Genomic DNA, 112,009 nt, shown 5'->3' with positions numbered 1-112,009 from the left:
ATTTCGGGAAGGAGGCGAGCCAGATCAGCTTCCCCATCGGTCAGGTCGGGGGTTTGCCGTCGAGGGAGATTTTGTTGGTGACCCTGATCATTTTGCCGACCGTCATCGACTCGCCGTTGAGGCCCCAGTGATAGCGGTTGAACGCGCCCTCGGTATCGATGCCGATCAGTTTGCCGTCTTTCATGACGTAGGTGATTTTCATGTCGAACGGATGGGTCTGGCCGTGGTTGGTGAGGTTGCCGATCATCATGGTGCCGTTATCGGCGCAGGTGCCGACGTAGCGGGAGGTGGGGTATTTCTGCGGGTCGAGGAAGTCTTTCGCCATGACCTGACCGCGGACGATGGCATTGGGCAGAGCGAGGCTGCGGGTCTGGAACGTGACATCGACCGCGCAGGTTTTCGCGACCGGATCGAAGGTGAGGGTTCCGGCGAGCTGGCGGTAGGTGCCGGTGACGGTGAACAGCATGGCGCTGGAATGGGTTTGCGCCAGCATGTTGCCGGGGGTGAGCTGAAGGGTTTCGGGTGAGGCGAAGGCGGGGGAGATTGAAACGAGGGCGAGTGAGGCGGCAGTTGCGAGGCGGATCGCGTGGTTCATGGGATGGCCCTTGATCGTGGTGGGGATGGTGGTGCCATAGGGACGGGTGGCGGACAATATCGGAGGACGGTTCCGGAGGTTTAAGTTGCTAAATCGTAACGAAATGGATGTGTTGGGGCGTTGGTGTTCAGGGTCGTTTTCGCGGGGCTTTGCGTTGGGGTGGCCAGAAGCGGTTGCCGGGGCCGAAATGGACGCCGTGGTAGTGTTTGTCGGGGATGCGGATGTCGGCGGGGTCGAGGGGGATCGGCCAGGGCGCGGGTTTGGGGCGCGGGCGCTGCGGCAGGCGGAGGAGTCCGGGGGGTTTGATGCCGAAGGCGCGGCAGATCGGGCGGATGGTGCGGCCGAGTTTGGGGTAGCGCGCGACGAGGGATTGGAAGGGTTGACCGGCCAGCAGGGTGGTGAGTTCGGTGCTGGTGATGCCGATGTCTTCGGCGATGTCCGACAGCCAGTAGGCGGCGAGGGCGGGTATCCAGCCGAGGATGTGCATGATTTCGCGGGGTTTGCGCGGCTTGGTCGATGCGGGGCGGGTGCGGGGTGCGGGCGGGCCGAAGACTGTGGGTTTGGCCAGCGTGATCGCGGCGCGGGTGAGGCGGTGGAGGAAATATTCGAGGTGCCGGCACAGACTGTCGAGGACGCTGACCGCGAGAAAGGGGCTGGGACGCTTGCGCGCGATGACGGCCAGAAGATCCCGCAGGATCTGGATGAACTGGCCGATCGGATCGGCGGCGGCGTGAGGGTGAGGGGGCGCGATGCTGGACACGCATGCTATTCATCACATGGGGTGGGGGGTGAGAAAGCGTAGTGGAGGGAAGAAGGCTACTTTTTTGAAAAAAAGTAGCAAAAAACTTTCGCTCCTCTGGGGCACGGGCGTTTTCACGGGCACGGGCCCGGAGTCAGAGAGTTTTTTGGTTCTTTTTTGCAAAAAAGAACAACTTCCCTTGCCTTCCCTACCGCCTCCGGCGCGGATGAGTTGCGATGATGTGATCGATATATGGAGGACGATGATGTTCGATGACGAGATTGCCGCGAGTGTCGGGTATTTGGGGTCCGCCGAGGCGCTGGCTTGTCTGGAGGCGAGTTCCTACTGGCCGAAATGGGATTCGCCCTGGTGGCATATGTTGCTGTTGCATGAGATGGGCGAGACGCGGCGGATTCCGGAGCGGACGATGCGGGCGTTCGTTGATGCGATGAAGGCGACGCCGTTCACGATTTTCATGGACGGGCCTGGGGAATTGCCAAAGGGGGCTGATCCTTATTTTACGGCGTGTCATTGCCAGTTGGGCAATGTGTATCGGGTGCTCGATGGGTTCGGGGTCGATGTGGATGCGGAACTGCCGTGGGTCGGGCCGTGGTTCGTGGCCAATCAGATGGCGGATGGCGGGATGAATTGCGATGAATCGGCGTATGCCGTGACGGATGAGTGCCCGAGTTCGATGGTGGGGACGATTGCGGCGTTCGAGGCGATGGCGTTGAAATCGGCGGAGGGGTTGAGCGAGGAGGCGGCCAGTTTTCTCGATCGTGCGGCGGGGTTCATGGTGGGGCGGCGGCTGACGATGGGCTCGGAGACGCGGCATAATGCGGCGGAGCGGGAGGCGGCGGCGTCCTGGATGCTGCCGTGTTTTCCACGGTTTTATCATTACGATGTGATCAGGGGGCTGACGGCGCTGAGTTTGTGGGCGGAGCGGCGAGGGGTTTCCGTGCCGCGAGAGGCGATCGGGCCGGTGGTCGAGGCGGTGGATCGGGCGTTTCCGGATGGGGTGGTGCGGATCGGGCGGCGGTGCTGGGAGGGGGTTGGTACGATCATGCAGACGGGGGATGGCTCGTGGGATTATCGGCGGCGGGAGGCGCCGGGTTTTCCGTTGCTGGAGGCGGTCAGCGCGGTGGGGGCGGCTTCACCGTATCTGACGCGGGAATGGGCGGGGACGCGGCGGCGGATGTTGGGGGTGCTGGGGTAAGAAAGAGCGGTTTTGGCTTCGGAATGACGGGGGCGGGCTGCTGAGACGGTAGAGGAAGGTGAAAGAATGGCTATTTTTTGGAAAAAAGGTGCATGGAAACTTTTGTTAGTTGGGGAGGGGTGAGGGCCGGGATCAGGTGCGGCGGGGTTTTGCGGGTTTTCGGGTGGTTCTCGGGGCGGGGAGGAGTGCAGGGAGGTCGTTGTGGGGGCTTGGGATGACGTGGACCGAGACCAGTTCGCCGACACGTTTGGCCGCTTCACCGCCGGCCTCGGTTGCGGCCTTGACGGCATCGACGCTGCCGCGAACGATGATGGTGCAGTAGCCGCCGCCGATGAGTTCCTTGCCGACGAGTTCGACGTTCGCGGATTTGACCATGACGTCCGCCGCTTCGAGGGCACCGATTAGGCCTTTGGTTTCGACGAGGCCCAGTGCATGGCTTTTGACGATGGCGATGATTTGTCTCCTCGGCGTTCAGGCTGGGGCGTTGGGGCTTGGGGGTGGATGGGTCGGCCGGCGGTTTGGGCGGATGATTTGATTGATCGGGGTGCGAAGACGGTCGATGGCGATCCGGTCGATGGTCGTGATGTAGGTAAGTTGAGGGGTTGTGCTTCGCAACCCGTTCGGAGTGAAATGCTGGATAATTGGTCGGGGCGCGAGGTGGGTGCGAGGCGTAGGGATTGGGGCCGAAAGGGGCGGATTACGCTGCGCTCTTCCGCCCTACCGTTGCGCGTCGCTTTGTTTTGATCGCGAGGAAGAAATAGAGAAAAATAAGATGGATACAAATATAGGAAGCATGCCAGCCCCCACTAACGCCTGAATTGCCGCAATTGACTGAGCAAACTGATTTGCAGGATAAACGTCGCCGTATCCTACGGTTGTTTGTGTGATAACGGAAAAATATACACTTAACCAAGCATGACTATATGTCTTCGTTGACGCATTTAAACTACAAAATAAATAATATATTTCAGAAAAAAGAGTTATTATTGCAATATATATTGCAATATAATTAAAAATCAAAAAGCCCAATAGATTTGCAAGAACAGGGGTATCTTCGGGATTGCTAAGCCTTCTTATTGCGTAAAAACATAACGAGATGACCGCAATAAAATTATCTATAGTCATTATAAGAAGAGTTGGTCGAACGCTCGATACCGAAAAAAATCTTGCGCTGATAAGCGTCAAAATCGCTAGCAGTTCTAAACTAATTATTAATACTAGTGCACTTTTAAACGCCTTATTATTGTAAATTAATACAGAAATAAGACACATTATAGAGATAAGCGCTAGAAAGATATCAACAAGCTCATTTGCAAATTTTGATAATACAAACAAAAGGCTAACGGTTGGTATGATTGCGACTGCAGTGATGGATAAGATTTTCAATCTCTGCAGTGCTTTTTGCATTAAATTGTTCTTGTTCCCCGCGCTATCGCTGCAACCCCTGTCCTCGAAACCTCCGCCAGCCCGAGCGGGCGCATCAGGTCCAGGAATGCGTCCAGTTTATCTGTCGCGCCGGTTAGTTCGAATACGAAGCTTTCGGTGGTGGCGTCGATGACGCGGGCGCGGAAGGCGTCGGCGAGGCGGAGGGCTTCGGCGCGGTTTTGGCCTTGGCCGATGACTTTGATGAGGGCGAGTTCGCGGGCCAGATGGGGACCTTCGCGGGAGAGGTCGGAGACGCGGTAGACCGGGACGAGGCGGTCGAGTTGGGCTTTGATCTGGTCGATCACCAGTTCGGTGCCGGAGGTGACGATGGTGATGCGGCTTTTGCGGCGGTCGTCTTCGACCGGGGCGACGGTGAGGCTGTCGATATTGTAGCCGCGGCCGGAGAACAGGCCGATGACGCGGGCGAGGACGCCGGATTCGTTTTCGACGAGCACGGAGATGGTAGCCGAGCGAAGGGTTTGTTCGACGATGGCGTTCATGGGCTTTGATCTTTACGAATAAAAGTTTTTTGCTGCTTTTTTACAAAAAAGCAGTGCTTGCCTTGCTTTCCTGCCGACGCCTCAGACGAGGACGAGCCCTTCATCGGTGATGCCGCGTGCGTCCTGCTCGTGTTCGGGGCCCAGGATCATGTCGTTATGGGCGGCGCCCGAGGGGATCATGGGGAAGCAGTTTTCGAAGCGGTCGACGTGGATGTCGGCGATGACGGGTTGATCTGAGGCGATCATTTCCATGATCACGCGGTCGAGGTCGTCGATCGTGTTGGCGCGGAGGCCGACGGCGTGGAAGCTTTCGGCGAGTTTGACGAAGTCGGGCAGGGCTGCCGAGTAGCTTTCGGAGTAGCGGCTGCCGTGCAGGAGTTCCTGCCACTGGCGGACCATGCCCATGTATTCGTTGTTGAGGATGAAGATTTTCACCGGCAGGCGGTATTGGGCGAGGGTGCCCATTTCCTGGATGTTCATCAGGATGGAGGCTTCGCCTGCGATGTCGATCACCAGGGCGTCGGGGTGGGCGAGCTGGGTGCCCATGGCGGCGGGGAGGCCGTAGCCCATGGTGCCGAGGCCGCCGGAGGTCATCCAGCGGTTGGGGTGTTCGAAGCGGTAGTGCTGGGCGGCCCACATCTGGTGCTGGCCGACTTCGGTGGTGATGTAGGTTTCGCGGTCCCGCGTGAGTTCCCAGAGGCGTTTGATGGCGTGCTGGGGTTTGATGATGGCGCCGGGGGCGTGGCTCTGGGTGAATTTCAGGCTGTCCTTGGCGCGCCAGGCTTCGATGCGGGCCCACCAGTCGGTCAGGGCGGCGCGGTCCTGGCGGGTGGCGTCGTTTTTCCAGGCCTCGATCAGGGCGCGGAGGGCGAGGGCGGCGTCCGCGATGATCGGGATGTCCACGACCACGTTTTTGTTGATGTTGGCGGGGTCGATATCGACGTGGATTTTTTTGGCGCCGGGGGCGAAGGCGTTGAGGCGGCCGGTGACGCGATCGTCGAACCGGGCGCCGAGGTTCACCATGACGTCGCACCCGTGCATGGCGAGGTTGGCCTCGTAGGTGCCGTGCATGCCGAGCATGCCGAGGAAGGCGGGCAAGCCAGCGGGGAAGGCGCCGAGGCCCATGAGGGTGGAGGTGACCGGCGCGCCGGTGAGGCGGGCGAATTCGCGCAGGAGTTCCGAGGCTTCGGGACCGGCGTTGATGATGCCGCCGCCGGTGTAAAGGATGGGGCGGCGGGCGGATTTGATCAGGCGGATGGCCTCCGCGATGCGCGCGGGGTCGGGTTCGGTGCGCGGGCGGTAGGAGCGGTGCGGGCCGGGGGCGGGGTCGTCATAAGGGGCCGGGTTGATCAGGATGTCCTTCGGGAGGTCGATCAGGACCGGGCCGGGGCGGCCGGTGCGGGCGACGTAGAAGGCTTCGTGGACGATGCGGGAGAGGTCTTCCGAGCGTTTGACCAGATAGTTGTGTTTGGTCGCCTGACGGGTGATGCCGGTGGTGTCGGCTTCCTGGAACGCGTCGTTGCCGATGAGGTGGGTGGGGACCTGACCGGTGAGGCAGACGACGGGGATGCTGTCCATCAGGGCATCGACGAGGCCGGTGACCGCGTTGGTGGCGCCGGGGCCGGAGGTGACGAGGACGACGCCGGTTTTGCCGGTGGAGCGGGCGTAGCCTTCGGCGGCGTGGACCGCGGCCTGTTCGTGGCGGACGAGGATGTGGCGAATGTCGTTTTGCTGGAACAGGGCGTCGTAAATCGGCAGGACGGCACCGCCGGGATAGCCGAAAATGACCTCGACGCCTTGGGCGCGAAGGGCACGGAGGAGGATTTCGGCACCGGAGAGGGCGGTGGTGGTCACGGCATTCATGGGTTCGTCCTGTGTGGTCAAGGGGCGAGAGGTAGCCCGCGATACCCTATAGGTCAACCCTCGTTGTTAATAAATGACATGATTTTGTTGTTAATACTTTCCGAAAATTGCGTTGCATGGCTGAATCGCGCATGGATCATTTGCGTGTCGGCGGGGTTCGTCAATCTCTGGTGGCGAAACCAGGTGGCCTGGCGTTTGGTGTAGGCGATGGTGGCGGCGATGGCGGCGGCGGCGGCGGCTTCGAGGGTGATTGTACCGGCGAGGTGGGCGCGGAGTTCGGGAACGCCGTGGGCGCGCAGGCCGGGAAGGGCGGGGTCGGGGGTGGTGGCGTCGATCCGGCGGATTTCATCGAGGGCGCCGGCATCGAGCATGGCGTGGAACCTTGTGGCGATGGCGGTGCGGAGATCTTCGCGCGGCGGGTCGAGCAGGATCAGACACGGGCGGTGGGTGGTGAGGGTTTCGCGCGGCTGGGCGTGGAAATAAGCGAGGCCGTGGCCGGTGGCGAGGAGGATTTCGGCGGCGCGGGCGAGGCGCTGGGAGTCGGTGGGGCGGAGTTTGAGGGCGGTTTCGGGGTCGTTTTCGGCGAGCCACGCATGGAGGCGGTGCGGGCCTTCGGCGGCGAGGCGGGCGCGGGCTTCGGCGCGGGCTTCGGGCGGAATCGCGGGGATGGCGGCGATGCCGTGGATCAATGAGGAGAGGTACATGCCGGTGCCGCCGCAGAGAATGGGGAGGGTCGCGGCCTGGAGTTCGGCGATGGCGGCGGTGCGCCACCAGGCGGCATCGACCGGTTGTTCGAGGGGGCGGACGCCGTAGAGGCGGTGGGGGGCGGCGGCTTCGTCGGCGGGGGTGGGGCGGGCGGTGATGATCCGCCAGTCGGCATAGCATTGCATCGCATCGGCATTGATGATGGTGCCGCCGAGGCGTGTGGCGAGGGTGAGGGCGAGGGCGGATTTGCCGGATGCGGTGGGGCCGGCGACGATGAGCAGCGGCCTTGCGGGCGGTGGGGTTATTGCTTTAGGCGGTCGGTCCATGAAATTCGTTCTGGTCCTGGTTGCGCCGCGCGACAAGATTGTTCTCACCGAGGCGATGGTGGCGCGGGTGCGCGCCTTGGTCGGCGGCGGCGAGGTTGGCTGGCTCTCGCCGGGCGAGGCAGCGGAAATTCCGTGCATGGTTGAGCCGGACCTCGCACTGGTGGGGGCTGCGCTCGATGGGGCGGGCGTGGATGCGCTGTGCGTGAAGGCGCGGGGGCGGCGCAAGGCGGTGCTGGTCGCCGATATGGACAGTACGATCGTGACGTCGGAAACGCTGGACGAACTGGCAGCCGAGGCCGGGGTGGGCGAGGCGGTGGCGGCGATCACCCGGCGCTCGATGGCCGGGGAACTGGAATTCGCCGGCGCGCTGCGCGAGCGGGTGGCGCTGCTGCGCGGGCTGGAACTCGCGGCACTGGAGCGGACCTGGCGGCGGACCGAGATTATGCCCGGCGCGCGGGAACTGGTGGCGACGATGCGCGCGCACGGGGCGGTGACCGCGCTGGTCTCGGGCGGGTTCACCTGGTTCACCGCGCGCGTTGCCGCCGAACTGGGGTTCGACAGCCATCGGGCCAATACCCTGCTCGACGACGGCTCGCGCCTGATCGGGGCGGTGAGCGAACCGGTGCTCGATCGTGACGCCAAACGCACGGCCCTTCACGAGGTCGCGGCGGCGCGAGGAGTGAAACTCGGCGCCTGCATGGCCGTGGGCGATGGCTCCAACGACGTCGCCATGGTGAGCGACGCCGGAATGGGAGTGGCCTATCACGCCCAGACCATCCTGCAGGCCGCCACCAAACTCCACATTAACCACGCCGACCTGCGCGCCCTGCTGTTCCTGCAGGGATACCCGGCCTCGGTGTTCAGGGGCTGAGCGCGGGTCAGGAAGGCCAGGGGGCGCTGCCCCCTGGACCCCCGCTAAGGGCGCGGCCCTTAGAACCCTGGAGTTTCAGGCGGGAGGAGGGCTGTCGAGGCCAGATCAGCGGAACGACCGAGGCCGCGCCCTCCTCCCGCCTGAAACTGGTGGATTCCAAAGGCTCCGCCTTTGGCGGGGTCGAGGGGCAGAGCCCCTCGCCTTGCTGCCCCCCGGCGCTGCCTTGCCATCGGGGCGGGGTATCGCCAAAAGGGCGGGCATGCGTTCGCCTTTCATGATATCCCGGCTTGATCGTTATGTGTTCGGCCAGTTGGCGTTGGGGCTGGCGGTGACGACGGCTGGGCTGGTGGCGTTGATCTGGCTGACGCAGTCGTTGCGGTTCATTCAGTTGATCGTTCAGCGCGGGTTGTCGCCGTTCGTGTTCGTGCATTTGACCGGGTTGTTGCTGCCGAGTTTTGTCGCGGTGATTTTGCCGATCACGTGTTTTATCGTGACGTTGTTTGTTTATGCGCGGCTGACGACGGACCGGGAGTTGACGGTGATGCGGGCGGCCGGGATGTCGGATGCGGCGATTGCGCGGCCGGCGCTCGGAATTGCGGTTGTGGGCATGGTGTTGTGCTGGATTTTGAATGTGTGGCTGGTGCCCGCGAGTTTGCATCAGTTCAGCAAGTTCGAGTTCGAGATTCGCAACAAGGTGGCGGCGTTTTTGTTGGAACCGGGGGTTTTTACGCCGATTCCCGGGCATATCACGGTGTATATTCAGAGCCGGGACAAGGCGGATGTGCTGCACGGGATATTGATCGAGGATTCGCGGCAGCCGGGGCAGCCGGCGACGATATTGGCGCGGACCGGGCGGCTGGTGGCGGGGCCGAACGGGCCGGAGGTGTTGTTGAAGGATGGGTCGCGCGAGCAGATCGACCCCAAGACCGGGCGGCTCAACGTGTTGAGTTTCAAGCGCAATCTGATCGATCTGGCGCAGTCGAGCACGGCGACGGACGATGCGGCGCCGAAGACCTCGGAGGCGACGATCTGGCAGTTGTTTCATCCCAACCCGGCGCAGATTCCGCCGGCGACGCGCAAGAAATGGCATGCCGAGGCGTGGCGGCGGCTGTTCACGCCGTTCGAGGTGATGTCGTATGTGATGGTGGCCCTGATTGCGGTGTTGCGCAGTCCGTTTCGCCGGCAGTCGAGCATTGCGGGGTTGGCGGCGGCGGTGTTCGGGGTGATGGCGCTGGTGGCCCTGGGGATTGGGGTGGATAGTCTGGCGGCGCGGCAGAACGGGTTGATTCCGTTGATATTGGTGGTGTCGGCGGGGCCGGGGCTGGTGTGCGGGATGATGCTGGTGCGGGGTGTCCATCGGCGGCGGATGGTTGCGGCATGAGGGTGCGGAGCGGGACGATGCCGCTGACGCTCTCGATTTATGTCGGGCGGCGGTTTCTGCTGGCGGTGCTGGGGATGCAGGCGGGGTTGACCGCGATCGGGTCGTTGTTCGATTTTCTGGATTTGCTGCGTCAGGCATCGGACAAGCCGCAGGCGACGTTCGGGCGGATCGTGGTGATGGAGATTCTGCGGGTGCCGTGGCTGGGGATGCAGATCCTGCCGTTTGCGGTGCTGCTGGGCGGGATTTTTGCGTTCTGGCGGCTCACGAGGTCGTCCGAACTGGTGGTGGCGCGGGCGAGCGGGGTTTCGGCGTGGCAGTTTCTGGCGGTTCCGGTTTTGTGTGCGGCGCTGGTGGGGGGGATTGCGACCACGGTGATCAGCCCGCTTTCGGCGGTGATGTTCGCGCGGGCGGAGACGTTGTATTCGATGTATCTGCAGGTGGGATCGGGGCCGCTGTCGCTCGCGGGGGGGCAGATGTGGTTGCGTCAGGCCGATCCGGCGGCGGGGCCGGGCGGGGTGGCGATTTTGCATGCGCGGGACGTTCATTTGAAGGGCAAGACGCTGACCACCGGGCATGTGACGATTTTGCGGCTGGATCGGCATACCAGACTGCATGACCGGATCGAGGCGCAGAGCGGGGTGTTGCGGCCGGGGGGGTGGACGCTGGAGCAGGTTTCGAAATTGCGGCCGGATCAGGCACCGGTGACGATGCCGAGCATGCGGTTTGCGACTGATTTGACCGTGGGACGGGTGCAGGAGAGTTTCGCGAGCCCCAGTGCGCTGTCGTTCTGGGCGTTGCCGCGGTTCATCCGGCTGTTGAAGCAATCCGGGTTTTCGCCGACGCGGCATGAACTGGCGTTTCAGAGCCTGATGGCGCTGCCGTTGCTGTGCGCGACCATGGCGCTGGTGGCGGCGGGGTTTTCGATGCGTCCGGCGCGGCGGGGCGGGGGGGCGCAGATGCTCGGGGCGGGGCTGGTGAGCGGGTTTGCCTTGTTCATGCTTTCGGAGGTTTCGGCGCAGTTCGGTAAATCCGGGGCTTTGCCGGTTTATCTGGCCGCGTGGGCGCCGGCGGCGGCGGGGCTGATGCTCGCGCTTGCGTTACTGCTGCATCTGGAGGATGGCTGAGCCATGAAGGGTGCGCGATGCCGCCGGCATAGTCATATCGTCGGGTCGGGAGCGCTGCTGGCCGCGCTCGGCCTCGGGCTGGTGAGCGCGCCGGTTGCGCGTGCGCAGATGGCGGGTCTGGTTTCCGGACCGCAGCGGCCGATCTCGAAATCGGCGCCGGTGACGTTTCTGGCCGACGGGGTCTCGTATGACCGGCAGACCGGGATCATTACTGCGACCGGGGATGTCGAGGCGTGGCAGAACGGGCATGTGCTGTATGCCGACAAGGTGGTGATCGACCGCAACAACAACACCGCCACCGCGATCGGGCATGTGGTGATGATGGAGCCTTCGGGCGAGGTGGCGTTCGCCAGGCGGGCTTATTTGTCGCAGGGCATGAAGAACGCGGTGATGCATGATGTCGCGACGATACTGGCCGAGAACGGGCGGATCGTCGCCAACGGGGCGCGGCGTTACGGCGGGGTGCTGAACGAGCTGAGCAAGCCGGTCTATTCAACCTGCGATCTGTGCAAGCGCAATCCGAACGCGGCGCCGCTGTGGCAGATCAAGGCACGCAGCGCGATCGATGATCTGCAGCACAAGGTGATCGAGTACCACGACGCGGAATTGCAGATTTACGGGTTTCCGGTGTTCTGGCTGCCTTATATTTCGCAGCCCGATCCTTCGGTGAAGCGCCAGAGCGGGATGCTCATTCCTTCGTTCGGGTCTTCGACCCATATCGGGGAATTTTTCGCGATCCCTTATTTCTGGGACATCAGCAAGAGCCAGGATGCGACGATCGTGCCGATCATCGCGACCAAGGCGGGGCCGGTGCTGGATGTGAAGTATCGTCAGGCGCTGAACGACGGCAAGCTGACGGTGAATATTTCGGCGGGCAAGGATCGCTACGCACAGAATACCGGCCTGTCGGATTCGATTTTCTCGAACGGGGTGTTCGACCTCAACGATACCTGGCGGGCGGGGTTTTCGTACAACCATACGTCGAGCGTGCAGTATCTCAACGATTTCCGGTATCTGCCGAATGCGGCGTTCCTGGCGTCGAACGCGTATATCGAGGGGTTCGGCGAGGGATCGTACGCGAAGATCAGCGCGGATACCTATCAGGGGCTGGTCGCGACCATCACCCAGAGCGAACTGCCGATTGTGGCACCCTATGCGCATTACGATTATTTCGGTGCGCCGGATGAATTCGGTGGCCGGTTCTCGATGGAAGCGAGCGCGTATAACGTGTTGCGGCAGGTCGGCACCCAGAGCCGGCGGGTGGCGGTGGTGGGCAATTACGATCTGCCGGGGACCGGGCCGGATGGGATTCTGCTCGATGCGCGGGTGCGGCTGGTGGCGGCGGGGTATACTGCGAGCAAGCTGAACGAGCAGCCGAATTATTCCAATGTGGGTTCGGCGCAGACCGCGCGGGCGATCCCGATCGGGGCAATCTCGGCGCGGTGGCCATTGGAGCGCAGCGCGGGGGATTGGGGCGAGCAGATCATTGAGCCGCGGGTGCAGCTGGAGGTCGCGCCGAGCTACGGGCTGGGGCAGACGCAGGTTATTCCGAACGAGGACAGTCTCGACTTCCAGTTTACCGATGCCAACCTGTTCAGCCTGCAACGCTTCGGCGGGCTCGACCGATTCGCCGGCGGATCGCGGGTGGATTACGCGTTGCAGGGCGCGTGGTACCTGCCGGGCGGGGCGTATGTGACCGGGCTGGTCGGGCAATCGTACTCGTTTCACAAGAGTCTGCTCTATCCGCCGGACAGCGGCTTGAACGACAATGTTTCGGACATTGTGGGACGGGCCACGGTGGCGCCGGTCTCGTGGTTCAGCGTGACGTATCGGACCCGGTTGTCGCATCAGGATCTGGGTGCGCGGATGATCGATACCTACGCGACGTTCGGCAACAAGACGCTGAGCGTCAATGGCGGGTATTTGTACACGACGACCAACCCGTATTACCTGTTCACCCAGCCTGGGCCGCCGCCGGCGGCGTATTATATTCCGCGCCACGAGTTCACCTTCGGCGCTTCGACCACGCTCATTCCGCACTGGACGCTCTCGGGCTCGACCCAGCGGAACATCCAGACCGGCCAGTTCGACAATGCGGCTCTGGCAGCGACCTGGCAGAACGAATGTACTGCGGTGAACGTCACGTTCTATCGGTCGTTCACCTCGTTCAACTACGATCACGGCACCACGACGCTGCTGATCAACATCACACTCAAAACGCTCGGCAACTTCGGATTCAGCGCCCTATGAAATCACTGCTTCGTTTCGGCTTTTCGCTCGGCCTCGGGGCCTTGTGCCTGGCACCGCTGCATCGGGGGCATGCCCAGGATGCCGGGGGAGCGCGTATCGCGGTGGTGGTGAACGGAGCGGTGATCACCAATCAGGATGTCGATGCGCGGGCGCGGCTGTTCGCGCTTTCCGCCGGGCTGCCGCAGAACCCCGAGGTGCTCGACCGGCTCAAGCCGCAGATCACCAGCGAGTTGATCGATCAGGCGTTGCAGCTTCAGGCGATCGAGCGGCACAAGGTGGTGGTGCCGCAGGACAAGATCGCGGCGGCGCTCGCGCGGATCGACAAGGCGAACGGGCTGCCGCCGGGCGGGTTGCAGAAGAAGCTGGCGGCGGTGGGGATTCCGTATTCGACCCTGGTGCAGCAGTTCCGCACCGAACTCGGCTGGACCGATGTGCTGAAGAAGGAACTCGGCGAAAATCTGCGCCCGACCCGTGAGGATGTGCTGGCCGAGCAGCGGGCGATGAAGCACGAGCTGGGGCAGACGCAGTATCATGTCGCGGAGATCTTCATTCCGATCGAGCGGCCCTCCGACGAGGCCAACGCCAAGCGGTTTGCCGATACCGTGATCAAGCAACTGCGCAACGGCGCGCCGTTCCCGGTGGTCGCAGCGCAGTTCAGCCAGAGCCAGAGCGCCTTGACCGGGGGCGATCGCGGCTGGGTGGCGCCCGACCTGCTCGACCCGACGGTGCGCGCGATCGTGGAGCGGATGCCGGCGGGGGCGATTTCGGACCCGGTGCGGGTGGCCGGCGGGTTCGAGATCGTCAACCTGCTCGGCACCCGCAAATTCGGCGAGGTGAAGGAGACCACGCTGCATATCCGGCAGGTGTTCCTGCCGTTCCCGGCGCCGTTTCAGGGCGGCCAGCCGACGGCGGGGCAGCTTGCGGTGCTGAGCCATGCGACCGCCATGCGCGGCGGGTTGCATGATTGCAGCGCGGTAAGTGCGGCCAATGCGGCGGCGGGAAATGTGCGCAAGGCCGATCCCGGGCCGGTGAACCTCGCGACCGTGCAGCCTGCCGCGTTCCAGAGCCTGCTCTCCGGCCTGCCGATCGGGCAGATCAGCCAGCCGCTGGTCTCGCATAATGGGGTGGCGCTGGTGATGGTGTGCTCGCGCAAGACCAGCACCACCGGGCTGCCTTCGCTCAACGAGATCGGCAGTCTGTTGATCCAGCGGCGGGTTTCGCTCGAATCGCAGCAGTTGATGGATACGCTGCACCGCAACGCCGTGATCCAGCGCGAACCCGGCTGATAGCGCGATGCGCCCGCCGCTGCGGGAGGTGATCGCGCGGCACGGGCTGGCGACGCGCAAATCGCTCGGGCAGCATTTCCTGCTCGATGGTCATCTGCTCGAACGGATCGTGCGCTGCGCCGGGGACCTCGATGGGGTCAATGTGCTTGAAATCGGACCGGGACCGGGCGGGCTGACCCGCGCCTTGCTCGACAGCGCGGCGGCCAGCGTCACCGCCATCGAAATCGACCCGCGCGCGGTTGCCGCGACCTCCGAACTGCTTGCGGACCATGGCGACCGGCTGCGGATCGTCGCGGCGGATGCGCTCGAACTGGCGCTTGAGACGATTGTTCCGCCACCGCGCGCGATCGTGGCCAACCTGCCCTATAACGCCGGCACCGCAATGCTGGTGCGCTGGCTGCATCAGGCCGGGGATTTCCGCTCCCTGACCCTGATGTTTCAGCAGGAAGTCGCGGAACGGATCATCGCTCGCCCCGACACACCCCATTACGGGCGGCTTGCCGTGCTCGCGGCCCTGACCACGACCGGGGCGATCGCGCTGAACGTGCCCGCCGCTGCCTTTTCACCACCGCCCAAAGTCGAATCCGCCGTGGTCCGCCTGATCCCCCACGCCAGCCAGCCCAGCCCCGCCCGGCTCGCCACCATCGGCCGGATCACCGCCGCTGCCTTCGGGCAACGCCGCAAGATGCTGCGCGGCGCCCTCAAATCGCTCGGGGGTGCGGCCCTGCTGGAGCAGACCGGCATCGACCCGCAACGGCGCGCTGAGACGCTTACCCCCGCCGACTACGTCGCTCTGGCAGAGGCGCTGGAACGGCGTGAGACGCCGGGTGGCGTGAGGGAGTAAGGGCAGGAACTGATAGATTCCAAAGGCTCCGCCTTTGGCGGGGTCGAGGGGCAGCGCGCCTCGCCTTGCTTGCCTTCCCTACCCTCACGCCCTCACCCGGAGATCTCATATCCGTTCAGGATCAGTGTCACGGTGAGGCCGTGGCTGTCGGGGTGGGTTGGGGTGAGGGTGAGGGTGGTGTCGTGGAGGGTGGCGATGGCGGCGGCGAGGGGCAGGCCGAGGCCGTGTCCGGTGGTGGTGCGGCTGGGGTCGAGGCGGCCGAAGCGGCGGAGGGCTTCGGCGTGGCGGGGTGCAGGGATACCGGGGCCGTTATCGGCGATGGCGATGGTGATGGTGGGTGGGGTGGAGCGGGCGGTGAGGTGGATGGTGGAGGGCGCGGGCGGCGTTGCGCGGCCATGGGTAATGGCGTTTTCGAGCAGGTTGGCGAGGCATTGGGTGAGGAGGGTGGCGTCACCCTCGATGGTGAGGTTGGGGGCGATCGTGGTGAGGAGGGTGGCGCCGGCGTCTTCGGCGACGGCTTCGTAGGTTTCGGCGATTTCGGTGAGCAGGGTGGTGAGGTCGATCGGAGCGAAGCCGGTGCGGCGGGCACCGGATTCGATCTGGGCGAGACGGAGGATGCCGGCGGCGAGGGCGAGGGTGGCATCGACCTGGGTGATGGCATCCTCGATGGCGGGGACGATGCGGGCGGGGGTCAGGCGGGTGGGGTCGAGCAGGAGGAGTTCGAGGGATTCGCGCAGGCGGGCGAGGGGGGAGCGGAGGTCGTGGGCGATTTCATCGCCGACGGCGCGGATATTGTTCATGAGGTCTTCGATGCGGGCGAGCATGGTGTTGATGACGGTGGCGAGGTGGTCGAATTCGTCGCCGGCTCTGGAGAGGGGGATGCGGCGGGTGAGGTCGCCTTTCATGATGGTTTCGCCGGCTTCGCTGACCGCTTCGATCCGTGAGAGGGCGCGGCGTCCGAAGGCGATGCCGCCGGCGAGGCCGAGGGCGAGGGTGACGATGAAGGCGAGGATGAAGCTGCGGCGGATGAGTTGGTCGAGTTCGACCAGAATGGTGGCGTTTTCAGCGACCAGGAGGGTCGCGCCGGTGGTGCCGAGCGGTTCGGCGCGGGCACGCAGGTTGGTGATGTGGGGGGCGAAGGGGTGGGATGCCGGGGCGGTTAGGTTGTGCCAGCCGGGGCGCGGCATCGGGATTGCGAGGTTGCCGGCGATCGGGTGGCCGGTGGGGCCGGTGAGGAGGTAGAACGTGCCGCCGGGCGGCGCGGCGATGGCGGCGCGGACGGCGGCGGTGATTGCGGGCAGGGGGGTGGTGGGGCCCTGGATGGTGATTTCGGCGATTTCGTTGTCGATATCGGCATCGATCGTGGCGCGGATGGCGCCGAGCGTGCCGAGATAGACGATGGCGAAGACGATTCCGGTGCTCAGGGTCGCGAAGCCGACGCCGAGGGTGGCGAGGCGGACGCTGGTGGTGCGGAAGAGTCTAGGTTTCATCGGCCAGCCGGTAGCCGGCACCACGGATGGTGTGGATGAGTTCGGGTTCAGGGCCGGTGCGGAGTTTGGCGCGCAGGCGGGAGATGTGGGATTCGACGACGCTGGTTTGCGGGTCGAAGTGAAAGCCCCAGACGTCTTCGAGCAGCATGGTGCGGGTGACGACTTCGCCGGCGTGGCGGGCGAGGTAGTCGAGCAGGGCGTATTCGCGGGGCTTGAGGGTGATGGAGCGGCCCGCGCGGGTGACGCGGTGGGTCAGGCGGTCGATTTCGAGGTCGGCGATGCGGATGGTGGTGGCGGCGGGTTTGGTGCTGCCGCGCCGGATCAGGGCGGCGATCCGGGCGCTGAGTTCGGCGATGGCGAAGGGTTTGACCAGATAATCGTCGCCGCCCGCGCGCAGGCCCGCGACCCGGTCGTCGACCCCGCCGAGTGCGGTGAGGAACAGGACGGGTGTGGCGATGCCGGCACCGCGCAGCATGCGGAGCAGGCCGAGACCATCCAGGCCGGGCAGCATGCGATCGACGATGACGACGTCCCACTCCTCGCCGCCCGCGCGCAGCAGGCCAATGCGGCCATCGGGCGCGATCGTGACGGCATGGCCTTCGGGGGCGAGGCCGGCGCGGACCAGTTCGGCGCTGCGGGCATCGTCCTCGATCAGCAGGATGTTCAGGCCGCGTCTGGGCTCCATGCCGGTAGGTGGAGCGGGGAATCGGGCGGCAGGTCAAGCCGGTTTTCGGCACATTACAGAATGACACAGATCGGGTAAGGGCGCGCGCAGGCGGAGGCGGGCACAGCGTGGGCGACCGATGACCCGCCCGATGACGAACGCCCTCCGATGCTTCCGCCCTTTGCTCGTGCCGCTGGCGGTGAGCGTGGTGCTGGCCGGGTGCGCGTCGTACCGGGCGCGACCGCTGGTGCTGGTTCCTCCGTTGCGGACATCGCTGGCGGCACTGGATCGTGCGTTGCCGGATGGGCGGATGATCGCGGTGGATGCGCCGTTGACACCGCAGGCGGTGGCGGCTCTGGCGGTGCTGAACGACCCGGCGCTTGCGGTGGCGCGGGCTCGGCTGGGGGTTGAGCGGGCGAAGGTTTTTGCGGCCGGGTTGATCCCCGATCCGAATGTGCAGGGCGGGTTCGGGGCCTTGCTGGGAGGGCCGGGGGTTGCGCCATCGGTCGCGGGGTCGATCAGCCAGGATATCGCCGCGCTGATCACCCGGGGGGCGCGGGTGCGGGCGGCGCGGGCGCGGCAGGGCGAGGCGGTGGCGGCGATGCTGTGGCAGGAATTTCAGGTGGCATCGCAGGCTGAGACGCTGGCGAGCGCGTTATGGGCGGATCGTGCCGGTCTCGCGGCACTGGATCGGGCGCGGGCTGCATTGCGGGCGCAGGTTGAGGGGGCGCGGCGGCAGGTGGCGGCGGGGACGGTTACCCTGGATCAGGCTTCGGCAGCGGAGGCCAGCCTCGCCGGGCTCGATGCGACCCGGGATGGGCTGGCGCAACAGGATCTGACCGACCGGGCGGCGCTGGCTGCGGTGCTGGGCGTGGTTCCTGATGTGTCGATCCGGCTCGCGCGGCCGGTGATTCCGAGGGTTGCGACTGATGGGCTGGTGGCGAGTCTGGCGGATCGGCGGCCCGATCTGATTGCGTTGCGCTATGGGTATCAGGCGGCGGATGCGGATTTGCGGGCGGCGATTCTGGCCCGGTTTCCGCTGCTGGCGCTGAGTGTGAATGGTGGGTCGGACACCAGCCGGGTCGCAACCGCGGGGCCGACGATTTCGCTGAACCTGCCGGTGTTCAATGGCAACCGGGGCAATGTGGCGGTGGCACGGGCGACGCGGCGGCAGCTCGATGCGGCGTTCACCGCCGCACTCGCGGCGGCGCAGGGCGGGGCGCTTGCGGCGCGGCGGGCGCTGGGAGTGCTCGATCGGCAGCGCGAGGCGGCGCGGGCGCGGGTGCGGCTGGCCGATCGGGCGGTGCGCGCGGCACGCGGGCCTTACCGGGCCGGGCTGATCGATGCGCGGGTCGAGACCGACCTGATCGATCAGCAGGCGCTGCGGCGAGCCGAACTGATCGCGCTCGACCACAAAATCGCGGCGGGACGGATCGCGCTTGCGACGCTGCTGGGGGCGGGATTGCCGGTTGTGAGCATCAGGGGGGGCGCGCGATGAGGCGATGGGCGTTGGCCGCGTTGGTATCGATCGTGCCGGTGGCGCGGGCGGCACCGGCGCCGAGTGTGCTGGTGACGACGATACCGGTGCGGACCGGATCGATTCCGCAGAGCGTCACCGGCTTTGGCACGATCGGTGCCGGGCCGGGGGGGAGCGAGACCATGACGATCGCTTATGCCGGGATTGTCACGCGGCTCGATGTGGCGCCCGGACAGACGGTGCGGCGGGGGCAGGCGCTTGCGGTGATCGGGACCGCGCCGCGTGCGCGTGCGGCCTATGCCCAGGCCGAGGCGGCAGTGCGGGCGGCGACGGCGGCGCTTGCGGATACCCGCCGGCTGGTTGCGGCGCATCTCGCCACCACGATCCAGCTTGCGCAGGCGGAACAGGCCGTGCAGGTGGCGGTTTCGGCGCGCGATGCGCTGCGCCTTGAGGGGGCGGGCCGCGCGCGGACAACGCTGACGGCACCGTATGACGGGGTGGTTTCGTCTGTCGCGGTCGGATCGGGCGCGGTCCTGATGGCGGGCGGTGCGGTGCTGACCCTCGTGCGGGCGGATGCGTTGGTCGCGAAGATCGGGCTCGATCCGCAGCAGGCCGATGAGGTCCATGTCGGCGATCCGGCGGCGGTGATGCGGTTCACCCCGGCGGGGCGCGCGGTGCGGGGGCGGGTCACGGCGATCGGGGGGATGGTCGATCCGCTGAGCGGGTTGCTCGATGCGACGATCGCGCTGCCGGCTTCGGGGTTTCTGGTGGGGCAGCCTGTGGATGCCGAGATCGATGTCGGCACCGCGCGCGGGGTGATCGTGCCGCGCGATGCGGCGCTGCCGGTGGGGCAGGGGTTTCGGATCTGGCAGGTTGAGGACGGGCATGCCCGACCGGTCGCGGTGCGGATCGTGGCACGGACGGCGGGCAGTGCGGTGGTGCGTGGCGCGATCGATCCGGCGCTGCCGATCGTGGCCACCGGGAATTATCAGCTCACGCCGGGTATTGCCGTGCGGGTGACGCATTGATGGGTCTTGCGCGGTTTCTCGCCCGCCAGCAGCGTGCGATCCTGTTTCTGATGGCAAGTCTGGCGCTGGCCGGGGTGGTGGCGGCGCTGTTTTTGCCGGTCGGGCTGTTTCCGCAGACCTCGTTTCCCCGGGTGCGGATCAACATCGATGCCGGGGCGCGGCCGGCGCAGCAGATGGTGTTGCAGGTGACCAAGCCGGTGGAGCAGGCGCTGCGGGCGATTCCGGGGGTAGTTTCGGTTCGCTCGGCGACATCGCGCGGGTCGGCGCAGATTTATGTCGATTTCGGCTGGGGTCAGGACATGGGGCGGGCGACGCTGGAGGTCGATGCCGCGATCGCGCAGATGCTGCCGGATTTTCCGGCCGGGACCCGGTATCTGGTGCGCCGGATGGACCCGACGGTGTTTCCCATCATTGCCTATGCGATGATCTCGCACAGTATTCCCGAGACCGCGCTGCGCGCGATCGCGGAGGATCATATCGTGCCGGATCTTACCCGGATTGCCGGGGTGGCGAAGGTGAACGTGCAGGGGGGTGCCACGCCGGAAGTGCATGTGCTGATCGCGCCGCATCGTCTGGCCGCCATGCATGTCACGCTGGCGCAGGTGGAGCAGGCGGTTTCGAAGGCGAACGTGCTCGCCGCCGTGGGGCGGATGACCGATTACGACCGGCTCTATCTCGTGGTGCAGGACAATACGCTGCACACCGCCCGGCAGATCGGGCGGATCGCGGTGCGCGGCGGGCCGGACGGGGTGGTGCGGCTCGATCAGGTCGCGACGGTGCGGATGGGGACGGTGCCGGTTTATGACCGGGTCGCGCAGGATGGGGTTCCGGCGGTGACGCTGCAGGTGTTCCAGCAGCCGGATGGCAATGCGGTCGCGGTGGATGCCGCGGTGCGCAAGGCGCTGGCCGCCTATCGGGCCGAGCTGCCACGGGGCGTGACGCTGGTGAAATGGTACGATCAGAGCGGGCTGGTGACGGCGGCTGCCGGATCGGTGCGCGATGCGATTTTGATCGGCATCGTTCTGGCGGGGCTCGTGCTGATCGGGTTTCTGCGAAGCTGGCGGGTGACGCTGGTGGCGCTGCTCGTGGTGCCGGCGTCGATGGCGTCCGCGATCCTGCTGCTCTCGCTGCTGGGGTTGAGTTTCAATATCATGACGCTCGGCGGGCTGGCCGCTTCGGTCGGGCTGGTGATCGACGATGCGATCGTGATGATCGAGCATATCGCGCGGCGGGCCGGGCATGCGGCGGGTGCTGCGGCGAAGGGGGCGGTGCTGGCGGCGGCCTCGGAGTTTCTGCCGCCGCTCACCGGCTCGTCGATGGCGACGCTGATCGTGTTCATGCCGCTTGCGTTCCTGTCGGGTGTGACCGGGGCGTTTTTCAAGGCGCTATCGATCACGCTGGCTGCCACGCTGGTGGCCTCGTGGCTGCTCTCGGCCTTTGCGGTGCCGGTGCTGGCGCGGGCGCTGATCGATTTCGACCGATGGCAGGACCCGGCGGAACGGCGCAGCCGGGCCGGGCGCGAGGGGTGGATGGAGCGCTGGCACGCCCTCGTGCTCGGGCGGCTGATGGGCCGGCCCGTGCTGCTGGCGCTCGGGATCGTGCCGCTGATCGTGGTCGGGCTTCTGGCCTATCGCGCGGTGCCGACCGGATTTCTGCCGCATCTCGACGAGGGCGGCTTCGTCGTGAATTACCAGACGCGGCCGGGCACGTCGCTCGGTGAGTCGGTGCGCGAGGTAAGGCAGATCGAGGCGATTCTGCGCGCCGATCCGGCTGTGGCGACATTTTCCCGCCGGACCGGTGCGGGGCTCGGCGGCGATCTCAACGAACCCTATCAGGGCGATATTTTCGTGGATCTCAAGCCACGGGCGGATCGGGCCGCGATATGGGCGGTGATGGACCGGCTGCGGACTCGGATCGAGAGCCGGGTTCCGGGGGTGGATTTCGATATGTCGCAGATGCTGAGCGATTTGCTCGGCGACCTGACCGGGGTGCCGCAGCCGATCGAGATCAAGCTGGATGGCGATCCGGCCGAGCTGGATGCCACCGCGCGCAAGGTCGGTGCGGCGATTGCGAAAATCCCGGGCGTCGTTTCGATGTTCGACGGGGTGACCTTGGCGGGGGATGCGGTGAATATTCATGTCGATCCCGCGCGGGCGGCGATGCTCGGGCTCGATGCCGAACAGATCCGCCAGGGGCTGCAGACCGCGATCGAGGGCAGTGTGGTGACCGCTCTACCCGGTGATTACCGGTTTACCGGGGTGCGCGTGATGCTTCCCGCCGCCGATCATGCGGATATCGCGGCGTTGCGGCGCATCCCGATCGCGACCGCGAGCGGTGCGCTCGTGCCGGTGGGTGATTTTGCAAGGTTCAGCATTGCGTCCGGCCAGCCGGAGATCGACCGGGAAAATCTCCAGCAGATTGCGGCGGTCACGGCGCGGATCAGTGGCCGGGGGATCGGGGGCGTGATCGGTGATGTCCGGCGGACGCTGGCGCAGCCGGGATTGATCCCGGCGGGGATGCATTACACGCTGGGCGGGCTTTACAAGCAGCAGCAGATTGCGTTCCGGGGACTGGCGAAGGTGTTTGTCGCCGCGATGGCCGCCGAGTTCATTCTGCTGCTGTTTCTCTACCGGAGCTTCGTCATTGCAGGCGCGATCCTGTTCACCGCGCTGCTGGCGAGTCTTGCCGTGTTTATCGGACTGTTCGTGTCAGGCGTGCAGCTGAATATCACCGCGTTGATGGGTATGACCATGATCGTGGGGCTCGCGACCGAGATGGCGATTTTTTATGTCTCGGAATACCAGGCGCTCGCCGAACATAACGACCGGCGGGACTCGCTGGTGATGGCCAGCCGCAACCGGCTGCGTCCGATCGCGATGACCACTCTGGCGGCGATCCTGACCCTGCTGCCGCTGGCGTTCGCGCTCGGCGAGGGGTCGGGCATGCAGCAACCGCTGGCGATTGCGATCATTTCCGGGTTCCTCGTGCAGTTTCCGCTGGTGCTGCTGGCGCTGCCGGTGTTGCTGAAACTGGCGCTGCCGCGTGCGGAATAGGGCGGCGCCGGTCAGCGCATCGCGAGGTCTTCCTGACGCGGGGCGATGAGGAAACAGGATTGGTGCTGGCGGGCGAGGAGCGAGCAGGTGGCGTGGGCCGCCGCTTCGTTCAGGCCGGCGAGCTGGGCGCGCCAGAGGCGGCGGTGGCGAATGAGCACGCTGCTGACGCGGGCGGTGCCGACGCGGCGTTCGCTGCGGATTTTCAGGGCCTGGCGCTGGGCGAGCGCGTAGGTGTCGTAGGCGCCGATCTGGGCGGTCCAGCCCGGGACCATCTCCTGGGTGACGTGGCCGGTTCGCATCACGATGTGGCGGATGGTGAGTTTGTGGCGGCTCGCGGTGACCAGAACGCGGCGTGCGGCGACCGGCGCGGTGCGGGCGACGGTGCGGGCGGCGGCGGGGCGGATGGTTGCGGCATCGGCGGTCGGCACGATGCTGGGCAGGGCCTTGCGCAGGGCGATCATCGGGTTGCTGCCGGCACCTTCGGCGGCGAAGCCCTGGTTGAGTAGGGTGGTCATGGTGGCGTAGGCGGTGCTCCAGTTGCGGGCGTGGAGCTCGACGCCGACCAGCATGTGCCCGTCGCGCACGGCGGCGGTGACGAGGTTGAAGCGGGCGAGATTGGTGAAGCCGGTCTTCATGCCGATGCAGCCGGGGTAGAGTTTCAGCATTCCGTCGATATTCGGGATCGGGCGGCCTTCGAACATGAAGCTCGAGACCGAGAACAGATAGCGGTATTGGGGATAGGTGAGCAGAATGTGGCGGGCGAGGATGGCCATGTCGTAGGCATCAGTGACCTGACCGGGATTGGGGAGGCCGGACGGGTTGTAGAACTGGGTATGCAACATGCCGAGGGCGTGGGCCTTCGCGGTCATGGCGGCGGCGGCGCGGGAGATGCTGCCGCCGCCGAGATACTGGCCGAGAGCGGTTGCGGCATCGTTGGCGGACAGGGTGGTCATGCCCAGCATGGCCTGACGGACGGTGATGGTCTGGCCGAGCACCAGATTGAGTTTGACCGGCTGGACATCGGCGGCGGCGGCGGTGACCGGGATGGCGGTATCGGGCGACAGGGTGCCCGCGCGCAGGGCGTGGAAGGCGAGATCGAGGGTCATCAGCTTGGTCAGGCTGGCGGGGAAGCGTTCGGTATAGGGGTTGTTCTGGGACAGGATGGCGCCGGTGTTGACGTCCATCACGATCCAGTCGGTCCCCGGGGAGACCGGGCCATACCCGACCGGGAAGGCACGGGCGGCGGGCATGGCCTGGGTGAGGGCGAGGCCGGCACCGAGCGAGAGGGCGAGAAGACGCCTGGCTTTTGCCGCAACCCAGACACGCAAACCGCCAGCCGACATCAGCCTTACTCCCTGCTCGTGAACAATCCCTGACAAACTCGTAGGATGAAAGCCGGTGCGATGTCCAGCCAAAAGCGCGATAATTAATAAAAAACCCAATGGGTTAACGAATAGTGTTACGACGGCGAAAGGGGTCGGGTGGCAAGGACGGGGCGATAAGTCCGATCACCTCGTTGTGCGGTGCAACAATTTTACTTGACGCATCATATCCGGCGGCGTAGAACGACGATGTTGCGATGCGGTATATCGCAGTGCGTCAACCCATTCTACGGCGGTCGTGTTTGCACTTTCGCAACGGACGCGCCGGCTGCTCTGCCCTGAACGGGCAGGCGGGACCAGCAACCGAAGGAAAGGACAGATCACCATGACCACCAAACCCAAGACGATCGAGAGCATCGAGGCCGGCGCTGCCGATTTGATGAACGAAGGCAAGGCCAAGGCGACCGCCGGTTTCGAGACCACGATGGCCTCGATGAAGGATGGCATGGCCAATGCGGCCAAGGGCTTCGAGACCCAGCAGATCAAGATGAAGGAAACCATGGCCAAGGCGATGAAGACCAGCGAAGAGATGATGGCCTTCACCCAGGGCAACATGGAAGCCTTCATGAAGGCGAGCCAGATTTTCACCAGCGGCCTGCAGGGGCTTTCCAAGCACATCGCCGCCACCACGCAGGCATCGGTCGAGGAGACCGTGGCGATGACCAAGGCGATTGCCGGGGTCAAGTCGGTCAAGGAGGCGGTCGATCTGCAGTCGGGCTTCGCGCGGACCATGATGGAGAAGGCGATGGCCGAGACCGGGCGGATGACCGACGAGTCGATGAAGCTGACCGAGAAGGTCATTGCGCCGCTGACCGCGCGGATGACGCTGGCGGTCGAAAAGTTCGGCGCGGCGCTCTGAGCCGGGCTAGCGGATCGCGCACTTGCCGATCACGATGATGTCATCAGCGGGCGGGCCGGTGCGGTTCGCCCGTTGATGTTTTCGCGGTCGGTCGCCGATTTCCGGCAATTTGTTTTGAGGGTCTTAACTATTAAGCGCGAGGATGGGTTGCGGGATCGGCCCGTGACGTCCCTGCCTTGCAGGACTACGACGCTTTCGCGACCGTGCCGACCGGGTGCGGGGCCAGGCGATAGGAATGAACGACCATGAGTGATTTTCAGCGTTGGGATGATGCGGGTCACGGGCTCGATGCCGATACGCGGGTGAAGCCGAAGCGGCCCCCGATGTACAAGGTATTGATGCTGAACGACGATTATACCCCGATGGAGTTCGTGGTTCATGTGCTGGAGCGGTTTTTCGGCAAGAGCCGGGACGAGGCCTCGCAGATCACGGTGCATATCCATCGCCGCGGTGTCGGCGAATGCGGGGTGTTCACCTACGAGATCGCGGAGACCAAGATGACGCAGGTGATGGATCTGGCGCGGGAAAACCAGCACCCGCTTCAGTGCATGATGGAACTGGCCTGACGCGGGGACGATCGAGCCTTGCGCGCAGCGGCAAAACCTTTGGTTGCGGCATGCGCGCGGGGCACTGGTCATGGCACCGGAATACGCCTATAGGATTTGGTACGGCGCTTTTTTTCGGTCCGGGTTGCTGCGTGCCTCTGTGCGATCCGTCGCATTCGACACCTTCCCTCGTTGAAGAGTTTCCTGGCTCACACAGTGTGGGTCGCCGTTAGTTGGTTAAGTTGGAGAGTTGTTATGTCGACAGGTACGGTTAAGTGGTTCAATGCGACCAAGGGCTACGGTTTCATTCAGCCCGATGATGGTTCGAAAGATGTGTTCGTGCATATTTCGGCCGTCGAACGCTCGGGTCTCGGTCGTCTGAACGAGGGCCAAAAGGTCCAGTACGAAGTTCAGCGTGGCCAGCAGGGCAAGATGTCCGCTGAGAACCTCAAGGCCGCCTAATCCGGTCCGAACAGGTTACTGAAAAAGCGTCGCCTCGTGCGGCGCTTTTTTTTGTCCGGAATTCTGGCCGGGTTTTCCCGGAGCATCGGGTGCGCTATTTCTAGGGTTTTCGGGACTTGCCGCGTTCCTTGAAGCCGCCGAGGGCGCAGATATGGGCCCAGTGCTCCGCGCTGACCGGGCAGACCGAGAGGCGCGAGAGACGGATCAGCGCCATGCCGGCGAGGGCGGGATCGGCCTTGATGGCGGCGAGACCGACCGGATGGGGCAACGGGGCGAGGGCGCGCATGTCGACCGCAACCCACCCCGCCGGTTTCGCATCGGGCGCGGCGCCCGGAGTTTCCGCACTCGGATCGGGATAGGCTTCGCGCACCACTTCGACGATGCCGACGATCTCCCGACCGATATTGGAGTGGTAGAAGAAGGCGCGATCGCCGCATTTCATGGCTTTGAGGTTGTTTTTGGCCATGTGGTTGCGCACGCCGGTCCAGGGTTCGACGCCGTTGGCGACCTGCTGCGCCCAGGAGAACGCGTCCGGCTCGGATTTGACCAGCCAGTAGTTCATGCGGTCACGACCCCGTCGCGGACCACGGTGCGGAACGGGTTGAGGGTGGTGCTGCCGAACAGGCCGGCGGTGGTGTAGGGATCGGCGGCGATCAGGGCTTCGGCGGCGGCGCGGTCGGCGGCTTCGTAGACGATCATGGAGCCGCAGGGATTGCCCTGTTCGTCGAGCATCGGGCCGCCGAAGACGATGCTGGCGGCGATCGCGGTCAGATAGGCGAGGTGGTCGGGGCGCACCTGTTTGCGCAGGGTGAGCGAGGCTGGGCGGTCGTGGGCGATCAGAATGAATTGCATGGAGTCCTCGATTTATTGCAGTGATCGGCATGTGCCGTGATTGCATGATATATATCAACGCCAAGATGTGAACGGTATTGCTGCCTCCGGGAAATGCAGGGGGGATGGCAAAACGCTGATTTCGTATTAAACCTTGATGCATGGAACGGACAGGAATGCCGGATTACACCGGGCAGGTCACAGCGACCCCGATCGGCGTCCCGCAATCGAAAGCGGGCGCGTGGCTGCATCGTTTTGCCAATCCGGGGCGGTTTCAGCGGCTGGTCCGCCCGATTTTGCCGTGGCTTGCGATCCTCGCGTTCGTGACGACGGTGGCCGGGCTGGTGTGGGGATTTTTCTATGCGCCGGCGGACTGGCAGCAGGGCATCGCCTCGCGCATCATGTATGTTCATATTCCCTCGGCCTGGGTGGCGATGAACGGCTATGCGGCGCTCGCGATCTGTTCGCTGCTGTCGATCGTGTGGCGGCATCCGCTGGCGGATATCGCGGCGCGCGAGATCGGCCCGATCGGGGCCGGGTTCACCGCGCTGTGCCTGATTTCGGGCTCGCTCTGGGGGCGGCCGGAATGGGGAACTTACTGGGTGTGGGATGCGCGCCTGACATCGGTGCTGATATTGCTGTTTCTCTACCTTGGGCACATGGCGTTGATCCGCGCCTTCGATAATCCGCAACACGGATATCGGGCGGCGGCGATTCTCGGGCTGGTCGGCGCGGTCAATCTGCCGATCATCGTGTTCAGCGTCTATTGGTGGAACACGCTGCATCAGGGCAATTCCATATCGGTCACCGGCCCGTCGAAAATTTACGTCACGATGCTGTATCCGCTGATCGTCAGCACGATCGGGTTCTATCTTGCGTTCGTGACGATGAGTTTGAGTCAGATTTCGAGTTTCATCATGGAAAATCGCACCCGGAGCCTGTTGCTCGCCCAGGCCGAACAGGGGCCGGCGCAATGACCGCGACGAGTTCGGTTCCGGCCAATTTCGTGCCGCTGGTCGATAAATCCAACATCCTGCATCACGTCATGCCGTTCGTTGCCGGCAGCTACGGCGCAGCGGTGCTGGTTCTGGGCGGTCTCGCGCTGACCTCGCTGCTGCGCTATCGTGGTGCGCGGCGCCGGCTGGCGGCGATCGAACCCCGGTCACGGCGGAGGGCCACATCATGATGAGTCGTAAGAAGCGCCGTTTGTACCTTGTCGCAGCGTGCGGGATCGGGGTGTGTAGCGCCACGGCGTTGATGCTGGTGGCGTTCCGGTCCAGCCTGTCGTTCTTTTTGTCCCCCAACGAGGTACTCGCCAAGCATCCGGCGCCGGGCATGGTGTTTCGCCTCGGCGGCGTGGTGCAGGCCAATACCGTAGTGATGGGTACGCGGGACGGCAGGCCCTATACGACATTCCGCATCACCGACGGTCAGGCATCGATTCCGGTGGTTTATACCGGCGTATTGCCCGGGCTGTTCCGGCAGGGGCAGGGCGTGGTGACCATTGGCGCGATGACCAAAGGCGATGCCAGTTTCGATGCCAGCACGGTCCTTGCCAAGCACGGGGCGAGCTATATGCCGGCCGATGTCGAACAGGCGCTGCGCAAGGCCGGCAAATGGAATCCCAAATTCGGGCCGCCGCCGAATGCCGCCACCTGGGATGATAAATCGCCCCGTACCATCGAGGCCGACGCGAATGATTGAGGGTTGGATGAGGCATACGGCATGATACCCTCACTCGGTCATTTCGCGCTGGCGCTGGCGCTGGCGCTGGCGATCGCACAGGCGATCATCGGGCTGTTCGGGCCGATGCTGCGCGACCGGCTGGTGTTGCGGACCGCGCCGGCTCTGGCGATCGGGCAGTTCCTGATGCTCGCGGCCTCGTTCGCGGCGCTGGTGTGGTCGGGCGTGGTCTCGGATTTCACTGTGCGCAATGTCGCTGAGTTCTCGTCGAGCACGACGCCGCTGTTTTACCGGATCACCGGAACCTGGGGCAATCATGACGGCTCGATGCTGTTGTGGTGCCTGATTTTGTCGCTGTGCGGGGCGACGGTGGGAGTGTTCGGCAATAATATTCCGTCAAGCCTGCGCTCGCGGGTGCTGGGCGTGCTCGGGCTGGTGTCCGGCGGGTTCCTGTTGTTCACCATTGCCGTGTCCGATCCGTTCCGCCGGATCTGGCCGCCGCCGCTGCATGGAGCGGGGGTCAATCCGATTCTGCAGGACCCGGGGCTCGCGGTGCATCCGCCAATTCTCTATACCGGTTATGTCGGATTCTCGATCGCTTTTGCCTTTGCGGTGGCCGCGTTGATCGAAGGTCGGGTCGATGCCGCCTGGGGGCGGTGGGTGCGGCCGTGGACGCTGGTTTCATGGGTGTTCCTGACCTGCGGGATCTGTTTCGGTTCGCTGTGGTCCTATTATACGCTCGGCTGGGGCGGGTTCTGGTTCTGGGACCCGGTGGAGAACGTCGCGCTGCTGCCCTGGCTGACCGGCACCGCGCTGATCCATTCGGCCATCGTGGTCGAGAAGCGCGAGGCTTTGAAGACATGGAGCGTGCTGCTCGCCATCGCGACCTTCTCGCTCAGCCTGTGCGGCACGTTTCTGGTGCGATCGGGCCTGCTGAACTCAGTGCATGCTTTTGCGGCTTCGCCTAATCAGGGGCTGTTTATTCTTGTGCTGCTGGCGCTGACGATCGGTGGGTCGCTTCTTCTGTTCGCGATCCGCGCGCCGGTGCTGACAGCGACCGGGATGTTCGCGCCGGTTTCGCGCGAGGGGGCGTTGATTTTGAACAACGTGTTCCTGTGCATCATCGCCGCCGTAGTGTTCACCGGCACGATGTATCCGCCGTTCGTGGATCTGGCGCTGGGCATGCAGCTTTCGGTGGGTGCGCCCTTTTATGACCAGGCGGTGCTGCCGCTGGTGGCGCCGTTGATCCTGGCGATGGCGGTGGGGCCGATGCTGCCGTGGAAGCGCGGCGCGATCGGGCCGGCGCTGGCGAAGCTGTGGTACGGCGCGGTCGCCGCGCTGATCGTGTTCGGTTATTTCATGTTCAAGAGCCATTTCATCGCGGCTCTCGGGCTGGCGGGCGCGACCTGGGTGATCATCGGCGCGTTCATCGACCTCGGTGAGCGGGTGCGGTTGTTCCGGGTGCCGTTGCGGCAATCGATCTCGCGGCTGACCACGATTCCGCGTGCTTCGATCGGTGCGGCGCTCGGGCATCTCGGGTTCGGGGTGGTGGTGCTCGGCATCGCGGGGATGACGCTGCGGGTGCATACCGTGACGGTGCTGCATCCGGGCCAGTCGGTCGATCTCGGTGGGTTCAACTGGAAACTCGAATCGATCGTTCCGGCGTCCGGCCCGAATTACACCGCGCGGCTCGCCACCATCAAGGTGACGCGCCATGGCAAGCTGGTGACGATGATGCATCCGGAGCGGCGGTTCTTTACCGCCGAAAAGGTCAAGACCGTGGCGGCGGCGATCCAGACCAACGGGGTGCGGAACATGTTCGCGACCTTTGCCGGTGAGGATAACAGCGGCGGGGGCGAATTCCGCTTCAATGTTCATCCGTTCGCGCCGGAAATCTGGATCGGTGGGTTTATCATGGCGCTGGGCGGGGCGATATCGTTGAGCGATCGTCGCTTCCGGATCGGTGCACCGGCCCGGGCCAAGGCGCGCAAGCCCGCCGGTTCGGCGACGGTCTGAGCCGGTTGCATGGACGCCAAGCTCTCCCGCCGCCTGTTGTTCGGTATTCCGCTCGCTACTGTCGCGGTCGGGGGCGTGGGGTTTTTTGCGTTGCTCGAACGCATGGGCAAGGGGACCTATAACCCGCAGGCGTTCAACAACCCTCTGGTCGGGCGCAAGGTTCCCGCATTCACCCTGCCGGGAGTCGATGGCCATAAAGGGTTCGATCAGGCGGCGGTGATGACGCAGCCGCGCCCGTTGCTGGTGAATTTTTTCGCCTCATGGTGCGTGCCATGCGCGGGTGAGGCCCCGTATCTCGATGCGATCGCGAAGGCCGGTCTCGATATCTGGGGGATTGCCTATCAGGACAAGGCGGCGGCGCTGGATTTGTACCTTGCGAAATACGGCAACCCCTATCGCCGGTTGGCCAGCGATCGTTCCGGGCGGGTCGCGATCAACTGGGGGGTCTATGGCGTGCCGGAGAGCTTCCTGATCGCACCGGGGGGCGAGGTGCGCTGGCATACCGCCGGACCGCTGTTTCCCGAGATCATCGAGGATCAGCTCAAGCCGGCCCTGCAACAACTCACATGAAGTCGCGCCGATGAAACGCCTGCTGATTTTATGCGCCGTCGGCCTTGGGCTGGCCTTCGGTATCGCTGCCGCCGATACGCCGACCACGATCAAGCGGGATGGCGTGGTTCTGACGCTGCCGCAGGAGAAACGCGCCGAGGTGATCGGGGATAAGCTGCGCTGTCTGGTCTGCCAGAACGAGACCGTCGAGAATTCGGCGGCCGGGCTGGCCAAGCAGTTTCGCGGCATCATCCGGCGCCGGGTGGTGCGGGGCGAGACCAACAAGCAGATCATCGATTTCATGGTGCATCGCTACGGGATTTTCGTTCTGCTCAAGCCGCCGTTGATCCCGCTGACGTTTTTGCTCTGGTTCTCGCCGGCGATCGCGCTGGTGCTGGGGCTGGTGGTGCTGTTTTTCGCGCGGCGCCGCAAGCAGGCCGAGCCGGCTTCTCTTTCGCCTGACGAGCGTGACCGTCTGAAGGAACTTCTTTCGTGATCTGGCTTTGGATGGCGCTGCTTGCGCTGCTTGCCGTGGCGCCGATCGGCTATGTCTGGGCGCGGCGCGGCACGGTGCGTTACCGGCGCGAGACGGCGGTGGCGCTGCATCGGGCGCAACTCGATGAGATCGAACGGGATCGGGCCGACGGCCGGTTGCCGGAATCCGAGTTCCAGGGGGCGCGGCTCGAAGTGCAGCGGCGCCTGCTGGCGGCGGATGCGATTCCCGAACCGGAGGCCAATCGGAGTGCGCGCGGGCTGTTGATCGTGACGTTGGTGGCCGTGCCGATTGCCGCGCTGGCTTTGTTCGTGCCGTTCGATATGCCGTTCATCCCCTCCGAGCCGCATTCGGCGGTGATGAAGGCGGTGCATGAGGCGGATTCCAAGGACGATGCGCTGATCGCTGCCTTGCAGCGTAAACTCGCCGAAATTCCGCCCAATTCGCCGCGCGCGCGGCAGGGCTATCTCCTGCTCGGGCAGGCGCTGGTCAGTCAGCACAAGCTGGCCGAGGCGGCGAAGGCGTGGAACGTCGCGCTCAGCATGAAGTTCAATGCGACTCTGGCCGCCGAAACCGCCGAGGCGGAAACCGAGGCGGCAGGACATGTGACGCCCGGGGCCGCGCAATTGTTCCATCAGGCGCTTGCCAAGGCACCGGCCAATGCGCCGTGGCGCTCGCTTGCCGAGCAGCGGCTGCGTGAGGCCGCCGTGACCTTGCCGGCGACGCCGGGCGGGGCCACATCGACACCATGAGCGAGAAACCGAAAGATCCGCCGCCGCCCCCGCCGAAACCCATGCCGAAGGAAATCGGCGGACCGAAAGGGCCCGAGCCGACACGGTACGGCGATTGGGAACGCAACGGCCGCTGCACCGACTTTTAAGGCGGGATGTTTCGGCCTGCGCTGTTCAGGACCTCGTTTAGATTTTGCTCAACCGTCTGCGGTTCGCGGCAAGCTTGCGTTGATACAGTTTGGTGATCCGTGCGGCACCACCATCCGCGCTGCCGATGGCGCGTAGCGCGATGGCGTGGCTTTCACCGAGGGCGCGCATCTTTTCGCTGATCATCAAATTCGCTTCGGCCTGACCCGCCGCACCACCCGCCGCGATCTTGACGAGGCGCATGGCGATGACCGCCTGGGCGTCCATCGTCATTCTGGTAGTCTGCCACATCAGGTTGAAGCCGTATGTCGGGTTCATCCACGGGAGTGCTGCGCGTTTTGTCATGGATGGTAAATGACGCGGCGCAGCGAAGAGTTCAACCGGAATCGCGGGAGGCGACCAGTTTGATCGGGGGTTGCGTGAGCGGGTTGCGGCCGGGAACGCGGTGGCGGTAGGCGAGGGCTTCGGCGATGTCGGCTCGACGGACGGAATCGGCGCCCGCAAGATCGGCGATGCTGCGCGCCACCCGCAGAATTCGGGTAAAGCCGCGCGCGGACAGCCGCAGTTTTTCCGCTGCGTGCTCGACGAAGCCTTTGGCGTCGGGCAGCAGTTCGATCATGTCGCCCGGCGCTTCGGCGTTGTTGGCGGCGGCATCGCCATAGCGCTCGCGCTGGGCGGCCCGGGCGGTGGCGATGCGCGATGCGATGAGTGCGGTGGTCTCGCCGATCGGGGCGTGGAGCAACTCGGCCGGGGTTACCGGGCTCATTTCGATGACGATGTCGATGCGGTCCATCAGCGGGCCGCTGATTTTGCCCTGGTAGTCCTCGCCGCAGCGAGGGGCGCGACCGCAGGCGCGGGCGGGGTCGAACAGATAGCCGCAGCGGCAGGGGTTCATTGCCGCGATCAGTTGGAACCGGGCGGGGTAGGTGACATGCGCCGCCGCGCGGGCGACGGTGGTGCGCCCGGATTCCAGCGGCTGGCGCAGGGCTTCGAGGGCGGCGCGGGGGAATTCGGGGAACTCATCGAGGAACAGCACGCCCCGATGCGCGAGCGAGATTTCGCCGGGCTTCGCGCGGTTGCCGCCCCCTGCGATCGCCGCCATGCTCGCCGAGTGATGCGGTTCGCGGAACGGCGGACGTGTGACCAGACGCCCTTCATGCAGCATCCCCGCCACACTGTGGATCATGCTGACTTCCAGGGCCTCGCGCGGACTCAGATCGGGCAGCAGGCCGGGGATGCGCGCCGCCAGCATCGACTTGCCGCCGCCGGGCGGGCCGATCATCAACAGGTTGTGCCCGCCCGCCGCGGCGATTTCCGCGGCGCGGCGTGCGACGGTCATGCCGCGGATATCGGCCATGTCCGGACCGTTCGGCCCGGTCTCGATCGGGCCGCGCGCGGGGGATGCCAGCACGGCGTCGCCCTTGAAATGGTTGATCAGGGTCAGGAGATCGGGCGGGGCCAGTACGCCGATCTCGCCGGCCCAGCTCGCTTCGGCGCCCTGGGATTGCGGGCAGATCAGGCCGAGATCGCGCGCGCCGGCCGCGATGGCCGCCGGGAGTATGCCGGCGACCGGGGCCAGCCTGCCATCGAGCGACAATTCGCCCAGGGCGGCGAACAGCGCCATTTCTTCGGCGGGGAGGATGTCCATCGCGGTCAGGACGCCCAGCGCGATCGGCAGGTCGAAATGGCTGCCCTCCTTGAGCAGATCGGCCGGGGCGAGGTTGACCAGGATGCGCTTGGGCGGCAGGGCGAGACCCATGGCGGTGAGGGCGGCGCGCACCCGCTCGCGCGATTCGCCCACGGCTTTGTCGGCCAGTCCGACGATCAGGAAGAGCGGCAGGCCCGGGGCGATCTGCACCTGGACCTCGACGGGGAGGGCGTCGATCCCGGAGAACGAAAACGTCTGGACCCGGGCGATGCTCATGCGGCCTTCAGCAGCCCTTCACGCCGGAAACTGAGCCATGCCCCTTTGCCGATGATGATGTGGTCGTGCAGCGTCACGTCGAGCAGGGCGATCGCGCGCTGGACTTCACGAGTCATTTCGATGTCCTCCCGCGAGGGGGAGGGGTCGCCGCTGGGGTGGTTGTGTACCAGGATGAGCGCGGTCGCGTGGGTTTCGAGCGTCCGCTTGACCAGCTCGCGCACGTAGACCTGGGTGTGGTTGATCGTGCCGCGCGAGGCGATTTCGTTGGCGATCAGGCGGTTGCGGTTGTCGAGATAGAGGACGCGGAACTGCTCGATGGTCTCGCGCGCCATGGCGATGGTGAGGTAGTCGATGAGCCGGTCCCAGTTGTTCAGCACCGGCATGGCGGCGAGTTCGGTTTGCGCGAGGCGCAGCGCGGAGGCGTGGATCAGTTTGATCGCGGCGACGCTGTGGACGCCGATCCCCTCCTGCGCGAACAGCGCGTCGGCCGGGGCGGTCAGCACGGCGGCGTAGGAGCCGAACTGGTTGATCAGCTTTTTGGCGAGCGGCTTGGTGTCGCCCTTTTTGAAGGCGAGAAACAGCAGCATTTCCAGCAATTCGTAGTCGGCCAATCCGTCGGCCCCGCGCTCCAGCAGCCTTTCGCGCATCCGGCCGCGATGGCCGCCGGGGCCGGTGGTGGCGAACGGCACGTCCGTCTGGGGTGTGGCGGCATCGAACGTGGCGTGTTCGGCCATGCCCCGCCGGGCCGGGCGTGCCGGGGCATCCGGAAAATCCGGTATCGGGGTGGGGCGCAGGCCGCGTAGCAGTTTCTCCCACAATCGCGCCATACCTTTCTGAAAAATATCGCGTTTAGGTTGTAGGTTACCAAGAGGCCCGGCCGTTTGTCCAGCCTCATTTCGCGCGGTGGTTGGACTTCGGGGCCGGCCACCGATAGAACCGCCTCATTCAATCAGGGAGACCACAATGAGCCGGATCATCCGTACCGAAGCGAACCAGGTTCTTGCCAAAGTCGTCGAATATCACGGGTTTATTTACACTCAGGGCGTCGTGGCGACCGATCTTTCGGGCGATGTCGCGGCCCAGACACGCGATGTGCTGGCGCAGATCGACGCGCTTCTCGAAGACCATGGCACCGACAATACGCGCCTGCTGCAGGCCCAGATCTGGCTCAAATCGATCGACGATCGCGCTGCAATGAACGAGGTGTGGTCGGCTTGGCTGCCGGAAGGCGGTGCGCCGGCGCGTGCCTGTGTGGAGGCGAAACTGGCCGATCCGCGATATCTCGTCGAAATCATGATCACCGCCTGCCGATAGCCTGCATCGTCGGGGACCGGATTCCGGTCTCTGGCCGGGCGAATCGGCCTCCGTCCGCTCATTACGAGAGGGATAGTTTATCGGCGGCTTATGTTTGGTTTCCTTAATAAAGTTTTAGGAAATTGATCATAAAACGATGCCGGCGCTTGGGTGCCGGCGAAAAATTTTCTGTTTCGTGACATTTTTGCCAAATCCAAGGGTTGCAAGTCCTGCATTGCCCCCGTATCGGTAATGCGCAAACGCGATGGCTTCGGTTGTGTTTCACGCTTCACTGAATGAGTTGGTTTAGTAAAGCGAAGCCGGAACGTTACGGGGTAGGTGGTTGTTTAATTTATGTTTTGCTGCGTATGAACTTGGTGTCGGCGGATTTGAAGGTGAACGAGACATGCGGTTGAGCGGTAAAAAAACCAAGATAACTGTCCAGATTTTGGGATGCCTCACCGCCGTTTTAGGTTTTTCACAGATCAGCCATGCATCCACGCAGCATCGGAAACTGCATCCAACCCTGCGCCATGCTGCAGCTGCTCATAAGATCGTTTATCATGACCGGGCGTTAACCGCCCATCGGGTCATTCACCGGGCACCCATCGTTCATCGCGCGGTTCATCATGTGCCGGTTCGTCATGTCGCGGTTCGGCATGAGATTTTTCATCGACCGGTCGAGACCCATGCGGTATACCGGCGGATCGCGGTGCGTCGTCCGGACTATCGGCATGGTTATATCGAGCATCATTACGTTCCTCACCGCTTCATCCGGCGGGCCGATTACCTATGGTGCGTGCCTTACGCGCGCGATGTTTCGCATATCGACCTGACCGGCGATGCGTTTCTCTGGTGGGCGGAGGCGGCCGGGCGCTATCAGCGTGGTGAGCGGCCCGAACCAGGCGCCGTGCTCAATTTCCGTTCGAGTTCGCGAATTCCGCTCGGGCATGTCGCGGTGGTCAGCCGTGTCATCAACAGCCGTGAAATCCTGGTCGATCAGGCCAACTGGGTGCCGGACTCGGTCACCCGCAATGTGCCGGTGATCGATGTTTCGCCGAATAATAACTGGTCCGAAGTGCAGGTGTCCATCGGCGGTGGACAGTTCGGTGCGACCTATCCGACATACGGCTTCATTTACGATCAGCATCCCGGTGCCGGTATGATCTATGCCCATAATGCCGGGAGCACCGAAGTCGCCGCAGCGCCGCCGGTCACCAAAATTCGTCTGATCGCTCCCGATCGTACGCTGCGCTGAGCGGAAAGGCCGATCAGGCTTTGGTTTCGGCTTCACGGGTGAGTAAACGCCGTTTGCGCTCGACGCCCCAGCGGTAGCCGGACATTGTTCCGTCCTGCCTGATGACACGATGGCACGGAACGGCGACGGCCAGCGGATTTGCGGCGCAGGCCCCTGCCACCGCCCGTATTGCGCGGGGACGACCGACTGCGGCGGCAATGTCGGCATAGGTTGCGGTCTGTCCGGGCGGAATCCGCTGTAATGCCTGCCAGACGGCGTGTTGAAACGCGGTTCCTCTGATGTCGAGTGGCAGGTCGTGCCTTTGCGCCGGGGCCGCGATCAACCCAATCACCTTCGCGACCATGGCTTCGAACCCGGGATCGCCCCCGATCAACTCGGCCTGAGCGAATCTCTGCTGCAGATCGCGCACGAGCGCCTCAGGATCGTCGCCGAGCAGGATCGCGGCAACGCCGACCGCACTCGCTGCGACCAGAACCGAGCCGAGGGCGCAATCGGCCACCGCGAAACGAAGGGTTTCCTGCGCACCGCGCGCACGGAAGCGCGATGGCGTCATCCCCAGGGCAGCGGTTGATTTTGCGTAGAACCGGCTGCCGGAGTTGAAGCCCGCGCGGTAGATGGCCTCGGTCACGCCACAGCCTTTATCCAGCGCGGCCCGCACCCGTGCGGCACGCTGCGCATCGATATACGCTTTCGGGGTAATTCCAACGATGCTGGAGAAGACGCGGTGGAAATAGGTGGGACTCAACTTCGCCTCGGCCGCCAGAACCGCCAGTGACGGCGGTGTTTCCGCCTGCTCGATGGTGCGGCACGCCGCTGCGACGAGCGCGATATTCGCCTCGATCGGCGAGGCGCCGGCGGGGTTGCACCTCAGACATGCCCGAAACCCCGCTGCTTCCGCAGCCGCCACGCTCGTGTGAAAGGCGACATGTTCGCGCCGCGCCGGGCGCGAGGGGCAGGATGGGCGGCAATAGACACCGGTGGTGGCGACCGAATACCAGAACATGCCGTCCGCCGCGCTATCCCGCCTTTGCACCTGCACCCATCTGACCTCGTCCACGCCTGCCTCCGCCGGAACCAGATCGGGGTTTAGCGCGCCATCGGCACGGCTGCACCTCGTCTCTTGTGGTGGAATCCGGAAAGACGACGTTTTGAGCCGATCGATCAAATCGCGCGACAGGTTGTTTGGCTTCCTTTTTACAAAAGGAGGCCCTTGCCTTTTACCGTCCTAAGCCGCCGTTCCGCCGATCGTCAGCCCGGAAATCTTGATCGTCGGCTGTCCGACGCCCACCGGGACGCCCTGGCCGTTTTTGCCGCAGGTGCCGATGCCGGCGTCGAGTTCGAGGTCGCTGCCGATCATGTCGACTTTGGTGAGGGCGTCGGGGCCGTTGCCGATGATGGTGGCACCCTTGACCGGGGCGCCGATTTTCCCGTCTTCGATCATGTAGGCTTCGGAGGCGGAGAAGACGAATTTGCCGGAGGTGATATCGACCTGACCGCCGCCGAAATTCGCCGCGTAGAGGCCGCGCTTGACCGAGCGGATCATGTCGTCGCGGGTGGCGTCGCCGGCGAGCATGATGGTGTTGGTCATGCGCGGCATCGGCAGGTGGGCGTAGGATTGGCGGCGGCCGTTGCCGGTGGGGGTCATGCCCATCAGGCGGGCGTTCTGGCGGTCCTGGATGTAGCCGGTGAGGATGCCGTCCTCGATCAGGATGGTGCGGTTGGTGGGCGTGCCCTCGTCATCGACGGTCAGCGAACCGCGCCGGTTGGGCAGGGTGCCGTCATCGACCACGGTGACGCCTTTGGAGCCGACGCGCTTGCCCATCAGCCCGGCGAAGGCCGAGGTCTTCTTGCGATTGAAATCGCCTTCGAGACCGTGGCCGATCGCTTCGTGCAGCAGGATGCCGGGCCAACCGGCGCCGAGCACGACGGGCATTTCACCGGCGGGAGCGGCGATGCTTTCGAGGTTGAGGGTGGCTTTGCGGATCGATTCATCGACGGCGGCGCGCCAGAAATCGGGGGCGGTGACAGTGGCGTAGCTTTCGCGGCCACCGGCACCGTGACCGCCGGATTCGCGCCGGCCATTCTGTTCCATCACGACCGAAACGTGGAGCACCACGAGGGGGCGGACGTCGGCGACGCGGACGCCATCGGCGCGGAGGATTTCGACCACCTGCCATTCGCCGAACAGGCTCGCCATGACCTGCACCACCCGGCTGTCCTTGCCGCGGGCATAGGCGTCGATTTCGCCGAGCATGGCGGCGCGGGCGGCGAAGGGCATTTCCGCAAGCGGGTTGAGGGCGGTGTAGAGGGCCGGGCCGGCTTTCGGCGGTGTCATGGCGACGACGCCTGCTTCATCGGGCCGCGCGTCCTGCAAGGTCGCGACGGCGCGGGCCAGGGCGGCATCGGTGATTTCGCCGGCATGGGCATAGATCGCGGCTTCGCCGGTGACCGAGCGCAGGCCGAAGCCGCGCCGGTTGTCGAAACTCGCGTTGCGAATCCGCCCGTCATCGAGGCTGACCATTTCGGATTCGCGGTATTCGAGGAATAGCTCCCCGTCATCGGCGGGGTCGAGCACCGGGGCGATGGTGCGGCGGGCTTCGAACGCGCTCAGGCCATCGTTGCCGTGAAACAGCCGGTCGGCGGTGGCGAGCGCGTCGTGCGGGGCGGAAACGATGGTATCGGGCATTATTCGGCGGCCTTCATGACAAGGGGAGTTCCGGCACGAACCGCTGCGGGAGCGGTTGCCCCGCGCAGCGCATGACGGCAGGCGATGCACGCGGCGAGCAGCAAGACGGCGTTCAGTTCATGGAGATAGCCGATCCCCGACATGCCGGAGACCAGCGCGCTCATGCCCAGTATATATTGGAGCGTCACCAGCCCCGCCAACAATAAAAACAGGTCGCGCGCCTTCGGCCCCAGCGGCGCGCGCAGCCCCATGACCGCCGCGATCACGACGACGATGGCGGTTGCTGTCGCGATCCAGCGATGATCGAATTGCACGGTCGCCGCATTCGCCACGAAATTGCGCCACCACGGATGGAGCTTCAGGCCATGCGGCGGCAGGGCATGCCCGTTCATCAGCGGAAACGTGTTGAAGACGTGGATTCCGCCGGTTGCCGCCACCAGCGCGCCCAGTCCGATGGTCAGGATGAGCAGGGCGATCGAGGTACTGAGCAGGGCGCGCAGCCGGGTGTGGCCGATGATCGGGGCCGGTTCGGGGTTGCGGATGGTCAGGGCGGTCCACAGCATGGCGGTGAAGATCAGCATGGCGAGGATGAAATGCGGCGCGAGATAAAGCGGGGAGGGGTGCAGGATGTCGCTGGTCATGCCCTGCCACGTCATGTACCAGCCCATGGTCGCCTCGGCCGCACCCGCCGCGAACAATGCGACCAGCCAGAGGGCCAGCCGGTTCGACACCCGCTTGCGCCACCAGAAGATACCGAGCGGAATCGCGAAGACCAGCGCCATCAGCCGCCCCCAGTCGCGATCGAGGAACATCGGCATGAAGCGGGCCTGGAACTGGTCCAGGCTCATGGTCGGGTTCAGGACACGGAACTGCGCGGTCTGTTTGTAGAGGCCGAACATGTGTTCCCAGGCGGCATGGGTCAGCGGCGGGATGAAGCCGGTCAGTGGCTGCCAGGTCTGGATGACGAAGCCGGCATGGATGGTGCGCGCGTGGCCTCCGCCGATCACCATGCCGAAAATCATGAAGCACAGGAGCAGGAGCCAGTTGCCGACCAGCCGATCCGGTTTCGCGTTCATACCACGCGGCGTCCCCGCAATTCGAAATAGGCCCAGACGGCGGCGGCCAGCAGCAGCACGGCGTTCATCTGATGCGCCACCCCGATATCCAGGATTTTTGAAACCAGTGTCGTCACCCCGAGAATATACTGCACGATCAGCAATCCGCCCATTACCAGAAACGCATCCCGCGCCCGCGGTGGCAGATCCGCCCGGATCGCGACCACGACCGCCGCCAGCACGACGACCGCCGCGATGGTCGCGATCAGCCGGTGATCCCACTGGGTCGCGGCCTTGCTTTCGAAAAAATTGCGCCAGAACGGGTGGAGGGCCGCGTAATCGGGCGGAAACCACTGGCCCTGCATCAGCGGAAACGTGTTGTCGATCGTGTAGGCATGGGTGCCCGAGAGGAACGTGCCGGCGAAAATCGCGATGCAGATGAACACGATCGAGGCGATCGCGAACCCGCGTGCCACTTTGTATTTCGCGGCCGCTTCGGGGGACAGCCGTTCGGCATCCGGCTTGAGCACCACCAGCGCGGTGGTGAAGACCGCGATCGCCAGCATCGTCGCGAAGCAGTAATGCAGCGAGAGCCGCCAAACTGAAACTTCGGTCAAGCCGGGATGGAACCCGGATTCGACCATCCACCACCCGATCAGCCCCTGCACGCCGCCAAGCACGAACAACAGAGCGAGCCACGGCCGCAGGCGTTTTTCCAGCCGCCCGGTCCACCAGAAATAGACCAGCGGCACCCCGAAATCGAAGCCGAGAAGCCGGCCCCACAGCCGGTGGATCCACTCCGGCCAGAAAATCGCCTTGAACCCCTGCAGGTCCATGCCGTGGTTGAGCAGTTTGTATTGCGGGATGGTTTTATAGAGGGCGAACATGCGCTCCCATGCCGCGTGGGTGAGCGGCGGGATGATGCCCGACACCGGTTGCCATGCCATGATCGAGAGCCCGGCATTGTCGTTCTGGACGTAGGCACCGATGCCGAACATCTCCACGATCAGCGCGAAACTGATGAACAGCCAGGTTGCCACCATCTTGCGATTGGTGGTTGAAGTTGCCCGTTCGGCGCGCCGGGTGCTGGCGGTCACCCCGGCGGCGGATTGCGATGCCATCGATGAACCCTCGATTTTGGAATATATCTGCCTTCCGATTTGCATTCATGCGCTGGTTTGTAAACCCGCGACCCGCTCATGCCCGCGCACGAATTGCGGCGGTGATCGTTTTCGCGGCCCGATTCGCTACACTCCGCTACTCAGCAGGGTGCCGGTTTCCTCTTTCAGATTGACGCCGGTGAGTCGGCGGTGCAGCGCTTCGCGCATCAGCCAGGCCAGCGTGTCGGCGGCGGCGGCGTAGGACAGGCCGCCTTTGGTATGGATGTTCGAAATGCAGTTGCGGGCGGAGTCCCGGCATCCCCGGTGCGGTGCGTAGGTGAGATAGATGCCGAGACTGTCGGCAACGCTGAGCCCTGGACGCTCGCCGATCATGATGGCGCAAAGCCGGGCACCGAGGCGTTCGCCGATATCATCGCCGATCGCGACCCGGGCCTGGGTCGCGATCACCACCGGGGCGAGGCGGAGCATCGGCAGGCGCGCGCGCAAGACCTCCAGCATGGGGATTGCGTGGGTGGCTACGGCGGTCGCGGACAGGCCGTCGGCGATGACGATGACGGCATCGTAATCGCCGCGCGGCAGGGCGGCTTCGCACTCGGGGTGGAGGCGTCGCCCCTGGTCGGGGCGGCGGAGATAGGTCTGCCGGTCCGGCGCTTCGCTGCGCACCGTGATGACGTCGCCTTCGATCCGCGATGCCAAAGCCGTAGTATCGAGCACAGCATGGACGGCGTCGCGCGCGAGGGCGTGCGCGGATTGGAATGCGAGCACGTCGCCGAGCGCCATGGCATCGCCGATCCGCCCGAGGCCGATCCGTGCGCTGGTGGTGGCGCGTAACGTTGCCCAAGGGTCGCGGGAGGGGTCGCGTGAAGGGGCACGGGAGGGGGTTGGTGCGCTCACCGCCTCGGGGTCGGTGTGAGGGTCAGCCGGCATCGCTGCCGATCAGGTGGCGGATGAACTGCTGTTCGGGGATTTTCAGCCGTCCGTTGCGATCGGTCATGTCCATCCGCGCCAGCCACGCCTCGAATTCCGGTGCCGGGCGGGTGGCGAAGTTACTCCGCAGATAGAGCAGATCGTGATAGGACAGGCTTTGATAATTCAGCATCACGTCATCGGCGCCGGGCACGGTGATGACGAAATTGACCCCGGCGACGGCCAGAAGTGTCATCAGCGTGTCCATGTCGTCCTGATCGGCTTCGGCGTGGTTGGTGTAGCAGACATCGCAGCCCATCGGCACGCCGAGCAGCTTGCCGCAGAAATGATCTTCGAGCCCGGCGCGGATGATCTGTTTGCCGTCGTACAGATATTCCGGCCCGATGAACCCGACCACGGTGTTGACCAGCAGGGGCTTGAAGTGCCGGGCCACGGCGTAGGCGCGGGCCTCGATGGTCTGCTGATCGACCCCGAAATGCCCGTCCGCAGACAGGGCGGCGCCCTGGCCGGTTTCGAAATACATCACGTTCTGCCCGAGGCTGCCGCGCCCGAGGCCGAGTGCGGCGTTCTGCGCCTCGGCGAGAACGGCGAGATCGACGCCGAAACCTGCATTCGCCGCCTGCGATCCGGCGATCGACTGGAACACGAGGTCGACCGCCCCGCCGCGGTTGATCACCTCGATCGCATTGGTGACATGGGTGAGTACGCAGGTCTGGGTCGGGATGTCGTAGCGGGCGCGCAACCCATCGAGCATGTCGAGCAGAGCGAGGCAGTTCGGGACATTGTCGGTCGCGGGGTTGACGCCGATCACCGCATCGCCGGCGCCGTAGAGCAGGCCATCGAGGGTCGAGGCCGCGATGCCGCGCAGATCATCGGTCGGGTGGTTGGGTTGCAGCCGGGTCGAGAGCCGGCCCGGCAGGCCGATCGTGTTGCGGAACGCCGTGATCACGCGGCATTTGCGCGCGACCGCGATGAGATCCTGATTTCGCATCAGCTTCGAGACCGCAGCGACCATTTCCGGGGTCAAGCCCGGTGCCAGGGCCCGCAGGCACTCGGTGTCGGCCTCGTAGGAGAGCAGAAAATCGCGCAGTCCGCCGACTGTCAGGTGCGCGACCGGTTCAAAGGCCACGGGGTCGTGGGTATCGAGGATCAGGCGGGTGACTTCATCGGATTCGTAGGGGATCAGCGCCTCGTCGAGACATCGCCGGAGCGGCAGATCGGCCAGCGCGATCCGGGCCGCGACCCGTTGGGCATCGCTACGGGCCGCGATGCTGGCCAGTTCGTCGCCCGACCGGCGCGGGGATGCGCAGGCGAGCACATGTTTTAGATCGTCGAAACGATAGGTTTCACCGGCAAGCGAGGCCGCGATTGACGCCATGCAGAAGTATAGGGATCAAGGTCGCCACGCTGCAAGAACGATCTGGCGGGGCAGTGCCGGATTCTGGCGGAGCAGTGCGGGAATCAGGCGAGAAATTTTACCAGACGGGCGATCACTTCGGCTGGCTTTTCGGCATGCAGCCAGTGGCCGGTGCCGGCGATCGTCTCGATCGCGGCTTGCGGGAAACGCGCGCGAACCGCCTCGTGATACGCGGCGGGCAGGTAGGACGAGGTTGCGCCACCGATGAACAGGGTCGGGCCCCGGTAGGTGACGCCCGGGGCGGGATCGGTCCAGCCGACCAGATCCGGCAGGCCGCGGGCGATCGCATCGAGATCGAGGCGCCAGTGCGGCGTTGCGCCGAGGACCAGATTGTGGAGGAAAAACCCGCGCAACGCGGCATCCGGCACGGCGGCGGCGAGTGCTGCATCGGCGGCGGCGCGGGTGAGGTCCGGCGTGAGCTTGAGGCGGCGCATGGCTTCGATATGATCTAGATAATGCTCGGGATAGGCGACCGGGGCGATATCGAGCACCGCGAGGCGAGCCACCCGGTCCGGCGCGGTCAGGGCGAGGGTCATGGCGGTCTTGCCGCCCATCGAATGACCGATCACCGCCGCGCGGCGGATACCGTGGGCCGTCATGGTCTCCGCGACATCCGCCGCCATGGTGGTGTAGCGCATGTCCGGCGCGTGGGGACTGTCGCCGTGATTGCGCGCATCGAGTGCCAGAACCCGGTGGGTTGCGCCGAGGCCACGGGCGATCACGCCCAGGTTCCGCCCGGCGCCGAACAGCCCGTGCAGCAGGACGATATCGGGTCGCTCGCCATCGTTTGTCTGCGTGGCTGCTCCGGTCAATGTCGCATGGAGGCGCATCTAAGGTTGAATCCGCTTGAATCTTGGGACCATGCCGCTAGAGTCGCGCGATGGATGCCGGAATGCAAGACTCCCGCCTCGCGCGGCTGATCGTCCGCCAGGCGCAGAAGCGCCATCTCGCGGCACTCTGGGCGGCGGCGGCCGGAGTCGCGCCGGGGATGACGCTGCTCGACATCGGGGCCGGATCGGGCGCCCTGTCCTTCGAGTATGCCGCACTGGTCGGGCCGGCGGGGCGCGTCATCGCGCTCGATCCGGACGGCGAGTGCATCGGCCATATCAGGGCCGAGGCGGAACGTCGCGGCCTTGCGATCCGTGCGATCGTGGGGTCCGCCGAAGCGCTGCCCGCGCTCGATGCCGCACCGGACCGGATCATGTTGACCGATGCGCTGCACCACATGGACGATCCTGCCGCCGCGCTGGGCGCGCTTCGGGCGATCCTGCCGCCACACGGCCTGCTCTTCATCGCCGAATACGATCCGGCCGGGCCGGGCGCGGTGGGGGCGAAGCTGGCGCGACGCACGGCACCCGGGCGCGTCGTCGCACTGCTGGGGGCAGCGGGCTTCACGATCGTTAACCACGCGCCAGCGCCTGACGAGCATTACACCTTCACCGCCACCGCATGATCCGCGCGGCACGGCGCGACCCGGTTGCTCTTGCTGCACTCGGGTTGCTGGCCGGGTTCGGGGCGATCGGCTGGACTCTGCCGGCGCTGATCGCTCCGGTACTGATTCTGATCACGCTCGGGCTTGCTGCCGCCGTTGCCTATGCCAGACCGGTCGGCGCGATGGTCGCCTGGCTGGTCGTGGTCGAGACCACGCCGGAGATGTGGCTGTCGGACCTGATCGGCGATCATGAGTTGATCATCGCCCTGTTGAAGACCGCCGGCTTGCTGATCGTCGGGCTCGCTGCGCTTCGGGATGGCGCGCGGGCCGACCGGTTCAATCCGTCCTATGCGTTTCTGTGGATGTTCGGTACCGGGATCATCCACGGCTTCTGGCCGGGGTTGACGCTGGTGGCTTCGTTCCGCTCCCTGGTCGGCTCGGCGGCCCCGTTTGCCGCCGGTTATCTGCGCCTGACCGGCGCGATGCGCCGTGCGATCATCCGCTGCACCATCGTCGGCCCCTCGATCACGGTGGGCTACGGTGCCGTGCTTGCTGCCCTCGGCGTCCGGCCGCTTTATGGCACCCAGCTCGGTGCCATCCGCCTCGCCGCATCGAGCGCGCCGGCGTTTCTCGGCGGCTTCGCGATGATGGCGATCTTTGCCGGCCTGATCGCGTTCCTCGCCGATGGGCGTGCCCGCCATTGGGGATGGGTCGGCGTCAATTACCTTATTCTGGTTGCGACCGGGGCGCGCTCTCCTCTGGCCATGGCGGTTCTGGTGACACTTGCGACGCTGCTGGCGACCCCCGCGCGGTTCCTTTCGGGACGGCGGCGGGTGGTGCTGCTCGCGCTGGGCGGTGCCGGACTCGGCTTCGTGCTGATGGCTGGTTCGGCGCTGCATTTCATCCGCGTGGTCGATCTGATTCATCTCGGCGATGCCGAAAGCCTCTCGAACCGGCAACTGATCTGGCCGTTCTTCGAAGCCGCCGCGTGGCAATCGCCGGTGCTCGGCTGGGGGGTGGGGGCGGGCAAGGTGGTGGTGGCGTTGAAATCGCATATCGGGCGCTTCCTCGGCACCAACGCGGCGCATAACGAATATCTGCGGATCACGGTGGAAGGCGGCGTGGTCGGGGCGGTGGCCTTGTTCGGGATGATCACGATGTGGCTGTGGCGGGGCAGTGCTGCGCTGGCAGTGGGGCCGCGACGGATCATCCGGCTTGTGTTTCTGGCCTTCGCCGTGCAATCCTTTACCGACAATACTTTGATCGCAACGACTAGTCTGGTGTTCTTCACCTGGGCGCGCGCGGTCCTGGTCAACCCTGATGAAAGTCCGCCCGCCGCATGACCGGTTCCACCTTCCTCGCCCGTCGCACCCTGCTGGCCGCACCGGCCCTGCTGGCTCTGCCTGCCTTCGCCCGTGCGGCGACGCCCGCAACCGGTGCGGGGCCGATCGCGATCGTGCTGAACTCCGGCGGTGCGACGATTTCGATCATCGACATGGCCACCCGCAAAGTGCTGCGCGAGGAACCGACCTACCGGGAGCCCAGCCATTGGGCGTTGACTCCCGACCACAAGAAACTGCTGGTCGCCGATGCGTCGGGCAATGCGATCTTTTTTCTCGATCCGGCCACCGGTGCTGAACTCGGCCACAAGCTGATCCCCGATCCCTACCAGCTCTGGTTCAGTCCGGATGGCCAATACCTCACCGTCACCTGCCTGCGGCTCAACCATGTCGATATCTATCACGCGGCGACCCTGACGCTCGCGCACCGGTTCAAGGTCGGCGAGATGCCGAGCCATCTGACCTATACGCCCGATTCCAGAACCGTGTTCGCCTCGATGCAGCAATCCGGGACCGTCGTTGCGATCGATCTTGTGACCATGACGCCGCGCTGGACCGCCCCGGTCGGCAAGACCCCGGCAGGCGTGATGTGGCACGATGGGGTGGTGCTCGCCGCGATCATGGGCAGCGATCATGTCGCGGTGCTCGACCCGGCCAACGGGCGGGTCACGCGCACCATCCTGACCGACAAGGGGGCTCATAATATTTTCCTCACCCCCGACCGCGCCCACATTTATGTCACTAACCGGGTTGCGGGCTCGCTCACCGTGATCGATGCCAGAACTCTCGGCTTTCACAAGCGCATCCCGATGCCGGGCGGCCCGGATGATCTGTGCTTCGCACCCGACGGGAGGGCCTGGATCGCGCTGCGGTTTGCCTCGCGCGTCGGTGTTTATGACCCGAAGACCGATGCGACCGACCATATCCCGGTGGGCCGGTCGCCGCATGGCATTTTCATCTCGACCCTGCTGACCGACCGACCGGCCCTTGCGGCGATGAAGCTCGCATGACCCACCTCGCCGCCTCGCTGTACGCGGCGATTCCCGCCCATCCGTTCAACGACCTTGCGGGGTGGATCGAGCAGGTGGCGGTGCTGCCGGTGCTGTATCGCGCCGGGTTGATGCAGTGGAGCGAACTTTCGTTCGGCTGGACCCTGGTTGCGGTTTATGGCGTTACCCAAATGATTCTGGCCTATGCGGTGTGCGTGCCACTCGAACGCCGCTACCCGATCGAACGCTGGGCCACCGCCAAGCCGGTTGTCACTGATGTGTTCTACACCTTCCTCGCCAGGGTCGGCATCCTGCCGGTGATGACCTTTGTGATTTTTTATGCTGCCCAGGTGCAGCTCGACGGGTTCCTCGCCGATCGCGGCTATGTCCCGCCGATGCTGGAGACCATGATCCCGGTCCTGTTCGGCCACCCGATCGTCACTTTCGTGCTCTATGCCCTGATCCTCGACTTCACCGATTACTGGCGGCACCGCCTCTCGCACCGGTTCGGGGTCTGGTACGCGCTTCACGCCGTTCATCATGCCCAGCGGCAGATGACCTTCTGGTCCGACGACCGCAATCATTTCATGGATGAGATCGTCAGTTTTATCTGGTTCATGGTCGTCGGATTACTGATCGGGATTCCGCCGCTGCAATTTCCCCTGTTGATCTTGATGCTGCGCTTCGTCGAAAGCTTCAGCCATGCCAATATCCGCCTCTCGTTCGGCCGGTTCGGCGAGCGGTTGCTGGTGTCGCCGAAATTCCACCGAGCCCATCACGCGCTGCTCGGGGCCGGGCAGGATTCCTGCAATTACGGCGCGGTGTTTCCGTTCTGGGACATGATGTTCCGCACCGCCGACTTCACGCGTGATTTCGGCCCGACCGGCGACCACACCGCCCCCGAAGCCATGGCCAGCGGCGGCTACCTCGCCCAGCAATGGTCCGGTATCACGCAGGTCGCGCGCAGCCTGCGTGGCTGAAACCCTGCTGAAAAGTGAGATTGGAGCGGGTAGCGGGAATCGAACCCGCGCGTCGAGCTTGGGAAGCTCACAGGCTACCATTACATCATACCCGCGCCTCGGACGCCGTTTTACGGTGCCGGCGCATTGCGCGCAAGCGGCGGGTTGGAGGGACGCGGTGAAGTCGCCCCTTGACCGGACCTCACCCATCGGCCATGTAAACGCCGACCGGGACACACACGCCCGGTAGGCGCGCCCTTGTGGCGCAACCCCCTCGCAAACGCCCGGATCGCCTGACCTTCCAGGCCCCTCATCCATAGCGGACACATATGAATCTCGCCGAACTCAAGGCCAAATCCCCGACCGACCTGCTCAACCTCGCCGAGGAACTGCAGGTCGAGAACGCATCGAGCCTGCGCAAGCAGGACATGATGTTCGCCATTCTCAAGGCCTATGCCGAAAACGATCAGGCGATCCACGGTGATGGCACGCTGGAAACCCTGCCGGACGGTTTTGCGTTTCTGCGCAGCCCGCAGAGCAACTACCTTCCCGGTCCCGACGATATTTACGTCTCGCCCGCGCAGATGCGCCGCTTCGGCCTGCGCACCGGCGATACCGTTGCCGGTGAAATCCGCGCCCCCAAGGAAGGCGAGCGCTATTTCTCGCTCCAGAAGGTCGAAACCATCAATTTCGAGCCGCCCGACGCGGTGCGCCATCGGATCAATTTCGACAATCTGACACCGCTTTATCCGACCGCGCGGCTGCAGATGGAAATCGAAAACGCCGAGCCGCCGCCCAAAGGGCAGCAGAAGGATAATACCGCCCGGGTGATCGACCTGATCTCCCCGATCGGCAAGGGGCAGCGCGCCCTGATCGTTGCCCCGCCCCGTACCGGCAAGACCGTGATGCTGCAAAGCATCGCGACCTCGATTTCGACCAATCATCCCGAGGCCTTCCTAATCGTGCTGCTGATCGATGAACGGCCGGAGGAAGTGACCGACATGGCCCGCACCGTGAAGGGCGAAGTGGTTGCCTCGACCTTCGACGAACCGGCGACCCGCCACGTTCAGGTTACCGAAATGGTGCTCGAAAAGGCCAAGCGTCTGGTCGAGCACAAGCGCGACGTCGTGATTTTGCTCGACAGCATCACCCGCCTCGCCCGCGCCTACAACGCCGTGGTGCCGAGCTCCGGGAAGGTGCTCACCGGCGGTGTCGATGCCAATGCCCTGCAGAAGCCCAAACGCTTCTTCGGCGCCGCCCGTAACATCGAGGAGGGTGGCTCGCTCACCATCATCGCCACCGCGCTGATCGATACCGGCAGCCGGATGGACGAGGTGATTTTCGAGGAGTTCAAGGGTACCGGCAACTCCGAAATCATCCTCGACCGCAAATTGTCCGACAAGCGGACCTTCCCCTCGATCGATATCACCAAATCGGGCACCCGCAAGGAGGAGTTGCTGGTCGAACGCGCCACCTTGTCGAAAATGTGGGTTCTGCGCCGCATCCTCAACCCGATGGGGGCCTCCGAGGCGATGGAATTCTTGCTCGACAAGCTGAAATATAGCAAAACCAACAGCGACTTCTTCGAGGCGATGAACACGTAAGCCGGATTCGCAAAAATTTTGAGGTTCTTTTTTTCGAAAAAGAACCAGTTAACTATTTTCCGATTTAAGGACGTAACGATGCCCGACGCGATGCCCCACAACGATTACAAAGTGCGCGATTTCAGCCTGGCCGAATGGGGGCGCAAGGAAATCAGCATGGCCGAGACCGAAATGCCCGGTCTGATGGCGCTGCGCACCGAATTCGGGGCTTCCAAACCGCTGAAGGACGCCCGGATTGCGGGTTGTCTGCACATGACGATCCAGACCGCCGTGCTGATCGAAACCCTGACCGCGCTCGGGGCCACGGTGCGCTGGTCGTCCTGCAACATTTTCTCGACCCAGGACCATGCCGCCGCCGGTGTCGCCGCCGCCGGCGTGCCGGTGTTTGCCTGGAAAGGGATGACCGAGGACGAGTTCAACTGGTGCATCGAACAGACCGTGCGCGGGCCAGCGCAGCCTGACGGAAGCGTCTGGACTCCCAACATGATCCTCGACGATGGCGGCGACCTGACGAAGCTGATGCACGATAAATATCCCGAAATGCTCAAGGATGTGCGGGGTATTTCCGAGGAGACCACCACCGGGGTGCACCGCCTTCGTGACATGGTGAAAGCTGGCCAGTTGCTCTGCCCCGCGATCAACGTCAACGACAGCGTCACCAAATCCAAGTTCGACAATCTGTATGGCTGCCGTGAATCCCTGGTCGATGGCATCCGCCGTGGCACCGATGTCATGATGGCCGGCAAGATCGCCGTGGTCGCCGGCTTCGGCGATGTTGGCAAAGGCTCCGCGGCCTCGCTGCGCAACGCCGGTTGCCGTGTGCTGGTCACTGAAATCGACCCGATCTGTGCGCTTCAGGCCGCGATGGAAGGGTATGAAGTCGTCACCATGGATACCGCCGCATCGCGCGGGGATATCTTCGTGACCGCGACCGGCAATATCGACGTGATCACCGCCGACCATATGCGCGCCATGAAAAATCGTGCGATCGTCTGCAACATCGGCCATTTCGACAGCGAAATCCAGATCGAGTCGCTGCGTAACTACCGTTGGGAAAACGTCAAACCGCAGGTCGATGAAGTGGTGTTTCCGGACGGTAAGCGCCTGATCGTTCTGTCCGAAGGCCGGCTGGTCAACCTCGGCAACGCGACCGGCCATCCGAGCTTCGTGATGTCCGCGAGCTTCACCAATCAGGTTCTCGCGCAGATCGAATTGTGGAATGCGCCCGAGGGCAAATACAAAAACGAGGTCTATGTCTTGCCCAAGCACCTCGACGAGAAGGTCGCGGCGCTGCATCTCGCCAAGGTCGGCGCGGCGCTCACCGTGCTGTCCCCGGCGCAGGCGGAGTATATCGGCGTCGCGAAAACCGGCCCGTTCAAGCACGACGAATACCGGTACTGAGGTTGACGCGGATGGGCGCTTTTCTGGCCGTGATGGGGCTTGCCGCGCTGCTCGGGGGCATGCTGTTCTTCGGCAGCATCATGACCCCGCTGGTGTTCAGTAAGCTCCCGCCTGACATTTCGGGCCCGTTCATCCGCGCCACATTCCCCCGGTACTACCTCTATGTGGTCATCACCTCCGTGATTGCCGCTCTCGGGCTGTTGATCACGGGAAGGCCATGGTATGCGCTCGCCGCCATCCTGGTTACGGGTGGAACCCTGTGGCTTTGGTTCGAGTGGCTGCCGCATATCAACGTGCTGCGCGAAACCGGTACGAAAGAGGCATTCAATCGGGCTCACAAACTCTCGGTTTATGCCAATGGCGTCGAATTCATCGTTGTCCTTCTATTGTTGGCCGGAATCGCCGGATAGTATCGTTGCGTTGAGCCGAACGATCGGAGTGCCTTTCTATTTGTGAATAAGGCCAAGGATTTCTGTCGATTTTGGTCCTTGCCATTTCAAATCCCGTGAACCAGCTCAGAAAAGTTTTTTGTTTCTTTTTTACAAAAAAGAAACCTTTTCTGTTTTCTGCCCTTGCCTGATTGAAACGAACCGAGTAATCCCTGCGACGGGTCACGTCCCCCCACCGGGACGCTTTTCTTCTGCAAGGGAGACCATCGATGGATGTTTCAATCACGGCAAAGCCTGCCGTTCGTCCTGCCAACCCCAATTTTTCCTCCGGCCCTTGTGCCAAACGTCCCGGGTTCACTCTCGCGGCGCTCGATGGTGCGATGCTCGGCCGCAGTCACCGGGCGAAGGAGCCCAAGGCAAAGCTCGCCGAGATTATCACCCGCTCGCGCGACATTCTGGGGCTGCCGAAGGACTGGCGGCTCGGCATCGTTCCCGCATCCGACACCGGGGCGGTCGAAATGGCGCTGTGGTCGATGCTTGGTGCCCGCCCGGTCGATGTTCTGGCCTTCGAGAGTTTTTCCGAAGCCTGGGCCACCGATATCATCAAGCAGCTGAAACTGCCGGATGCGCGGGTTCTTTCCGCACCTTATGGCCAGTTGCCCGATCTTGCCGCTGTCGATTTCAACCATGACGTCGTGCTGGCCTGGAACGGCACCACTGCCGGAACCCGGATTCCGAATGGCGACTGGATCGCGCATGACCGCGCCGGTCTGGTGATCGCCGATGCGACTTCGGCGGCCTTCGCGATGAAGTTGCCTTTCGAGAAGCTCGATGTCGTCACCTGGTCATGGCAGAAAGTGCTTGGCGGCGAGGCCGCGCATGGCATGCTCGCTCTCAGCCCGCGTGCGGTCGAGCGGTTGACCACCTACAAACCGGCGTGGCCGCTGCCGAAAATCTTTCGCATGACCTCGGGCGGCAAGCTGACCGAAGGATTGTTTCTCGGTGAGACCATCAACACCCCTTCGATGCTTGCCGCCGAAGATGCGCTCGACGGGCTGCGCTGGGCCGAACGTATTGGGGGCCTGCCCGCGCTGATCGAGCGCAGTGAGGCCAATCTCGGGGCGATCGCCGATTGGGTCGCGGGCAACGAGCGGGTCGGCTTCCTCGCCGCCGATCCGGCGATTCGCTCCAGCACCTCGATCTGTCTGACGATCGCGGCGCCCTGGTTCGCTTCGCTCGATGCCGATGGCCAGGCCAAAGCGGCTAAGCGGGTGGCCGCCCTGCTGGAAGCCGAAGCTGTCGCCTACGATATCGCGGCCTATCGCGACGCGCCTCCGGGGCTGCGGATCTGGGGCGGCGCTACCGTGGACACCGATAATATCACCGCTCTCCTGCCCTGGATCGACTGGGCGATCGACACGGTGGCTGCCGAAACGTCAGCACGATGAAGCGACGGTTCGCGACGGTCGACGTGTTTACCGACCGGGCTTTCGGCGGCAATCCTTTGGCCATCGTGCTCGACGCCGAAGGATTGGATACGGCAACGATGCAGGCGATTGCAGCCGAGTTCAATTATTCGGAAACCACTTTCGTGTTGCCGCCCGCCGATCCGGCGCACACCGCCTCGGTACGGATTTTCACGCCGAAATCGGAGTTGCCTTTCGGCGGGCATCCCAATGTCGGCACCGGGTTCTGGCTGGCGCGCGAAGGGTCGGTTTTCGGTACCGGCGTCGGCGATCGCCTTGTATTCGAGGAGGCCGCCGGGCTGGTGGCGATCACGCCGATCCATGATGATGGCGCGCTGACCGGAGCCGATATCACCGCGCCGCAAACCCTGTCGCTGACCGGCACGATAGCCCCGGATGTGATCGCCGCGTGTCTCGGCCTCGAACCGGCCGATATCGCAACGGCGGCGCATCATCCCTGCATCGCTTCGGTTGGCACCCCTTTCACCATCGCTGCCGTGCGCGACAGCACGGTGCTCGACCGTATCATCACCGATCCGGCGCAGTTCACCCGTCTGCCTGCAACCGCGCATGATCTGTTGGTCTATGCGTGGGACGATGACCCGTCGGCCCGCGGGATCGACCTCCATTGCCGGATGTTCGCCCCGCTCGATGGCATCGCCGAGGACCCTGCCACCGGCAGCGCGAATGCCGCGCTCGCAGCCCTTATTGCTTCGCTCCGGCCTCCGGCAGATTTGACCCTGCGGATCGCTCAGGGCGATGCCATGGGACGGCCCAGCCGCCTCCGCGCCACCGTCGATCCATCGGGCCGCACCACGATCGGCGGCTCCTGCGTCGCCATCGCCGAAGGCCATCTAACCATCGACTGAACCCTGTTTTCTCCCGAGGAACTCTCATGCCCAAAGTCCTGATCAGCGACCAGTTGTCGCCCGCCGCCATCGACGTGTTCAAGCAGCGCGGTATCGAAGCCGTCGTCAAACCCGGCCTCACCCCCGCCGAATTACGTGCGATCATCGGCGCGTTCGACGGACTCGCGATCCGTTCCGCCACCAAGGTCACCCGCGAATTGCTCGACGCCGCGACTAACCTGAAGGTCATCGGCCGGGCCGGCATCGGCATCGACAATGTCGATGTCAAATCCGCCACCGCGCGCGGAGTCGTGGTGATGAACACGCCCTACGGCAACGCCATCACCACCGCCGAACATGCGATCGGCCTGATGTTCGCGCTCGCCCGTCAGCTTCCCGAAGCCTCGGCCTCGACCAAGGCCGGCAAATGGGAAAAGAACCGTTTCATGGGCGTCGAACTCACCAACAAGACGCTCGGCCTGATCGGCGCCGGCAACATCGGCTCGATCGTCGCGGATCGCGCGGTCGGCCTGAAAATGCGCGTCGTTGCGTATGACCCCTACCTCACCGAAGCCCGCGCCACCGTGCTCGGGATCGAAAAGGTCGAACTCGACACGCTGCTGGCCCGCGCCGATTTCATTACACTCCATACTCCGCTCACCGAGCAGACCCGTAATATTCTCTCACGCGAAAATCTTGCGAAGACCAAAAAGGGCGTTCGCATCGTCAACTGCGCGCGTGGCGGGCTGATCGACGAGACAGCCCTATACGATGCACTGCAATCCGGCCACGTTGCCGGGGCGGCGCTCGATGTGTTCGAGGTCGAACCTGCGACCGCGAGCCCGCTCTTTGCCCTCGAAAACGTCGTCTGCACCCCTCATCTCGGGGCGGCGACCACCGAAGCGCAGGAAAACGTGGCACTTCAGGTCGCCGAGCAGATCAGCGATTTCCTGCTCACCGGTGCCGTCACCAACGCGGTCAACATGGCGTCGGTCTCCGCCGAGGACGCACCGCGTCTGAAGCCTTATATGCAGCTTTGCCAACTGCTCGGCAGTTTTGCCGGCCAGCTCACCGAAGCCCGCCACGGGGTGATCACCAAAGTCGGCATCGAATACGAGGGGGCTGCCGCGCACCTCAATCACCGCCCGCTCTCCGCCGCCCTGTTCGCCGGGCTGCTCGCGCCGATGATGGAAGGCGTCAACATGGTCAACGCCCCGGTCTTCGCGCGTGATCACGGCATCGACATGTCCGAAACGGTGCATGACCGTGACAGCGAATACCAGACCCTCGTGCGCATTTCGGTGACGACGGGAGATCAGACCCGCACGGTCTCCGGCACGCTGTTCGGCGGCGCGAAGCCGCGCCTCGTCGAGGTCAAGGGCATCAAGGTCGAGGCCGATTTCGGCCGCCACATGCTCTACGTGACCAATCAGGACAAGCCGGGGTTCATCGCGCGGTGCAGCGCCATCCTTGCCGAAAAGAACATCAACATCGCCACGTTCCATCTCGGGCGCGCCTCCGAGGGCGGCGATGCGGTCTGCCTGATCTCGATCGACGAAACCCTGCCGGAGGCGGCCCTGGTCGCGATCCGCGCTCTGCCGCAAGTCATGCAGGCGACACAGCTCGCGTTCTGAAGCGGGAGCGACGGGGCGAGCTGCGGGTCATTCGGACCGGACCCGCAGCTCGCTCACCGCTCAGCTTGCCAACCCGCCCCGATCCGGTGTATGTGCACCGCAACAGAACATGGCTCGTAGATGCGGCGCTTACGCCGCCCGTTATGTTCACTGGATGTGTGGCGCTTGCAACGGCACCCCATCCCAGGTTGGCGGCAGGTAAAACCAAGCCTCGCGCGCTTCACCGGGTAGCTGTTCTACGCACGCTTCCTTAAACTTGCACCCGCAGCCCGTTTTACGGGCGCGGCTATGAAAGCTTTCATGACCCTCTTTACCGACCTCGGCCTTGCCGAGCCCGTTATTCGTGCCGTCACGGCGGAATCCTACACCACTCCAACCCCGATCCAGTCGCAATCCATTCCGATCATTCTCGAAGGCCACGATCTCGTGGGCATCGCTCAGACCGGAACCGGCAAGACCGCGGCCTTCGTCCTGCCGCTGCTGCATCGCCTCGCCGAAAAGCGCACCAACCCCGGTGCCCGTGGCTGCCGCACCCTCATTCTTGCTCCGACGCGCGAGTTGGCCAACCAGATCGCCGAATCCGCGCGGGTCTATGGCAAATTCATCCGCCCGAGCGTTGCCGTCGTCATCGGCGGGGCCAAGCCCGGCCCGCAGGCGCGGCAGATGATGCCCGGCGTGGATATTCTGGTGGCGACCCCGGGCCGTCTGCTCGACCATGTCTCGACCGGCGCGATCCGGCTCGACGGTACCGACACCATCATCCTCGATGAAGCCGATCAAATGCTCGACCTCGGCTTCATGCCCGCGATCCGCAAGATCATGTCGATGCTGCCCGGCCGCCGCCAGGCGATCATGTTCAGCGCGACCATGCCGAAGCCGATCCGTGCCCTCGCCGCGGAGTTCCTGCGCAACCCGCGTGAAGTTGCGGTCAGTGTCGAATCCAAGCCGATCGACCGGATCGACCAGCGGGTGATGCTCCTGACCGGCGATCAGAAAAAGGATGCTCTCGTTACCTTGATGAAGGAATCGGGCGTCGAACGCGCCATCGTGTTCACCCGTACCAAACACGGTGCGGACAAGGTGTGCCGCCATCTGGAAGCGGCGAATATCGGAGCTTCGGCAATCCACGGCAACAAGAGCCAGAGCCAGCGTGAACGCGCGCTCGATCAGTTCCGCCAGGGGCGCATCAAAGTCCTTGTCGCCACCGATATCGCCGCCCGCGGCATCGATGTCGACGGCATCTCCCACGTGGTGAACTTCGAACTGCCGAACATCCCGGAATCCTACGTGCACCGGATCGGCCGCACCGCGCGTGCCGGCACCGATGGCGTCGCGGTCTCCTTCGTCGAACCCGCCGAACTCACCTATCTGCGCGACATCGAACGCCTGATCGGCAAACAACTGATCCCGGGCGGCGCCGTGCCGGTGCGCGGCCTCAACCCGCCGCACCTTACACGGGGCCAGAACCAGCGCGGCGGCGGTGGTCAGAACCGCAACGCAGCCGCGCAGAAGCCCGGCCACAGCCGCCCGCAATCGCGCAACCACGCCGCACCCGCGCGGGGGCGGAGCGATGGCGGCCGGGCTGCGGGGCGGGTGAGTTAAAAAAGGAATGTAGGAAGACTTCTTTTTGTGAATAAAAGGAAGCAAAAAACTTTTTCATTTGAGAATCAGATCGAAAAAGTTTCTTGTTCTTTTTTACGAAAAAGAAGTCTTCCCTACTGAAGTTCCTGCGATCAAACGGCCCGTCCATAATAGATCGTGGAAACATGGGTCGCCTCTGCAAAGAACAGCCAGCGTTCGACGAACAAGCCCACTGCCGCGAGGACGACCGCGAGGGGGGCGCTTGCCATCGGCACGACGCCGATGGTCGCGAGCAATGCGAGTATGCCCGGGGCACCGAATGCGAGCACGAGAATGAGTCGCCGTAGTTTCGCTGCGTGTTTTCGCGCGATCTGGTAGCCCATTTCACGCAGAATGTAGTTCTCGGTGAAATGCGGCTGGTCGAGCGGCCGCACCGTGCCGAACGCCGAAAGTCCGGTTGCCGAAGCGAGCGTCGCCAAGGGTTTCTGGGCATCGATGAAGCGCCAGTAAGCGAGTTTTGCAACGCCTGCGGCGATGGCGGCGAGGACGGCAATCAACCCGGCACCGCGCGCTTGCCCGGTCCAGATCCCGATCAGCGCGGCGAGCAGCATAGCGCCCGAAAACGCGGCAAAAATCAGGTAATCCGGCGCGGTATGCGGATTATGCCACTGCCGGATCGGCTTGAGGCTCGCGTAGATCATCGCGGTGCAATAGACCGTGCCGATCCCCATGGCTGCGGCGACCAGCCCGACAAGCCGGGTCGCCAGCGCATCGGGCCCGAGCAGAAACCATAAGCCGGCAAAGATCAGCGCCGGTGGATAGGTCAGCATCGAAGCGACGCCTTCGCGCGAAAGCCATGACGAGCGCCACTGGCTGAACGCCCGCCACGCCCGTTCCGGCCGCCCGAGATGCAGGGTCGAGGCGAGCAACCCGCCGCTCGCGCAGGCCAGGGCGACGATGACGCCGACCGGCACGAACCATGGCGAGACCGGCAACGCGCGCGCTGCGGCAAACAGCCCGAGCCAGGCGAGCAATCCGTAGCCGAAACCGGTGAGGGTGGTGAGCAGCAAGACCGAAGATGCAGGCGTCATCGTGACAGGACCCGATCGACCAGGTTGAGCAGTGCGGCGCCGATGCCGTTGCCAGCGGGCATATCCGCCTCCCGCGCACGGGTCGGGATCATCGCGCGTCGCGGCGGCAGATATTTGTTCACTGGCCGATAGCCCAGCTCCGGCATCAGATCGACCCCGCCGCGTGCAGCCACCAGTTTCGAAACCGCGCTGTCCGGATCGGCGAAGTCGCCGAAATGCCGTGCCCGCGAGGGGCATGTTGCCACGCAGGCGGGCTCACGCTCGGCTTCGGGCAGATCGGTGTTGTAGATACGGTCGATGCAGAGCGTGCATTTCTTCATCACCCCGGCATCCTCATCGAATTCGCGCGCGCCATAGGGACAGGCCCAGGAGCACAGTTTGCAGCCGATACAGATATCGGTGTTCACCAGCACAATCCCGTCTTCCACGCGTTTGTAGGAAGCGCCGGTCGGACACACCGTGACGCATTGCGGTTCTTCGCAATGCAGGCAGGAACGTGGGAAATTCACGGTCCGGCCGCCGCAGCCATCGTTCCTGCCCTCGGCCTCGTAGGAGTGAATCCGGTTGAACCATACGCCGTCCGGTTCGGCACCGTATTTGTCGTAATCGGGCAGCGGGGCATAATGCCCGCCGGTGTTCCACTCCTTGCAGTTCACCGCGCAGGCATGACAGCCGACGCAGGTATCGAGATCGATCACGAGACCGAGTTTCTTGGCGTTGGGCTGAGGCTGTGGCAGCGAGGTCATTCGGCGGCGGCTTTCGGCGAATAGGCAGACGGGGGCATCATCGGTTGGGTTTCCTCAAGTGTGTCCGGCGCGCATTTCTCGATCCGCACGGTCAGGTCGAACCACGCCGCCTGCCCTGTGACCGGATCGGAGTTGGAAGCGCGGTGTCCCGCGCCATCCGCCGGGAGATATTCGGAAATGATGTGATTGAGCAGGAACCCGCGCCGCGCTTCCGGCGCATCGTTCGCGAGCGCCCAGGCGCCGGTGCGTTTGCCGATCGCGTTCCAGGTCCACACGGTGTTCGGGTTGACGCCCTCCATCACGCGGGCCTGACATTTCACCCGGCCGTTGCGCGATTCCACCTCGATCCAGTCGTCATCGACCAGATCATGCCGTGCTGCCAGATCGCGGTGCAGATAGAGCCGGTTTTCCGAAAGGATCTGGCGCAACCACGCATTTTGCGATCCCCACGAATGATACATTGCCATTGGCCGCTGGGTGATCGCATGCAGCGGAAACCGCTGCAGATCGGTCATGGTCTCCTCGACCGGGGGATACCAGATCGGCAACGGGTCCATCACGGTCCGGACCTGCGCGCGTAGCCGCTCCGGGGGCACCCGGCTGCCGTGACCTTCCGCCGCCAGACGAAATTTCTGCAGGATTTCACTGTATAGATGCAGAACGATCTGCGCATCGGAGTCGATCAGCCCCATTTCCTTCGCCCCCGCGAGATAGGCGCGGTTCGCGTGCTTGTAGTAAAGCTGCTCCGCCGGCAGGTGATGCCGCCAGAACCCTTTGTTCTCGACATATCGTTGCAGTTGGTCCGGGTTCGGCGCACCTTTGCCGATCGCGGTGCCATCCGCGCCGCGAAACCCGGCCAGCGGTCCGACCCCCGGCTTGCGCTGGTGATTGACCATGTAATCGGCGTAGGAATCGTAAAGTTTCCTGCCCTCCGCATCCACGAAATGGGGCAGGCCGAGCCGTCCCGCCAGATCGATCAGCACATCCTGGAACGGTCGCACATCCCGATCCGGCTTGAGCACCGGCACGCGGATCGCGTCTGCCGGACCATGCGCAGACCCGATCGGCCGATCAAGCAACGAAATACAATCATAGCGCTCAAGATAGGTGGTATCCGGCAGAACCAGATCGGCGTAGGCCACCGTTTCCGATGCAAAGGCATCGGCATAGATTACGAACGGGATCCGGTAATTGCCCGCTCCGTCATGATCCGCCAGCATCCGCGTGGTTTCGCCCGGATTCATCGCGGAGTTCCACGCCATGTTCGACATGTAGAGGAACAGCGTATCGATCCGCTCCGGGCCGCCTGCATGAGCTTCGGCGATCGCCATGTGCATCAGCCCGTGGATGCCAAGCGGGGCTTCCCACGAAAATGCGTGGTCCAGCCTCAAGGCTTCGCCATCATCATCGACCAGCAGATCCTCCGGTCCCGAGGGAAAACCGAGCACTGTTGCGGTGAGCGAACCATCCGCGTCGTGCACCGCGCCTCCCGGTCCCGGCCCGGCCGGGATCGGCTTCGGATAGGGCGATTTATAACGCCAGGAACCGGGGGTATCGACCGCGCCGATCAGCATCTGCAATACATGGATCGCCCGGCAGGTGTGGAACCCGTTGGAATGCGCTGAAATTCCGCGCATCGCGTGCATCGCCACCGGCCGCCCGGTCATTGTCGGATGGGTGCGTCCGGCGGTGTCGGTCCATTGTTGATCGAGACTGATCGCCTGGTTGAACGCCACTTCCGCGATCTCGCCGGCGATCCGGCGAATATCGGCAGCCGCCACGCCGCAGCGTGCCGCCACCGCTTCGGGCGAATAGGAAGCATTGGAGTAACGCTCTGCAAGTATGGCAAACGCGGGCCGCGCTGTTCTACCGTCCGCGAGGGTAAAGCTGCCGAGCAGCGCTGGATCGATGCCGAGCGCAGCGGCATCGACCAGTTCCTGCGCCCCACGATCGAACGCCAGGACTCGCCCCGCTTCATCGCGCGCAAACAGACCGTTATCGGCGTCTCCCGGCGCGTCGATCACCAGGTAGTGCGCGTTGGTGTAGCGGATCAGGAATTCGGTATCGACCGATCCGCTTTCCAGCAGGCAATGGATCAGCGCCATCACGAACAGACCGTCGGTGCCCGGCGTGATTGCAACGAACTCGTCCGCGATCGCCGAATATCCGGTGCGGATCGGGTTGATCGAAACGATTTTGGCGCCACGCGACTTCAAGGTGGCGAGGCCGAGCTTGATCGGGTTGGAATCGTGGTCCTCCGCGACCCCGAACAGCAGGAACAGCTTCGCATGATCCCAGTCCGGCTCGCCGAACTCCCAGAAGGCGCCTCCAACCGAATAGAGTCCGCCCGCCGCCATGTTGACCGAGCAGAACCCGCCATGGGCGGCGAAGTTCATGGTTCCGAACATCCGGGCAAAATGTCCGGTCAACGATTGCGACTGATCCCGCCCGGTGAACAGGGCGAATTTATGCGGGTCGGTCGCCCGGATTCGCGCGAGACGATCGGTCACGACCGTCATCGCCTCATCCCATTCGATCTCGATGAACTCTCCCGCGCCGCGCGGCCCCACGCGCTTGAGCGGCTTGCGCAGCCGCGCGGGCGAAATGGCGGTCATGATCCCGGCCGAGCCTTTGCCGCACAACACACCCCGGTTCACCGGGTGGTCACGGTTCCCCTCGATATAGCGCAGTTTTCCGTCCTTGAGATGAACCTTGATGCCGCACCGGCACGCGCACATGTAGCATGTCGTATAGGCAACCTCATCGCCGATCGGCGACGAATACGCGATTTTGTCATTAGCCATGGAATACCTCTGAACCGAGTATGGGGACGGCGTTCGTCACCGTCCATGAAACAGGCCCGATCGGTTCGATCAGCCCCGCCGATCGGTCGCCGCCGCTACCACCGCGTCGACCAGATCATCGACGTCACGTTCGCTTGTCCGATGATTGACGATCGCGGCCCGCAGCACCCGCTTTCCGCCGATCACCGTGGTCGAAACCACGAAGCGACCGTCCTCCTGCAAATCGGCGGCGATATCGGCGTTCAAATCATCGAGTGCGGCACCGCCGTCCTCCACTCTGAAACACACAATGTTGAGCGCCACCGGGGCCATCAGAACGAGGATCGGCGTGGCGGCGATCCGCGCGGCGAGACGCTGCGCCAGATCGCAGCTTCGGTCCACGATCGCACCTAGCCGTGCGGCGCCGTACGTCTCGATCGTCATCCAGACCTTGAGCGCGCGAAACCCGCGCGAAAGATCGGGGCCCATATCGCACGGCCATGGCGCGCCGCCGGCAAGGCCGCGCGCCGTATTTGTCAGGTATGAGGCATCCTGCGCGAAACTATCGAGCATCCATTGTCGTTCCCGGACCAGAATACATCCGGAATCGTATTGGACTTGCGCCCATTTGTGAAAATCGAACGCAACCGAATCCGCCCGTTCGATCCCGTCCAGCAGGGCACGTCTCGTCTCCGACACGGCCAGCAATGCGCCGAACGCGCCATCGACGTGAAACCACAATCCCTGCCGCGCGGCGATCGCGGCGAGACCCGCGAGATCATCCACGGCACCGATATCCACGCTGCCTGCCGTGCCGACCAGAAAAAACGGCTCCAGTCCCGCCGCCCGGTCCGCCACGATCATGGCGTCGAGCGAAGCTGCGTCGATCCGCCCTGCGGCATCCGTGCCGACCCGCCGCAGCGCAAAGCTGCCCAGCCCCGCCATATCGAACGCGCCGGGCACGCAACGGTGCACCCCGTCCTGCGCATACCCCACCAACTTCCGCCCCGCCGTGCCCGAATGCCGGACCGCAAGGCCGCAATGGCGCCGCCGCGCGCAGACGAGGGCAATGAAATTCGCGATCGACGAGCCCGTCACCATCAAGCCACCAGTCGCCTCCGGCAGGCCGAGCATGGCGGCGGACCACGCGATCACCTGGCGTTCGACCTCCAGCCCGACATGATCGCGGCCACCGCAATTCTCGTTCAGCCCGCCCGCCAGCAACTCAGCCAGCATGCCCGCCGGATTGCCGCCGCCCTGTACCCAGCCCATGAACCGGGGATGGATATTGCCCGACGCATAAGGCGCAATCCGCGCCAGAAACTCGGCATAAGCCGCCGCAAGACCCTTGCCTGTCTCGGGCATCGGTGCGCCGAACCCGTGCCGCACCGCATCCGGCAGTTTCCGCCACACCGGGGCAGAGTCGATCCCCGCCAGCCGGTCGATCATGTCATCCATCATCCGGTGGCCGATCGCGCGAAGTTCGGTCCAGTCCTCGGGGTCCAGTGTGCTCATGCCAGCATGCTCATACCCGCGTGCTTATCGAGCGCGCCGCTGCGGGTAAAGGGTTGCACCCACGGGCCATCGACGCAATCTGAGAGCGAAGCAGAAGGATATCATCATGCATTATCGCAAACTCGGCTCCAGCGACCTCACCGTGTCCACCATCGCCCTGGGGTCCTGGTTGACCTATTCCGGCGGCGTCGAGAAATCCCAGTCGATTGCCTGTGTCAAACGCGCGCTCGAACGCGGCATCACATTGATCGACACGGCCAACATCTACGGCAAGGGCGCTGCGGAAACCGTGCTCGGCGAAGCCCTCGCGGACGTGAAACGCGACAGCTACATCCTCGCGACCAAACTGTATTTCCCGATGACGGAGACCGACAAGGGCCTGTCGCGCGCCCAGATCGAAAAGCAGCTCGACGCTTCGCTCAAGCGCCTTCGGGTCGATCATGTCGATCTCTATCAGTGTCACCGCTACGATGCGGAAACCCCGCTGCACGAAACCATGGAGGCGCTCACCGCCGCCGTGAAAGCCGGCAAGACCCGCTATATCGGCTTTTCGGAATGGCCCATCGAGAAAATCCGCGAAGCCACCGAAATGGCGGGTGTTGAAAAATTCGTCTCCAGCCAGCCGCAATACTCGATGATCTGGCGGAAGCCCGAAGCCGAAATCATCCCTTATTGCGCGGCCCATGGCATTTCCCAGATCGTGTGGTCGCCGCTCGGTCAGGGGATCCTCACCGGCAAATACAAGCCGGGCGCTCAACCCCCGGCGGGTTCACGCGCGACCAGTGCGACCATGGGCCATTTTCTGCAGGACCTCACCGAGCGCCGCGCCGTTCTCGAAGCGGTTCAGGCCATGCGCCCCCTTGCGGACCGGGCCGGGCTCACCCTCGCCCAGTTCGCCCTTGCCTGGGTGCTGCGCGAACCGAACATCGCCGCCGCGATCATCGGCGCCTCGCATCCCGACCAGATCGACGAGAACATCAAAGCTTCCGATGCGACGGTCGATCCGGCATTGTTCGCGCAGGCCGAGGCCCTGCTCACCCCGGCGATGCAGGCGGCGTAGCGGCGGGGTTGCGGGTCATTTCACCGTGAGAACGTGGAGACGTGCAGTCTCCCCGCATCAGTCGAAGACGACCGAGCCAACCCCGCTGTTCGATACGTCGCGTACCGCCGGGTGTCCGGCAACATGAACCGAGCCGACCCCATCGACCGCGATATGCGCATCCTGCCGGGCATAGCCGTTGACCGTGCCGGTGCCGCTGATGCTGACCGTCAGATCATCCGCGATCAGCTTTGCCGCATCCACCCGACCGGCTCCGCTGACCGCGATGGCCGCCTTCGTCACCGCCCCGCTCAACGTCAGCCGCCCGGTCCCTGAAATAGTCACAGCAAAGGCCGGACCATCGAGTCCGCTCACGGTTCCGCTCGCCATCCCGCTGACATCGAGCCGGTCGAGATGCGGGGTGGCGACCACCAGTTGCAAACGCCCGTCATCGCCGGACCAGATCCCCGATTTCAGGCGCAGATCCAGCATGCCGTCCGTCACCGTCAGGCGCACCCGCTTCAACAGCGCGGGGCTGCCGGTGATCATCACCGACTGGCGTGCCGCCCGATGCCACGATATCCGGGCCATTCCGGCAACCCGGATGCCGTGAAAACCCGGCAGCACCGGCGAATCGCTTGCGGCTTCAGCGCGCGGCACGAGCACCGACGCCGCCAGACCCGCGGCAATGCCGATGAAACCGGCCCGGTTCACAGCACGAACACGGCGGTGCGGATCGGGCCGCCCGCATGGCCGGTGCCGAGTGCCGCTTCGCCCGCCCCACCTGCCAGGGCAAGGGCGAAGGAAATCGCGAGACAGGCCGCCAGCACAAACCCGATCACCGGGCCGATGAGCATGAGCCAGGGCGCGGCTTGTTGATCGTGCTGCGCGGGCGGATGGAGCATGACCCGGGCCTGCGACGGCGGATCTGCCGGAGTCCGTTGATTGATGAGTTTTTCAGTCATGGCGAATGTCCTCACGAGACGGTGATAAATTACAGCCGGTCGAACCGGCGACGCAATAGGCAGTCAGGGTCGGTGGCACGCCGTTCGAGGGTGGCGAGCCTCTGGTCGAGCCGGGCAAACCGCGCGGCCAGCCCATCAACCGGCGGTGGCGCGGCGACCGGGATCTCCGGCCCGCGTGGCGGTGCCACCCGGTCCCGCAGCGCCGACAAACGCTGCGACAGCCGGCTGGTACCGTGGCGGATGTAGGCGGCAAAGCCGAGATAGATCACGATGGCGACAATCGGGTGCCACAACAGCAGGAGCACGGCGACGGCGCGAACGATCCAGCATGGCACCTCGATCAAGGCCGCGACTGCAGCGCACACCCCGGCAAGCGTACCGCGACGGGCGTGAAGGCCAGTGGTGAAATCAGGACGGTTCATGGTCGTGCTCATCTTGTGGTGTCCTATCGGGTCAAACCCGTGTGAAATCAGTATGTTCGGCGTCGAGCAAGGCTCGTTCCAGCGTCGCCACCCGCGCCTCCAGGCGTTGCGCGTTTGCGGCAAGATTGGCCATCCCGGCTTCCAGCCTCTGCTGGTCCGGCCCGCGTCCCCGGTCGCGCCGGTAGTGCAGCCATAGCCAGACCGGCGCCACGAACAGCATGAACGCACCACCCAGCGGCACTGCCACAGCAACCAATGTCGTGTCGGGCATGGCTAGACCTCCGTCCCGCGTGAATACGGCAACTCGGCATCGAGCAGGGCGCGCTCCAGTGCCGTCACCCGCTGCTCCAGCCGTTGCGCGGTCGCGGAAAGGCTTTCGATCAGTTGCCGATCATTCCCCGTGAGCCCGGCACCCCGGCTGCGCACATAAATCTTGTAAGCGGACAGGGCATATGCGCCGGCGATCGCCACGATCGGGATCATCAGGGCCAGAAAATCAGACATGAAACCTCTCCTCGTTCGATGGCCGCTTAGGCGGCTTTTTCTTCAGGCTTGATGCGCGATTTCAATTCCGCCAGTTCCCGCTCGACCTGATCGTTCGCCTCCAGTGCCGCGAACTCCTCGGCAACGCTCGGCTCGGCCGGTCGCCGCCCCAGATCATACGCCTCGGCGCGGCCTTCCATCATGTCGAGATTGCGTTCGACCTGTTCGAACCGGCTGAATGCATCGGTGACCCGCTCGTCGTAGAGGGATTGCTTCACCTTCAACCGCGTCGTCGCGTTCTGCTGGCGCAGCAATATTGCCTTCTCGCGCGATTTCGCGTCATCGAGCTTGGCCTGCAACTTGCCGACATCCTCGTTCTGCTGCGCGATGGCCGCCTGCACCGCATCGATCTGTGTCTGCGCTTCCGCAATTGCCTGTGCGGCCCGGCTCTTCGCCAGCAATGCCGCCTTGGCGAGATCTTCGCGCCCGCGCTGCACCGCGAATTCGGCCTTGCGCTGCCATTCGTCCCGATCCCGGGTGAGGGCCACAATCCTGCGCTCGCCTTCACGGCGTTCGGCAATCAGCCGCACCGCCGCCGAACGCACCTCGACCAGCGTATCCTCCATTTCCTGGATCACCAGACGAATGACCTTCTGCGGGTCTTCCGCCCGGTCGAGCAGGGCGTTGAGGTTGGAGTTAACAATGTCTGAAAGCCGCGAGAAAATCCCCATGGGATCCTCCTTCCGAGTGAGAGAGGCGATGCAGAAGGGCTTTGCAGGAATTATGCCAAAATAACGGCCCCAACCAATCCGTTGATTTTCCTCGATGCTGCCGATTTGTCCTTTTCCCATCGCAAAGTTTTTGCTAATACTCAGCACTAAATTATAGGAGCTATGCTATATCCGGCACGAACAACGCCGCCCGGGCCACCCTGATCGGCGAAAGCACGAGCTTCCGCGCCATGCTTGCCCATGTCTCCGACCTGGCGGCGATCGACCGCCCGGTTCTGGTCATCGGCGAACGCGGCACCGGCAAGGAACTCATAGCGAGCCGCCTCGCTCTGCTCTCGCCGCGCTGGAATCAGCCGGTCCTGCAACTCAATTGCGGCGCTCTGTCCGAATCCCTGCTCGATTCCGAGTTATTCGGCCACGAGGCCGGCGCTTTCACCGGCGCCACCCGTCGCCGTGCCTCGCGCTTCGAACTGGCCGACCACGGCACCTTGTTTCTCGACGAAATCGCCAACGCCTCGCTCGCGGTGCAGGAAAAACTGCTCCGCGTCATCGAATACGGCGTGTTCGAACGCGTCGGCGGCAACGAGCTCATCGCGGTCGATGTCCGCGTCATCGCCGCGACCCATGAGAACCTCCAGTCCAGAATCGCGGAACGGAAGTTCCGGGCCGACCTGCTCGACCGCCTCGCCTTCGACGTCATCCGCATCCCGCCGCTGCGCGAGCGCGGCGAGGATATTCTCCTGCTCGCCGAACATTTCGCCCAACGCATGACCGCCGAACTCGGTCGTGATTTCTTCGCCGGTTTCACCTCATCCGCACGGGATCAATTGCTCACCCATACCTGGCCCGGCAACGTCCGCGAACTCCGCAACGTGGTGGAACGCAGCCTTTACCGGGAAAGCGATTGGCATGCACCGCTCGGCCATATCCGGCTCGATCCGTTCGGCACGGCGGAATCCGCCGTCACTGGCCCCGCCGACCCTGCCGCAATCCTCACCGCCGCTTTGGCCGAACACCGCCACAACCAGCGCCGCACCGCCGCCGCCCTTGGCATTACTTACGACCAGCTCCGGCACCGCCTTCGCAAAGCCGGGTTGCTGGAGCCCCGCGCCCGGCGCTGAGCATTCAGCCCCGACGCACCACCGGCGTTTCAGCAACCGGCGTGACCGGCCCCGCGCCATCGAACCACAACATCACGTTGCGGATCAGCAAATCCGCCATCAACCCCCGGGTGTGATGCGTCGCGGTGCCGATATGCGGCACCAGCACCACGTTATCCATCGCGCCCAATTCGTCCGGCACGTGCGGTTCGGCGGCGAATACATCGAGCCCCGCTGCCAATATCGTGCCGTCCCGCAGCGCCGCGATCAATGCCTCCTCATCCACCACTGATCCGCGCGCCACGTTGATCAGCACCCCATCCGCCCCGAGCGCCGCCAGCACCTCGGCATTCACCGCATGGCGCGTGGTCTCCCCACCCGGCAGCACCACGATCAGCACATCGACCGCGCGGGCCAACCCGACCAGATCGGGGTGATACGCAAAGTCGATATTGGGTACCCGGTTCCGGGCATGATACGAAATCGGCAGGTCGAACCCCGAAAGCCGGTGCGCGATCACCCGCCCGATCCGCCCCATCCCGGCAATCCCGATCCGCCGCCCGCGCAGGCTCGGCCCGAGCGGAAACGCCCCTTTCTGCCAATGGCCCCCGCGCAGATGCCGTTCCGCAAGGGGAAGCTGCCGCACGGTGGCCAGCAGCAGCCCGACGGTGAAATCACCCATCTCGTCGTTCAGCACGTCCGGCGTATTGGTCACCACCACGCCCTGCGCGGCGGCGGCCTCCACCTCGACGGTATCGTACCCGACCCCGAAATTCGCGATCAGCTCCAGCTTCGGCAACCGCCCGATCAACGCCGCATCGGTCCGCCGCTGCCCGCGCGTCACGATTGCGCGGATCTCCCCGCCATGCGCCGCAATCACCGCGTCCAGATCGCCCGCCGGCCCTTCGCGCAGCACCTCAAACCGGGCCTCCAACGCCTGGTCGATCACCGGCATCAGCGTGCCCAGGCTCAACAGTTTCGCCCGTGGATTCATGTGGACTCTCCCTGATCGTATCGCAGAAAATCGAAATCGCACCCTTCATCGGCCTGCAACACGCTGGTCGCGAACAGGCGGGCATAGCCGCGCCCCGGCACAAATGGCGGTGCGGCCAAATTCAGCGCCGTCTGCCGTGTTGCCCATTCGGCCTGATCGATCAGCAGGTCGATCCGTCGGGCCGGGACGTCGAGCGCGATGATGTCTCCGGTCCGCACCAGCGCCAACGGGCCGCCCACCGCCGATTCCGGGGTGATATGCAGCACGATGGTGCCGAACGCGGTCCCGCTCATCCGGGCATCCGAAATCCGCACCATGTCTTTCACACCTTTCCGTGCCAGCTTGAGCGGAATCGGCAGATACCCCGCCTCCGGCATCCCCGGCGCGCCGACCGGCCCGGTATGGCGCAGCACGAGAATGTCGTCCGCCGTCACATCCAGATCATCGAGGTCGATCCGCGCCGCCATGTCCGCGGCTGAGTCGAACACTACCGCCCGGCCCTTGTGGCGCAGCAGGGCAGGGGAGGCGGCCGACTGCTTGATCACCGCCCCGCGCGGCGCAAGATTCCCGAACAGCACCGCAATCGCCCCCGATCCCTGCAACGGCGCGTCCCATGGCCGGATCACGGTCTGCCCCGGCACGCGCTCCGCCCCGGCGGCAATCTCGGCCAGCGTGCCGCCCGCCACCGTGCCGCACGCCATATCGAGCGCTGGCGCCAGTTCCCGCAGCAGCGCAGGCACGCCGCCCGCATGATGCAGATGTTCCATGTAATGCGCGCCCGACGGCTTCAAATCGACCAATACCGGCACCTCACGGCTCAACTCGTCGAGCGCCGCCAGATCGAGTTTGAGTCCCACCCGCCCGGCCATGGCGGTCAAATGAATGATCCCGTTGGTCGATCCGCCGATCGCCTGCAAAACCGCCAGCGCATTGCGGACCGAAGCTGGGGTGATCAGCTCGCGCGGCGTCGGTCCGCCAGCCACCGCCATCTCCGCTGCCCGCCGCCCGCTCGCCTCTGCAATGCGCCTCCGTTCGGCATGCACGGCCGGCGCGGTCGCGGCCATCGGCAGCGACAGGCCGAGCGCCTCGATCATGCAGGCCATGGTGCTGGCCGTGCCCATTACCATGCATGTCCCGACCGAAGGCGCCAGCCGCCCGCTGATCGTCTCGATTTCGGCTTCATCGATCGTCCCGGCCCGGTGCTGTCCCCAGAGCCGCCGGCAATCGGTGCACGCCCCCAGCACCTCGCCTTTATGATGCCCGACCACCATCGGCCCGGTCGGCACCACGATGGTCGGCAACCCCGCGCTCGCCGCCCCCATGATCTGCGCCGGCAGCGTCTTGTCGCACCCGCCGATCACGATCACCGCATCCATCGGCTGGGCGCGGATCATTTCCTCGGTATCCATGGCCATCAGGTTGCGCAGGAACATCGAGGTCGGATGCGCAAAACTCTCATGAATGCTGATGGTCGGAAACACCATGGGCATTGCGCCCGCCAGCATCACCCCGCGTTTGGCGCTCTCGATCAGATCCGGCACATTGCCATGGCACGGATTGTAGTCGCTCGCGGTATTGGTGATCCCCACGATCGGCCGGTCCAGCGCATCATCGGAATAGCCCATGGCCTTGATGAAGGCCTTGCGCAGGAACAGCGAGAATCCGGCATCGCCGTAGCTGGTCAGCCCCTTGCGCAAACCGCTCACGAGCGTGCCTTGTCGGCCTCGTAGCGCGCGCGGGTTTCGGCATTGGCGGGATACAGGCCGGGCAGCGCCACCCCGGCCTCCACCTCGCGCATGATCCACGCTTCCAGCCGCTCCTGCTCCGGCGCGTGCGCGACGACATGATCGAGCAGCGCCGCCGGGATCACCACCGCGCCATCGTCATCCACCACGATGACATCATCGGGAAACACCGCAACCCCGCCGCACCCGATCGGCTCCTGCCACCCCACGAAAGTCAGCCCCGCGACCGATGGCGGTGCCGCAACCCCCCGGCACCATACCGGCAATCCGGTTCCGAGCACGCCAGCCCCGTCGCGCATCACCCCATCGGTCACCAGCCCGGCGACCCCGCGCACCCGCATGCGGGCACAGAGAATATCCCCGAAAATCCCCGCATCGGTCACCCCCATGGCATCGGCGACGGCGATGCACCCTGTCGGCATCGCCTCGATCGCACCCCGTGTCGAGGTCGGCGAGCTCCAGGAGGCCGGCGTCGCCAGATCCTCCCGTGCGGGCACGAAACGCAGGGTGAACGCGCGCCCGACCAGCCGCCCCTGACCCGCCCGGAGCGGCATCGTCCCGCGCAGCCACACATTGCGCAGCCCCTCCTTGAGCAGCACGGTCGTCACCGTCGCGGTTGAAACCGCAGCAAGAACCGAAAACCGTTCGTCAAGATCACTCATTCGCTTTCCCCTTCATCACGACCATCCGTCTCACCCGGTTACCACGGCCGCCTGATCTGCCACGAGTTGATCCTCGCGCGAGGTCAGCCCGCTCACCCCGACCCCGCCGATCACCATCCCCGTGCCATCCCGCATCACACCCCCGCCCGGCAGCGCGGTCAGGCGCGGGTCGCAGAAATATCCGGGCTCGATCCGCTCGCGGTGGATGCGCTCCAGAAACGCGCAGGTCGTAACCCCCATCCGCGCCGCCGAATAGGCCTTGCCCTGCGCGAGTTCGATACTCCGAACCGGCGCCCCGTCCGATCGCGCGAAGCACACCAGAAACCCCTGCGCATCGCATACCGCAACGCATACCGGTCTCCCGGCATCCGCCGCCCCCGCGAGGTCGAGCGCCCGTTGGAGCACCGCGCGCGCCAGCGCAAGGGGCAGGGCAGGGGTCATGGCGCCGCCGGCAGACGGTCGATCTGCGCCGTGGTGATCGGGTTTTTCACCACGAACAGATAGGAAGCCGCGGAGACCAGACTGACCACCGCGCCGACCACCAGAGCAAGCACGAACGAGCCCGTCGCGGCCACGATCAGCCCGGTCACCGTGGGCGCCAGCGCGCCACCGAGATAACCGCCGAAATTCTGCATCGCCCCCACCGAGGCGGTCAGGTTCGGCGGCACCGCGACCGAGCTGAGCGCCCAGGAGCAGGTGCTGGTGATGTAGAGCAGGAAAATCGCCGCCGAAATGAACGCGATCGCCAGATTATTGCTCGACACATAGGCCGCCGCGATCGTGAAAGCCGCCGTCCCGATCAGCGCGAGCCCCGCCGGATATTTGCGGCTGTTTACCTGCCCGACGCCGCGCCGTACCAGCACATCCGCCAGATACCCGCCGCACAGCGACCCGACCACGCCCCAGGCAAACGGAATCGCCGCTGCGATCCCGGTATATTTGACGCTCATATGCCGCTGGATCTCGAAATACCCCGGCAACCACGCGAAATAGATCCACGTCATATAGATGCACCCGAAATACCCGACGATCATCCCCCAGGTCGTGCGGAACCTGAACAGCATCCGCCACTCCCGGAACGTCATGTGATGGCGCTGGTCCGCCGCGTCGCCCTGGGTCCGATAGGCGTTTTCCTCGGCGGTCAGCGCCACCTCCGGCGGGTTGCGGTACACTGCGTACCAGATCACTGCGACCACAAGCCCGGCAATCCCCATCAGAATGAACATCCAGCGCCAGCCGAAATTCAGCATCAGCACGGTCAGCAGCGGCACGCCGAGTGCGGTGCCGAGCGGGCCGGCGGTATTCCAGATCCCGGACGACAAGCCACGGTCGCGCGGGTTGAACCAGTCGCGCGTCACCCGGCTGGCGGAGGGAAACTGCGGCGCCTCACCGATGCCGAGCGCGATCCGCGCGACATAGAACTGCCCGAAGCTCCCCACCAGTCCGCTCGCGACCTGCGCCGCCGACCACAGCGCCAGCCCCACGGTGAGCAGGATGCGGGGGCGGAACCGGTCCACCATCGCGCCCATCGGCAGTTGCGCGAAGGCGTAGGACCATAAAAACGCCGACAGCAGGAACCCCATATCGGCCACCGACAGGCCGAGGTCCTTGCGGATCAGCGGGTTGCCGACCGCGAGCGTGGCGCGGTCGATGTAATTTACCGCCCCTGAAAGCACCAGCATGGTCAAGGCGGATCGCTGGATCGTCCGCAGTCGCGGGGTCCGGCTCATCGTGGTCGACATGGTCATTCCCTCCGTTTATTTGTTATTCCAATCGAACCGTATCGAACGCCGCTGCTAGGGCCGCGCCTTTCCGCTCAGCACGTCCATTGCCGCGCGTACCCCACCCTCGCGGTAGGGTACGCCCGCGACCTCGAACCCCATCTCCACGCCGGCAAGCGTGCCCATCAGCATCAGATCGTTGAAATGACCGAGATGCCCGATCCGGAATACCCGCCCCTTCAGCCGCGCCAGTCCGGTGCCGAGCGACATGTCGAACCGCGCAAGCACCGCCTCGCGGAACTGGTCGGCATCATGCCCGTCGGGCATCATCACGGCGGTCAGGGCACTGGAATACTCGCGCGGGTCGGCGCACAGGATCTCCATCCCCCAGGCGCGCACCGCCGCCCGCGTCGCCGCCGCGTGGCGGTCGTGCCGCGCGAACACCGCCTCCAGCCCTTCCTCCTCGAGCATCGTGATGGCCTCGCGCAGCCCGTAGAGCAGATTGGTCGCCGGGGTGTAGGGCCAGTATCCGGTGCGGTTTGCCGCGATGATCTCGTGCCAGTCCCAGTAGGACCGCCGGCTCGTATTCGCCGCCGCCGCCGCCAGCGCCTTGTCCGAAACCGCGTTGAACCCCAGCCCCGGCGGCAGCATCAGCCCCTTTTGCGATCCCCCGACCGTGACATCCACACCCCATTCATCGTGCCGGTAATCGATCGAACCGAGCGAGGAAATCGTATCGACCAACAGCAGCGCCGGATGGCTCGCCTGATCGATCGCCCGCCTGATTTCCGGAATCCGGCTGGTCACCCCGGTCGAGGTTTCGTTGTGCACCACCATCACCGCCTTGATGGTGTGGCCCCGATCCTCTGCCAGCCGCGCGCCGATCGCCGCCGGATCGGCCCCGTGCCGCCAATCGCCCTCGATAAAATCCACCTCCAGGCCCAGCCGCCCTGCCATGGTCCGCCACAGCGTCGCGAACTGCCCGGTCTCGGCCATCAGCACCCGGTCCCCGGGCGATAGCGTATTGACGATCGCCGCCTCCCACGCCCCGGTCCCCGACGAGGGATAGATTACCACCGGGCTCGCGGTGCGGAAGACGCGTTTTGCCCCTTCGATCACCGCGAGGCCGAGCCCCGCAAATTCCGGTCCGCGATGATCGATCGTCGGCATATCGATCGCCCGCAGCACCCGGTCCGGTACGTTGGTCGGCCCCGGGATCTGCAGAAAATGCCGTCCGGTATGAACGGTCGTGGTCGGTGTGTTCATTGGTCATTCACTCCGCGCCGAGGGGCGGCGCACTCTGGTCCAGTCGAACCGGTTGCAGGGAGGGTTCGGGCACCGGCCGGCTGCCGAGATAGCTGGCGAGCATCGAGCCGATGATCATGTTGAGCAGGGCGTTCATCAGCGCGGGCAGTGCCGCGAACGCCCCGAAATTGACACTCGCGAGCACCGCGCCCAGTCCGGAATTATAAATCCCGACATCGAACATGATCGCTCGCGCCTCGGCCTCGCCCAGTTTCAGCCCCCGCGCAAGCCCGTAGGCGAGTCCGAGATTGACGACGCAGATCACCGAGGTCGTCACCGCGATGATCGGCACCCATTCGAGGTTCTTCGCAATCGCCGGTGCTGCCGCCGCGACCAGCCCGAGGGCGAGACAATACAGCAGCAGCGCCGACAGCATCGGGAACACCGGCTGAACCCGCGCGATCCGCCGCGCTCCGATGATCGTGCGCGCTCCCACGCCGAGGGCCAGCGGCAGCAGCACGATCACCAGCATCTGATGAAACAGCGCCATGAAGCTGACATGCACGTATTTATGTGCGAACAGCGCGGTCACCGCCGGGGTCAGGATCGGCGAAAGCAGCGTGTGCACGAAGGTCAACCCGATCGCGAGCGGCACCGCCCCGTGCGCCAGGAAGGTGAACAGGTTGGACGTGACCCCCGCCGGAGTCGCTCCGTCGAGAATCGTCCCGGCCGCGAGTTGCGGCTGCCCGGCATAGACCAGCCGCGCCGCCACGATCGCCGCAAGCGGCACGGTGATCCATTTGATCAGAAACCCTGCAATCAACGTCTTGGGCCGGGTGAAAACCGGCCCGATCTCGGCAGGCGTCAGCGTCAGGCTCATCAGCAGGATCACGCCTGCCAAGTCATAAATCGTGTAAGGTGCCAGCCGGATGAACACGTGCGGGGCCGCATACCCCGCGATCCCGCAGACCACGAGCCAGAACGGCATCATCTTGTTGATCAGAAACCGTGCGGTTTCCATTGTTTCGCTCCCCCTTTGTTTTTCTTAGCCCCTCGGGCCTCGTCAGCGGCCCTGCCAGTCCGGCGAACGTTTGCCCAGAAATGCGTCCATCCCCTCGCGGAAATCGGCGCTCATGTAGCAGGCGAGCACCAGATCCTCGGCGTCGATCCGCGATAACTGCCCGATCCGGTCGAGCGCCTGCTTGGTCACCCGCAAGGTCAGCGGCGCATGACCGGCCACGGTCATGGCAAGTTCCCTCGCCCGGTCCAGCAGCGCCGCGCGGTCCGCCACGACCTCCGAAACCAAGCCGATCCGTTCGGCTTCGGCCGCTCCCAGCAGCCGGGCGGTGAAAATCATGTCCTTGACCCGCGCCGCCCCGATCAGCCCGACCAGACGCGCGTAATTCTCGATCGACAGACAATTGCCGAGCGTCCGTGCGATCGGAAAGCCGAAGCGCAGGTCGGCACTCGCAATCCGCAGGTCGCACACCGCCGCAATCGCGGCACCACCGCCCGTGCAGGCCCCGCCCATCGCGGCGATCGTCGGTATCTTGCAGGTCTCCACAGCGCGCAGCACCTTGTCGATCCGCCGCTCATACGCAATCGCATCCTCCCGGGTGCGGAAGGCGCGAAACTGGTTGATGTCGGTGCCGGCAGCGAATGCCTTGTCGCCCGCCCCGGTCATCACCAGCACGCGCACCTCATCGGTCTCGTTCAACCGTGTGCACAACGCGGCCAAGGCCTCGTACATCGCAAACGTCAGCGCATTGCGCGACGCAGGCCGGTTGAAGGTGACGTACCCGATCCGCTCGCGCACCTCGTAGAGGAGTTCAGCCTCTGCCCCGCTCATGCCGCGACCCCCCGTGCCTTGTCGGCCGAATGGGCCGCACCCGCTGCAATCATCGCCGCGATCCGCGCCTCCGGAAACCCGATCTCGCGCAGCACCTCGGCGGTGTGCTGGCCATAGGCAGGGGCGGGATACCGCACGCCGCCCGGTGTTGCGGAAAACTTCACCGGCAGGCCGAGCGCGCGGGTGGGTCCTGCGACCGCATGATCAGTCTCGACGATCATCTCCCGCGCGATCACCTGCGGGTCCGCCGCCATCTGCTGCACCGTCAGTACCGGCCCCGCCGGCACACCTGCCCTCTCAAGCGCCTCCAGCCAGACTGTGGAAGGACGGGTGCGAAAAATCGTCTCCAACTTCGGCGCGAGTTCGGCAAGATGCATCATCCGCCCGGCATTGCTGGCAAAACGCGGGTCTCTGCCCAGTTCGTCCGCTCCCAGCACCTCGACCAACCGCCGCCAGTTGGCGTCGTTCGCCGCGCCGACATTGATCGGATCATCGAGCGTGCGAAACGCCTGATACGGCGCCATCAGCGGATGCCCCGACCCCAACGGCCCCGGCGATGCCCCGGTCGCGAAACTGATCGCCGCGTGCCAGTACATGAACGTGATCCCCGCTTCGAGCAGCGAGGTATCGACCCATTGCCCCTCACCACTGACATGCCGGTGATTGAGCGCCGCCAGTATTCCCATCGCCGCGATGATCCCCGCCCCGATATCGGTCACCGGCGGCCCTGCCTTCACCGGCGCCCGGCCCGCCGCTTCGCCGGTCACGCTCATCACCCCGCTCATGCCCTGCGCAATCAAATCGAACCCGCCGCGATCGGCATAGGGCCCGGTGCGTCCGAAGCCCGAAATACTGCAATAAATCAGCCGCCGATTGCGCGCATGCAGGGCTTCGAACCCGAATCCCAACCGGTCCAGCGCCCCTTTGCGATAATTTTCGATCAGCACGTCGCTGCCATCAAGGAGCGCCATCAGCGCCTCGCGCCCGTCACCCGTTTTCAAATCGAGGGCAATCCCGCGCTTGTTCCGGTTCATCATCATGAACGCTGCCGATTCGCCGCCAACCGCCGGCGGCACCGAGCGCCTTGTATCATCCCCGCCCGGGATCTTCTCGACCTTGATGACCTCGGCCCCCATATCCGCCAGCATCATGCCGCATACCGGGCCGGCCATGACATGGGACATATCAACCACCCGAATCCCGGCAAGCGGCCCGGGCGACCCCGCTGGTTTAGCGACGTTCATTATCGGTTTCCTCTAATTTGCATGCAAAACTACGATAAAAACACGCGACGTCAACAAGATTCCACCGATCGGCAGCATTTTGCATGCATTCGTCGTTTGGCACGGCTCGGCAGATTAGGTATGAAACCCCATGCTGCATGCCGAGGTGGTCCAGCTTCTCCGCGAACATCTTCTCGAAGGCCGGATTGCCCCCGGCGCGCGGATTGCCGAGCGCGAGCTTTGCGCCGCCATGAACATCTCGCGCACCCCGTTGCGCGAAGCCCTCAAGGTCCTCGCCGCCGAAGGTCACGTGACACTCCTGCCGAACCGTGGCGCCCGGGCCACCCGGCTCACCCAGGCCGACGTCCGCGACCTGTTCGAAGTATCCGCCGCTCTCGAAGCCGCCGCCGGCGAACTTGCCTGCCAGCGCATCACCGATGATGAAATCGCCCGCCTCGCGGCAACCCATGCCGAGATGGCGCGACACTATGCCGCGCGCGACCTGGTACCGTACTACGCCTGCAACCGCGCGATCCACGAAGCCATCATTCGCGCCGCCGGGAACGCCGTCCTGCTCGCCACCTATGAGAGTATCGGGGCCCGCATCCGCCGCGCCCGCTACATCGCCCCGATGACCGAGTCCCACTGGCAGGTCGCGATGCAGGAACACGATGCGATGAACAACGCCCTGATCCGCCGTGACGGCGTGGTGCTCGCGCTCATCCTCAAAACCCACCTCCGCCATAAGAGCTTCGAAGTCGAACGCGCCGGCTTCGCCGTCCCCTGAACCGCCGCGCCTTACACGCCGCGCCGGATGATCCCGGTTCCGAATTTCGCCCGCAGCGCATCCACCGCCTCCTGACGCGCCGCTCGCCGGGGCGAATCCCGGTCCATCAGATCGCCCTGATCGGCCAGCGTCCCCGGCACCAGCCGCGCCGCCCCGATTCCGATCAGCCGGAACGCGGGCCCCGCCGCGCGCTGCAACACCGGCCGCGCCGCCTCGAACATGGTCTCCGGCAGTCGGGTCGGGGCGGTCAGCCGGATCGCATGGGTGGCCGTTTCGAACCGCGCGGTCTTGAGCTTGAGCACCAGCGCCGCCGCCGCGACATCCTCCGCCCGCAACCGCCGCCCGACGCGCTCGCATAGCGGCCATAATTCCCGCGCGAGGTCCGCCGGATCGGAAATATCGCTCCCGAACGTGGTCTCCGCGCTGATCGACTTGGCCGCCTGTACCGGGTCCACCGCTCGGGCATCCTCGCCCCGTGCGCGTGCCGCAAGCGCCGGCCCGTCATCCCCCAGCTTCAGTCGGGCAGCGCGGGAATCGAGCGACGCCAACTGCCCGACCCGAGTGATCCCGAGCGCCGCCAGCCGCCGCACCAGCGCCGGCCCGACCCCCGGCAGAATCCCCACCGCCTCCGGTGCCAGCACCGATGGCGCATCCGCGCCGAGTACCGCGAACCCGCGCGGCTTGTCCCGCTCCGCCGCCAACTTCGCGCACAGCCGGTTCTGAGCCAGCCCGATCGACACGGTCACCCCGACCTCGCGCTCCACATCCCGCGCGAGCCGGCTCAGCACCGCAGCCGGCGGCGCGCCATGCAACGCCGCCGTTCCTGCCAGGTCCAGCGCCGCCTCGTCGATCGACAGCGGCTGCACCAGCGGCGTCAACCGCTCCATCATCGCCCTGATCTCCCGCGCCACGCCTGCGTATTTCGGGATATCGGGCCGGATCACCGTGGCATCCGGGCATAATTTCAACGCCTTGAACATCGGCATGGCCGAGCGCACGCCCGACAGCCGCGCGACATAACAACACGCTGCCACCACGCCCCGCGTCCCGCCGCCCACGATCACCGGCAGATCGCGCAGCTCCGGCCGATCCCGCTTCTCGACACTGGCAAAAAACGCATCGCAATCGATATGCGCGATCGTGAGCGTCGCAATCTCGGAATGACGTACCAGCCAGGCACCGCCGCAGCGCGGACAGGCGCCGTCACCCTCGAAAATCGCATCGCACAATCGGCACAGCGTCGGCATTCCGCAACCTTGCGACGCCGCCGCCCGCCTGACAATCCTCGAAACCAGCGCTCATGACGGGTCGGGCGGCCCGACGATCTCGGTCACGACCTGTTCGCCCGCATGATGCACCAGCCAGTCGAGGTCTCGGAAACTCATCGCCCCCGGAATCCGGTTGCGCCCGATATACACGACCGGCACATACCGCAGCCGCATCGCCGCCGCCCGCCGCAAATCGGCATCCACCACCCGGGCCGCGTGCGCCCCCGCCAGATCGCGCATGAACCGTGGCACATCGAAGCCCAATCGCGCCGCATCGGCCCGCAACACCGCCCGCGTCGGCAACCGCCGCTGGCGCATCAGTTCGGCATGCATTGCGTGAAACTGCCCCTGCATCCGCGCCGCCACCAGCGCCTTCGCTCCCAGCACACTCTGCGGCCCCAGTATCGGCACATCGATCGGCACATACCGGATCTGCGGATCCTCCCTGATCATGCGCTCGATCCGCCGGTTCATCGCGCGGCACGGCATGCACGAGGTGTCATAGAAATCCACGATTGTCACCCGCCCACGCGGATTGCCGAGCACGACATCCCCCGGCCGCACCAAGCTCGCTGCCGAAACCCCCGACCCCGCCGCCGCAACCCTCATCGTCGTCACGACGGCCATCAAAACCGCCCCCACGCGAAACCAAGCCATGTGCAACCCCGCGAAAACCAGAGAAGTGTCCCGTAACTTTGAACAGTCCCAGTTTTTGAGAGCGAGCCATCTATTGATCGAAGATTGGATAGCCTATCCTGATGAATGGGTGGTTAACGCGCGGCGCGGGCGGCGGCGTAACAAACAGGACAGCGAAGAAAGGACAGGCTTCTTTTTTGCAAAAAAGAAGCAAAAAACTTTCTGCCTTTTCTACAAAATGGAAGGTCTACTTGTCCAATCTTTTGGCTTGACGAAACGCCGATTTGGCCCAAGCATTCCGCATCGGAGGACCCGCATCATGAACGTCACCACCCGCATCGCCCCGCCCCCGGGAATCGACGAAGCCGAATGGCAGATCCGTTGCGATCTGGCCGCACTTTACCGCCTCGTCGCCCATTTCCGCATGACCGACTTCATCTACACCCATATCAGCGCCCGCCTGCCCGGTCCCGATCATCATTTCCTGATCAACGATTACGGGACGTTGTTCCATGAAATGCGCGCGTCCGACCTCGTGAAAATCGACCTCGACGGCAATCGTATCGAAACGCCGGGTCAGAGCGGCAAGCGCGTCAATGCCGCCGGCTTCACCATTCATTCCGCCATCCACATGGCCCGCCCGGACCTGATGTGCGTCATCCACACCCACACCCAGGCCGGCATCGCGGTCGCCGCCCAGCAGGACGGTCTGCTCCCGATCAGCCAGCACGCCATGAAATTCTACAACTGCCTGTCCTACCACGGCTATGAGGGCATCGCCCTCGATCTCGACGAACGCGCCCGCATCGTGGCGGACCTCGGAACCAACAAGGCCATGATCCTGCGTAACCATGGCCTCCTCGTCGGCGGCACCACCATCCCCGAAGCCTTTCTCGAAATCTATTTTCTCGAACGCGCCTGCCAGGCCCAGATCGCCGCGATGTCGGGCGGAGCCAAACTCGTCATCCCACCGCCCGAAGTCTGCGCCCATACCGCGAGCCAGTATGTCCGCGATGAACCGGTTCATACCAATCACTGCGCCATGGCATGGCAGGCCGCCCTCCGCCTGATCGACCCCGTGACCACCGATTACCGAAGCTGATCCCGGAGCGCCCGGTCGCCCCCACCCGCAGTCCCGGTTTCGATGTAACCGAGTGTTGCACCCACGCCGCTGCGATTGACGCGCGCGTGACGGATTATTAAGTTTGGCAGGGCAGGATGGTTGCCGTTTCGTTGCAATCGTTTCCTGAAGGAGTGCCGGCGGTTCCATGCCCGGCTTGCCAGAATCGGGTTCCACCCGATCATCCATTCCGCCGACATGCTTTGATATGAGGTTGCCGATGCGTCGACTATCGCCTGCTCCTGCGCTCCGCCGAACCCGCGTGCGTCGCTTCGCGGTGCTCGGCCTGCTCACCGCAGCAAGCCTCGGAGCCGCCCATGCCGCTGCCCCTCCGCCGCCCGCCGTCAGTGTGGTCAATGTGCAGAAGCAGAAAGTCTATCAGGAACAATCCTATATCGGCCGCGTGCAGGCCATGCACATCGTCAAGCTCGTCCCGCGCATCACCGGCTATCTCGAACAGCGCCTGTTCCATCAGGGGGCCGACGTCAAAAAGGGCCAATTGCTCTACGTCATCGAACCCGGTCCCTATCAGGCGGCTTTCGATCAGGCCAACGCGGCCGTCGCCGCCGCCCAGGCCACCCTCGCCAATGCCCGCACCACCCTCGGCCGTTCGCAAGCTTTGCTCCACACCCCCGCCGGCCAGCGCTCGACCCTCGACAACGACCGCGCGACCGAACAGAGCGACGCCGCCAACCTCGATTCCGCCAAAGCCCAGCGTGAAACCGCCGCAATCAACCTGAGCTACACCCAAATCCGCTCCCCGATCGACGGACGGATCGGCGCAACCAATATCAACATCGGCAACGTCGTCAGCCCCACCACCGGCACCCTCGCCACGGTCGTCAGCGAAAACCCGATCTACGTCGCCTTCTCGATGCCGGCGCGGGACGCCCTCAAACTCCGCCAGGAATTCGCCAAACAAGGCGGCCTGAATGCGGTGGAACTGCAACTCCGCCTGCCCGACGGGCGGATGGACAAACAGGTCGGCACGCTCGACTTCACCAGCAACCAGATCAGCCAGACCACCGATAGTCTCGCCATGCAGGGCACCATCCCGAACCCGGTGGTCAAGGGCCTAGGTGGTACCAAGGTCAACAACCGCGAACTTACCAGCGGCGAGTTCGTCACCGTCGTCGTCCGCGCCAAACACCCGGTCGAACAGATCGTCCTGCCGCGCGACGCCGTCCTGTCCGACCAGCTCGGCGATTACGTGCTCACCGTGAACGCGAAAAATCAGGTCGAACGCACCAGCGTCAAGCTCGGCCAGACCACCCCCGCCACGGCCACCATCGCGAGCGGCCTGTCGCTCGGCAGCCGCGTCATCGTCGATGGGATCGAAAAAGTGCACCCCGGAATCACGGTCAATCCCGAAACGGTCAAATCCCCGGTCGCCGCCAGCGCGCCGGCGCAGGGCTGAGCCCATGATCCCCTCGTTCTTTATCGACCGGCCCCGCTTCGCCATCGTCATCGCGATCGTCATCACCATTGCCGGGGCGATCGCGATGACCCGCATTCCGGTCGCCCAGTTCCCCTCGATCGTGCCGCCCTCGGTCCAGGTCAGCGCCACCTATCCCGGCGCCTCCTCGAAAGTCGTGAACGACACGGTGGCCGAACCGCTCGAACAGCAGATCAACGGCCTCACCGATGAAATCTACTATTCATCGACCAGCGCGAACGACGGCACCTACGGCCTCACCGTCACCTTCAAGCTCGGCAGCAACCCGGACATCGACGAAGTCAACGTCACCAACGCGGTCCAGCAGGCGCTCACCCAGCTTCCCTCCGAGGTCCAGAAGGAAGGTGTTACGGTCACCAAAAAATCCTCCTCGGTGCTGCAATTCGTCTTTTTCTACAGCCCGGACAACAAGCTCACCCCGCTGCAGATCTCGAACTACGTCAAAATCAATGTCCTCAACCCGCTCTCCCGGGTCGACGGCGTCGGTCAGGCCCATATGTTCGGCGAGCAGGATTACTCGATGCGGGTGGTCTACAACACCAACCGCCTCGCCGAACTCGGCCTCACCCCGGGCGACCTGATCAGCGCGATCCAGGATCAGAACACCCAGGCACCGGTCGGCACGATCGGTCTGATGCCGATCGGCGGCGACCAGCAATACCAGCTCTCGGTCCAGACCCAGGGCCGTCTGAGCACCGTCAAGCAATTCGGTAACATCGTCATCCGCGGCAACAAGGACGGCTCGCTCCTCCGTCTCAAGGATGTCGCGCACATCGCCCTCGGCCCCCAGAGCGAAAACCAGATCGACCGCATCAACGGTCATCCCGGCGTCGCAATCGGGGTGTTCCTCTCGCCCGGCGCCAACGCGGTCGCAACCTCCGCCCGCGTCGAGAAGGAAATCGCCAAGCTCAGCGCGCGCTTCCCCAAAAGCCTCTCCAGCAAGACCGTCTACAACTCCAGCTCCTTCGTCTCCGACACGATCGACGAAGTGATCAAGACCCTGATCGAAGCCTTCGTCCTGGTCGTCATCGTCGTCTTTCTGTTCCTCGGCTCATGGCGGGCAGCCCTGGTGCCTTCCATCGTGGTGCCCATCGCCCTGCTCGGCAGCTTCGCCTTCATGCTCGCGCTCGGCTACTCGGCCAACACCGTCACCCTCCTCGCGCTGGTGGTCGCGACCGGCCTCGTCGTCGATGACGCGATCGTGGTGGTCGAAAACATCGAACGCGTCATGGAGGAAAATCCTGAACTGACACCAAAGGAAGCAGCCAAGATCGCCATGTCGCAGATCCAGGCACCGATCATCGCGATCATGCTCGTCCTGCTCTCGGTCTTCGTCCCTACCGCTTTCATCCCCGGCCTGTCCGGCCTGCTGTTCACCCAGTTTGCGGTCGCCATCAGCACGGCCATGCTGATCTCGGCGCTCAACGCGCTCACCCTTTCGCCCGCCCTGTGCGCCCTGCTGCTCCGCCGTGAAAAACACCACGGCATCATGGCGAAAATCCTCGGCTTCATCGATCGTACCCGCAACGGCTACGCGAATTTCGTCAGCCGGGTGGTCAAGCGCTCAGTCCTTGCTCTGCTGGTCATCCTCGCCTTCGGTATCGGGGCCTTCCTGCTCTCCAGCATCACCCCCGGCGGCTTCCTGCCCGATGAAGACCAGGGCGCCTTCTTCATCCAGGCCACCCTGCCACCCGGCGCATCCCTGCAACGAACCGATGCCATGGGCCAGAAACTCGCGAAAATGATCCACACCCTGCCCCAGGTTCAGGACGTCATCGCGATCAATGGCTACTCCATCCTCGATTCCGCCACCGAACCCAACGCCCTGTTCATGGTCGCCCACCTCAAACCCTTCAGCCAGCGGCCGGGCGCGAAAAACTCGGTGAACGCGGTGATCGCCAAGGTGTTCCAGATGGGCGCGCAACTCAAAGGGGCCAGCGTCGTCGCCTTCAACCTGCCCCCGATCATCGGCCTCTCCACCAATGGTGGCTTCACCTACGAGCTTGAAAACGTCCAGGCCGCGAGCCAGCAGAAATTCGACTCCGTGCTGAAAGCCCTCATCGTCGCGGCCAACGGCGACAAAAAACTCAGCCGGGTCTTCAGCACCTATTCGGCCAATACACCGTCGATCTATCTCGATATCGATCGCGCCAAAGCCCAGGCGCTCGGCGTGCCGATCTCGTCGATCTTCCAGGCGCTCCAGGCGTCTCTCGGTGGCTATTACGTCAACCAGTTCAACCTGTTCGGACAGGTCTGGCAGGGGTGGTGTAACCTGACGTCTGGAAATTCATTTTGGGTTGGGAGTTGGTGCCCTTGCCGGGGCATGCCCCGGCAAGGGCTGTTCATTCTGGTATTCCATGCAGTTGTTCACACCAACATGGAGACCGATGAATGGACGCCAAAAAGGATACGATTATCGAGGCACTTTTGGAACATCTGATCGAAAACGGCGCAGGCGATATCGCCACGGTATTTGCCAGGACCTTCGAACTCGCCATGCAGATCGAGCGCGAACGCTTCCTCCACGCCAGTCACTACGAGCGCAACCCCGATCGTCAGGGTTACGCCAATGGCTACAAGCCCAAGCGGATCGATACCCCGGCCGGGTCGATCACCGTCGATGTCCCCAAAACCGCCGGTCACGTGGGCGAACCCTTCTACCCACAGTCCCTCGAACGCGGCCGACGCTCGGTCCGCGCCGTCATGGTCGCCGTCGCCGAAATGTACATCAAAGGCGTCTCCACCCGCGACGTCGAGGCCGTCATGCGCGAATTCGGCATCGAAAGCCTCTCCTCCGCTCAGGTCAGCCGCGCCAGCAAGCTGCTCGATGACGAACTCGCCGCCTGGCGCACCCGACCCCTCGCCGAGATCCGCTACCTCATCCTCGACGCCAGATATGAAAAAATGCGCGATAATGGCGTCGTCCGCGATGCCGCCGTGCTCTCGGCCATCGGCATCGGACCCGATGAACGCCGCCGTGTCCTCGGCGTCTCGGTCGCCCTTTCCGAGGCCGAAGTCCATTGGCGTGCCTTCCTCGAAAGCCTCCATCAGCGTGGCCTGCGAGGCGTCGAATTCATCGTCTCCGATGACCATGCCGGATTGCACGCCGCACGCCGCGCCGTCTTCGGCGCCGCACACTGGCAACGATGCCAGTTCCACCTCGCCCAAAACGCCATCCACCACGCCCCCAACCACGCCATCCGCAAACGCATCGGCGCAGAACTCCGGACCGTCTGGAACGCAAATTCCCTCGCCGCTGCCCAGATCGCTCTCACAACCCTCGTCAATGCCTATCGCGACACCGCACCAAAGCTCGCCGATTGGCTCGAACGAAATATCCCCGAAGGCCTCACCGTCTTCACACTGCCAGAACCCCACCAGCGCCGGCTTCGCACTTCCAACCCCATGGAACGCGGCATCCAGCAGGAACTCAAACGCCGCACCACCAAAATCAGGGTCTTCCCCAACGAAGCCTCCCTCGAACGCCTCGTCAGCGCCGTCCTCGTCGAAATCGATGAAAAATGGGCCGCCGACACCAAGGGCTACATCAAGTGGGACTACCAGGATGCCTGACCCCCGCTCGCCCTATTTTCCAGACATCAGGTTGCTCAATCTCTGGCAGGTCAATATCCAGGCCAAGGAACGCGACCGCGATACCGAAGCCGGTATCTGGCGGATCTACGTCCGCAGCAACTCCGGTGCGATGGTCTCGATGCGCTCGCTCGCCACCGCCCACACCGTGCTCGGCCCGCAGATCATCAGCCGCTATAACGACTCCGAAGCCGCCCAGATCATCGGCAACCCGGCCCCCGGGGTCTCTTCCAACGCCGCTCTCGCCGCCATGGCGAAACTTTCCAGCCGCGTTCTGCCCACCGGCTTCTCGTATGACTGGACCAGCACCGCCTACCTGCAGGAACAGGCCAAAGGGCAGGCCGTCTACGTCTTCGCCCTTTCGCTCACCTTCGCCTTCCTCTTTCTGGTCGCCCTCTACGAAAGCTGGATCATCCCGATCCCGGTGCTCCTCTCGGTCGTCGTCGGTGTGTTCGGTGCCATGCTCGGCATCGTCATCGCCGGGCTGACCTTCGACCTCTACGCCGAAATCGGCCTCGTCGTGCTCATCGCCCTCGCCGCCAAAAACGGCATCCTGATCGTCGAATTCGCCAAGGAGCGCCGGGAAGAAGGCATGAGCATCCACGAAGCCGCCATCGCCGGTGCCAAAATGCGGTTCCGCGCCGTCATGATGACCTCGATCGCCTTCGTCTTCGGCCTGCTTCCCCTCGTCATCGCCACCGGCGCCGCCCAGATCACCCGCCGCTCCCTCGGCACTCCGGTCTTCGCCGGCATGATCGCCGCCAGCGGCATCGGTATCTTCGTCATTCCCCTGCTCTACGTCGTGTTCGAAACCATGCGCGAACGCAGCCACCGCAAACGCGCCCCCCAACCCCGCATGGTCGAACACGCCGGCGACGATTAAGGTCGGGGGCTCGCCCCCTCCATCCCAAGTCGGGGACGTTCGATGGCCGGGCAGCGGTTCATCACCACGGTCAACCCGGCGGCGCGGGCGATAGCGGCTGCTTCCGGGTTGACCACGCCGAGTTGCATCCAGATTGTTTTCGCCTTGAGCCGGATGGCCGCCGCCACGGCGGGCATCACCTTCTCGCTGGCACGGAACAGGTCCACCATATCGAGCGGTTCGGCTTCATCGAGGGAAGCGACCACGCGTTGTCCGTGCAGATGGTGTCCCGCCAGACCAGGGTTGACCGGCGTGACCACATACCCGCGATCGAGCAGAAACCGCATCACCCGGTTGGAGGGGCGCTCAGGATTGGCCGAGGCCCCGACCAGCGCAATCCGCTGCGTCCGCTGCAAAATCCTCCGAATCGCCGCGTCGTCCAGGCCATCGATCGCCGTCATCATCCGCTGCCTCCTCTGGCCGGTTGCCGGTTGCTCCTGTAGAGCTTTGCCGGATGCGCGCGGCAAGACCCTATCTCATTTTCATCTTCGGCCTGCTCACACTCGCCGTGTGGTTCTGGCCGAACCGCCCGCAGGCGGGTGACGTGACCATGCCGGATGCCCGGTTTCATTCGGTTTCCTACGCGCCGTTCCGCGCCTGGCAATCGCCGCTCACCGGCACCTTCCCAACCGGTGCCGAAGTCGCGCAGGATCTCAAACTCATCGCGAAACACGCCGATGGCATCCGCACCTATTCATCGCTCGAAGGCGATTACGACATCGGCGCGCTCGCGAAGCAGGCCGGGCTGAAAGTCTGGGTCGGCATCTGGCTCGGCTCGAACCCCAGGGACAACGCCCGGGAAATGGCCGCCGGCATCGCCCAGGCCAACGCCCATCCGCATACCGACACCCGCGTCGTCGTCGGCAACGAGGTCCTGCTCCGCCGCGATCTCTCGGCAGCCGATCTCATCAAGGACATCGACTACGTCAGGGCGCGGGTCAAACAGCCAGTGGCCTATGCGGATGTCGCGAGTTTCTGGTTCGAATTTCCCCAGGTCGCCAAACACGTCGACATCGTCATGATCCACCTGCTGCCCTATTGGCAGAACCATCCGGTAAATGTGAACGCCGCCATTGCCCGCATCGGTCGCACCATCGCCAGGACCGAAAAACTCTTCCCCGGCAAGCGCATCTCGGTCGGCGAAACCGGCTGGCCGAGCCGTGGCCGCTGGCGCGGCGATGCCGCCCCGTCGCGCATCAACGAAGCGGTTTTTCTCCGCAAATTCGTCAGCCTCGCGCATCGCGATCACGTCGATTACAACCTGATCGAAGCCTTCGACCAGAACTGGAAATATCACGACGAAGGCATTGCCGGAGCCAATTGGGGGATCTGGAACGCCGCGCGCCAGCCCAAGTTTCCGCTCGAAGGCCCGGTCGTCGAAATGCCGCACTGGCCGCTCTACGCCGGTACCGCAATCCTGCTTTCGGTCGCGCTCACGATTTTCGGGGGGGCGGTCGGGCCGCTCGCAATTGCGCTCGCATTCGGCCTCGGCAATGCGCTCACCTATGCCGGCGCGATCACGTGGCATGAGCTATATGATTATTCGCTGATCATCTGCGCCCTCGTGAACATCCCGGCCCAGGCGGCGCTGGCATGGTTCGCGATCCGCCGCGCGCGCGGCCCTGCGCGATCGACCCCGGCAGCCCATACCATCCTGCTCGCCCGGGCCAGCCTGTTCGGTCATGCCCATTTGCGCGACTGGGCGGCACGCCGGTTCGATCATCTCTGGTTCCTGTTTCTGTTCACCACAGCGATCGTCCAGGCCTTTCTCGTGTTCGATCCGCGCTACCGCGACGCGCCGTTCGCCATCTTCGCGGTCCCGGTGATCGTAGCAATATGGCGGCTCCTCGCGCGCGATCTCCCCGCGGCCAATGACTGGCGGGACTGGCTGCCGAGTGCGGTCATCGCCGTCGGCGCAATCGCCAGCATCGTCATCTCCGGGCTGCTCAACACCGAATTCCTGATCTGGAACCTGCTCGCCCTCATCCTCGCGGCTCCAAATCTCGTTGGGACATTGCGGCGGACGAACATGCGCAACGAGGCACACGCCGCAAATTGATCCTTCGGATATCCCCGGAGCCGAACTCGTCGAAGTTTTCTGCTGATTTCTGCGCACAAAAGCAGCATTTCCTGCCGCCCAGGTCTACCCCCCGAACACCACGGTCTTGCTCCCGCTGATGAACACCCGCCGTTCCACATGAAACAGCACGGCGCGCGCAAGCACCCGCCGTTCGATATCGCGTCCCTTGCGCACCAACGTTTCCGGTGTATCGCCATGGGAAATCCGTTCGACATCCTGTTCGATGATCGGCCCTTCATCGAGGGCGGTGGTCACGTAATGCGCGGTCGCCCCGATCAGCTTCACCCCGCGTGCGTAAGCCTGATGATACGGTTTCGCGCCTTTGAATCCGGGCAGGAACGAGTGGTGGATATTGATGCATCGCCCCGCCAGTTTCGCCACCAGCGCGTCCGACAGAACCTGCATGTAGCGCGCCAGGATCACCAGTTCCGCCCCGGAATCCCGCACCAGCCGCCAGATTTCCGCCTCCTGCTCCATCTTGGTCTCGGCGGCGATCGGCAGATGATGAAAGGGAATGCCATCCAGATCCAGGTGTTCATAGGTTTCGCGCGGATGGTTGGCGATGATCCCGGCAATATCCATCGGCAGTTCGCCGGTTCGTTGCCGATAGAGCAGGTCGACCAGACAATGGTCGAACCGCGATACCAGAATCATCGCCCGGGGCCGATGCGCGGTCTCGGTAATCGCCCAGTTCATACCGTAGGAGTCGGCGATCGGTTTGAAGTCGGGCTTCGGGGCCGACGCATCGAGCGGTTCGAACACCACGCGCATGAAAAACTGCCCGCTGGCCCGGTCGTCGAACTGCTGGGCTTCGCGGATGTCGATCCCGTGCTGATACAGAAAATTACCGACCGTGCCGACGATTCCGGCGCGGTTGCGACAGGACAGAGTGAGGATGGCGGTGGTCATCGTGCAGGCGGCTCCGTTGCTGCCCGATGTGTTCCCCGCCCCCTCCACCCTGTCAATCCGTCCCCTGCGCCAGTCAGGGCTTGCTCATGGCTCCGGTTCATGATCGAACCACGCCATGCACCTCACCGGCCAAGCGCGCCTCGCCGGGGTGATCGGCTGGCCGGTCGCCCATTCCCGTTCGCCGCTCCTGCACGGCACATGGTTGGCACGGCACGCGATCGACGGGGCCTATCTGCCGCTTCCGGTCCATCCGGATGATTTTCCCGCCTGTGTCGCCGCTTTGGTCCGCATGGGGTTCGCGGGCGTCAATGTCACGATCCCCCACAAGCAGGCCGCCTTCGCCTTATGCGACGAGGTCTGCCCCGGTGCCCTGCGCGCCGGGGCGGTGAACACGCTGGTCTTCCGCGATGGCGCGATCCTCGGCTCGAACACCGATGGCACCGGCTTCCTCGCCAACCTCCGAGCCCATGACATCGATCCCGCCGCCGGCCCCGCGCTCGTTCTCGGTGCCGGCGGCGCAGCCCGCGCGATCGGCGCGGCCCTGGCCGATTGCGGCATCCCGGTCACCTACTGCAACCGCACGCATGAACGCGCCACCACCCTCGCGACCACGTTGTCGGGCCGCGCGATCCGGTGGGATGACCGCGCGGCGGCCCTGTCCGATCATGCGCTGCTGGTCAACACCACCGCGCTGGGCATGTCCGGGCATGCTGCCCTCGACCTTACGCTCGACGCTGCGCCACCGTCTCTCGCCGTGGCCGACATCGTCTATGTCCCGCTCGAAACCGGGCTGCTCGCCGCGGCCCGCGCGCGGGGTCTGCGCACCGCGGGTGGTCTCGGCATGCTGCTGCATCAGGCGGTCCCGGGTTTCGCCGCCTGGTTCGGCGTCACCCCGGTGGTCGATAACGAACTCTACCGCATCGTCGCGGCCGATCTCGCCGGGTGAAAATCCTCGGCCTCACCGGCGGCATCGGCATGGGTAAATCGACCGTCGCCGCCATGTTCCGCCGCCACGGCGTCCCGGTGTTCGACGCGGATGCCGAAGTCCGGCGCGCTCAGTCTCCCGGCGGCGCCGCCATCGCTCCGATCACCGCCGCTTTCCCCGGCGTGGTCCGCGACGGCGTGCTCGACCGCGCCGCCCTGCGCGCCCGCATCCTCGCCGACCCCGCCGCCCGCAAGCAGCTCGAAACCCTCATGCACCGTCTGGTCCGCCAGTCCGAACACCGGTTTCTCGCCCGCGCCCGCCGCCACCGCGCCCGCGCCGTGGTGCTCGACATTCCCCTGCTGCTCGAAACCGGCGGCGCGCGCCGGGTCGATCTCGTCATCACCGTATCCGCCCCGCGCGACATCCAGATCGCCCGGGTCCGCCGCCGTGGCCTCGCCCCGCCCGAAATCGCCCGGATCATCGCCCTGCAAATGCCCGATCACGAAAAACGCCGCCGCGCGGACATCACCATTTTCACCGGGCTCTCGCGCGGCGTCACCGCCCGCATCGTCCGCCGGATCATCGCCCGCGATATCCCTCCGCAGCGATTGTCCCGACTCGCACCGGTATGTCACCGAAGCCCATGACACGCTCCGTCCTGTTCGACACCGAAACCACCGGCCTCGATCCCCTGCATGGCGACCGGGTGATCGAGGTCGCCGCGATCGAACTGCATAACGACCTGCCGACCACCCGCACCTTCCACCGCCTGATCGACCCCGAACGCGACATCCCGCCCGACGCCTCGCGCATTCACGGCATCACCAATGCCGATATCGCCGGTAAACCGACCTTCGCCGCCATCGCCGACGAGCTGCTGGCCTTCTTCGGCAACGATCCGCTGGTCGCCCATAATGCCGCCTTCGATTTCGGCTTTCTCGACGCCGAACTCGCCCGGTTGCGTCGTCCCGCGCTCGATCGCGCCCGGATGATCGACACGCTCGCCCTTGCCAAAGCGCGCTTCCCCGGCATGCCCAACAGCCTCGATGCGCTGTGCCGCCGTTTCGAAATCGACCTGTCGGCCCGCACCACCCATAACGCGCTGCTCGACTGCAAACTCCTCGCCGAAGTCTATGTGGAACTCACCGGTGGCCGCCAGCGCGGTTTCGACCTCGCAGCCGACGTCGGCGGTGGCCTGACCCTCGTGGAATACCAGCACCAGGGCCCCCGAACCGCCCGTCTGGTCACCGCGACCGAGGAGGAACTGGCCGCGCACGCGGCCTTCGTGTCCGGCATGAAGGACGCGGTCTGGGCAGCTTAGGGCAGGGGCCAGGGTAGCGGGGAAGCAGGGCCGTGCTAGGCCGCCTGCCGTTCGCGTTCCGCCACCCGCAGCACCCGCAGGAAATTCCCGCCCCAGATCTTGCCGAGCGCGGTCTCGTCATACCCCCTGCTCGCCAGTTCCGCGGTCAGTCCCGGGGTCTGGCCCGCATGCATATAGCCCGCGACACCGCCGCCACCATCGAAATCCGTCCCGATCCCGACATGATCGATGCCGATCCGCCCTGCGACGTAATCCACATGATCCGCAATGGTCCCGACATTGACCTCCGAGGGTTTGGCGCCGCGCCTGAGAAACGCCGACACCATGGTGATCTGGACCAGCCCGCCCGCATCGCGCATCGCGTCGAGTTGCTCGTCATCGAGATTGCGCGGATGGTCGCACAGGGCCCGGGCGCAGGAATGCGTCGCGACGATCGGCGTCCGCGACAGCGCCACCGCCTGCATCATGGTCGATTTCGCCGCGTGACTGACATCGATGAGAATACCGAGCCGGTTCATCCGCCCGATCGCGTCCCGCCCGAGCGCGGAAAGCCCGCCATGCTCGGTCGGCCCGTCGCCAAGGTCCGCGCGCGGAATCGCCGCATCGGCCAGGGCATTATGGCCGTTATGGGTGAGGGTCATATAACGCACACCCCGCGCCGCGAATTCGTCGAGTAGAGCAAGGTCGCCGCCCAGCGCAGTGCCGTTCTCCACCGCAGGGATCACCGCGAACCGCCCGGCCCGATGCGCGGCCTCGATCGCATCGGCACTGCTCGCCACCACCGCCCCTTCGGCACCGCCCATCGCCACGATCGTGTCCAGCATCGCCAGCGCCCGCCCGCGCGCTTCGGCATTTCCGGCCTCGTCACGCCGGCCCTGCGGAATATAGGCCGCGAAACACACGGCACCCACCCCGCCGCGCCTCACCTTGGGCAGATCGACGCAGCGCGGCCCATCGGCAGTGAAGGCCGGCCCGTTCGGCCAGGGAATATCGACATGGGAATCAATGACGAGCAGCCGATCGTGAACTTCATGTGCCATGCCCAACCCTCGCCGCCCTGCCGCGTGCGGTCAAGTCCGTCCGCAAACGGAAAAAAATCCGGGCGGATATTCCATTCGTGCTAATGTACCAACGAGGGAAAGCCCCGCACCCGGCGCGTCCCCCGACCCGAACACCATCGCGAATTTGGAGACCAGAAAATGACACGCAACGAAGGAACGATCGACCGGGCCATCCGCATCATCGTCGGTGGCTTGCTGATCATCGGTGCCGCCACCGGCACCATCGGCATCTGGGGCTATATCGGCATTCTGCCGTTGCTCACCGGCGCCATCGGCACCTGCCCGGGTTATTCTCTGCTCGGCATCAACACCTGCCCGATGAAAAACCGGGTCTGATCTGCGGTCTTACAGTCCCAGAATGCGGTACAGCCTGACGCTCGGCGGCCAGGCTGCCCCGATCGCGCGGTGAAATCCGAGAAACAGCGCGATCAGCAGCACGACCAGCACGACCGATCCGACCCACCAGCCGATCGCCGACCCCGTCTGCGCCGCTGCCGCCGAACCGCCTGACCCGCCCGGCCGGGATCGCGGCAGGCCAGAGGCGGATGAACCATTCGACTCCGCAGGCGGATTCAGGGTCGCGGGCCCGGTGTCTGGCCCAGTATCTAGCCCAGTGTCTGGCGTGATCTCCGGCGTGATCCCGGGCGCGTCACCCGTCTCCGTTCGGGGCACCACCGGGTCCGTTGCCGGTGCGGCAATCGCCGAATCCGCCGCTGCCGTCCTGTCCAGCGGTTCCGGTGCCGTGTGTGGCATCGGTTCGGCCTCGGCGACCCACTCGCCGCCGCACCGCGCGCATCGCGTCCGCGTCGGCAGCCGCATCGCCATTTCCGGCGGCAATTGGTACTGCGCAGCGCAGATCGGACAGGTTATTCGCATGTCTCATCGAATGACATTTTCGCTCGCGCCATGCAACCAATCACGTGGGGCGCTTGCCTGACCCCCCGGGTCGCGGCATGGAGACGGGGCATGATCCGCTTTTCCCATGTCGGCCTGAACTATCACCGCCGCGCGAATCCCGCCGGCGGTGACGCCACGGCCCTCGACGACATCGATTTCGACATCCCGGACGGCGGTTTCCGTTGGCTCACCGGCCCCTCCGGTGCGGGCAAGACCAGCCTGCTCAAACTGATGTATCTCGCAATCCGTCCGACATCGGGCCGGATCGACCTGCTCGATACCGACACGACCGACCTCGACCGGCGGGCCACCGCCCTGCTGCGCCGTCGCATCGGCGTGGTCTATCAGGATTTTCGCCTGCTCCGGCACCTCACCGCCTACGACAATGTCGCCCTGCCGCTTCGACTCGCCCGCCGGCGCGAGGTCCAGGTCCGCGCCGACGTGACCGAACTGCTCCGCTGGGTCGGCCTCGCCGGTCGGCTCGACCATCGTCCCGAGGAACTCTCCGGCGGTGAGCAGCAGCGCGTCGCCATTGCCCGCGCCGTGATCGCCCGTCCCTCGCTGCTGCTGGCCGACGAACCCACCGGCAACCTCGACGACGAACAGGCGGAGCGCCTGATGCACCTGATCCGCTCGCTCAACCGCCTCGGCACCACCATCATCGTCGCCACCCACAATCTCGGCCTCGTCGCCCGCCACCCCGCGCCGATGCTCGAACTCGCCGATGGCAGGCTGGTGCGTCATGGCTAGGCGTCACGCCACCCGCGCCGACCGCATCGGCCTGCGCGCCGCGATGGCGGACCGGCTGATGCCCTTCATGGTCGCCGCCATGAGCTTCCTCGCCGCCCTCGCGCTGGCCGGCAGCGTCGCCGCCGGAGCGCTCGCCACCCATTGGCTCAGCGGCGCGCAGGGGCTCGTCACCGTCGAAGTTCCGAACCCGACCCAGCCCACCGCCGCCAACGCCCCCCTGCGACAGGACGCGGTAATGACGCTGCTGCAGGCGACCAAAGGTCTGAGCGACGCCCACCTCCTGTCGAAAGCCGATCTCGCGACCCTGCTCAAACCCTGGCTGGGCGACACCGCCGCCAACGGGTCGCTGCCGATCGCGCTTCCCGCCGTCATCGTGGTCCGCGCCGATACCGGCGCCCCGGACGCAAAAATCCTCGAAACCCGGCTCGATGCCGCCGTTCCCGGCACACTGGTCGATTCCGGCGCGCGCTGGGCCGACCGTCTCGCCGCCCTCACCACCAGCCTGCGCGCCTCCGCCGCCGCCGTTCTGCTCATCGTCACCCTGGTCGCCGCCTCGGTCGTCGCGGTCGCGGTGCGGTCCGGCCTGTCCCAGCGGCGCGAGGCGATCGAGATCATCCACGGCCTCGGCGCGCTCGATTCCGACATCGCCAACCAGTTCGCCTTGCGTGCCATGCGCCTCGCCGCCACCGGCGGCCTGCTCGGCGGTCTGGTCGCCCTGCCGGTGCTGGCGTGGCTCGCACTGCTGTCATCGAGCTTCATCGCCAGCGCGCCGGCCAGCCCGCACGGCCTGGCGAGCGCCCTGCCGGGCCTGCTTTGGGCCATCCCGGTCATGTTCACCATCGCCACCGCCCTGATCGGCTGGCTTGCCGCCCAGATCACGGTACGCGGCTGGCTCAAGCGTCTGGCATGACCGCGATGGGCCTCGGTCGCGGCCTCAAGCCGCTGCGCCAGCGCCGCCGGTTTCGCTGGCTGCGCCGCCTCGTCGCAGTGATCATGTTCGCCATCCTGATCTGGCTGATCGGCTTCGGTTGGTTCCTCGCGATGATCGCGGGCGAGCGTGCGCCGCTCCCGCTTCCTCATGCCGGCGGCATCGTCGTCCTCACCGGCGGGTCGGACCGGGTCAAGGCCGGGCTCGAACTGCTCATGGCCGGGGCCGCGCCGCGCCTGCTGATCTCCGGTGCCGGCGCCGGCACCTATCTCGGCGACTTCACCCCGCGCGACGGGATCGACGCAACCTCGAAGGCCGCCGATATCAGCATCGGCCATCGCGCCGCCACCACCCGAGGAAATGCCCGCGAAACCGCCCGCTGGGCCGCACGCCACCACATCACCAGCCTCATCGTCGTCACCGCCGACTACCACATGCCGCGCGCCCTGCTCGAACTCCGCCGCCAGATGCCCCGCGTCACCCTCACCCCCGAGCCGGTCCGCCCGCCCGCCATGGCCCATGTCGACCATTGGCGCTCGCTGCGCATGCTCGCCGCCGAATTCACCAAATACGTGCTGGTCCGCCTCGGCCTCGGCGGTTTCGCCGCCCATCATATCGAGGCGCATCTCTGATGTTCATGATCGGCTCGCTGCTGTTCCACGGCTTCATCATCGTCTCCGCCCTCACCGCCGGCATGATCGCCCTGGTGCTCGACCGCGTCGCCCCCGCCCGCCTCCTGCCGTTCGGTCAGGCCTGGGCCAAGCTCGCCCTCTTCGCGCTGCGCGGCTTCTGCGGCATCTCGGTCCGCATCGAAGGGCTCGAACATCTGCCGCAGGGCGCGGTCATCCTCGCCGCCCAGCACCAGTCGGCGTTCGACACGCTGATCTGGTTCACCCGGCTCAACGCGCCTGCCTATGTCATGAAACAGGAATTGCGGCGCATGCCGATCATCGGCCGCCTGCTGGTTCCCGCCGGTCAGATCGCGATCGACCGCACCGGGGGTGCCGCCGCCCTGCGCGACCTGATCGAACAATGCCGCGCCGCCGCCGCCGCTGGCCGCCAGATCATCATCTTCCCCGAAGGTACCCGCGTCGCTCCGGGCCAGCGGGTGGCGCTGCAACCCGGAATCGTCGCCATCGCGCGAGCCACCGGCCTGAAAGTCATCCCGGTCGCGACCGATTCCGGCCGCTACTGGGCGCGTGACGCCATCCGCAAGCGCCCCGGCACCATCCGGATCAAGCTGTTCCCCGCCTTGCCCCAAGGACTCGACCGCGCCGCCATGATCGCCGCGCTCGAAGTCGCGTTCTACGAGCGCGGCGTTGTGGATAACCATGGGGACAATCGCGCGACATCTCTGAGTCGTGAGATAAATACCCCAAGTCAACCCACTGATCGGAAATAGTTTTTTGCCATACCATCCGTATCGAAGCCGATTCGGCGCCCCTTGTGGACAACCCTGTGCGCAACCTGCGGGTAAGGCGCATCAGGCGACATAGACCAGCCAGACCGTGCCGAGGATCAGGCTGATCAGCGTGATCGGAATTCCCGCCCGCAAATAGTCGCCGAACCCGATCGCCACACCGCCTGCCCGTGCCCGTTCCGCCACGATCAGGTTGGCGACCGAGCCGAGCAGCGTGAAATTCCCCGCAAAGGTCGCCGCCATCGCCACGATCAACCAGGCCCGGCGCGGATCGGACAGCGCGGCGACGAATGGTTTCAACACCAGCACCGCCGGCACGTTGCTCACCACATTCGCCAAAATCGCGGTCACCGGCACCAGCACGAAGGGCCGTCCGGGGTCCATTGCCGCGATCCGCTGCACCACTGCCGGGGTGATCACCGCCCGCTGCATTCCCGCGACCACCACGAACAACCCGGCGAACATCAGCAGCAACGGCCAGTCGACCCCTGCAATCAGGCTTTCGCTCTTCATCCCGGGCGTCAGCAGGATAAGCGCTGCGGCGATCAGAGCCGCCTCCGCCGGGATCATCCCGCGCAGACAGGCCGCCACGAAAAATCCCAGCAACAGCAGCGCCTTGACGATCAACGCCCGATGCACCGTCGCCGGATGACCCATCGCCTCGGGCGCATCCCCCTGCTTCAACCGCCCGCGCCACATCAGCGCGATCACCCCGAACACCACCACCAGCCCCGCGAGCGCCACCGGCACCAGCGCCCCCGAGAACCGCGCATAACTCAGCCCCGATACACTGCCGATGATAATGTTCTGCGGATTGCCGGTGATCGTCGCGACCGATCCGACATTCGAGGCCGCTGCCAGAGCGATCAGGTAGGGCAGGGGAGCCACCCCCGCCGCCAGCACGATCTCCAGCACCAGCGGCGTCAGCACCACGCAGATCGTATCGTTCACCAGCACCGCCGACAGCACACCCGATACCCCGATCACCGCCGCCAGCAGCGCGATCGGGCTGCGCGCCCGCTTGAGCGCCGCCGCCGTGACCAGCTGGAAAAATCCCGCCCGCCGCAATGTGCCTGCCAGCACCATCATCCCCAGCAGCAGGGCGATCGTGTCGAAATCGATCGCGGCATAGGCCTGTTTCAGCGTCAGCGCGCCGCAGCCGATCATCAGCACCCCGCCCACGAAGGCCACCCCGGTGCGGTCGAGCCGCAGCCCCGGCAGCCGTCCGAGCGCCACGCCAAGATAGGTCAGCAGAAAGATCGCAATGGCCAGACCGTGGATGACGGGGGCGGGGAACAGGCTGCTCATGCGCGGTCCCATCGCACGCTATCGCGAGCGCAACCAGATCACGGCACGCCCCCGAACCGATACGCATTGGTAAACGGCGCGGTTTCGCTTATGTGAGGGACCAATGTGGTTAAGCGATTTCAGCACCCTCCTGAGCTCTGCCGCCGGCAGCCCGCCTCTCGAGATCACGACCATCGTGCTCGGCACCTTCATTCTCGAAGATGCCGCGACCCTTCTGGCCGCGATGCAGGTCGCCGCCGGCGCGGTATCGCTGCCGCTCGCCCTCGGCTCGCTCTATACCGGCATCGTCCTGGGCGATCTCGGTCTCTACGGTCTGGGCCGGATTTCGGGGCGGGTGCGCTGGGCGCGGCGTCTGGTCGGCCCCCGGCGCCGCAATATCGGGCGGGACTGGGTCCGTCAGAGGGTGATTCCGCTGGTGCTGGTCAGTCGCTTCGTCCCCGGCCTGCGTCTTCCCACCTACACCACCCTCGGCTTCCTCAAGGCGCCGTTTGCGACCTTCGCCGCCGCCGCCATCCTGGCCACCCTTGCCTGGACCAGCATGCTGTTCTTCATCAGCCTGAAACTCGGCATGCTGATGCTTCACTACCTCGGCCCCTACCGCTGGGTCGGGCTTGCGGTGTTCGTGGTACTTCTCATAGTGATAGGCCGGATCGCTGCCCGCTGGCAGATGGACAAGGCCGGAAAGGACGCCTGATGAGCGATGTTTCGCCCGCCACGAGGCTCGAAGGAGCCGCAACGCCGCGCGGCAAGGCGCGCCCGGTCTCGTTTTTCGAGTTCTGGCCCGGCTTCGTCTTCTACGCCCCGGTGGTCGTGTTCTGGATCGCCCAGGCCATCCGCCACCGCAGCCTGACCCTCCCGGCCCTGACCAATCCACGCATCGAGGCCGGCGGCATCTGCGGCGAATCGAAAAACGACATCCTCGACCTCGCCGGCCCCGAGGCCCAGCGCTGGATCGCCCCCTATGCCGGCATCACCACCCAGGCCCACCCCGGGGGCGACCTGATCATGGCCGAAGCCGCCATGGCGCAGGCCAACCTCACCTACCCCGTGGTCGCCAAGCCGGACATGAGCTGCAATGGCACCGGGGTCCGCCTGATCGAAACCAGCGATGCCCTCGCCCGCTATCTCGATGCCTTTCCCCGTGCCACCCGCCTGCAACTCCAAGCCCTCGCGCCCGATGAAGGCGAAGCCGGTATTTTCTACATCCGCGAACCCGGGGCTACCCATGGCGCGATCACCTCGATCACCCTGAAATACGCCCCGGTCGTGGTGGGGGACGGCACCTCGCGCATCCGTGACCTGATCGCCGCCGATGACCGTCTGAACGCCGTCTCCACGCTTCTGCTCGAAAAGCTCGGCACCGATGCTGCCCGTATTCCCGCCACGGGCGAGCGGGTCCGCCTCGTCTTCGTCGGCAATCACTGCCGCGGTTCGACCTTCAAGGATGGCCGCCATCTGATCACCCCGGCCCTGACCGCGCGGATCGACGCGATCGCCCGCGACATCCCCGATTTCCACTTCGGCCGGTTCGACCTGCGCTACGCCTCGGCCAACGCGCTGCGCCGCGGCGAAGGTTTCACCATCATCGAAGTCAACGGCGCGGGCTCCGAAGCCACCCATATCTGGGATCCCGAGACCAGCATCATCGAAGCCTATCGCACCCAGTTCTTCCACTACGGCGCGGCCTTCCGCATCGGTGCCACGATGCGGGCAAAGGGCGTGAAGCGCTATGGTGCGCTCCGCCTGCTGCGCGCCTGGCGCCACCAGAAGGCGCTGATGGCGCGCTATCCCGCCAACGACTGACCGGGGTGGACCCTGCTCCCTGCCCTTGCGGTTCCGGCCTGCGCCGCCAGCGCTGCTGCGCCCTCGATCTCGCCACGCTCAGCCCGCCGGACGCCACCGCCCCGGTCGTCCCGCTGCTCGAACAGGCCGAAGCCGCCCTGCGCGACAACGATCCAGCCGCCGCCGAGATCGCCCTCTGTGCCGCCCTCGAACTCGCCCCCGGCCGCGAGGACGCGCTGTTCGCCCTCCACCGCCTGCGCCGCCAGCAGGGCAGGATCAGCGCCGCCGAAACCCTCCTGCGCCGCATGGTCTCGATCAACCCGAACAATTTCGCGGCCACCAACGAACTCACCCTGATGCTGCTGGGCCGCGGTGCCCTCGCGGAGGCCGAAACCCACGCCCGCAATGCCATCCGCATCGCCCCGCGCAACGCCCAGGCCCATAACCTCATGGGCCTCGTGATGACCGAGGCCAACCGCGCCCTGATCGGCGAATATCACTACCGCGAAGTTCTCCGCCTGCTCGACCGCGACGACGCCGTCACCCTCGCCAACCTTGCCTGGAACCTCAAAACCCAGGGACGGATCGAGGAAGCCCGCCTCCTCTATGCCCGCTCGCTCGACATCAACCCGACCGTGCTGCAATCCGTGCTCGGCTGGGCGCGGACCGAGGAGGCCGACCGCAAATTCCCCCGTGCGCTCGAACTGGTCGAACAGGCCGAAGCCCTCGCGCCCGGCAACCAGGCCGTCGCGCTGACGCGCGCCACCGTGCTCGCCCGCCAGGGCGAAACCGAAGCCGCACTCGCCCGTCTGTCCCGCCTCGGTGAAGGGAACGGCCTCGGTCCCGCCGAACTCTCCGAACAGGGCCGCCTGCTCGACCGTCTGGGCCGCTACCCCGAAGCCTTCGCCGCCTACGATGCCGGCAAATCCCGCGCCCTCGAACTCGGCGCCCGCCGCTACCTGGACGATGCCGCCCGCGACATGGCCGCCCGGCTGCGCGGCTTTTTCACCGAACGCCGGCTCGCCACCCTGCCGCGTGCCACCACCCGCACCGACACGCCCCAACCCATCTTCATCGTCGGCTTCCCCCGCTCCGGCACCACGCTGATCGAACAAACCCTCTCGGTTCATCCGCGCATCGCCGCCGGCGATGAACTCCCCTTCATCAACGACGCCACCCACCTCGCCCAGCGCCTGTTCGCGAGCCCCCTGACCTACCCGGACGCGCTGTGCGAACTCTGGATGGGCGACCAGCGCGAAGGGCTCGATCTCCTGCGCGACCACTACCTCGCCCGCGTCCGCCAGGCCGGCATCCTGCGCGAGGGGGCGCGCTGGTTCACCGATAAAATGCCTCTGAACGAGACCCATCTCGGCCTGATCCATCTGATGTTCCCCGAAGCCCCGATCATCCACCTTCTGCGCCACCCGCTCGATGTCGTGCTCTCGGTCTATTCCAACCACCTCACCCACGGCCTGTTCTGCGCCGCCGAGCTTGCCACCACCGCGAAACATTACGCCCTGATCGCCGATCTCATCGCGCATTACCGCGCCAATATCCCCGCGCTGCGCTACCACGCGGTCCGCTACGAGGACGTGGTCGATCACCAGGAACGCGAAATCCGCGCCCTGCTCGGCTTCATCGGCGAGGCGTTCGACCCCGCCTGCCTGCAATTCGAAAAAAACCAGCGCTACGCCCGCACCGCCAGCTATGCCCAGGTCACCGAGAAACTCTACGACCGGTCCCGCTACCGCTATCGCCACTACCGCAGCCAGCTCGAACCGGTCCTGCCCCTCCTCGCCCCGATCATCGAGCGGCTCGGCTACACGGTCTGAACCCCGCCTACCGTCTCAACAGGGCAGCCCCAGCCGGTTGAACACATCAGCCCGCTCGGCAAACACCGTCTCGAACCCGCCGATCAACGCGTCATGCAGCGCCGCATCGCCCCCCGGCACGGCAAGTTCCGCCCAGGCGGCGAAAACCTCCCGCGTCGGCGGCGGCAAGGCCTGCCCGACCGTCGCCTCGCTCAACCAGTCATGCTGGCGCAGCACCGCGAACGCCGCCAGCCCGGGCAACCCCAACCCGCCGCCAAGCGCGGGTACCGCCAGCGTGACCGGATCGGTCAGGCGCCGCCCCTCCATCACGGAGGCGAACATCGCCGCATTCAACCGCACGCAGATCGGGTCCATCAGCGCCGCCTCGTCGGCCACCACAACCACCTGACCGGTTCCGACCAGCATGGCGACCAGCTCCGCCGGATTATCCGCCCCGCGCGCCTCATCCCCGCGCGCCTCGGCTTCCCCGCGCGTCGTATCGAGCAGCGCCCCCACCGTCGCATTGCGCGCGGCCAGCATGGCGAAGACCGGCTCATACAATGCCGCGCTCATCGAGGCCCGACCGGCGGGGGTATCGAACCCGAGGCTGTGCCGCCCGTGCGGCACAGCCAGCCCCAGCCGCATCTCCCGCAGCGCCCGCGCCTGCGCCGCCGAACTCAGCCGCACCGCGCCGCGCACGAACACATCGTGGCGCAACGGCTGCGCCCCCGTGACATCCTTGAGCAATTCGACCATCGCCGGGTCGTCGAATTCCGCCGCGATCGCCAGTGCCGTCTCATCCAGTGCCAGGGCCGGAAAATTCTCGATCAGCCGGGGCGAGCCGACATAATCGAGCTTCGCCCCACGCAACGCCGTCGCCACATCCTGATGAAAACACGGCGACCACGCCTCGTTCATGAACTCATGGGCCAGATACGCGGCAGGCTTTCCGGCACATTCATCGAGTATCCGGATCGCCGCCGGATCGATCGCGCCCGAGCCCCCCGCCCGCAACCGCTCGACGATCTCGAACCCGAGCGCCGCCTGCCGGTCGGCCCGCGCGGCCTTGCGGCTCCCCGCCTCGCGCACCAACCGCTGCACGCCGAGCATCCCCCGCCACGCCGGCAGCACATTGTAGCTCACATGGCACATCCCGCCGGGCCGGAGCTTGTCGGCCAGCAGCCGCACCACCCCCGCGCGCACCTCCGGCGCCACCCAGCTCCACACCCCGTGCAGGCTCGCCGCATCGAAATCCGCCAGATCCGCTCCGGTGAACCGGGTGAAATCCGCCTCGATGAACCGGCAGTTCGTCACCCCCGCCTTTGCCGCCAGCGCCCGCGCCTGCGCAATATGCGCCGGGTTGAAATCGAGCCCGGTCACGGTCCAGCCCGGATTGGCCGCCGCCAGAACGAGAGCCGTGAAACCCTGCCCGCAGCCGATATCGACGAAATGATAATCCTGCCCGCGTTCCGGCATCGCCGCCGCATATCCCGCCACCAGCGCGGTCAGCGCCATCCGCCGGGGCGACTGCTCCTCGTAATAGCCCGGCGCGTAGGCGATATCGGTGACATAACCGGCGCCCCAGGTCATGCAGCCAGACTCCGGGGCGGCGGCAGCGCCTCGATCGTCGCAGCGTTGAACAGTGCCTGGTCCGCCCGCCGCCCGCCGGTCATCCCGGAAGCCGGTGCCGGCAGCCACCCGGTCCATGAAAGCCGGGGCGCGCCCGCCCCGCCCAGCCGCGCCACCGGGATCGCCGCCGGGTCGAGCACCAGATTGACGGCAAAATCGACCTCCATGCCGACATAGGCCCGCACCATCGAGACCAGTTGGTGCAGCAGCAGCCGATCCGGCAGCAACGCCTCGAATCCCGCCGCGCTCAGCGGCCCGATCCGGATCACGAACCGTGCCTGCTGATCGAACGCCCGCGCCCCCGCGGCGCAATCCACCCCCAACCGGCTGAACTGCCCCGGCAGCCGCCCGCGCGGCATCCGGCTCTGGCTGTCGGGGTCGAGCCGCAGCCACGCGCCCGCGAATTCCACGATCGCGACCGGCCGCTCCAGCCAGTCGCCCAGCATCGCGCGCAACCGTTCCGCCGAACGCGGGCGGCTGGCAAAAAAACCGGCATAGTGACGGATCGGATCGGCCCCCACCATCAGCCGGTCGATCAGATGATTGGTGTTGAACCCGGCCAGCGCGAGCAGGATGTCCCCGGCAGGATCGTTACGTGCCGCAGGATCGGTGCGATGGCGCAGTTCGGCAGCCAAATGAGGCCGGTATTTCACCCCCGAGGCGGCAAAACCGGCGACAAGGCGTTGCGCGAGCAATTCGATGAAGGCCACCATCGCGGGCGAGCGCGCCCGGCTCGCGGCGGCGACCAGTTCGCTGTACCAGCGCGGCAACGGGCTCGACCCGCCGAGCAGCCCGATCAGCCGCGTCGAAACCCGTGCGCGCCCCCCGGCATCCGGAGCCATCGCGGCATCGACCTCCGCTGCGGGATGCACCAGCGATACCGGTGCGCCGAACGCGATGGCATCCCCGGCATCCCGCCGCCCGGAGGCGAGCCAGAGCAGCCGCACCGCCGCGCCGAACCGAAACCGGGCCGGCGCGCGCACCAGCCGATCGAGCGGCGCCTCACTCATAACAACGTCCGGTGCCCCGCGCGGGGCGGAAACCGCATCGCCGGATCGACCCGTCCGCGCAGGCGCAAGGTGGTGCGAACAAAGGAATTGATCGTGCCATGCAGGGCCAGAAAGCGTTCCAGCACCGCGCCGAGCAGGAACAGCCCGTTTTCCTGATATGGTTTGGGATCGAATTCCAGCGTCACATCCAGCCCGCGGCAAAACCCGCCAAGCCGCCCGCCGGGCAACCGCGCGGTCCCCGGCTTGGCCGAAACGCCGATCAGTGCCGCAATCGCGGCCCGGCTCTCGGCGGTCTCAGCCCGGTCGTACAGCCGCAGCACATCCCGGAGCGCCGCCGCACCCTCGGTCCCGCCCACGACCGAAAGATGTCCGAGCGAAAGATGACTGATCAACCGCCACGCCCCCTGCTCGGCGAGGCGTGGCCGCAGCGTCGGCCCCGGCGGGGTCAGGCACAGGCTGCGCGCCACCCCGTCATGCGGCGAAATCGGCGTCAGGTAAGGGTGGCCGCCGCCGAACGGCAGTGCCGCCGGCAGGTCGCGATTGACGCAGAGCGCATCGACCGAGAGCACCGCATCGGCTGGCGCGGCAGGGTCGAAGTCCGGGGCGAACGGTGCCAGAAACGTCTCGGTCCCGCCCAGCGCCGCCGCGGCTGGCCGGCGCGCCTCGATATAATACCCCGCCGCCGCATCGCCCCCGCCATGGCCGGTGCGATAAAACGGCTGCCACGGTCGCACCGTGCCGGCGCGGTCGGTCTCGCGCACCGCGGTGATGCCCCAGATCTCCATCCCGGTCGCCCGCCGCGCATCGGCGACCACGCGATATTCCGTGTCGGTCTGGTCGAGGCGGATCGGCTCGCAATGCTGGGCGAACAGATTGACCATCGGCGTGCAGCCCAGCGCGATGTGTTCCGCACTCACCGCCCGCTCCAGCTCGATCGCCGAACGATCGAGATAGATGAAAATCTCCAGCCGGTTGCCCGCCATCGCCAAGGTCTTGCGGTCCAATCCATCGAGATCGATGAACATGAACTTCTCGGCGAAGGCGAAATATTCGGCGAGCAGGCGGAATCCGGTAAAGCCCCGCTCCGGCCAGGGCAGCAGCGCCTCGTCCTCGCCGAAGCCGACCGGCTGGACCGCATCGGGGCCGAGCAGCACCGGATGGGGATCGCCCGGACTCTCCGCGAGCGCCACGCCGATCGTGTGGGCGGCGAGCAACTCATAGAGGTGCGGCGCGATCGCCTGACCCCCGCGCAGATACAGCCGCAACCGGTCGAGCCCGAGCTTGCCGAAGCCGACCTCAGGCGCCATCGTCCCGACCACGATCCGCAGCACCGAGGCCGCCCCCGGTGCCAGCGGGTTGAGCGGCGCCACGAAGGGCTGACCGGCCAGCCGCACCTGCTCGATCCGCACCGGCCACAGCGAAACCGGGTAAGCGGTCTGGAACCGGCATGCCTGGCCACGCACCCGTTCGGTCTCCAGCGCAAACCCTGCATCCAGCCGCAGATGCGCCTGCAGATCGGGCTTGCACTCGAACTGCGCGATCGCGCAGGAGGGGATCGGAGCCAGAAATCCGGGATAGAGCGCGCCGAGCAGCGCATCGGTCAGCTCTGGAAATTCATCGTCCAGCCGCTTGTGAACCCGCGCGGACAAAAACGCGACGCCGTCGAGCAGGCGGGCGACGTGGGGATCGTCGATGGCGTCGGGCGAGAGCCGCAACCGCCCCGCGATCTTGGGATGGGTTTCGGCGAATTCCGCGGCAAGCTTGCGGATCGCCAGCAATTCGCGATTGAAATAGGGCAGCAGGCTGTCAGACAAACCGCTCGCCCTTCACTTCGATTTCCGCCGAGGTCGCATCCACGATGGTATTGAAACTGATCGGCTCGGGAGCCGGTTCGGCATGGAGCAGCCCGTCGATCCGCATATGCAGCGAGGGATCGAGGTTATTCTCCGCCTTCAGCAGCACCACCGAGACCTGCGCGAAGCGCGGCTCGAACAGGCGGATGGTGCGTTCCACCTCGGCACGGAACGCCTCGCGCGAGGCCGGATCGGCCATGCTGCCCGAGGTATAATCCGGCAACCCGTATCCCGCGATCGAGCCGGGCAACTCGCCGAGTTTGGGCGGCAGGGATTTCCAGCGGCGTTTGGCATTGAGCAGGGCTTCGAGATCCCGCCGCACCGACCGGCGCAACACCGTCAGCGCCTCGCCCGGCGAGAGTGGCCGGTCGCGGTCGCGATCCGGCGCATCATCGAACAACCGGTCGAGCGGTGAAAGCTGCACCCGCGCCCCGGCATCGCGCACCCGCTCATTGAAGCCGGGCGCACCGGTGGGCGTGGTCATGGGCCGAACACGAGGCTGCCGAGCGCCATCACCGGCACCGCCTCCTCGCCGACCAGAAATTCGCGCTGACCGATCCCGGTCACCAGCCCGTCATGATCGTGCCAGTCGGTCGCGCGGCCCAGCCGATATTCGGCGGCCAGCGTGGCGTCGTCGCTCGCATATGTCACCGGCACATACACATCGCCATCCGGCCCGGCCTCGACCGCGAGGCTGACCCGCCGCCAGATCAGATCGCGCGGGCGCACCGGCTTGTGAAACACCGCCTCGCTCACCCGCGCGATCGGCACCCAGAAATATTTGCCGGTCGTGGTCAGCACTTCGAGAACACCGCCCATCAGGTCGCTGGCATCGCGGAAATCGGCGAAACTCGCCCCGTCCATCCCGCCCGGCCGCGCCGACCGCGCCGCTTCGGCGGCCTCGGCATGGGCGCGCGCCGCGGCAACATCCCCCGCCCGCAGGGCCACGAGGCCAGCGAGCAGGGCTTGTTCGACCGGTCCGGGTTCGCCGAGGAATTCCGGCACCCGCCCATCCCGGTAGAGCTGCCGGCGCGCCATTTCGCCCCGCAGCAGCTGGCGGAACTCCGCGACCACCAGCGCCGCACCGGGATCAAGCTGCCCCGCCGCGTCGAGCAGCACGTCGGCACGTTCGAAATTTCCGGCAAACACCAGCATTTCGGCAAGCAGGACGCGGGCCGACACATCGGTCGGGCGCGCCTTCACTGCCGCCGTCGCCGCAGCGATCGCCGCGTCGAGATGTCCTTCGCGAAACGCCGTCCCTGCCGTCACGCCGCTCGCCGTGGTCTGATCGCCTGGCATCGTTCAATCCCCAGCCTTATTGTCTGTGAGCGAACGTATTGAAACCTGCCGTCCGGCGCAATCCATAACATCGTCCGGTCAACGACATATCCCAATGTCCGATCCGGCTGAGCCACAGCCAAAGTGTTTGTTTACGGATCGCTATGAACGCGCTAACATCATCACGAAACAGCGCTATTCGCGATGGACAGGGGCGGGGGATTGATCGAATATCATCGAATATCCCCTGCAAACTTTGCAGTATCGTCTCTACGGTACTGTGGAGCGAGGGGGGCTGAGCGGCCGGGCAGGGCGGTCTTGCGCTTGGACCCCGCGCCGATCTGTGGAATGATCTGACGATAAGTTTCAAGGGGACCGGACCAATGAGCGGCAGCATTCATGAAAAACTCAACCGCGTGCGCAAACCGCGGGTGCACATCACCTACGACGTCGAAACCGACGGCGCGCAGATCGTCCGCGAACTGCCTTTCGTCATGGGGGTGATGGGCGATTTCTCCGGCGACCCGACCCAGCCGCTCAAGCCCCTCGCCGAACGCAAATTCATCCAGATCGACCGCGACAATTTCAACGACGTGATGGCCCGGATGGCGCCGGGCCTGAAACTCAAGGTCGACAACACCCTCGCCAACGACGGCAGCCAGATGGCGGTGGACCTCAAATTCAACAGCATCGAGGATTTCGACCCCGAACGCGTGGTCGATCAGGTGCCAGCGCTGAAATCCCTGCTCGAAACCCGTAACAAGCTGCGCGACCTGATGAGCAAGGCCGACCGGTCCGAACAGCTCGAATCCCTGCTCGAACAGGTGCTGCAAAACGATGCGGAGCTGAAATCACTGTCCGGCGAGCTTGGTCTCGGCACCGGCAAGGAGGGTTGATCGATGTCCAGCACCCAATCCGGCCCCGCCGCCGCAACGACCACCACGGAAGCCACCAGCCTGCTCGACCAGGTGGTAGGCGCCACCAAGCAGACCGAACCCGATCGCGCCCAGGATCTGGTGAAAACCCTGGTCCAGGAAGCCCTGTCCGGCACCGTCACCTTCGATAAAAATCTCACCCGCACGATCGACCGCGCCATCGCCGCGATCGACCGGCGGCTGTCCACCCAGCTCAACGCGATCATGCATGATGCCCGCTTCCTCCAGCTCGAAGGCAGCTGGCGCGGCCTGCACCATCTCGTCACGCATTCCGAAACCGGAACGTCCTTGAAAATCAAGGTCGTCAATATGTCCAAGCGCGAACTCAACCGCGACCTGACCAAAGCGGTCGAGTTCGACCAGAGCCAGCTCTTCAAGAAAATCTACGAAAACGAATTCGGCACCCCCGGCGGCGAACCCTATGGCGCGCTGATCGGCGATTATGAATGGACCAGCCACCCCGACGATATCGAGAGCCTGCGCCTCGTCTCCAACGTCGCCGCCGCCTCCTTTGCGCCCTTCATCTCCGCCGCCGGCGCCGGCATGTTCGGCTTCTCGGACTGGACCGAACTGTCCAAGCCGCGCGACCTCGCCAAAATCTTCGAGACCGCCGAATACGCCAAATGGCGCGGCTTCCGCGAAACCGAGGATGCCCGCTTCGTCTCCCTCGTCATGCCCCGCACCCTCGCCCGGGTGCCCTATGGCGCCGCCACCGCCCCGGTCGACACCTTCAATTACGAGGAAGCGCCGTTCGATGCATCCGGCGCCGCGCGGGCCCAGGACCACAAAGATTATTGCTGGATGAACGCCGCCTACATGATGGGCGAGCGCCTCACCGCCAGTTTCGCCGCCTCCGGCTTCTGCGTCGCGATCCGCGGTGCCGAGGGCGGCGGCAAGGTCGAGAACCTGCCCACCCACGTCTTCCAGTCCGACGATGGCGACATGGACGCGAAATGCCCGACCGAAATCGGCATCACCGACCGGCGCGAGTTCGAACTCTCAAACCTCGGCTTTCTGCCGCTCTGCCACTATAAAAATACCGACTACGCGGTCTTCTTCGGTGCGCAATCCGCCCAGAAGGCAAAAAAATACGACCGTCCGGACGCCACCGCCAACGCCGCCATCTCCGCGCGCCTGCCCTACATCATGGCCTCCTCGCGCTTCGCCCATTTCCTCAAGGTCATGGCTCGCGACAAGATCGGCTCGTTCATGGAAGCCAAGGATTGCGAAAACTGGCTGAACCGCTGGATCGGCAATTACGTCAACGGCAACGCCGATGCCGGGCCCGAAATGAAAGCCAAATACCCGCTCCGCGAAGCCAAGGTCGAGGTCAAGGAAATCCCCGGCAAGCCCGGTTCCTACAACGCCGTCGCCTATCTCCGCCCCTGGCTCCAGATGGAGGAACTGACCACCTCGATGCGCATGGTCGCCCGGATCCCGCAAAAATCTTGACCCCGCCATGAGCGGCGCAGCCGGCGAAGCCCCCAGGCTGCGCGAGGTGGCTCTGGCGGGCCACTACTTCGGGGACCGCCATCACGCCGAGGCCGGCGATCTGGCCCGGTTCCTCACCGCACCGGCGGCAAGCGCGCTGATGCTCTGGTTCGGCGCGGACGCCGCCACCCTCCTGCGCGATCCCGCGCGGTTTCGTGCCCTGCTTGATCACGACATCGCCACGATCGACGCCATGCTCACCGCCGCGATCAACTCCATTCTCCACCACCCGAGGTTCACCCGCCTCGAAGGCAGCTGGCGCGGCCTCGCCTGGCTGGTGACCCGCACGGAGGTCAGCGACCGGCTCAAGCTGCGGGTCCTTCAAGCCTCCTGGCCGGAACTCTGCCGCGATCTCGAACGCGCCGCCGAATTCGACCAGAGCCAGATCTTCCGCCGCATCTATGAAGACGAATTCGGCACCCCCGGCGGCGAACCCTACGGCCTGCTGGTCATGGATTACGACATCCGCCACCGCCCCGGTCCCGGTGCGCCAACCGATGACGTCTCCGCCCTCGCCGGGCTCTCCGCCATCGCCGCCGCCGCCTTCGCACCCATGATCTTCAGCGCCGCCCCCGCTTTGTTCGGGGTCGACCGCATGGCCGATCTCTCCGGCGTCGCCGACCCTGCCGCTCAGTTCTCCGGCCCCGAACACCTCCGCTTCCGCAACC

General features: G+C 65.1%; 111 protein-coding genes and 1 tRNA gene (2 of these 112 running past the window's edge). 57 read left to right on the top strand and 55 right to left on the bottom strand.

Annotated elements, in window-relative coordinates:
* The 3 genes from SIL87_RS16030 to SIL87_RS16020 all read right to left on the bottom strand — a co-directional run.
* Window positions 1-37 carry the start of a sulfotransferase domain-containing protein gene (locus tag SIL87_RS16030; RefSeq protein ID WP_319615134.1) on the bottom strand. Its footprint begins 791 nt before the window's first position, so the window shows 37 of its 828 coding nt (coding positions 1-37); its start codon is at window positions 35-37; the stop codon falls past the left edge of the window.
* 3 nt (window positions 38-40) lie between these two features.
* On the bottom strand, window positions 41-652 hold the full coding sequence (locus SIL87_RS16025; RefSeq protein WP_319615133.1) for a YceI family protein: 612 nt from the start codon (window positions 650-652) through the stop codon (window positions 41-43).
* 70 nt (window positions 653-722) lie between these two features.
* Window positions 723-1,355, bottom strand: coding sequence for a hypothetical protein (locus tag SIL87_RS16020; RefSeq protein ID WP_319615132.1), 633 nt, complete (start codon window positions 1,353-1,355; stop codon window positions 723-725).
* Between the two features lie 241 nt (window positions 1,356-1,596).
* Between SIL87_RS16020 and SIL87_RS16015 the strand changes: the two genes are divergently transcribed.
* On the top strand, window positions 1,597-2,550 hold the full coding sequence (locus SIL87_RS16015) for a hypothetical protein (RefSeq protein ID WP_319615130.1): 954 nt from the start codon (window positions 1,597-1,599) through the stop codon (window positions 2,548-2,550).
* Between the two features lie 132 nt (window positions 2,551-2,682).
* Here the strand turns inward: SIL87_RS16015 and SIL87_RS16010 are convergent, their stop codons facing one another.
* The 5 genes from SIL87_RS16010 to miaA form a co-directional block, all read right to left on the bottom strand.
* On the bottom strand, window positions 2,683-2,979 hold the full coding sequence (locus SIL87_RS16010) for a BMC domain-containing protein (protein WP_319615998.1): 297 nt from the start codon (window positions 2,977-2,979) through the stop codon (window positions 2,683-2,685).
* Window positions 2,980-3,267: 288 nt separating this feature from the next.
* Entirely contained in the window at window positions 3,268-3,957 is a 690-nt protein-coding gene (locus SIL87_RS16005) for a potassium channel family protein (RefSeq protein WP_319615129.1), read from the bottom strand.
* The gene (ilvN, locus tag SIL87_RS16000) at window positions 3,957-4,475 is read right to left on the bottom strand and encodes an acetolactate synthase small subunit (RefSeq protein WP_319615128.1); all 519 of its coding nucleotides are present in this window, start codon (window positions 4,473-4,475) and stop codon (window positions 3,957-3,959) included. Before ilvN ends, SIL87_RS16005 begins: the two co-directional genes overlap by 1 nt.
* A gap of 81 nt (window positions 4,476-4,556) precedes the next feature.
* Window positions 4,557-6,338 carry an acetolactate synthase 3 large subunit gene (locus tag SIL87_RS15995; protein ID WP_319615127.1) on the bottom strand — a complete coding sequence of 594 codons (1,782 nt, stop codon included), beginning with the start codon at window positions 6,336-6,338 and terminating at the stop codon, window positions 4,557-4,559.
* A 53-nt stretch (window positions 6,339-6,391) separates the two neighbouring features.
* Window positions 6,392-7,369, bottom strand: a complete 978-nt coding sequence (miaA, locus tag SIL87_RS15990) for a tRNA (adenosine(37)-N6)-dimethylallyltransferase MiaA (protein WP_319615126.1) — start codon at window positions 7,367-7,369, stop codon at window positions 6,392-6,394.
* On the opposite strand from miaA, the gene serB reads away from it, so the two are divergent.
* The 6 genes from serB to rsmA all read left to right on the top strand — a co-directional run bounded on the left by serB (window position 7,368) and on the right by rsmA (window position 15,125).
* Complete coding sequence (gene serB / locus SIL87_RS15985; RefSeq protein ID WP_319615125.1) at window positions 7,368-8,240, top strand: phosphoserine phosphatase SerB; 873 nt, start codon at window positions 7,368-7,370, stop codon at window positions 8,238-8,240. The genes miaA and serB overlap by 2 nt on opposite strands.
* A gap of 274 nt (window positions 8,241-8,514) precedes the next feature.
* The gene (gene lptF / locus SIL87_RS15980; RefSeq protein WP_319615124.1) at window positions 8,515-9,621 is read left to right on the top strand and encodes an LPS export ABC transporter permease LptF; all 1,107 of its coding nucleotides are present in this window, start codon (window positions 8,515-8,517) and stop codon (window positions 9,619-9,621) included.
* Window positions 9,618-10,745, top strand: a complete 1,128-nt coding sequence (lptG, locus tag SIL87_RS15975; RefSeq protein WP_319615123.1) for an LPS export ABC transporter permease LptG — start codon at window positions 9,618-9,620, stop codon at window positions 10,743-10,745. The genes lptF and lptG overlap by 4 nt, the downstream gene beginning before the upstream one ends.
* Window positions 10,746-10,748: 3 nt before the next feature.
* Window positions 10,749-12,995 carry an LPS-assembly protein LptD gene (locus SIL87_RS15970; RefSeq protein WP_319615122.1) on the top strand — a complete coding sequence of 749 codons (2,247 nt, stop codon included), beginning with the start codon at window positions 10,749-10,751 and terminating at the stop codon, window positions 12,993-12,995.
* The gene (locus SIL87_RS15965; protein WP_319615121.1) at window positions 12,992-14,281 is read left to right on the top strand and encodes a peptidylprolyl isomerase; all 1,290 of its coding nucleotides are present in this window, start codon (window positions 12,992-12,994) and stop codon (window positions 14,279-14,281) included. The genes SIL87_RS15970 and SIL87_RS15965 overlap by 4 nt, the downstream gene beginning before the upstream one ends.
* 7 nt (window positions 14,282-14,288) lie before the next feature.
* Window positions 14,289-15,125 (top strand): 16S rRNA (adenine(1518)-N(6)/adenine(1519)-N(6))-dimethyltransferase RsmA, encoded by an 837-nt coding sequence (gene rsmA / locus SIL87_RS15960; RefSeq protein ID WP_319615120.1) that lies wholly within the window; start codon window positions 14,289-14,291, stop codon window positions 15,123-15,125.
* Window positions 15,126-15,217: 92 nt separating this feature from the next.
* Here the strand turns inward: rsmA and SIL87_RS15955 are convergent, their stop codons facing one another.
* Window positions 15,218-16,615, bottom strand: coding sequence for a sensor histidine kinase (locus tag SIL87_RS15955; RefSeq protein WP_319615119.1), 1,398 nt, complete (start codon window positions 16,613-16,615; stop codon window positions 15,218-15,220).
* Window positions 16,605-17,300 (bottom strand): response regulator transcription factor, encoded by a 696-nt coding sequence (locus SIL87_RS15950; protein ID WP_319615118.1) that lies wholly within the window; start codon window positions 17,298-17,300, stop codon window positions 16,605-16,607. The genes SIL87_RS15955 and SIL87_RS15950 overlap by 11 nt, the downstream gene beginning before the upstream one ends.
* A gap of 130 nt (window positions 17,301-17,430) precedes the next feature.
* On the opposite strand from SIL87_RS15950, the gene SIL87_RS15945 reads away from it, so the two are divergent.
* The 3 genes from SIL87_RS15945 to SIL87_RS15935 are packed head-to-tail and all read left to right on the top strand — an operon-like array spanning window position 17,431 to window position 22,837.
* Window positions 17,431-18,777, top strand: a complete 1,347-nt coding sequence (locus tag SIL87_RS15945) for a TolC family protein (RefSeq protein WP_319615116.1) — start codon at window positions 17,431-17,433, stop codon at window positions 18,775-18,777.
* Between the two features lie 11 nt (window positions 18,778-18,788).
* Window positions 18,789-19,784 (top strand): efflux RND transporter periplasmic adaptor subunit, encoded by a 996-nt coding sequence (locus tag SIL87_RS15940; RefSeq protein WP_319615115.1) that lies wholly within the window; start codon window positions 18,789-18,791, stop codon window positions 19,782-19,784.
* Window positions 19,784-22,837, top strand: a complete 3,054-nt coding sequence (locus SIL87_RS15935; RefSeq protein WP_319615114.1) for an efflux RND transporter permease subunit — start codon at window positions 19,784-19,786, stop codon at window positions 22,835-22,837. Before SIL87_RS15940 ends, SIL87_RS15935 begins: the two co-directional genes overlap by 1 nt.
* 11 nt (window positions 22,838-22,848) lie before the next feature.
* Here the strand turns inward: SIL87_RS15935 and SIL87_RS15930 are convergent, their stop codons facing one another.
* Window positions 22,849-24,180 (bottom strand): D-alanyl-D-alanine carboxypeptidase, encoded by a 1,332-nt coding sequence (locus SIL87_RS15930; protein ID WP_319615113.1) that lies wholly within the window; start codon window positions 24,178-24,180, stop codon window positions 22,849-22,851.
* Window positions 24,181-24,544: 364 nt separating this feature from the next.
* Between SIL87_RS15930 and SIL87_RS15925 the strand changes: the two genes are divergently transcribed.
* From SIL87_RS15925 to SIL87_RS15915, 3 genes are all read left to right on the top strand, one after another.
* Window positions 24,545-25,078 carry a phasin family protein gene (locus SIL87_RS15925; RefSeq protein WP_319615112.1) on the top strand — a complete coding sequence of 178 codons (534 nt, stop codon included), beginning with the start codon at window positions 24,545-24,547 and terminating at the stop codon, window positions 25,076-25,078.
* Between the two features lie 245 nt (window positions 25,079-25,323).
* A complete protein-coding gene (gene clpS, locus SIL87_RS15920) occupies window positions 25,324-25,644 on the top strand; it encodes an ATP-dependent Clp protease adapter ClpS (RefSeq protein WP_319615111.1) in 321 nt (106 codons plus the stop codon).
* A 234-nt stretch (window positions 25,645-25,878) separates the two neighbouring features.
* The gene (locus SIL87_RS15915; RefSeq protein ID WP_029313577.1) at window positions 25,879-26,085 is read left to right on the top strand and encodes a cold-shock protein; all 207 of its coding nucleotides are present in this window, start codon (window positions 25,879-25,881) and stop codon (window positions 26,083-26,085) included.
* 100 nt (window positions 26,086-26,185) lie between these two features.
* On the opposite strand, the gene SIL87_RS15910 is transcribed toward SIL87_RS15915, so the two are convergent.
* Window positions 26,186-26,647, bottom strand: a complete 462-nt coding sequence (locus SIL87_RS15910) for an EVE domain-containing protein (protein WP_319615110.1) — start codon at window positions 26,645-26,647, stop codon at window positions 26,186-26,188.
* Window positions 26,644-26,937 carry a YciI family protein gene (locus SIL87_RS15905; RefSeq protein WP_319615109.1) on the bottom strand — a complete coding sequence of 98 codons (294 nt, stop codon included), beginning with the start codon at window positions 26,935-26,937 and terminating at the stop codon, window positions 26,644-26,646. The genes SIL87_RS15910 and SIL87_RS15905 overlap by 4 nt, the downstream gene beginning before the upstream one ends.
* 155 nt (window positions 26,938-27,092) lie before the next feature.
* Here SIL87_RS15905 and SIL87_RS15900 point away from each other — a divergent pair, with 155 nt between their 5' ends.
* Genes SIL87_RS15900 through SIL87_RS15865 form a run of 8 tightly spaced genes read left to right on the top strand, consistent with a single transcriptional unit; the run spans window position 27,093 to window position 32,537 of the window.
* On the top strand, window positions 27,093-27,893 hold the full coding sequence (locus tag SIL87_RS15900; RefSeq protein WP_405055239.1) for a heme ABC transporter permease: 801 nt from the start codon (window positions 27,093-27,095) through the stop codon (window positions 27,891-27,893).
* The gene (ccmD, locus tag SIL87_RS15895) at window positions 27,890-28,102 is read left to right on the top strand and encodes a heme exporter protein CcmD (RefSeq protein ID WP_319615107.1); all 213 of its coding nucleotides are present in this window, start codon (window positions 27,890-27,892) and stop codon (window positions 28,100-28,102) included. The genes SIL87_RS15900 and ccmD overlap by 4 nt, the downstream gene beginning before the upstream one ends.
* Window positions 28,099-28,620 (top strand): cytochrome c maturation protein CcmE, encoded by a 522-nt coding sequence (gene ccmE / locus SIL87_RS15890; protein WP_319615106.1) that lies wholly within the window; start codon window positions 28,099-28,101, stop codon window positions 28,618-28,620. The genes ccmD and ccmE overlap by 4 nt, the downstream gene beginning before the upstream one ends.
* Before the next feature lie 21 nt (window positions 28,621-28,641).
* A complete protein-coding gene (locus SIL87_RS15885; RefSeq protein ID WP_319615105.1) occupies window positions 28,642-30,615 on the top strand; it encodes a heme lyase CcmF/NrfE family subunit in 1,974 nt (657 codons plus the stop codon).
* A gap of 9 nt (window positions 30,616-30,624) precedes the next feature.
* Complete coding sequence (locus SIL87_RS15880) at window positions 30,625-31,185, top strand: DsbE family thiol:disulfide interchange protein (RefSeq protein ID WP_319615104.1); 561 nt, start codon at window positions 30,625-30,627, stop codon at window positions 31,183-31,185.
* A gap of 10 nt (window positions 31,186-31,195) precedes the next feature.
* Window positions 31,196-31,660 carry a cytochrome c-type biogenesis protein gene (locus SIL87_RS15875; RefSeq protein WP_319615103.1) on the top strand — a complete coding sequence of 155 codons (465 nt, stop codon included), beginning with the start codon at window positions 31,196-31,198 and terminating at the stop codon, window positions 31,658-31,660.
* A complete protein-coding gene (gene ccmI / locus SIL87_RS15870; protein WP_319615101.1) occupies window positions 31,657-32,409 on the top strand; it encodes a c-type cytochrome biogenesis protein CcmI in 753 nt (250 codons plus the stop codon). The genes SIL87_RS15875 and ccmI overlap by 4 nt, the downstream gene beginning before the upstream one ends.
* Complete coding sequence (locus SIL87_RS15865; RefSeq protein ID WP_319615099.1) at window positions 32,406-32,537, top strand: DUF1674 domain-containing protein; 132 nt, start codon at window positions 32,406-32,408, stop codon at window positions 32,535-32,537. The genes ccmI and SIL87_RS15865 overlap by 4 nt, the downstream gene beginning before the upstream one ends.
* A gap of 37 nt (window positions 32,538-32,574) precedes the next feature.
* Here SIL87_RS15865 and SIL87_RS15860 read toward each other — a convergent pair whose 3' ends face one another.
* From SIL87_RS15860 to radC, 3 genes are read right to left on the bottom strand one after another with little or no spacing between them, the layout of a single operon-like run.
* Entirely contained in the window at window positions 32,575-32,853 is a 279-nt protein-coding gene (locus SIL87_RS15860; protein WP_319615098.1) for a hypothetical protein, read from the bottom strand.
* Between the two features lie 58 nt (window positions 32,854-32,911).
* Complete coding sequence (locus SIL87_RS15855; RefSeq protein ID WP_319615097.1) at window positions 32,912-34,459, bottom strand: YifB family Mg chelatase-like AAA ATPase; 1,548 nt, start codon at window positions 34,457-34,459, stop codon at window positions 32,912-32,914.
* Entirely contained in the window at window positions 34,456-35,286 is an 831-nt protein-coding gene (gene radC / locus SIL87_RS15850; protein ID WP_319615096.1) for a RadC family protein, read from the bottom strand. The genes SIL87_RS15855 and radC overlap by 4 nt, the downstream gene beginning before the upstream one ends.
* Before the next feature lie 136 nt (window positions 35,287-35,422).
* Here radC and SIL87_RS15845 point away from each other — a divergent pair, with 136 nt between their 5' ends.
* Together SIL87_RS15845 and SIL87_RS15840 are read left to right on the top strand one after the other, a co-directional pair.
* Window positions 35,423-35,773 carry a RidA family protein gene (locus tag SIL87_RS15845; protein ID WP_319615095.1) on the top strand — a complete coding sequence of 117 codons (351 nt, stop codon included), beginning with the start codon at window positions 35,423-35,425 and terminating at the stop codon, window positions 35,771-35,773.
* 610 nt (window positions 35,774-36,383) lie between these two features.
* Window positions 36,384-37,010, top strand: coding sequence for a CHAP domain-containing protein (locus SIL87_RS15840; protein WP_319615094.1), 627 nt, complete (start codon window positions 36,384-36,386; stop codon window positions 37,008-37,010).
* Window positions 37,011-37,023: 13 nt separating this feature from the next.
* On the opposite strand, the gene ada is transcribed toward SIL87_RS15840, so the two are convergent.
* The 7 genes from ada to SIL87_RS15805 form a co-directional block, all read right to left on the bottom strand.
* The gene (gene ada, locus SIL87_RS15835; RefSeq protein ID WP_319615093.1) at window positions 37,024-38,067 is read right to left on the bottom strand and encodes a bifunctional DNA-binding transcriptional regulator/O6-methylguanine-DNA methyltransferase Ada; all 1,044 of its coding nucleotides are present in this window, start codon (window positions 38,065-38,067) and stop codon (window positions 37,024-37,026) included.
* Between the two features lie 168 nt (window positions 38,068-38,235).
* Window positions 38,236-39,696, bottom strand: coding sequence for a metalloprotease TldD (gene tldD / locus SIL87_RS15830; RefSeq protein WP_319615092.1), 1,461 nt, complete (start codon window positions 39,694-39,696; stop codon window positions 38,236-38,238).
* Complete coding sequence (locus SIL87_RS15825) at window positions 39,696-40,772, bottom strand: COX15/CtaA family protein (RefSeq protein ID WP_319615091.1); 1,077 nt, start codon at window positions 40,770-40,772, stop codon at window positions 39,696-39,698. The genes tldD and SIL87_RS15825 overlap by 1 nt, the downstream gene beginning before the upstream one ends.
* Window positions 40,769-41,872, bottom strand: a complete 1,104-nt coding sequence (locus SIL87_RS15820) for a COX15/CtaA family protein (protein WP_319615090.1) — start codon at window positions 41,870-41,872, stop codon at window positions 40,769-40,771. The genes SIL87_RS15825 and SIL87_RS15820 overlap by 4 nt, the downstream gene beginning before the upstream one ends.
* 126 nt (window positions 41,873-41,998) lie before the next feature.
* Window positions 41,999-42,799, bottom strand: a complete 801-nt coding sequence (gene eutC, locus SIL87_RS15815; RefSeq protein ID WP_319615089.1) for an ethanolamine ammonia-lyase subunit EutC — start codon at window positions 42,797-42,799, stop codon at window positions 41,999-42,001.
* Complete coding sequence (locus SIL87_RS15810; RefSeq protein WP_319615088.1) at window positions 42,789-44,177, bottom strand: ethanolamine ammonia-lyase subunit EutB; 1,389 nt, start codon at window positions 44,175-44,177, stop codon at window positions 42,789-42,791. The genes eutC and SIL87_RS15810 overlap by 11 nt, the downstream gene beginning before the upstream one ends.
* A gap of 83 nt (window positions 44,178-44,260) precedes the next feature.
* A complete protein-coding gene (locus tag SIL87_RS15805) occupies window positions 44,261-45,046 on the bottom strand; it encodes an alpha/beta fold hydrolase (RefSeq protein ID WP_319615087.1) in 786 nt (261 codons plus the stop codon).
* 62 nt (window positions 45,047-45,108) lie between these two features.
* Here SIL87_RS15805 and SIL87_RS15800 point away from each other — a divergent pair, with 62 nt between their 5' ends.
* From SIL87_RS15800 to SIL87_RS15785, 4 genes are read left to right on the top strand one after another with little or no spacing between them, the layout of a single operon-like run.
* A complete protein-coding gene (locus tag SIL87_RS15800; protein WP_319615086.1) occupies window positions 45,109-45,669 on the top strand; it encodes a class I SAM-dependent methyltransferase in 561 nt (186 codons plus the stop codon).
* Complete coding sequence (locus SIL87_RS15795) at window positions 45,666-46,991, top strand: O-antigen ligase family protein (protein WP_319615085.1); 1,326 nt, start codon at window positions 45,666-45,668, stop codon at window positions 46,989-46,991. The genes SIL87_RS15800 and SIL87_RS15795 overlap by 4 nt, the downstream gene beginning before the upstream one ends.
* Complete coding sequence (locus SIL87_RS15790; protein WP_319615084.1) at window positions 46,988-47,998, top strand: YncE family protein; 1,011 nt, start codon at window positions 46,988-46,990, stop codon at window positions 47,996-47,998. The genes SIL87_RS15795 and SIL87_RS15790 overlap by 4 nt, the downstream gene beginning before the upstream one ends.
* Complete coding sequence (locus SIL87_RS15785) at window positions 47,995-48,957, top strand: sterol desaturase family protein (protein WP_319615083.1); 963 nt, start codon at window positions 47,995-47,997, stop codon at window positions 48,955-48,957. The genes SIL87_RS15790 and SIL87_RS15785 overlap by 4 nt, the downstream gene beginning before the upstream one ends.
* 21 nt (window positions 48,958-48,978) lie before the next feature.
* Here SIL87_RS15785 and SIL87_RS15780 read toward each other — a convergent pair.
* Window positions 48,979-49,052 (bottom strand) — tRNA-Gly (locus tag SIL87_RS15780).
* Between the two features lie 213 nt (window positions 49,053-49,265).
* Between SIL87_RS15780 and rho the strand changes: the two genes are divergently transcribed.
* From rho to SIL87_RS15745, 7 genes are all read left to right on the top strand, one after another.
* The gene (gene rho / locus SIL87_RS15775; RefSeq protein ID WP_319615082.1) at window positions 49,266-50,540 is read left to right on the top strand and encodes a transcription termination factor Rho; all 1,275 of its coding nucleotides are present in this window, start codon (window positions 49,266-49,268) and stop codon (window positions 50,538-50,540) included.
* Between the two features lie 78 nt (window positions 50,541-50,618).
* On the top strand, window positions 50,619-51,941 hold the full coding sequence (ahcY, locus tag SIL87_RS15770; protein ID WP_319615081.1) for an adenosylhomocysteinase: 1,323 nt from the start codon (window positions 50,619-50,621) through the stop codon (window positions 51,939-51,941).
* 11 nt (window positions 51,942-51,952) lie between these two features.
* Complete coding sequence (locus SIL87_RS15765) at window positions 51,953-52,351, top strand: DUF4149 domain-containing protein (protein ID WP_319615080.1); 399 nt, start codon at window positions 51,953-51,955, stop codon at window positions 52,349-52,351.
* Between the two features lie 248 nt (window positions 52,352-52,599).
* Entirely contained in the window at window positions 52,600-53,778 is a 1,179-nt protein-coding gene (locus SIL87_RS15760; RefSeq protein ID WP_319615079.1) for a phosphoserine transaminase, read from the top strand.
* Window positions 53,775-54,665 carry a PhzF family phenazine biosynthesis protein gene (locus SIL87_RS15755; protein ID WP_319615078.1) on the top strand — a complete coding sequence of 297 codons (891 nt, stop codon included), beginning with the start codon at window positions 53,775-53,777 and terminating at the stop codon, window positions 54,663-54,665. The genes SIL87_RS15760 and SIL87_RS15755 overlap by 4 nt, the downstream gene beginning before the upstream one ends.
* Before the next feature lie 26 nt (window positions 54,666-54,691).
* Window positions 54,692-56,278: a phosphoglycerate dehydrogenase gene (gene serA, locus SIL87_RS15750; protein WP_319615076.1), complete on the top strand. Its 1,587-nt coding sequence runs from the start codon at window positions 54,692-54,694 to the stop codon at window positions 56,276-56,278.
* A 300-nt stretch (window positions 56,279-56,578) separates the two neighbouring features.
* Window positions 56,579-57,880, top strand: a complete 1,302-nt coding sequence (locus tag SIL87_RS15745; RefSeq protein ID WP_319615075.1) for a DEAD/DEAH box helicase — start codon at window positions 56,579-56,581, stop codon at window positions 57,878-57,880.
* Between the two features lie 131 nt (window positions 57,881-58,011).
* Here SIL87_RS15745 and SIL87_RS15740 read toward each other — a convergent pair whose 3' ends face one another.
* The 4 genes from SIL87_RS15740 to SIL87_RS15725 all read right to left on the bottom strand — a co-directional run bounded on the left by SIL87_RS15740 (window position 58,012) and on the right by SIL87_RS15725 (window position 63,994).
* Window positions 58,012-58,950, bottom strand: coding sequence for a dimethyl sulfoxide reductase anchor subunit family protein (locus SIL87_RS15740; protein ID WP_319615074.1), 939 nt, complete (start codon window positions 58,948-58,950; stop codon window positions 58,012-58,014).
* A complete protein-coding gene (locus SIL87_RS15735; RefSeq protein ID WP_319615073.1) occupies window positions 58,947-59,696 on the bottom strand; it encodes a 4Fe-4S dicluster domain-containing protein in 750 nt (249 codons plus the stop codon). Before SIL87_RS15735 ends, SIL87_RS15740 begins: the two co-directional genes overlap by 4 nt.
* Complete coding sequence (locus tag SIL87_RS15730; protein ID WP_319615071.1) at window positions 59,693-62,500, bottom strand: molybdopterin oxidoreductase family protein; 2,808 nt, start codon at window positions 62,498-62,500, stop codon at window positions 59,693-59,695. The genes SIL87_RS15735 and SIL87_RS15730 overlap by 4 nt, the downstream gene beginning before the upstream one ends.
* A gap of 69 nt (window positions 62,501-62,569) precedes the next feature.
* On the bottom strand, window positions 62,570-63,994 hold the full coding sequence (locus SIL87_RS15725; protein WP_319615070.1) for a pyridoxal phosphate-dependent decarboxylase family protein: 1,425 nt from the start codon (window positions 63,992-63,994) through the stop codon (window positions 62,570-62,572).
* Window positions 63,995-64,100: 106 nt separating this feature from the next.
* On the opposite strand from SIL87_RS15725, the gene SIL87_RS15720 reads away from it, so the two are divergent.
* Complete coding sequence (locus SIL87_RS15720; RefSeq protein WP_319615069.1) at window positions 64,101-65,054, top strand: aldo/keto reductase family protein; 954 nt, start codon at window positions 64,101-64,103, stop codon at window positions 65,052-65,054.
* A 57-nt stretch (window positions 65,055-65,111) separates the two neighbouring features.
* On the opposite strand, the gene SIL87_RS15715 is transcribed toward SIL87_RS15720, so the two are convergent.
* From SIL87_RS15715 to pspA, 6 genes are read right to left on the bottom strand one after another with little or no spacing between them, the layout of a single operon-like run.
* Window positions 65,112-65,747, bottom strand: coding sequence for a GIN domain-containing protein (locus tag SIL87_RS15715; RefSeq protein WP_319615068.1), 636 nt, complete (start codon window positions 65,745-65,747; stop codon window positions 65,112-65,114).
* Window positions 65,744-65,998, bottom strand: coding sequence for a hypothetical protein (locus tag SIL87_RS15710; RefSeq protein WP_319615067.1), 255 nt, complete (start codon window positions 65,996-65,998; stop codon window positions 65,744-65,746). The genes SIL87_RS15715 and SIL87_RS15710 overlap by 4 nt, the downstream gene beginning before the upstream one ends.
* Before the next feature lie 29 nt (window positions 65,999-66,027).
* Complete coding sequence (locus tag SIL87_RS15705; protein ID WP_319615066.1) at window positions 66,028-66,432, bottom strand: PspC domain-containing protein; 405 nt, start codon at window positions 66,430-66,432, stop codon at window positions 66,028-66,030.
* 19 nt (window positions 66,433-66,451) lie between these two features.
* A complete protein-coding gene (pspB, locus tag SIL87_RS15700; protein WP_319615065.1) occupies window positions 66,452-66,691 on the bottom strand; it encodes an envelope stress response membrane protein PspB in 240 nt (79 codons plus the stop codon).
* A 2-nt stretch (window positions 66,692-66,693) separates the two neighbouring features.
* Window positions 66,694-66,924 (bottom strand): hypothetical protein, encoded by a 231-nt coding sequence (locus SIL87_RS15695; RefSeq protein WP_319615064.1) that lies wholly within the window; start codon window positions 66,922-66,924, stop codon window positions 66,694-66,696.
* Window positions 66,925-66,950: 26 nt separating this feature from the next.
* The gene (gene pspA, locus SIL87_RS15690) at window positions 66,951-67,634 is read right to left on the bottom strand and encodes a phage shock protein PspA (protein WP_319615063.1); all 684 of its coding nucleotides are present in this window, start codon (window positions 67,632-67,634) and stop codon (window positions 66,951-66,953) included.
* A gap of 167 nt (window positions 67,635-67,801) precedes the next feature.
* Between pspA and SIL87_RS15685 the strand changes: the two genes are divergently transcribed.
* Window positions 67,802-68,755: a sigma 54-interacting transcriptional regulator gene (locus SIL87_RS15685; protein ID WP_456304837.1), complete on the top strand. Its 954-nt coding sequence runs from the start codon at window positions 67,802-67,804 to the stop codon at window positions 68,753-68,755.
* Window positions 68,756-68,759: 4 nt separating this feature from the next.
* On the opposite strand, the gene SIL87_RS15680 is transcribed toward SIL87_RS15685, so the two are convergent.
* Genes SIL87_RS15680 through SIL87_RS15640 form a run of 9 tightly spaced genes read right to left on the bottom strand, consistent with a single transcriptional unit; the run spans window position 68,760 to window position 78,194 of the window.
* Window positions 68,760-69,728, bottom strand: a complete 969-nt coding sequence (locus SIL87_RS15680; RefSeq protein ID WP_319615062.1) for a 2-hydroxyacid dehydrogenase — start codon at window positions 69,726-69,728, stop codon at window positions 68,760-68,762.
* Entirely contained in the window at window positions 69,725-71,434 is a 1,710-nt protein-coding gene (locus tag SIL87_RS15675; RefSeq protein WP_319615061.1) for an IlvD/Edd family dehydratase, read from the bottom strand. The genes SIL87_RS15680 and SIL87_RS15675 overlap by 4 nt, the downstream gene beginning before the upstream one ends.
* On the bottom strand, window positions 71,431-72,135 hold the full coding sequence (locus SIL87_RS15670) for a ribonuclease activity regulator RraA (protein ID WP_319615060.1): 705 nt from the start codon (window positions 72,133-72,135) through the stop codon (window positions 71,431-71,433). Before SIL87_RS15670 ends, SIL87_RS15675 begins: the two co-directional genes overlap by 4 nt.
* Before the next feature lie 30 nt (window positions 72,136-72,165).
* A complete protein-coding gene (locus tag SIL87_RS15665) occupies window positions 72,166-72,576 on the bottom strand; it encodes a GlcG/HbpS family heme-binding protein (protein ID WP_319615059.1) in 411 nt (136 codons plus the stop codon).
* Entirely contained in the window at window positions 72,573-73,877 is a 1,305-nt protein-coding gene (locus SIL87_RS15660) for an MFS transporter (RefSeq protein WP_319615058.1), read from the bottom strand. The genes SIL87_RS15665 and SIL87_RS15660 overlap by 4 nt, the downstream gene beginning before the upstream one ends.
* A 54-nt stretch (window positions 73,878-73,931) precedes the next feature.
* On the bottom strand, window positions 73,932-75,122 hold the full coding sequence (locus SIL87_RS15655; protein ID WP_319615057.1) for a pyridoxal-phosphate-dependent aminotransferase family protein: 1,191 nt from the start codon (window positions 75,120-75,122) through the stop codon (window positions 73,932-73,934).
* A 7-nt stretch (window positions 75,123-75,129) separates the two neighbouring features.
* Complete coding sequence (locus SIL87_RS15650; protein ID WP_319615056.1) at window positions 75,130-76,122, bottom strand: bile acid:sodium symporter family protein; 993 nt, start codon at window positions 76,120-76,122, stop codon at window positions 75,130-75,132.
* Between the two features lie 42 nt (window positions 76,123-76,164).
* Entirely contained in the window at window positions 76,165-76,950 is a 786-nt protein-coding gene (locus tag SIL87_RS15645) for an enoyl-CoA hydratase/isomerase family protein (RefSeq protein WP_319615055.1), read from the bottom strand.
* Window positions 76,947-78,194, bottom strand: a complete 1,248-nt coding sequence (locus tag SIL87_RS15640; RefSeq protein WP_319615054.1) for a CaiB/BaiF CoA transferase family protein — start codon at window positions 78,192-78,194, stop codon at window positions 76,947-76,949. The genes SIL87_RS15645 and SIL87_RS15640 overlap by 4 nt, the downstream gene beginning before the upstream one ends.
* Before the next feature lie 130 nt (window positions 78,195-78,324).
* On the opposite strand from SIL87_RS15640, the gene SIL87_RS15635 reads away from it, so the two are divergent.
* Window positions 78,325-78,960, top strand: coding sequence for a GntR family transcriptional regulator (locus SIL87_RS15635; RefSeq protein WP_319615053.1), 636 nt, complete (start codon window positions 78,325-78,327; stop codon window positions 78,958-78,960).
* Between the two features lie 11 nt (window positions 78,961-78,971).
* Here the strand turns inward: SIL87_RS15635 and SIL87_RS15630 are convergent, their stop codons facing one another.
* Together SIL87_RS15630 and SIL87_RS15625 are read right to left on the bottom strand one after the other, a co-directional pair.
* Window positions 78,972-80,207 (bottom strand): DNA polymerase IV, encoded by a 1,236-nt coding sequence (locus tag SIL87_RS15630; RefSeq protein WP_319615052.1) that lies wholly within the window; start codon window positions 80,205-80,207, stop codon window positions 78,972-78,974.
* A gap of 51 nt (window positions 80,208-80,258) precedes the next feature.
* The gene (locus tag SIL87_RS15625; RefSeq protein ID WP_319615051.1) at window positions 80,259-80,885 is read right to left on the bottom strand and encodes a DsbA family protein; all 627 of its coding nucleotides are present in this window, start codon (window positions 80,883-80,885) and stop codon (window positions 80,259-80,261) included.
* A 298-nt stretch (window positions 80,886-81,183) separates the two neighbouring features.
* Here SIL87_RS15625 and SIL87_RS15620 point away from each other — a divergent pair, with 298 nt between their 5' ends.
* From SIL87_RS15620 to SIL87_RS15600, 5 genes are all read left to right on the top strand, one after another.
* On the top strand, window positions 81,184-81,966 hold the full coding sequence (locus tag SIL87_RS15620; RefSeq protein ID WP_319615050.1) for a class II aldolase/adducin family protein: 783 nt from the start codon (window positions 81,184-81,186) through the stop codon (window positions 81,964-81,966).
* Window positions 81,967-82,204: 238 nt separating this feature from the next.
* The gene (locus tag SIL87_RS15615) at window positions 82,205-83,401 is read left to right on the top strand and encodes an efflux RND transporter periplasmic adaptor subunit (RefSeq protein WP_319615049.1); all 1,197 of its coding nucleotides are present in this window, start codon (window positions 82,205-82,207) and stop codon (window positions 83,399-83,401) included.
* 4 nt (window positions 83,402-83,405) lie between these two features.
* Window positions 83,406-85,880 carry an efflux RND transporter permease subunit gene (locus SIL87_RS15610; RefSeq protein ID WP_319615048.1) on the top strand — a complete coding sequence of 825 codons (2,475 nt, stop codon included), beginning with the start codon at window positions 83,406-83,408 and terminating at the stop codon, window positions 85,878-85,880.
* Window positions 85,832-87,013: an IS256 family transposase gene (locus tag SIL87_RS15605; RefSeq protein ID WP_319612316.1), complete on the top strand. Its 1,182-nt coding sequence runs from the start codon at window positions 85,832-85,834 to the stop codon at window positions 87,011-87,013. The genes SIL87_RS15610 and SIL87_RS15605 overlap by 49 nt, the downstream gene beginning before the upstream one ends.
* Window positions 87,006-87,914 (top strand): efflux RND transporter permease subunit, encoded by a 909-nt coding sequence (locus SIL87_RS15600; protein ID WP_319615047.1) that lies wholly within the window; start codon window positions 87,006-87,008, stop codon window positions 87,912-87,914. Before SIL87_RS15605 ends, SIL87_RS15600 begins: the two co-directional genes overlap by 8 nt.
* Here the strand turns inward: SIL87_RS15600 and SIL87_RS15595 are convergent.
* Window positions 87,911-88,354: a CoA-binding protein gene (locus SIL87_RS15595; RefSeq protein WP_319615996.1), complete on the bottom strand. Its 444-nt coding sequence runs from the start codon at window positions 88,352-88,354 to the stop codon at window positions 87,911-87,913. The two genes, SIL87_RS15600 and SIL87_RS15595, sit on opposite strands and share 4 nt — an antisense overlap.
* A 53-nt stretch (window positions 88,355-88,407) precedes the next feature.
* On the opposite strand from SIL87_RS15595, the gene SIL87_RS15590 reads away from it, so the two are divergent.
* Window positions 88,408-90,012 carry a glycoside hydrolase family 17 protein gene (locus tag SIL87_RS15590; protein ID WP_319615046.1) on the top strand — a complete coding sequence of 535 codons (1,605 nt, stop codon included), beginning with the start codon at window positions 88,408-88,410 and terminating at the stop codon, window positions 90,010-90,012.
* Window positions 90,013-90,096: 84 nt separating this feature from the next.
* On the opposite strand, the gene purU is transcribed toward SIL87_RS15590, so the two are convergent.
* Window positions 90,097-90,942 carry a formyltetrahydrofolate deformylase gene (gene purU, locus SIL87_RS15585; RefSeq protein WP_319615045.1) on the bottom strand — a complete coding sequence of 282 codons (846 nt, stop codon included), beginning with the start codon at window positions 90,940-90,942 and terminating at the stop codon, window positions 90,097-90,099.
* A gap of 115 nt (window positions 90,943-91,057) precedes the next feature.
* Between purU and SIL87_RS15580 the strand changes: the two genes are divergently transcribed.
* From SIL87_RS15580 to dnaQ, 3 genes are read left to right on the top strand one after another with little or no spacing between them, the layout of a single operon-like run.
* Complete coding sequence (locus tag SIL87_RS15580; protein ID WP_319615044.1) at window positions 91,058-91,888, top strand: shikimate dehydrogenase; 831 nt, start codon at window positions 91,058-91,060, stop codon at window positions 91,886-91,888.
* Window positions 91,885-92,514, top strand: a complete 630-nt coding sequence (coaE, locus tag SIL87_RS15575; RefSeq protein ID WP_319615043.1) for a dephospho-CoA kinase — start codon at window positions 91,885-91,887, stop codon at window positions 92,512-92,514. The genes SIL87_RS15580 and coaE overlap by 4 nt, the downstream gene beginning before the upstream one ends.
* Window positions 92,511-93,188, top strand: a complete 678-nt coding sequence (gene dnaQ, locus SIL87_RS15570; protein WP_319615042.1) for a DNA polymerase III subunit epsilon — start codon at window positions 92,511-92,513, stop codon at window positions 93,186-93,188. The genes coaE and dnaQ overlap by 4 nt, the downstream gene beginning before the upstream one ends.
* A 35-nt stretch (window positions 93,189-93,223) precedes the next feature.
* Here dnaQ and SIL87_RS15565 read toward each other — a convergent pair whose 3' ends face one another.
* A complete protein-coding gene (locus SIL87_RS15565) occupies window positions 93,224-94,228 on the bottom strand; it encodes a dipeptidase (protein WP_319615041.1) in 1,005 nt (334 codons plus the stop codon).
* A 159-nt stretch (window positions 94,229-94,387) separates the two neighbouring features.
* Here SIL87_RS15565 and SIL87_RS15560 point away from each other — a divergent pair, with 159 nt between their 5' ends.
* Entirely contained in the window at window positions 94,388-94,585 is a 198-nt protein-coding gene (locus SIL87_RS15560) for a YgaP family membrane protein (protein WP_319615040.1), read from the top strand.
* Window positions 94,586-94,594: 9 nt separating this feature from the next.
* Here SIL87_RS15560 and SIL87_RS15555 read toward each other — a convergent pair whose 3' ends face one another.
* Window positions 94,595-95,125, bottom strand: coding sequence for a zinc-ribbon domain-containing protein (locus SIL87_RS15555; protein WP_319615039.1), 531 nt, complete (start codon window positions 95,123-95,125; stop codon window positions 94,595-94,597).
* A 90-nt stretch (window positions 95,126-95,215) separates the two neighbouring features.
* Between SIL87_RS15555 and SIL87_RS15550 the strand changes: the two genes are divergently transcribed.
* Genes SIL87_RS15550 through SIL87_RS15535 form a run of 4 tightly spaced genes read left to right on the top strand, consistent with a single transcriptional unit; the run spans window position 95,216 to window position 98,226 of the window.
* Window positions 95,216-95,896 (top strand): cell division ATP-binding protein FtsE, encoded by a 681-nt coding sequence (locus tag SIL87_RS15550; RefSeq protein WP_319615038.1) that lies wholly within the window; start codon window positions 95,216-95,218, stop codon window positions 95,894-95,896.
* Entirely contained in the window at window positions 95,889-96,806 is a 918-nt protein-coding gene (locus SIL87_RS15545) for a cell division protein FtsX (RefSeq protein ID WP_319615037.1), read from the top strand. The genes SIL87_RS15550 and SIL87_RS15545 overlap by 8 nt, the downstream gene beginning before the upstream one ends.
* Window positions 96,803-97,456, top strand: a complete 654-nt coding sequence (locus SIL87_RS15540; protein ID WP_319615036.1) for a YdcF family protein — start codon at window positions 96,803-96,805, stop codon at window positions 97,454-97,456. The genes SIL87_RS15545 and SIL87_RS15540 overlap by 4 nt, the downstream gene beginning before the upstream one ends.
* Entirely contained in the window at window positions 97,456-98,226 is a 771-nt protein-coding gene (locus tag SIL87_RS15535) for a lysophospholipid acyltransferase family protein (protein ID WP_319615035.1), read from the top strand. Before SIL87_RS15540 ends, SIL87_RS15535 begins: the two co-directional genes overlap by 1 nt.
* 81 nt (window positions 98,227-98,307) lie before the next feature.
* On the opposite strand, the gene SIL87_RS15530 is transcribed toward SIL87_RS15535, so the two are convergent.
* A complete protein-coding gene (locus SIL87_RS15530; RefSeq protein ID WP_319615034.1) occupies window positions 98,308-99,552 on the bottom strand; it encodes an anion transporter in 1,245 nt (414 codons plus the stop codon).
* 103 nt (window positions 99,553-99,655) lie between these two features.
* Between SIL87_RS15530 and SIL87_RS15525 the strand changes: the two genes are divergently transcribed.
* Genes SIL87_RS15525 through SIL87_RS15515 form a run of 3 tightly spaced genes read left to right on the top strand, consistent with a single transcriptional unit; the run spans window position 99,656 to window position 103,166 of the window.
* Window positions 99,656-100,246, top strand: coding sequence for a DedA family protein (locus SIL87_RS15525; protein WP_319615033.1), 591 nt, complete (start codon window positions 99,656-99,658; stop codon window positions 100,244-100,246).
* Window positions 100,246-101,355 carry an ATP-grasp domain-containing protein gene (locus tag SIL87_RS15520; RefSeq protein ID WP_319615032.1) on the top strand — a complete coding sequence of 370 codons (1,110 nt, stop codon included), beginning with the start codon at window positions 100,246-100,248 and terminating at the stop codon, window positions 101,353-101,355. Before SIL87_RS15525 ends, SIL87_RS15520 begins: the two co-directional genes overlap by 1 nt.
* 5 nt (window positions 101,356-101,360) lie before the next feature.
* On the top strand, window positions 101,361-103,166 hold the full coding sequence (locus SIL87_RS15515; RefSeq protein WP_319615031.1) for a sulfotransferase: 1,806 nt from the start codon (window positions 101,361-101,363) through the stop codon (window positions 103,164-103,166).
* Between the two features lie 15 nt (window positions 103,167-103,181).
* Here SIL87_RS15515 and SIL87_RS15510 read toward each other — a convergent pair whose 3' ends face one another.
* From SIL87_RS15510 to SIL87_RS15490, 5 genes are read right to left on the bottom strand one after another with little or no spacing between them, the layout of a single operon-like run.
* Window positions 103,182-104,735, bottom strand: coding sequence for a class I SAM-dependent methyltransferase (locus SIL87_RS15510; protein ID WP_319615030.1), 1,554 nt, complete (start codon window positions 104,733-104,735; stop codon window positions 103,182-103,184).
* A complete protein-coding gene (tssG, locus tag SIL87_RS15505) occupies window positions 104,732-105,784 on the bottom strand; it encodes a type VI secretion system baseplate subunit TssG (protein ID WP_319615029.1) in 1,053 nt (350 codons plus the stop codon). Before tssG ends, SIL87_RS15510 begins: the two co-directional genes overlap by 4 nt.
* The gene (gene tssF, locus SIL87_RS15500) at window positions 105,781-107,598 is read right to left on the bottom strand and encodes a type VI secretion system baseplate subunit TssF (RefSeq protein WP_319615028.1); all 1,818 of its coding nucleotides are present in this window, start codon (window positions 107,596-107,598) and stop codon (window positions 105,781-105,783) included. Before tssF ends, tssG begins: the two co-directional genes overlap by 4 nt.
* Window positions 107,591-108,121 carry a type VI secretion system baseplate subunit TssE gene (gene tssE, locus SIL87_RS15495; protein ID WP_319615027.1) on the bottom strand — a complete coding sequence of 177 codons (531 nt, stop codon included), beginning with the start codon at window positions 108,119-108,121 and terminating at the stop codon, window positions 107,591-107,593. The genes tssF and tssE overlap by 8 nt, the downstream gene beginning before the upstream one ends.
* A complete protein-coding gene (locus tag SIL87_RS15490; RefSeq protein ID WP_319615026.1) occupies window positions 108,118-108,936 on the bottom strand; it encodes a type VI secretion system accessory protein TagJ in 819 nt (272 codons plus the stop codon). The genes tssE and SIL87_RS15490 overlap by 4 nt, the downstream gene beginning before the upstream one ends.
* 362 nt (window positions 108,937-109,298) lie before the next feature.
* On the opposite strand from SIL87_RS15490, the gene tssB reads away from it, so the two are divergent.
* The 3 genes in view from tssB to tssC (SIL87_RS15475) are tightly spaced (at most 7 nt apart) and all read left to right on the top strand, a layout consistent with a single transcriptional unit that may run on beyond the window.
* A complete protein-coding gene (tssB, locus tag SIL87_RS15485; protein WP_319615025.1) occupies window positions 109,299-109,811 on the top strand; it encodes a type VI secretion system contractile sheath small subunit in 513 nt (170 codons plus the stop codon).
* A 3-nt stretch (window positions 109,812-109,814) separates the two neighbouring features.
* Window positions 109,815-111,302 (top strand): type VI secretion system contractile sheath large subunit, encoded by a 1,488-nt coding sequence (gene tssC / locus SIL87_RS15480; RefSeq protein WP_319615024.1) that lies wholly within the window; start codon window positions 109,815-109,817, stop codon window positions 111,300-111,302.
* Window positions 111,303-111,309: 7 nt separating this feature from the next.
* Window positions 111,310-112,009: the 5' end (the start) of a type VI secretion system contractile sheath large subunit gene (gene tssC / locus SIL87_RS15475; RefSeq protein WP_319615023.1), read on the top strand. 818 nt of this gene lie beyond the right edge of the window; 700 of the gene's 1,518 nt are visible here — the first part of the coding sequence; its start codon is at window positions 111,310-111,312; the stop codon falls past the right edge of the window.

Origin of the sequence: Acidiphilium acidophilum (genome assembly GCF_033842475.1) — a bacterium.
Taxonomy (GTDB): domain Bacteria; phylum Pseudomonadota; class Alphaproteobacteria; order Acetobacterales; family Acetobacteraceae; genus Acidiphilium; species Acidiphilium acidophilum.
This window is presented reverse-complemented; position numbering and strand designations above follow the sequence as displayed.

Excerpts from the sequence above, each read along its gene's own strand:
- SIL87_RS15615 (WP_319615049.1), top strand. The coding sequence starts at position 82,205 with ATGCGTCGACTATCGCCTGCTCCTGCGCTCCGCCGAACCCGCGTGCGT.
- SIL87_RS15795 (WP_319615085.1), top strand. The coding sequence starts at position 45,666 with ATGATCCGCGCGGCACGGCGCGACCCGGTTGCTCTTGCTGCACTCGGG.
- SIL87_RS15645 (WP_319615055.1), bottom strand. The coding sequence starts at position 76,950 with ATGAGCGGGGCAGAGGCTGAACTCCTCTACGAGGTGCGCGAGCGGATC.
- SIL87_RS15600 (WP_319615047.1), top strand. The coding sequence starts at position 87,006 with ATGCCTGACCCCCGCTCGCCCTATTTTCCAGACATCAGGTTGCTCAAT.
- SIL87_RS15955 (WP_319615119.1), bottom strand. The coding sequence starts at position 16,615 with ATGAAACCTAGACTCTTCCGCACCACCAGCGTCCGCCTCGCCACCCTC.
- SIL87_RS15665 (WP_319615059.1), bottom strand. The coding sequence starts at position 72,576 with ATGACCCCTGCCCTGCCCCTTGCGCTGGCGCGCGCGGTGCTCCAACGG.
- SIL87_RS15610 (WP_319615048.1), top strand. The coding sequence starts at position 83,406 with ATGATCCCCTCGTTCTTTATCGACCGGCCCCGCTTCGCCATCGTCATC.
- SIL87_RS15510 (WP_319615030.1), bottom strand. The coding sequence starts at position 104,735 with ATGACCTGGGGCGCCGGTTATGTCACCGATATCGCCTACGCGCCGGGC.
- clpS (WP_319615111.1), top strand. The coding sequence starts at position 25,324 with ATGAGTGATTTTCAGCGTTGGGATGATGCGGGTCACGGGCTCGATGCC.
- SIL87_RS15820 (WP_319615090.1), bottom strand. The coding sequence starts at position 41,872 with ATGGCATCGCAATCCGCCGCCGGGGTGACCGCCAGCACCCGGCGCGCC.
- SIL87_RS15965 (WP_319615121.1), top strand. The coding sequence starts at position 12,992 with ATGAAATCACTGCTTCGTTTCGGCTTTTCGCTCGGCCTCGGGGCCTTG.
- SIL87_RS15825 (WP_319615091.1), bottom strand. The coding sequence starts at position 40,772 with ATGAACGCGAAACCGGATCGGCTGGTCGGCAACTGGCTCCTGCTCCTG.
- SIL87_RS15640 (WP_319615054.1), bottom strand. The coding sequence starts at position 78,194 with ATGAACGTCGCTAAACCAGCGGGGTCGCCCGGGCCGCTTGCCGGGATT.
- SIL87_RS15745 (WP_319615075.1), top strand. The coding sequence starts at position 56,579 with ATGACCCTCTTTACCGACCTCGGCCTTGCCGAGCCCGTTATTCGTGCC.
- SIL87_RS15935 (WP_319615114.1), top strand. The coding sequence starts at position 19,784 with ATGGGTCTTGCGCGGTTTCTCGCCCGCCAGCAGCGTGCGATCCTGTTT.
- tssB (WP_319615025.1), top strand. The coding sequence starts at position 109,299 with ATGAGCGGCAGCATTCATGAAAAACTCAACCGCGTGCGCAAACCGCGG.
- miaA (WP_319615126.1), bottom strand. The coding sequence starts at position 7,369 with ATGGACCGACCGCCTAAAGCAATAACCCCACCGCCCGCAAGGCCGCTG.
- tssE (WP_319615027.1), bottom strand. The coding sequence starts at position 108,121 with ATGACCACGCCCACCGGTGCGCCCGGCTTCAATGAGCGGGTGCGCGAT.
- ccmE (WP_319615106.1), top strand. The coding sequence starts at position 28,099 with ATGATGAGTCGTAAGAAGCGCCGTTTGTACCTTGTCGCAGCGTGCGGG.
- SIL87_RS15635 (WP_319615053.1), top strand. The coding sequence starts at position 78,325 with ATGCTGCATGCCGAGGTGGTCCAGCTTCTCCGCGAACATCTTCTCGAA.
- SIL87_RS15900 (WP_405055239.1), top strand. The coding sequence starts at position 27,093 with ATGCCGGATTACACCGGGCAGGTCACAGCGACCCCGATCGGCGTCCCG.
- SIL87_RS15525 (WP_319615033.1), top strand. The coding sequence starts at position 99,656 with ATGTGGTTAAGCGATTTCAGCACCCTCCTGAGCTCTGCCGCCGGCAGC.
- SIL87_RS15915 (WP_029313577.1), top strand. The coding sequence starts at position 25,879 with ATGTCGACAGGTACGGTTAAGTGGTTCAATGCGACCAAGGGCTACGGT.
- SIL87_RS15860 (WP_319615098.1), bottom strand. The coding sequence starts at position 32,853 with ATGAACCCGACATACGGCTTCAACCTGATGTGGCAGACTACCAGAATG.
- SIL87_RS15855 (WP_319615097.1), bottom strand. The coding sequence starts at position 34,459 with ATGAGCATCGCCCGGGTCCAGACGTTTTCGTTCTCCGGGATCGACGCC.
- SIL87_RS15565 (WP_319615041.1), bottom strand. The coding sequence starts at position 94,228 with ATGGCACATGAAGTTCACGATCGGCTGCTCGTCATTGATTCCCATGTC.
- SIL87_RS15765 (WP_319615080.1), top strand. The coding sequence starts at position 51,953 with ATGGGCGCTTTTCTGGCCGTGATGGGGCTTGCCGCGCTGCTCGGGGGC.
- SIL87_RS15705 (WP_319615066.1), bottom strand. The coding sequence starts at position 66,432 with ATGAGCACGACCATGAACCGTCCTGATTTCACCACTGGCCTTCACGCC.
- SIL87_RS15740 (WP_319615074.1), bottom strand. The coding sequence starts at position 58,950 with ATGACGCCTGCATCTTCGGTCTTGCTGCTCACCACCCTCACCGGTTTC.
- SIL87_RS15845 (WP_319615095.1), top strand. The coding sequence starts at position 35,423 with ATGAGCCGGATCATCCGTACCGAAGCGAACCAGGTTCTTGCCAAAGTC.
- SIL87_RS15800 (WP_319615086.1), top strand. The coding sequence starts at position 45,109 with ATGCAAGACTCCCGCCTCGCGCGGCTGATCGTCCGCCAGGCGCAGAAG.
- rsmA (WP_319615120.1), top strand. The coding sequence starts at position 14,289 with ATGCGCCCGCCGCTGCGGGAGGTGATCGCGCGGCACGGGCTGGCGACG.
- SIL87_RS15545 (WP_319615037.1), top strand. The coding sequence starts at position 95,889 with ATGGCTAGGCGTCACGCCACCCGCGCCGACCGCATCGGCCTGCGCGCC.
- SIL87_RS15535 (WP_319615035.1), top strand. The coding sequence starts at position 97,456 with ATGTTCATGATCGGCTCGCTGCTGTTCCACGGCTTCATCATCGTCTCC.
- SIL87_RS15650 (WP_319615056.1), bottom strand. The coding sequence starts at position 76,122 with ATGGAAACCGCACGGTTTCTGATCAACAAGATGATGCCGTTCTGGCTC.
- pspA (WP_319615063.1), bottom strand. The coding sequence starts at position 67,634 with ATGGGGATTTTCTCGCGGCTTTCAGACATTGTTAACTCCAACCTCAAC.
- SIL87_RS15730 (WP_319615071.1), bottom strand. The coding sequence starts at position 62,500 with ATGGCTAATGACAAAATCGCGTATTCGTCGCCGATCGGCGATGAGGTT.
- SIL87_RS15930 (WP_319615113.1), bottom strand. The coding sequence starts at position 24,180 with ATGTCGGCTGGCGGTTTGCGTGTCTGGGTTGCGGCAAAAGCCAGGCGT.
- SIL87_RS15560 (WP_319615040.1), top strand. The coding sequence starts at position 94,388 with ATGACACGCAACGAAGGAACGATCGACCGGGCCATCCGCATCATCGTC.
- SIL87_RS15580 (WP_319615044.1), top strand. The coding sequence starts at position 91,058 with ATGCACCTCACCGGCCAAGCGCGCCTCGCCGGGGTGATCGGCTGGCCG.
- serA (WP_319615076.1), top strand. The coding sequence starts at position 54,692 with ATGCCCAAAGTCCTGATCAGCGACCAGTTGTCGCCCGCCGCCATCGAC.
- rho (WP_319615082.1), top strand. The coding sequence starts at position 49,266 with ATGAATCTCGCCGAACTCAAGGCCAAATCCCCGACCGACCTGCTCAAC.
- ilvN (WP_319615128.1), bottom strand. The coding sequence starts at position 4,475 with ATGAACGCCATCGTCGAACAAACCCTTCGCTCGGCTACCATCTCCGTG.
- SIL87_RS15925 (WP_319615112.1), top strand. The coding sequence starts at position 24,545 with ATGACCACCAAACCCAAGACGATCGAGAGCATCGAGGCCGGCGCTGCC.
- purU (WP_319615045.1), bottom strand. The coding sequence starts at position 90,942 with ATGACCACCGCCATCCTCACTCTGTCCTGTCGCAACCGCGCCGGAATC.
- ahcY (WP_319615081.1), top strand. The coding sequence starts at position 50,619 with ATGCCCGACGCGATGCCCCACAACGATTACAAAGTGCGCGATTTCAGC.
- SIL87_RS15885 (WP_319615105.1), top strand. The coding sequence starts at position 28,642 with ATGATACCCTCACTCGGTCATTTCGCGCTGGCGCTGGCGCTGGCGCTG.
- serB (WP_319615125.1), top strand. The coding sequence starts at position 7,368 with ATGAAATTCGTTCTGGTCCTGGTTGCGCCGCGCGACAAGATTGTTCTC.
- tldD (WP_319615092.1), bottom strand. The coding sequence starts at position 39,696 with ATGCCCGATACCATCGTTTCCGCCCCGCACGACGCGCTCGCCACCGCC.
- SIL87_RS15755 (WP_319615078.1), top strand. The coding sequence starts at position 53,775 with ATGAAGCGACGGTTCGCGACGGTCGACGTGTTTACCGACCGGGCTTTC.
- dnaQ (WP_319615042.1), top strand. The coding sequence starts at position 92,511 with ATGACACGCTCCGTCCTGTTCGACACCGAAACCACCGGCCTCGATCCC.
- tssC (WP_319615024.1), top strand. The coding sequence starts at position 109,815 with ATGTCCAGCACCCAATCCGGCCCCGCCGCCGCAACGACCACCACGGAA.
- SIL87_RS15595 (WP_319615996.1), bottom strand. The coding sequence starts at position 88,354 with ATGACGGCGATCGATGGCCTGGACGACGCGGCGATTCGGAGGATTTTG.
- SIL87_RS15660 (WP_319615058.1), bottom strand. The coding sequence starts at position 73,877 with ATGTCGACCACGATGAGCCGGACCCCGCGACTGCGGACGATCCAGCGA.
- SIL87_RS15605 (WP_319612316.1), top strand. The coding sequence starts at position 85,832 with ATGGACGCCAAAAAGGATACGATTATCGAGGCACTTTTGGAACATCTG.
- SIL87_RS15520 (WP_319615032.1), top strand. The coding sequence starts at position 100,246 with ATGAGCGATGTTTCGCCCGCCACGAGGCTCGAAGGAGCCGCAACGCCG.
- SIL87_RS16005 (WP_319615129.1), bottom strand. The coding sequence starts at position 3,957 with ATGCAAAAAGCACTGCAGAGATTGAAAATCTTATCCATCACTGCAGTC.
- SIL87_RS15670 (WP_319615060.1), bottom strand. The coding sequence starts at position 72,135 with ATGAGTGATCTTGACGAACGGTTTTCGGTTCTTGCTGCGGTTTCAACC.
- SIL87_RS15695 (WP_319615064.1), bottom strand. The coding sequence starts at position 66,924 with ATGTCTGATTTTCTGGCCCTGATGATCCCGATCGTGGCGATCGCCGGC.
- SIL87_RS15875 (WP_319615103.1), top strand. The coding sequence starts at position 31,196 with ATGAAACGCCTGCTGATTTTATGCGCCGTCGGCCTTGGGCTGGCCTTC.
- SIL87_RS15970 (WP_319615122.1), top strand. The coding sequence starts at position 10,749 with ATGAAGGGTGCGCGATGCCGCCGGCATAGTCATATCGTCGGGTCGGGA.
- SIL87_RS15590 (WP_319615046.1), top strand. The coding sequence starts at position 88,408 with ATGCGCGCGGCAAGACCCTATCTCATTTTCATCTTCGGCCTGCTCACA.
- SIL87_RS15720 (WP_319615069.1), top strand. The coding sequence starts at position 64,101 with ATGCATTATCGCAAACTCGGCTCCAGCGACCTCACCGTGTCCACCATC.
- SIL87_RS15625 (WP_319615051.1), bottom strand. The coding sequence starts at position 80,885 with ATGGCTTGGTTTCGCGTGGGGGCGGTTTTGATGGCCGTCGTGACGACG.
- SIL87_RS15880 (WP_319615104.1), top strand. The coding sequence starts at position 30,625 with ATGGACGCCAAGCTCTCCCGCCGCCTGTTGTTCGGTATTCCGCTCGCT.
- ccmD (WP_319615107.1), top strand. The coding sequence starts at position 27,890 with ATGACCGCGACGAGTTCGGTTCCGGCCAATTTCGTGCCGCTGGTCGAT.
- SIL87_RS15905 (WP_319615109.1), bottom strand. The coding sequence starts at position 26,937 with ATGCAATTCATTCTGATCGCCCACGACCGCCCAGCCTCGCTCACCCTG.
- SIL87_RS15810 (WP_319615088.1), bottom strand. The coding sequence starts at position 44,177 with ATGGCGTCAATCGCGGCCTCGCTTGCCGGTGAAACCTATCGTTTCGAC.
- SIL87_RS15530 (WP_319615034.1), bottom strand. The coding sequence starts at position 99,552 with ATGAGCAGCCTGTTCCCCGCCCCCGTCATCCACGGTCTGGCCATTGCG.
- SIL87_RS15945 (WP_319615116.1), top strand. The coding sequence starts at position 17,431 with ATGACGAACGCCCTCCGATGCTTCCGCCCTTTGCTCGTGCCGCTGGCG.
- SIL87_RS15910 (WP_319615110.1), bottom strand. The coding sequence starts at position 26,647 with ATGAACTACTGGCTGGTCAAATCCGAGCCGGACGCGTTCTCCTGGGCG.
- SIL87_RS15790 (WP_319615084.1), top strand. The coding sequence starts at position 46,988 with ATGACCGGTTCCACCTTCCTCGCCCGTCGCACCCTGCTGGCCGCACCG.
- SIL87_RS15865 (WP_319615099.1), top strand. The coding sequence starts at position 32,406 with ATGAGCGAGAAACCGAAAGATCCGCCGCCGCCCCCGCCGAAACCCATG.
- SIL87_RS15555 (WP_319615039.1), bottom strand. The coding sequence starts at position 95,125 with ATGCGAATAACCTGTCCGATCTGCGCTGCGCAGTACCAATTGCCGCCG.
- SIL87_RS15630 (WP_319615052.1), bottom strand. The coding sequence starts at position 80,207 with ATGCCGACGCTGTGCCGATTGTGCGATGCGATTTTCGAGGGTGACGGC.
- SIL87_RS15805 (WP_319615087.1), bottom strand. The coding sequence starts at position 45,046 with ATGCGCCTCCATGCGACATTGACCGGAGCAGCCACGCAGACAAACGAT.
- SIL87_RS15655 (WP_319615057.1), bottom strand. The coding sequence starts at position 75,122 with ATGAACACACCGACCACGACCGTTCATACCGGACGGCATTTTCTGCAG.
- SIL87_RS15995 (WP_319615127.1), bottom strand. The coding sequence starts at position 6,338 with ATGAATGCCGTGACCACCACCGCCCTCTCCGGTGCCGAAATCCTCCTC.
- lptF (WP_319615124.1), top strand. The coding sequence starts at position 8,515 with ATGATATCCCGGCTTGATCGTTATGTGTTCGGCCAGTTGGCGTTGGGG.
- SIL87_RS15540 (WP_319615036.1), top strand. The coding sequence starts at position 96,803 with ATGACCGCGATGGGCCTCGGTCGCGGCCTCAAGCCGCTGCGCCAGCGC.
- SIL87_RS15620 (WP_319615050.1), top strand. The coding sequence starts at position 81,184 with ATGAACGTCACCACCCGCATCGCCCCGCCCCCGGGAATCGACGAAGCC.
- SIL87_RS15760 (WP_319615079.1), top strand. The coding sequence starts at position 52,600 with ATGGATGTTTCAATCACGGCAAAGCCTGCCGTTCGTCCTGCCAACCCC.
- SIL87_RS15490 (WP_319615026.1), bottom strand. The coding sequence starts at position 108,936 with ATGCCAGGCGATCAGACCACGGCGAGCGGCGTGACGGCAGGGACGGCG.
- tssG (WP_319615029.1), bottom strand. The coding sequence starts at position 105,784 with ATGAGTGAGGCGCCGCTCGATCGGCTGGTGCGCGCGCCGGCCCGGTTT.
- SIL87_RS15950 (WP_319615118.1), bottom strand. The coding sequence starts at position 17,300 with ATGGAGCCCAGACGCGGCCTGAACATCCTGCTGATCGAGGACGATGCC.
- SIL87_RS15710 (WP_319615067.1), bottom strand. The coding sequence starts at position 65,998 with ATGACTGAAAAACTCATCAATCAACGGACTCCGGCAGATCCGCCGTCG.
- pspB (WP_319615065.1), bottom strand. The coding sequence starts at position 66,691 with ATGCCCGACACGACATTGGTTGCTGTGGCAGTGCCGCTGGGTGGTGCG.
- SIL87_RS15725 (WP_319615070.1), bottom strand. The coding sequence starts at position 63,994 with ATGAGCACACTGGACCCCGAGGACTGGACCGAACTTCGCGCGATCGGC.
- SIL87_RS15680 (WP_319615062.1), bottom strand. The coding sequence starts at position 69,728 with ATGAATCCACGGGCGAAACTGTTGAGCCTGGGCACGCTGATGCCGGTG.
- lptG (WP_319615123.1), top strand. The coding sequence starts at position 9,618 with ATGAGGGTGCGGAGCGGGACGATGCCGCTGACGCTCTCGATTTATGTC.
- SIL87_RS15735 (WP_319615073.1), bottom strand. The coding sequence starts at position 59,696 with ATGACCTCGCTGCCACAGCCTCAGCCCAACGCCAAGAAACTCGGTCTC.
- radC (WP_319615096.1), bottom strand. The coding sequence starts at position 35,286 with ATGGCGCGATTGTGGGAGAAACTGCTACGCGGCCTGCGCCCCACCCCG.
- SIL87_RS15550 (WP_319615038.1), top strand. The coding sequence starts at position 95,216 with ATGATCCGCTTTTCCCATGTCGGCCTGAACTATCACCGCCGCGCGAAT.
- eutC (WP_319615089.1), bottom strand. The coding sequence starts at position 42,799 with ATGCCGGCTGACCCTCACACCGACCCCGAGGCGGTGAGCGCACCAACC.
- SIL87_RS15785 (WP_319615083.1), top strand. The coding sequence starts at position 47,995 with ATGACCCACCTCGCCGCCTCGCTGTACGCGGCGATTCCCGCCCATCCG.
- SIL87_RS16015 (WP_319615130.1), top strand. The coding sequence starts at position 1,597 with ATGATGTTCGATGACGAGATTGCCGCGAGTGTCGGGTATTTGGGGTCC.